Source organism: Pseudomonas sp. PSE1(2024) (assembly GCF_050990555.1).
GTDB classification, from domain to species: Bacteria; Pseudomonadota; Gammaproteobacteria; order Pseudomonadales; family Pseudomonadaceae; genus Aquipseudomonas; species Aquipseudomonas aphyarum.
This window is the reverse complement of the sequence record NZ_CP158967.1, coordinates 5836650-5951992: the sequence shown is the minus strand read 5'-3', so window position 1 is coordinate 5951992 and position 115343 is coordinate 5836650. Positions and strand designations below refer to the sequence as shown.

92 protein-coding genes, 1 tRNA gene and 1 pseudogene (2 of these 94 cut by a window edge) are annotated in these 115343 nt (G+C 61.7%); 43 read left to right on the top strand and 51 right to left on the bottom strand.

Translation table 11 applies throughout. The features are described from left to right. The 6 genes from mdtD to betI form a co-directional block, all read right to left on the bottom strand. Positions 1-797, bottom strand: partial view of a multidrug transporter subunit MdtD gene (gene mdtD, locus ABTV87_RS27100; RefSeq protein WP_236188362.1) — the 5' portion only. The gene continues 631 nt to the left of window position 1, outside the view; only the first 797 of its 1428 coding nucleotides appear in the window; it begins with the start codon at positions 795-797; its stop codon lies beyond the left edge, outside the window. 146 nt (positions 798-943) lie between these two features. Then, positions 944-2281: a TldD/PmbA family protein gene (locus ABTV87_RS27095; RefSeq protein ID WP_433898630.1), complete on the bottom strand. Its 1338-nt coding sequence runs from the start codon at positions 2279-2281 to the stop codon at positions 944-946. Next, the gene (locus ABTV87_RS27090; RefSeq protein ID WP_258712480.1) at positions 2281-3723 is read right to left on the bottom strand and encodes a TldD/PmbA family protein; all 1443 of its coding nucleotides are present in this window, start codon (positions 3721-3723) and stop codon (positions 2281-2283) included. The genes ABTV87_RS27095 and ABTV87_RS27090 overlap by 1 nt, the downstream gene beginning before the upstream one ends. A 263-nt stretch (positions 3724-3986) precedes the next feature. Then, positions 3987-5690: a choline dehydrogenase gene (betA, locus tag ABTV87_RS27085; protein ID WP_258712479.1), complete on the bottom strand. Its 1704-nt coding sequence runs from the start codon at positions 5688-5690 to the stop codon at positions 3987-3989. A gap of 178 nt (positions 5691-5868) precedes the next feature. After that, entirely contained in the window at positions 5869-7341 is a 1473-nt protein-coding gene (betB, locus tag ABTV87_RS27080; protein WP_258712478.1) for a betaine-aldehyde dehydrogenase, read from the bottom strand. A gap of 108 nt (positions 7342-7449) precedes the next feature. After that, on the bottom strand, positions 7450-8043 hold the full coding sequence (gene betI / locus ABTV87_RS27075) for a transcriptional regulator BetI (protein WP_007959743.1): 594 nt from the start codon (positions 8041-8043) through the stop codon (positions 7450-7452). A gap of 482 nt (positions 8044-8525) precedes the next feature. Between betI and ABTV87_RS27070 the strand changes: the two genes are divergently transcribed. Beyond that, on the top strand, positions 8526-10466 hold the full coding sequence (locus ABTV87_RS27070; protein ID WP_223290698.1) for a BCCT family transporter: 1941 nt from the start codon (positions 8526-8528) through the stop codon (positions 10464-10466). Between the two features lie 226 nt (positions 10467-10692). Here ABTV87_RS27070 and choV read toward each other — a convergent pair whose 3' ends face one another. From choV to ABTV87_RS27055, 3 genes are all read right to left on the bottom strand, one after another. Then, positions 10693-11871, bottom strand: coding sequence for a choline ABC transporter ATP-binding protein (gene choV / locus ABTV87_RS27065; RefSeq protein ID WP_085746648.1), 1179 nt, complete (start codon positions 11869-11871; stop codon positions 10693-10695). Then, positions 11868-12713, bottom strand: a complete 846-nt coding sequence (choW, locus tag ABTV87_RS27060; RefSeq protein WP_007959749.1) for a choline ABC transporter permease subunit — start codon at positions 12711-12713, stop codon at positions 11868-11870. The genes choV and choW overlap by 4 nt, the downstream gene beginning before the upstream one ends. A gap of 76 nt (positions 12714-12789) precedes the next feature. Next, positions 12790-13740: a choline ABC transporter substrate-binding protein gene (locus ABTV87_RS27055; RefSeq protein WP_127800322.1), complete on the bottom strand. Its 951-nt coding sequence runs from the start codon at positions 13738-13740 to the stop codon at positions 12790-12792. 434 nt (positions 13741-14174) lie between these two features. Between ABTV87_RS27055 and ABTV87_RS27050 the strand changes: the two genes are divergently transcribed. Together ABTV87_RS27050 and ABTV87_RS27045 are read left to right on the top strand one after the other, a co-directional pair. Continuing rightward, entirely contained in the window at positions 14175-15551 is a 1377-nt protein-coding gene (locus ABTV87_RS27050) for an L-serine ammonia-lyase (protein WP_433898629.1), read from the top strand. Between the two features lie 524 nt (positions 15552-16075). Further along, complete coding sequence (locus ABTV87_RS27045) at positions 16076-17179, top strand: GlxA family transcriptional regulator (RefSeq protein ID WP_007959756.1); 1104 nt, start codon at positions 16076-16078, stop codon at positions 17177-17179. Positions 17180-17257: 78 nt separating this feature from the next. Here ABTV87_RS27045 and ABTV87_RS27040 read toward each other — a convergent pair whose 3' ends face one another. The 6 genes from ABTV87_RS27040 to choX form a co-directional block, all read right to left on the bottom strand. Then, positions 17258-17518, bottom strand: a complete 261-nt coding sequence (locus ABTV87_RS27040; RefSeq protein ID WP_007959758.1) for a hypothetical protein — start codon at positions 17516-17518, stop codon at positions 17258-17260. Positions 17519-17876: 358 nt separating this feature from the next. Beyond that, entirely contained in the window at positions 17877-19040 is a 1164-nt protein-coding gene (locus tag ABTV87_RS27035; RefSeq protein ID WP_433898628.1) for a gamma-butyrobetaine dioxygenase, read from the bottom strand. A 24-nt stretch (positions 19041-19064) separates the two neighbouring features. Further along, positions 19065-19541: a thioesterase family protein gene (locus ABTV87_RS27030; protein ID WP_221535766.1), complete on the bottom strand. Its 477-nt coding sequence runs from the start codon at positions 19539-19541 to the stop codon at positions 19065-19067. Positions 19542-19666: 125 nt separating this feature from the next. Continuing rightward, a complete protein-coding gene (locus ABTV87_RS27025; RefSeq protein WP_007959763.1) occupies positions 19667-20632 on the bottom strand; it encodes an L-carnitine dehydrogenase in 966 nt (321 codons plus the stop codon). Between the two features lie 70 nt (positions 20633-20702). Continuing rightward, positions 20703-21590: a 3-keto-5-aminohexanoate cleavage protein gene (locus ABTV87_RS27020; RefSeq protein WP_221535768.1), complete on the bottom strand. Its 888-nt coding sequence runs from the start codon at positions 21588-21590 to the stop codon at positions 20703-20705. 75 nt (positions 21591-21665) lie between these two features. Next, positions 21666-22610 (bottom strand): choline ABC transporter substrate-binding protein, encoded by a 945-nt coding sequence (gene choX / locus ABTV87_RS27015; protein WP_007959767.1) that lies wholly within the window; start codon positions 22608-22610, stop codon positions 21666-21668. Between the two features lie 192 nt (positions 22611-22802). Here choX and ABTV87_RS27010 point away from each other — a divergent pair, with 192 nt between their 5' ends. Next, positions 22803-23747, top strand: a complete 945-nt coding sequence (locus ABTV87_RS27010; protein WP_011336294.1) for a GlxA family transcriptional regulator — start codon at positions 22803-22805, stop codon at positions 23745-23747. 68 nt (positions 23748-23815) lie between these two features. Then, on the top strand, positions 23816-24988 hold the full coding sequence (locus tag ABTV87_RS27005) for an ATP-binding protein (protein ID WP_258712476.1): 1173 nt from the start codon (positions 23816-23818) through the stop codon (positions 24986-24988). Here ABTV87_RS27005 and ABTV87_RS27000 read toward each other — a convergent pair whose 3' ends face one another. The 3 genes and pseudogenes from ABTV87_RS27000 to ABTV87_RS26990 form a co-directional block, all read right to left on the bottom strand. After that, positions 24989-25405: a DUF3010 family protein gene (locus ABTV87_RS27000; RefSeq protein ID WP_258712475.1), complete on the bottom strand. Its 417-nt coding sequence runs from the start codon at positions 25403-25405 to the stop codon at positions 24989-24991. It abuts the gene before it with no gap. A gap of 32 nt (positions 25406-25437) precedes the next feature. Further along, positions 25438-25656: pseudogene (locus ABTV87_RS26995) on the bottom strand (helix-turn-helix domain-containing protein); the annotation flags it as partial. 16 nt (positions 25657-25672) lie between these two features. Next, complete coding sequence (locus tag ABTV87_RS26990) at positions 25673-26074, bottom strand: lysozyme inhibitor LprI family protein (RefSeq protein WP_039768003.1); 402 nt, start codon at positions 26072-26074, stop codon at positions 25673-25675. 234 nt (positions 26075-26308) lie between these two features. On the opposite strand from ABTV87_RS26990, the gene ABTV87_RS26985 reads away from it, so the two are divergent. From ABTV87_RS26985 to ABTV87_RS26945, 9 genes are all read left to right on the top strand, one after another. After that, positions 26309-27286 carry a dipeptidase gene (locus ABTV87_RS26985; protein WP_007959776.1) on the top strand — a complete coding sequence of 326 codons (978 nt, stop codon included), beginning with the start codon at positions 26309-26311 and terminating at the stop codon, positions 27284-27286. Positions 27287-27363: 77 nt separating this feature from the next. Further along, positions 27364-27894 carry a DUF5943 domain-containing protein gene (locus ABTV87_RS26980; RefSeq protein WP_007959778.1) on the top strand — a complete coding sequence of 177 codons (531 nt, stop codon included), beginning with the start codon at positions 27364-27366 and terminating at the stop codon, positions 27892-27894. A gap of 15 nt (positions 27895-27909) precedes the next feature. Then, the gene (gene dgcA / locus ABTV87_RS26975) at positions 27910-29970 is read left to right on the top strand and encodes a dimethylglycine demethylation protein DgcA (RefSeq protein WP_433898627.1); all 2061 of its coding nucleotides are present in this window, start codon (positions 27910-27912) and stop codon (positions 29968-29970) included. A 159-nt stretch (positions 29971-30129) separates the two neighbouring features. After that, complete coding sequence (gene dgcB, locus ABTV87_RS26970; RefSeq protein WP_074692124.1) at positions 30130-32079, top strand: dimethylglycine demethylation protein DgcB; 1950 nt, start codon at positions 30130-30132, stop codon at positions 32077-32079. Beyond that, the gene (locus ABTV87_RS26965; protein ID WP_258712474.1) at positions 32079-33299 is read left to right on the top strand and encodes an electron transfer flavoprotein subunit alpha/FixB family protein; all 1221 of its coding nucleotides are present in this window, start codon (positions 32079-32081) and stop codon (positions 33297-33299) included. The genes dgcB and ABTV87_RS26965 overlap by 1 nt, the downstream gene beginning before the upstream one ends. 9 nt (positions 33300-33308) lie before the next feature. Then, complete coding sequence (locus ABTV87_RS26960) at positions 33309-34079, top strand: electron transfer flavoprotein subunit beta (protein WP_085608913.1); 771 nt, start codon at positions 33309-33311, stop codon at positions 34077-34079. 994 nt (positions 34080-35073) lie between these two features. After that, the gene (locus ABTV87_RS26955) at positions 35074-38526 is read left to right on the top strand and encodes a GMC family oxidoreductase N-terminal domain-containing protein (RefSeq protein ID WP_258712473.1); all 3453 of its coding nucleotides are present in this window, start codon (positions 35074-35076) and stop codon (positions 38524-38526) included. A gap of 140 nt (positions 38527-38666) precedes the next feature. After that, complete coding sequence (locus ABTV87_RS26950) at positions 38667-40535, top strand: hypothetical protein (protein WP_221534081.1); 1869 nt, start codon at positions 38667-38669, stop codon at positions 40533-40535. A 25-nt stretch (positions 40536-40560) separates the two neighbouring features. Continuing rightward, positions 40561-41805 carry a metallophosphoesterase family protein gene (locus tag ABTV87_RS26945; RefSeq protein ID WP_207984170.1) on the top strand — a complete coding sequence of 415 codons (1245 nt, stop codon included), beginning with the start codon at positions 40561-40563 and terminating at the stop codon, positions 41803-41805. Between the two features lie 106 nt (positions 41806-41911). Here the strand turns inward: ABTV87_RS26945 and gbcA are convergent, their stop codons facing one another. Further along, positions 41912-43204 (bottom strand): glycine-betaine demethylase subunit GbcA, encoded by a 1293-nt coding sequence (gbcA, locus tag ABTV87_RS26940; RefSeq protein WP_127800304.1) that lies wholly within the window; start codon positions 43202-43204, stop codon positions 41912-41914. Positions 43205-43485: 281 nt separating this feature from the next. Between gbcA and gbcB the strand changes: the two genes are divergently transcribed. After that, positions 43486-44586, top strand: coding sequence for a glycine-betaine demethylase subunit GbcB (gbcB, locus tag ABTV87_RS26935; protein ID WP_011336281.1), 1101 nt, complete (start codon positions 43486-43488; stop codon positions 44584-44586). A 53-nt stretch (positions 44587-44639) separates the two neighbouring features. Here the strand turns inward: gbcB and ABTV87_RS26930 are convergent, their stop codons facing one another. The 3 genes from ABTV87_RS26930 to ABTV87_RS26920 all read right to left on the bottom strand — a co-directional run bounded on the left by ABTV87_RS26930 (position 44640) and on the right by ABTV87_RS26920 (position 47606). Further along, positions 44640-45464 (bottom strand): SDR family oxidoreductase, encoded by an 825-nt coding sequence (locus ABTV87_RS26930; protein ID WP_007959799.1) that lies wholly within the window; start codon positions 45462-45464, stop codon positions 44640-44642. A 237-nt stretch (positions 45465-45701) separates the two neighbouring features. Then, positions 45702-46235 (bottom strand): REP-associated tyrosine transposase, encoded by a 534-nt coding sequence (locus ABTV87_RS26925; protein WP_258712465.1) that lies wholly within the window; start codon positions 46233-46235, stop codon positions 45702-45704. Between the two features lie 330 nt (positions 46236-46565). After that, on the bottom strand, positions 46566-47606 hold the full coding sequence (locus tag ABTV87_RS26920) for a low specificity L-threonine aldolase (protein ID WP_007959802.1): 1041 nt from the start codon (positions 47604-47606) through the stop codon (positions 46566-46568). A gap of 128 nt (positions 47607-47734) precedes the next feature. On the opposite strand from ABTV87_RS26920, the gene ABTV87_RS26915 reads away from it, so the two are divergent. From ABTV87_RS26915 to ABTV87_RS26875, 9 genes are all read left to right on the top strand, one after another. Beyond that, positions 47735-48445: a TraX family protein gene (locus tag ABTV87_RS26915; protein WP_085608920.1), complete on the top strand. Its 711-nt coding sequence runs from the start codon at positions 47735-47737 to the stop codon at positions 48443-48445. 156 nt (positions 48446-48601) lie between these two features. Further along, positions 48602-49855 carry a serine hydroxymethyltransferase gene (gene glyA / locus ABTV87_RS26910; RefSeq protein WP_007959804.1) on the top strand — a complete coding sequence of 418 codons (1254 nt, stop codon included), beginning with the start codon at positions 48602-48604 and terminating at the stop codon, positions 49853-49855. A 20-nt stretch (positions 49856-49875) separates the two neighbouring features. Next, positions 49876-51126 carry a sarcosine oxidase subunit beta gene (locus ABTV87_RS26905; RefSeq protein WP_003206307.1) on the top strand — a complete coding sequence of 417 codons (1251 nt, stop codon included), beginning with the start codon at positions 49876-49878 and terminating at the stop codon, positions 51124-51126. Between the two features lie 13 nt (positions 51127-51139). Beyond that, positions 51140-51469, top strand: coding sequence for a sarcosine oxidase subunit delta (locus ABTV87_RS26900; protein ID WP_007959805.1), 330 nt, complete (start codon positions 51140-51142; stop codon positions 51467-51469). Further along, entirely contained in the window at positions 51466-54483 is a 3018-nt protein-coding gene (locus ABTV87_RS26895) for a sarcosine oxidase subunit alpha (protein WP_433898626.1), read from the top strand. Before ABTV87_RS26900 ends, ABTV87_RS26895 begins: the two co-directional genes overlap by 4 nt. Positions 54484-54615: 132 nt before the next feature. Then, positions 54616-55248, top strand: coding sequence for a sarcosine oxidase subunit gamma (locus ABTV87_RS26890; RefSeq protein ID WP_064599941.1), 633 nt, complete (start codon positions 54616-54618; stop codon positions 55246-55248). A gap of 13 nt (positions 55249-55261) precedes the next feature. Further along, positions 55262-56119 (top strand): formyltetrahydrofolate deformylase, encoded by an 858-nt coding sequence (gene purU, locus ABTV87_RS26885; RefSeq protein WP_007959808.1) that lies wholly within the window; start codon positions 55262-55264, stop codon positions 56117-56119. Between the two features lie 205 nt (positions 56120-56324). After that, positions 56325-57524 carry a formaldehyde dehydrogenase, glutathione-independent gene (fdhA, locus tag ABTV87_RS26880; protein ID WP_007959809.1) on the top strand — a complete coding sequence of 400 codons (1200 nt, stop codon included), beginning with the start codon at positions 56325-56327 and terminating at the stop codon, positions 57522-57524. Between the two features lie 247 nt (positions 57525-57771). After that, positions 57772-58329, top strand: a complete 558-nt coding sequence (locus tag ABTV87_RS26875) for a DUF2780 domain-containing protein (RefSeq protein ID WP_007959813.1) — start codon at positions 57772-57774, stop codon at positions 58327-58329. A gap of 1 nt (position 58330) precedes the next feature. On the opposite strand, the gene ABTV87_RS26870 is transcribed toward ABTV87_RS26875, so the two are convergent. Beyond that, the gene (locus tag ABTV87_RS26870; RefSeq protein WP_433898625.1) at positions 58331-59218 is read right to left on the bottom strand and encodes an acyltransferase; all 888 of its coding nucleotides are present in this window, start codon (positions 59216-59218) and stop codon (positions 58331-58333) included. A gap of 265 nt (positions 59219-59483) precedes the next feature. Between ABTV87_RS26870 and ABTV87_RS26865 the strand changes: the two genes are divergently transcribed. From ABTV87_RS26865 to creD, 4 genes are all read left to right on the top strand, one after another. After that, positions 59484-59987: an ATP-dependent zinc protease family protein gene (locus tag ABTV87_RS26865; RefSeq protein WP_007959815.1), complete on the top strand. Its 504-nt coding sequence runs from the start codon at positions 59484-59486 to the stop codon at positions 59985-59987. 74 nt (positions 59988-60061) lie between these two features. Continuing rightward, a complete protein-coding gene (gene creB, locus ABTV87_RS26860; protein WP_129972195.1) occupies positions 60062-60742 on the top strand; it encodes a two-component system response regulator CreB in 681 nt (226 codons plus the stop codon). Continuing rightward, positions 60742-62157, top strand: a complete 1416-nt coding sequence (creC, locus tag ABTV87_RS26855) for a two-component system sensor histidine kinase CreC (protein ID WP_433898624.1) — start codon at positions 60742-60744, stop codon at positions 62155-62157. Before creB ends, creC begins: the two co-directional genes overlap by 1 nt. Before the next feature lie 82 nt (positions 62158-62239). Beyond that, the gene (gene creD, locus ABTV87_RS26850; protein WP_433898623.1) at positions 62240-63610 is read left to right on the top strand and encodes a cell envelope integrity protein CreD; all 1371 of its coding nucleotides are present in this window, start codon (positions 62240-62242) and stop codon (positions 63608-63610) included. Between the two features lie 87 nt (positions 63611-63697). On the opposite strand, the gene ABTV87_RS26845 is transcribed toward creD, so the two are convergent. The 8 genes from ABTV87_RS26845 to ABTV87_RS26810 form a co-directional block, all read right to left on the bottom strand. Further along, positions 63698-64327 (bottom strand): glutathione S-transferase, encoded by a 630-nt coding sequence (locus ABTV87_RS26845; RefSeq protein WP_085608926.1) that lies wholly within the window; start codon positions 64325-64327, stop codon positions 63698-63700. A 161-nt stretch (positions 64328-64488) separates the two neighbouring features. Then, on the bottom strand, positions 64489-64668 hold the full coding sequence (locus tag ABTV87_RS26840) for a hypothetical protein (protein WP_433898622.1): 180 nt from the start codon (positions 64666-64668) through the stop codon (positions 64489-64491). Next, positions 64665-65795: a PepSY-associated TM helix domain-containing protein gene (locus tag ABTV87_RS26835; protein ID WP_433898621.1), complete on the bottom strand. Its 1131-nt coding sequence runs from the start codon at positions 65793-65795 to the stop codon at positions 64665-64667. Before ABTV87_RS26835 ends, ABTV87_RS26840 begins: the two co-directional genes overlap by 4 nt. A gap of 74 nt (positions 65796-65869) precedes the next feature. After that, on the bottom strand, positions 65870-68296 hold the full coding sequence (locus ABTV87_RS26830) for a TonB-dependent siderophore receptor (RefSeq protein ID WP_433898620.1): 2427 nt from the start codon (positions 68294-68296) through the stop codon (positions 65870-65872). Positions 68297-68493: 197 nt separating this feature from the next. After that, complete coding sequence (locus tag ABTV87_RS26825) at positions 68494-69465, bottom strand: FecR family protein (protein WP_085609064.1); 972 nt, start codon at positions 69463-69465, stop codon at positions 68494-68496. Further along, positions 69462-69980, bottom strand: a complete 519-nt coding sequence (locus ABTV87_RS26820; protein WP_039768032.1) for an RNA polymerase sigma factor — start codon at positions 69978-69980, stop codon at positions 69462-69464. The genes ABTV87_RS26825 and ABTV87_RS26820 overlap by 4 nt, the downstream gene beginning before the upstream one ends. A gap of 110 nt (positions 69981-70090) precedes the next feature. Further along, on the bottom strand, positions 70091-70798 hold the full coding sequence (locus ABTV87_RS26815; protein ID WP_207984153.1) for a 3'-5' exonuclease: 708 nt from the start codon (positions 70796-70798) through the stop codon (positions 70091-70093). Next, positions 70795-72735, bottom strand: coding sequence for a putative nucleotidyltransferase substrate binding domain-containing protein (locus ABTV87_RS26810; protein ID WP_433898619.1), 1941 nt, complete (start codon positions 72733-72735; stop codon positions 70795-70797). Before ABTV87_RS26810 ends, ABTV87_RS26815 begins: the two co-directional genes overlap by 4 nt. Positions 72736-72988: 253 nt before the next feature. Between ABTV87_RS26810 and ABTV87_RS26805 the strand changes: the two genes are divergently transcribed. Next, on the top strand, positions 72989-73435 hold the full coding sequence (locus ABTV87_RS26805) for a response regulator (RefSeq protein WP_064599912.1): 447 nt from the start codon (positions 72989-72991) through the stop codon (positions 73433-73435). A 70-nt stretch (positions 73436-73505) separates the two neighbouring features. Here ABTV87_RS26805 and ABTV87_RS26800 read toward each other — a convergent pair whose 3' ends face one another. Then, a complete protein-coding gene (locus ABTV87_RS26800) occupies positions 73506-75683 on the bottom strand; it encodes a malate synthase G (protein ID WP_433898618.1) in 2178 nt (725 codons plus the stop codon). Positions 75684-76137: 454 nt separating this feature from the next. On the opposite strand from ABTV87_RS26800, the gene ABTV87_RS26795 reads away from it, so the two are divergent. After that, on the top strand, positions 76138-76656 hold the full coding sequence (locus ABTV87_RS26795; RefSeq protein ID WP_007959830.1) for a glycine cleavage system protein R: 519 nt from the start codon (positions 76138-76140) through the stop codon (positions 76654-76656). A gap of 223 nt (positions 76657-76879) precedes the next feature. Here ABTV87_RS26795 and rarD read toward each other — a convergent pair whose 3' ends face one another. The 5 genes from rarD to ABTV87_RS26770 form a co-directional block, all read right to left on the bottom strand. Beyond that, positions 76880-77767: an EamA family transporter RarD gene (gene rarD, locus ABTV87_RS26790; RefSeq protein WP_007959831.1), complete on the bottom strand. Its 888-nt coding sequence runs from the start codon at positions 77765-77767 to the stop codon at positions 76880-76882. Positions 77768-77833: 66 nt separating this feature from the next. After that, on the bottom strand, positions 77834-78808 hold the full coding sequence (locus ABTV87_RS26785; protein ID WP_085609068.1) for a serine/threonine protein kinase: 975 nt from the start codon (positions 78806-78808) through the stop codon (positions 77834-77836). A gap of 116 nt (positions 78809-78924) precedes the next feature. Beyond that, positions 78925-80826 carry a PhoX family protein gene (locus ABTV87_RS26780; RefSeq protein ID WP_085609069.1) on the bottom strand — a complete coding sequence of 634 codons (1902 nt, stop codon included), beginning with the start codon at positions 80824-80826 and terminating at the stop codon, positions 78925-78927. A 69-nt stretch (positions 80827-80895) separates the two neighbouring features. Further along, positions 80896-81660, bottom strand: coding sequence for a TOBE domain-containing protein (locus tag ABTV87_RS26775; protein WP_127800272.1), 765 nt, complete (start codon positions 81658-81660; stop codon positions 80896-80898). Between the two features lie 58 nt (positions 81661-81718). Beyond that, on the bottom strand, positions 81719-82459 hold the full coding sequence (locus ABTV87_RS26770; protein ID WP_433898617.1) for a ComF family protein: 741 nt from the start codon (positions 82457-82459) through the stop codon (positions 81719-81721). 91 nt (positions 82460-82550) lie between these two features. Between ABTV87_RS26770 and bioB the strand changes: the two genes are divergently transcribed. The 11 genes from bioB (at position 82551) to ABTV87_RS26715 (ending at position 97354) form a co-directional block, all read left to right on the top strand. Beyond that, the gene (bioB, locus tag ABTV87_RS26765) at positions 82551-83606 is read left to right on the top strand and encodes a biotin synthase BioB (protein WP_007959840.1); all 1056 of its coding nucleotides are present in this window, start codon (positions 82551-82553) and stop codon (positions 83604-83606) included. A 160-nt stretch (positions 83607-83766) separates the two neighbouring features. Further along, positions 83767-84945, top strand: coding sequence for an 8-amino-7-oxononanoate synthase (gene bioF / locus ABTV87_RS26760; protein ID WP_007959842.1), 1179 nt, complete (start codon positions 83767-83769; stop codon positions 84943-84945). Next, positions 84938-85669 carry an alpha/beta fold hydrolase gene (locus ABTV87_RS26755; RefSeq protein WP_433898616.1) on the top strand — a complete coding sequence of 244 codons (732 nt, stop codon included), beginning with the start codon at positions 84938-84940 and terminating at the stop codon, positions 85667-85669. The genes bioF and ABTV87_RS26755 overlap by 8 nt, the downstream gene beginning before the upstream one ends. After that, the gene (gene bioC, locus ABTV87_RS26750) at positions 85662-86468 is read left to right on the top strand and encodes a malonyl-ACP O-methyltransferase BioC (RefSeq protein WP_433898615.1); all 807 of its coding nucleotides are present in this window, start codon (positions 85662-85664) and stop codon (positions 86466-86468) included. Before ABTV87_RS26755 ends, bioC begins: the two co-directional genes overlap by 8 nt. Further along, positions 86465-87145 carry a dethiobiotin synthase gene (gene bioD, locus ABTV87_RS26745; RefSeq protein ID WP_007959854.1) on the top strand — a complete coding sequence of 227 codons (681 nt, stop codon included), beginning with the start codon at positions 86465-86467 and terminating at the stop codon, positions 87143-87145. Before bioC ends, bioD begins: the two co-directional genes overlap by 4 nt. 106 nt (positions 87146-87251) lie before the next feature. Then, a complete protein-coding gene (locus tag ABTV87_RS26740; protein ID WP_007959856.1) occupies positions 87252-87548 on the top strand; it encodes a hypothetical protein in 297 nt (98 codons plus the stop codon). 275 nt (positions 87549-87823) lie between these two features. Beyond that, positions 87824-89629 (top strand): phenylacyl-CoA dehydrogenase, encoded by a 1806-nt coding sequence (locus ABTV87_RS26735; protein ID WP_433898614.1) that lies wholly within the window; start codon positions 87824-87826, stop codon positions 89627-89629. Between the two features lie 260 nt (positions 89630-89889). Then, positions 89890-92004 carry a cytochrome-c peroxidase gene (locus ABTV87_RS26730; RefSeq protein WP_433898613.1) on the top strand — a complete coding sequence of 705 codons (2115 nt, stop codon included), beginning with the start codon at positions 89890-89892 and terminating at the stop codon, positions 92002-92004. 210 nt (positions 92005-92214) lie between these two features. Further along, the gene (locus ABTV87_RS26725; RefSeq protein WP_007959861.1) at positions 92215-93504 is read left to right on the top strand and encodes a GGDEF domain-containing protein; all 1290 of its coding nucleotides are present in this window, start codon (positions 92215-92217) and stop codon (positions 93502-93504) included. Positions 93505-93594: 90 nt separating this feature from the next. Further along, the gene (locus tag ABTV87_RS26720; protein WP_433898612.1) at positions 93595-95391 is read left to right on the top strand and encodes an acyl-CoA dehydrogenase C-terminal domain-containing protein; all 1797 of its coding nucleotides are present in this window, start codon (positions 93595-93597) and stop codon (positions 95389-95391) included. Positions 95392-95575: 184 nt separating this feature from the next. Continuing rightward, the gene (locus tag ABTV87_RS26715) at positions 95576-97354 is read left to right on the top strand and encodes an acyl-CoA dehydrogenase C-terminal domain-containing protein (protein WP_102685698.1); all 1779 of its coding nucleotides are present in this window, start codon (positions 95576-95578) and stop codon (positions 97352-97354) included. Positions 97355-97581: 227 nt separating this feature from the next. Here ABTV87_RS26715 and ABTV87_RS26710 read toward each other — a convergent pair whose 3' ends face one another. After that, on the bottom strand, positions 97582-98511 hold the full coding sequence (locus tag ABTV87_RS26710; RefSeq protein WP_085609079.1) for a LysR family transcriptional regulator: 930 nt from the start codon (positions 98509-98511) through the stop codon (positions 97582-97584). Positions 98512-98680: 169 nt separating this feature from the next. Between ABTV87_RS26710 and ABTV87_RS26705 the strand changes: the two genes are divergently transcribed. Together ABTV87_RS26705 and ABTV87_RS26700 are read left to right on the top strand one after the other, a co-directional pair. Further along, positions 98681-99964 carry an aspartate aminotransferase family protein gene (locus ABTV87_RS26705; RefSeq protein ID WP_085609080.1) on the top strand — a complete coding sequence of 428 codons (1284 nt, stop codon included), beginning with the start codon at positions 98681-98683 and terminating at the stop codon, positions 99962-99964. A gap of 205 nt (positions 99965-100169) precedes the next feature. Then, a complete protein-coding gene (locus ABTV87_RS26700; protein WP_003228885.1) occupies positions 100170-100328 on the top strand; it encodes a YqaE/Pmp3 family membrane protein in 159 nt (52 codons plus the stop codon). Positions 100329-100331: 3 nt separating this feature from the next. Here the strand turns inward: ABTV87_RS26700 and ABTV87_RS26695 are convergent, their stop codons facing one another. The 13 genes from ABTV87_RS26695 to ABTV87_RS26635 form a co-directional block, all read right to left on the bottom strand. Next, positions 100332-102140 carry a S9 family peptidase gene (locus tag ABTV87_RS26695; RefSeq protein WP_433898611.1) on the bottom strand — a complete coding sequence of 603 codons (1809 nt, stop codon included), beginning with the start codon at positions 102138-102140 and terminating at the stop codon, positions 100332-100334. After that, the gene (gene pqqE, locus ABTV87_RS26690) at positions 102106-103278 is read right to left on the bottom strand and encodes a pyrroloquinoline quinone biosynthesis protein PqqE (RefSeq protein ID WP_192559139.1); all 1173 of its coding nucleotides are present in this window, start codon (positions 103276-103278) and stop codon (positions 102106-102108) included. The genes ABTV87_RS26695 and pqqE overlap by 35 nt, the downstream gene beginning before the upstream one ends. Beyond that, a complete protein-coding gene (gene pqqD / locus ABTV87_RS26685; protein WP_085609083.1) occupies positions 103250-103525 on the bottom strand; it encodes a pyrroloquinoline quinone biosynthesis peptide chaperone PqqD in 276 nt (91 codons plus the stop codon). The genes pqqE and pqqD overlap by 29 nt, the downstream gene beginning before the upstream one ends. Next, complete coding sequence (pqqC, locus tag ABTV87_RS26680; RefSeq protein WP_433898610.1) at positions 103522-104274, bottom strand: pyrroloquinoline-quinone synthase PqqC; 753 nt, start codon at positions 104272-104274, stop codon at positions 103522-103524. Before pqqC ends, pqqD begins: the two co-directional genes overlap by 4 nt. Before the next feature lie 21 nt (positions 104275-104295). Further along, on the bottom strand, positions 104296-105207 hold the full coding sequence (pqqB, locus tag ABTV87_RS26675) for a pyrroloquinoline quinone biosynthesis protein PqqB (RefSeq protein ID WP_085609084.1): 912 nt from the start codon (positions 105205-105207) through the stop codon (positions 104296-104298). A gap of 84 nt (positions 105208-105291) precedes the next feature. Continuing rightward, complete coding sequence (gene pqqA / locus ABTV87_RS26670) at positions 105292-105366, bottom strand: pyrroloquinoline quinone precursor peptide PqqA (protein WP_003444522.1); 75 nt, start codon at positions 105364-105366, stop codon at positions 105292-105294. A gap of 159 nt (positions 105367-105525) precedes the next feature. Continuing rightward, complete coding sequence (pqqF, locus tag ABTV87_RS26665; protein ID WP_433898609.1) at positions 105526-107952, bottom strand: pyrroloquinoline quinone biosynthesis protein PqqF; 2427 nt, start codon at positions 107950-107952, stop codon at positions 105526-105528. A gap of 38 nt (positions 107953-107990) precedes the next feature. Next, positions 107991-108785 carry a carbon-nitrogen hydrolase family protein gene (locus tag ABTV87_RS26660; RefSeq protein WP_262159006.1) on the bottom strand — a complete coding sequence of 265 codons (795 nt, stop codon included), beginning with the start codon at positions 108783-108785 and terminating at the stop codon, positions 107991-107993. Positions 108786-108797: 12 nt separating this feature from the next. Continuing rightward, positions 108798-110480: a flavin monoamine oxidase family protein gene (locus ABTV87_RS26655; protein ID WP_433898608.1), complete on the bottom strand. Its 1683-nt coding sequence runs from the start codon at positions 110478-110480 to the stop codon at positions 108798-108800. 146 nt (positions 110481-110626) lie between these two features. Further along, complete coding sequence (locus tag ABTV87_RS26650; protein ID WP_007959884.1) at positions 110627-111088, bottom strand: Lrp/AsnC family transcriptional regulator; 462 nt, start codon at positions 111086-111088, stop codon at positions 110627-110629. A gap of 309 nt (positions 111089-111397) precedes the next feature. Continuing rightward, positions 111398-111589, bottom strand: a complete 192-nt coding sequence (locus ABTV87_RS26645) for a hypothetical protein (protein WP_433898607.1) — start codon at positions 111587-111589, stop codon at positions 111398-111400. A gap of 556 nt (positions 111590-112145) precedes the next feature. Then, positions 112146-112222: transfer RNA gene (locus ABTV87_RS26640), tRNA-Ile, on the bottom strand. Between the two features lie 15 nt (positions 112223-112237). Further along, a protein-coding gene (locus ABTV87_RS26635; RefSeq protein WP_007959886.1) for a bifunctional diguanylate cyclase/phosphodiesterase crosses the window boundary here: on the bottom strand, positions 112238-115343 show its 3' portion. It continues 641 nt past the right edge of the window; the window shows 3106 of its 3747 coding nt (coding positions 642-3747); the start codon falls outside the window, past its right edge — the gene reads right to left on this strand; its stop codon occupies positions 112238-112240.

The window sequence follows — 115343 nt, the reverse complement described above, 5'->3', positions numbered from 1 at the left end:
CGGGTCTTGAACAGCGACGGCGCGAACAGCGGGTTTTCAATGTGCCCGGCGCGCAGCCAGTACGCCGCCAGACACGCCATGCCGCCGAACAGCAACAGCATCACGCGCAGGTGCGGCAGGTGCAGTTCGCCGAGGCCTTCCATGGCGATAGTGATCAGCACCATCGCCGCGCCGAACAGCAGGAACCCCAGGCTATCGAAGCGCGTGCGCTCGGTACCGCGCAGGTCGGGGATGAATTTCCACACCGCGTAGCAACCGATGACGCCGACCGGCAGGTTGATCAGGAAGATCCAGTGCCACGTCAGGTATTCCACCATCCAGCCGCCCATGGTCGGGCCGATCAGCGGGCCGAGCAGGCCGGGAATGGTGATGAAACCCATGATCCGCACCAGTTCCGAGCGCGGGTAGGCGCGCAGCACCACCAAACGCCCGACCGGCAGCATCAGCGCACCGCCGAGGCCCTGGATCACGCGCGCGCCGATCAGCATGCTCAGGCTGCTCGACAAGGCACAGAGCAGCGAGCCAAGGCTGAACAGCAGGATCGCACCGAAGAAGATTTTCTTGGTGCCGAAGCGGTCGGCGATCCAGCCTGAGGCCGGAATCAGCAGGGCCACGGTGAGCATGTAGGCGATGATCACGCCCTGCATGCGCAGCGGGTCTTCGGCCAGGTCCCTGGCCATGGCCGGCAGGGCGGTGTTGAGGATGGTCCCGTCGAGGGACTGCATGAAGAAAGCGATGGCGACGACCCACGGCAACCAGCGGGCGGTGATGGCGTCGAGAGGCGGGCGGTTGGGCATGGAACCTCTTGTGGTTGGGGTTAATACATATCCATGGTCGAGAACGGTCAATGTGGGAGCGAGCTTGCTCGCGAAAGCGGTAAATCAGTCGACATCAATGTTGAATGAAATGGCCTCTTCGCGAGCAAGCTCGCTCCCACAGGGTTTCACAGCGTCAGGGTCAATCGGCTCACCAGCGCCCCCGGCAGCAGCGCCGAAGAGGTATTGCGCTGGCTGTAAGTGCTCGCCGACAGCAGCAACTCCCGCTCGGCGGTCAACGCTTCCAGCTGCGAACCGAGCAGGCTGTAGGCGCTGTCGTCGAAACGCATGGTGCTGACCGGCGCCTGAATCTCGCCATTCTCGACCCAGAACGTGGCAAACCGGGTCATGCCGGTCAGTCGCGCCGCCGGTTGATCGGAGAAATTCAGGTACCACAGGTTGCTGATGTACAGGCCGGTGCCCAACTGCTTGAGGATCTCGGCCTGCGGCAGATCGCCTGCGCCCATGTTCAGCGCGCTCGGCGATTCGCCACCGCCGGCACCGTTGGCCGTCAGCCCGTATTCGGCAGCACTGCGCGAACCCACCAACTGATCACCCGCTTTGCCTTCGATGATCAACCGCAGATCGCTGCGCGGGTAACCTTCGCCGGAGAACGCCGGGCTCAGCGAGTCGCTGACTTTTTCGTCGAGGGACACCAGCGGACTGAACGCCTGATCGCCGGCATACAGCTTCTGCAGCGGGCTGCTTTTGCTGGCAATCGACTGCGCCGAGAAACCGCCCCAGCACAGCATACCCATGATTTCTTCCAGCGCTGCGGGCGCCAGATAGGCGCGGTATTGGCCGGGCGGCAGGGTGCGCAGCGGGCGACCGAGAAACTCGAGTTGTTCGCGGGCCTGCTGGATGCGTTTGGCGAAGTCTTCGCTGTTCCAGTCATGCCCGGCGTAGCTGGCCTTCACCGCTTCGCCGTTCTCGTGGAACAGGCTGAAGTCGAAGTTGAAACTGTTGGCCTGATGCCAGCCGAATGCGCTGGAAGAACTGGCGAAGCCACGGCTGATCGGGCCGGCAGCGTAGAAGCCGACCAGATCCAGACCTTCGGCCGCCTGGGCGATTTCAGCCACCACTTGTTCGGTGTCCGGGAGCGGATGTTCCTGCACATTCTTGCTCTGCCAGCCGTTGTGGTTGAGCAACAGGTACGGATCCTGTGGCAGCAGCGGCAGGGTTTCGCGCAGTTGCTGCAAACCTTCTGCGAGGCGTTGCAGGTCGGTGGCCTGCTCACCGGACAGGGTGATGTGCAGGTCCGCATGGCGACCGTCGTCGATCAGTTTCAGACCGATACCGGCTTGTTGCACTTGCCCGGCCTGACGCACCTTGGCGTGGTTGAAACGGACAAAGGCCGACGATTCGGCGTCGTAACTCAGGGTGAACTGTTCCGGCTCACGCACGGCATCGCGCAGCCAGTTGACCAGCACCTTGAACGCCTCGGACGGGTTCTTGGAAATACTCATCAGGCGTCTCCCCCAAACACATCAACATTGCTGAACACGCAGGCCGGCGACGCATGGCCGACGCGGATCACCTGGTTCGGTTCGCCCTTGCCGCAGTTCGGCGTGCCCAGCACCTGGGTGGTGCCGGCATTGCCGACGGCGCGCAGGCTTTTCCAGAAGTGCGCGGAAATGCCCCGGTAGTTCGGGTTTTTCACCACGCCCTTGAGTTCGCCGTTTTCAATCAACTGGCCCCATTCGCAACCAAACTGGAATTTGTTGCGGGCATCGTCGATCGACCATGAGCGGTTGGTGCTCATCAGGATGCCGTTTTCGATGCCGCCGATCAGTTGTTCCAGCGGCTGGTCGCCCGGCTCGATGTTGAGGTTGGCCATGCGGTCGATCGGTGGGCGGTTCCAGCCGCAGGCGCGGCTGTTGGCGACGCCGTCCAGGCCCGCGCGGAACTGCGACAGTGCGCCGCCCAACGGACGGACCAGCAGGCCTTCGCGAATCAAAAATTGCTTGCTGGCAGCTGTGCCGTCGTCGTCATGGCCGTAGCTGGCGAGTTCTTCGGGAATGCCCGGATCGAACGTCACGTTGAGCAGTTTCGAGCCGTATTGCAGGCTGCCGAAATCCGAGGCTTTGACGAAACTGGTGCCGGCGTAATTGCGCTCGTCGCCGAGGATCCGGTCGAGCTCCAGCGGGTGGCCGATGGATTCGTGGATCTGCAGCATCATCTGGTCGGGCATCAGCAGCAGGTCGCGCGGGCCTTGCGGGGTGTTCGGCGCGAGCAGCAATTGCAGCGCCTGATCGGCGACTTGCGGGCCGGCGCCGATCAGGCCGCAACGGCTGATCACATCGGCGCCGCCCTGCTGGCCGAAGTTCTCACGGCCGAGGCTGCGGGTCTGGCTGTCGTTGCCGTCGTACGCGGTGACGTCGAGGCCCGGGTAGACGAAGCGCTGGGCCTGTCGCAATTCGGCGCCGGCGCTGCTCAGGTAGATCTGTTCGACGTGGGTGATGCCGATGCTCACTTCCCAATTCACCAGGCGCTCATCCTTTGGCACCGAGGCGGATTCCGCGCCGAGCAGCTCGAAGCATTCGCTCAGGGACGGAAAGGGTTGTTCGAGATTGGGTGAAAAGTAGTCGGCGCGGTCGCTGGACACCGGCTGCTGGCTCAGGTCGAGCAGGGCGTGGGGCTTGATCCGCCGGGCCTGTTGCTCGGCACGCTCAAGGGCGGCTTGCAGGCCTTGTTGCGACAGGTCATTGGTCGCAGCGTAGGCTTCGACGCCGTTGACGCGAACGGTGAGCATCGCGCCTTCGTCGCGGCTCAGGCTCGGCGGTTCGGCGACGTTCTTGCGCACCGACAGGTACTGGCCGGACTCGCGCACATACCGCAAGGAAAAAAACTCGGCGCCCGTGCGCAAGGCAGCGAAGCGCTGCTTGAGCTGGGGGTGGAAATCGAACATCAGGGAAACCTCCTTGTTATGGGAGAAACGGCGAAGCGGATTCGGCGGGGAGGGGGTGAAACGATTGGGCGAGGACTAGAGTAGGCCTGCGAGGGGGTAGGATCAAGTGAAGAGGGGGTGTAGGGGGATTTACTGTAGGAAGCAGGGAGATAGGTGGTGATCGGTAGGGCCTCATCGCGAGCAGGCTCGCTCCCACAGTTGAAATGCATTCCAAATGTGGGAGCGAGCCTGCTCGCGATTAGCCTTGATGCGGTGTAGCTGAATTACTGAGCAACAGCACTCACATCACGCAGCGCCTTGCCTTTCACCGGCGCATCGCCAGCGACATAGTACGGCGCCTTGCTGCGCGGCAGCGGCTGGCGGCCACGGATCTTGTCGGCGATTTTCTCGGCCATCATGATCGTCGGCGCGTTCAGGTTGCCGGTGGTGATGATCGGCATGATCGAGGCATCGACCACACGCAGACCCTGCATGCCATGCACGCGGCCTTCGCCATCCACTACGGCCATGTCGTCGGTGCCCATCTTGCACGAGCAGGACGGGTGGAACGCGGTTTCGGCGTGCTCGCGGATGAACTTGTCCAGCTGCTCATCGGTTTGCACTTCGATGCCCGGGCTGATTTCGCGGCCACGGAAAGCGTCCAGTGCAGGCTGTTGCATGATTTCACGGGTCAGGCGGATGCCGTCGCGGAATTCCTGCCAGTCCTGCTCGGTGGCCATGTAGTTGAACAGGATGCTCGGGTGCTGGCGCGGATCCTTGGATTTGACCTGGATGCGACCGCGGCTCGGCGAACGCATGGAACCCATGTGCGCCTGGAAGCCGTGCTCTTTCACACCGTTGCTGCCGTTGTAGTTAATCGCCACCGGCAGGAAGTGGTACTGGATGTTCGGCCATTCGAACTCTTCGCGAGTACGGATGAAACCGCCGGCTTCGAACTGGTTGCTGGCGCCGATGCCGGTGCCGTTGAACAGCCACTCGGCGCCGATGGCCGGCTGGTTGTACCAGAGCAGCGACGGGTACAGCGAGACCGGTTGGGTGCAAGCATATTGCAAGTACAGCTCGAGGTGATCCTGCAGGTTTTCGCCGACGCCCGGCAGATCGTGAACGACCGGGATGTCGAGGCTTTCCAGCAGTTTTGCCGGGCCGACGCCGGAGCGTTGCAGCAGTTGCGGCGAAGCGATCGCGCCGGAGCAGACGATGACTTCTTTGCGGGCACGGGCTTCGACGCGCTCTTCAGCGGCGCCGACCAGGTAACGCACGCCAACGGCACGCTTGCCTTCGAACAGAACCTTGTCAGTCAAGGCGTGGGTGACGATGGTCAGGGTCGAACGCTTCTTGGCCACGTCCAGGTAACCGCGGGCGGTGGAAGCACGACGGCCGTTCGGCGTCACGGTGCGGTCCATCGGGCCGAAGCCTTCCTGCTGGTAGCCGTTCAAGTCTTCGGTGCGCGGGTAACCAGCCTGCACGCCGGCTTCAACCATGGCGTGGAACAGCGGGTTGTTGCCGGCTTTCGGCGTGGTCACGCTGACCGGGCCGTCGCCACCGTGGTAGTCGTTCGGGCCGATGTCGCGGGTTTCCGCTTTACGGAAGTACGGCAGGCAGTCGAGGTAGGTCCAGTCTTCCAGGCCTGGCAGTTTCGCCCAGCCGTCGTAGTCCATCGCGTTGCCACGGATGTAGCACATGCCGTTGATCAGCGAGGAACCGCCGAGGCCCTTGCCGCGACCGCATTCCATCCGGCGACCGTCCATGTGTGGCTCTGGATCGGTTTCGTACGCCCAGTTGTAGCGACGGCCTTGCAGCGGGAATGCCAGGGCTGCCGGCATTTGCGTGCGGAAGTCGAGACGGTAGTCCGGGCCACCGGCTTCGAGCAGCAGGACGGTGACGCCTTCGTCTTCAGTCAGACGGGTCGCCAGGGTGTTACCGGCAGAGCCGGCACCGACGATGATGTAATCGAATTCTTGGGACATTGAATGCACCCTCTTTGAAGTTGGTCAGGTCAGGCCTGGCGAGTGCTTTGCACTCGATTCGCGGGCAAGCCCGCTCCCACAGGGATCGGGGCTGCCACAGATTGGGTGGACGACATCCAATCTGTGGGAGCTGGCTTGCCAGCGAAGGCGGCCTCGCGAGCAATAAATGACTCGGGTCTTAGAACACCGAGACGTAATCGCCCAGCTCGACCTGTACCGATTTGATGCGAGTGAAGTTGTTCAGCGAGCTGATGCCGTTCTCACGGCCGACGCCCGACTGCTTGTAACCGCCAACCGGCATTTTTGCGTCGGACTCGCCCCAGGCGTTGATCCAGCAGATACCGGCTTCCAGTTGATGAATCACGCGGTGGGCGCGGTTCAGGTCGCAGGTGACGATACCGGCGGCCAGGCCGAAGTCGGTGTCGTTGGCGCGACGGATCACTTCTTCTTCGGTTTCGTAGGTCAGGATCGCCATCACCGGGCCGAAGATTTCTTCACGGACGATGGTCATGTCGTCGGTGCAGTCGGTGAACACGGTCGGAGCCACGAACGCGCCCTTGGCGAATTCGCCGTCGGTCAGACGTTCGCCGCCGCACAGAACGCGGGCGCCTTCTTCTTTACCCTTGGCGATGTAGCCCAGCACGCTTTCCATGTGCGGGAAGCTGACCAGCGGGCCGAAGTTGGTGTTTTCGTCTTCCGGGTTGCCAACGCGGATGCGCGCAACACGCTCGACGATCTTGGCTTCGAAAGCGGCTTTCAGGTGGCTCGGCACGAACACGCGAGTGCCGTTGGTGCAGACCTGACCGGAGCTGTAGAAGTTGGCCATCATGGCGGTGTCGGCGGCGCGATCCAGGTCGGCGTCGTCGCAGATGATCAGCGGGGACTTGCCGCCCAGTTCCATGGTCACGTCTTTGAGCGACGAAGCCGAAGCGCTGGCCATTACTTTTTTGCCGGTGTCGGTGCCGCCGGTGAAGGAGATTTTCTCGATGCGTGGGTGCTCGGTCAGCCAGGTGCCGACTTCACGGCCGCTGCCGGTCAGTACGTTGAACACACCGTTCGGAACGCCGGCTTCGGTGTAGATCTCGGCCAGTTTCAGGGTGGTCAGCGAGGTGACTTCGCTTGGCTTGAAGATCATCGCGTTACCGGCCGCCAGGGCTGGAGCGGACTTCCACAGAGCGATCTGGATCGGGTAGTTCCACGCGCCGATACCGGCGACAACGCCCAGCGGCTCGCGACGGGTGTAGACGAATGCGGTGTCACGCAGCGGGATCTGCTCGCCTTCGATGGCGGGTACCAGGCCTGCGTAGTATTCCAGCACGTCGGCGCCGGTGACGATGTCGACGTACTTGGTTTCGGAGAAGGCTTTACCGGTGTCCAGGGTTTCCAGGGCAGCCAGTTCATCGTTGCGCTCGCGCAGGATGTCGACGGCGCGACGCAGGATGCGCGAACGCTCCATGGCGGTCATCGCGGCCCAGATTTTCTGGCCCTTTTCAGCGCTGACCACAGCACGCTCGACGTCTTCCTTGGTCGCACGTTGCACTTGTGCGAGGACTTCACCGTTAGCCGGGTTGATGGCTTCGAAGGTGGCATCGCTGCCGGCGTCGGAGTACGCGCCATCGATGTAGAGTTTTTGCAGTTCGAAACGGGCCATAGTGTCCTCGCAAGTGCATTAGTGGTTGGCGTTGGTCACCGGGTGAGCCATATAGCTGTGGCATCACTGGTCGGTGACAGTTCAGGGGCCGAGCGTTTTCTCTGTGCTCTAGCTCACCTGCTTGGCCAATTGGAAATCCATGTATTCGTAAGCGATCTGTTGCGCCTGCGCAGTGTCGAAAGCGTCTCCCGACAGCGCGCCGCGCAACCACAAACCGTCGATCAGAGCTGCCAGTCCACGGGCGGCGGTGCGCGCATCTTCGAGCGGCAACACACGGCGGAACTCGCAGCACAGGTTGGAATACAGACGGTGATCGTTGATCCGCTGCAACCTGTGCAAAGACGGCTGGTGCATGCTGGTGGCCCAGAAGGCCAGCCAGGTTTTCATTGCCGGGCCATTGACCTGGCTGGCGTCGAAGTTGCCTTCGATGATCACCTGCAGATGCGCCCGGGGGCTGCTGTCTGCCAGCGCCTGACGGCGCGCGGTGACGCTCTCGCTGAGGGCGGTCATCAGATACCGCATCGTGGCGGCGATCAGGCCATTCTTGTCCTGAAAATAGTGACTGATGATGCCATTCGAGACACCGGCCAAACGGGCGATCAGCGCAATGCTGGCGTCCCCCATTCCGACCTGATCAACCGCCTGCAAAGTGGCTTCGATCAGTTGTTGGCGGCGGATGGGTTGCATACCGACCTTGGGCATCTTGCACATCTCCTTAGGCCTTCCGACGGGCGAATGACGCCTATCGGATTGAGGGCCAGTCTATTTTGTTTTGATTGAACGTTCAATCAACAAAGAATAAGATCTGCGACAAATCGTCGCTGCCTACAGATTTTTCCTACGTGTAAGTGGCGATAAACCGACATCCGAAAATGCTCGAAACCTGCGCGGGGCAAGGCGCGGTTCGACGTTCGATGGACGTGTTGAATGGGCAAGACGCTCAAGGCCAGGTTTCGGATGAACGTCCATGCCTCGGCCACGACGGCGATTCGCGATGCCATCTCTGCAGGTTCGGGCTTTTTTCGGGGTGTCTTTATATCACCCGCCGGTCGGCTGCCAACTAACCGATTGGTCGGGTTCCGTGTTGCCTTGTGTTCTTCTCTCGCACTGCCTGGAGCATTTGTGCCATGAGTTCTGCCTCGCTTATAAAGACCCCGCCCGAGAAGGTGACGGTCAACGGTTGGGTGTTCTACACCTCTACCGCGCTGATTCTGTTGTTGACCGCCATTCTGATCATCGCCCCGCAAGAGGCCGGCAGAATGCTGGGAGTGGCTCAGGCCTGGTTGTCCCGCAGCTTCGGCTGGTACTACATGGTGGTGATCGCCGCTTACCTGGTTTTCGTGGTGGGCCTGGCGTTTTCCTCGTACGGCAAACTCAAACTGGGTAGCAAGGACGACACCCCGGATTTCAGCTACGGCGCCTGGGCGGGGATGCTGTTCTCGTCGGGTATCGGTATTTCGCTGCTGTACTTCGGCGCTTCCGAACCGCTGGATCACTACTTCAATCCGCCGGAAGGCGCGTCCGCTACCAATATGGCGGCACGTCAGGCTGTTCAGCTGACTTTCCTGCACTGGGGCCTGCACGGCTGGGCGATCTACGCACTGGTCGGTCTGGCCGTGGCTTATTTCGCTTACCGTCATAACCAGCCGCTGGCACTGCGTTCGGCGCTGTACCCGCTGGTGGGCGAGCGTTGGGTCAAGGGCGCTGCCGGTCATGCGGTGGACGGCTTCGGCATGTTCGTGACCCTGCTGGGTCTGGTGACCAACCTGGGGATCGGCTCGCTGCAAGTGTCTTCGGGCCTGGAAAACCTGTTCGGCATGGAACACAGCAACACCAACCTGCTGATCGTTATCATCGTGATGAGCACCGTGGCGACCATCGCTGCCGTGTCCGGTGTGGAAAACGGCATCCGTCGTCTGTCCAACCTCAACATCATCCTGTTCAGCGGCCTGCTGATTTTCGTCCTGCTGTTCGGCCCGACCCTGCACCTGCTCAACGGTTTCGTGCAGAACATCGGCGACTACCTCAACGGCGTGGTGCTGAAGACTTTCGACCTGTACGTCTATGAAGGCGACAGCGAGAAGTCCGACCGCTGGCTGGGCCTGTGGACTCTGTTCTACTGGGCATGGTGGATTTCCTGGGCCCCATTTGTCGGCATGTTCATCGCACGTATTTCCCGTGGTCGTACCGTGCGTGAACTGGTGGCTGGCGTGCTGCTGATTCCGCTGGGTTTCACCTTGGCGTGGCTGTCGATCTTCGGTAACTCGGCGCTGGATCTGGTGATGAACCAGGGTGCGGTGGAGCTTGGCAAGACGGCGCTGGAACAGCCGTCGATGGCGATCTATCAGTTGCTTGAACACTACCCGGCGTCGAAAGTCGTGATTGGTGTTTCGATCTTTGTTGGTTTCGTGCTGTTCCTGACCCCGGCCGACTCCGGCGCGGTGATGATGGCGAACCTGTCCTGCAAGGGCGGCAACGTCGACGAAGACGCCCCGCACTGGCTGCGGATCTTCTGGTCGGTCGTGATCACGCTGGTGACCATCGGCCTGCTGTTCGCCGGTAACTTCGAAGCCATGCAGACCATGGTGGTGCTGGCCGGTCTGCCGTTCTCGGTGGTGCTGGTGTGCTTCATGTTCGGCCTGCACAAGGCGATGCGCCAGGACATGCAGATCGAACAGGAGCAGGCGCAACTGGCTGAACGCGGTCGTCGTGGTTTCAGCGAGCGCCTGACCCAGCTGGATCTGCAACCGAGCCAGTCGGTGGTTCAGCGCTTCATGGACAAACACGTCAGCCCGGCGCTGGAAGATGCCGCTGCGCAGATGCGTGCACAGGGTCTGGAAGTGCAGACGCTGCTGGGCAAGTCCAAGCGCTGCATGGGCGTGCGGGTCGAGATGGAAGAGGGCAACCCTTTTGTCTACGAAGTGAGCCTGGACGGCTACCTGGCGACCCCGAGCGAGTCGGTTCAGTCCGATGAAGCGCGCCAGCGTTTCTACCGCGCCGAGGTGTACCTGCACAACGGCAGCCAGGACTACGACCTGATGGGCTTCACACAGGATCAGATCACACGCGATGTGCTCGATCAGTTTGAAAGCCATCGGCAGCTCCTTGGCCGGGTCTATAGCTGAGTTGTGAAGTGATCTTTCCTGCACGTTGTGCGGGAATACAAAGGGGCTCAAGTTGAGCCCCTTTTTTGTGCCTGATCGTTCCCACGCTCTGCGTGGGAATTCCTCAACGGACGCTCCGCGTTCGGCTTTTGATTTGGGACGCGGAGCGTCCCGGGCTGCATTCCCACGCGGAGCGTGGGAACGATCACGCCGCGATCCTCTCGCGGCGTTTTGGTGTCGGCTCTCTTTACCCCAGGTTCTTGCCGAGCAGCGCGTGATACAGCTCGCTGTCCCCAAGAATCCCCACCACATGATTGTTGTCGTGCAGCACGAGTTTGTTGCCGGTCTGGTAACGGATCTGCAACGCGTCGCGCATGCCGATGTTCGAATCCACCAGCGTCGGTTTGCGCTCCAGCCCTTCCACGGCTTGCCCCGGTGCCCAGTTCTGCAGGTTCAGCACCGAACCGTTCTGCCGCGCCCCTTTGATGGTGTTGCCTTCGGCCAGGTCCAGCCACGAGTCGCCGCCCGGATCCAGGCACACCGAACCGTTGATGCGTTTGCAGTTGTCCAGGGTGCGCATCAGGCTGCGACCGCAGAGCACGTTCAGCGGGTTGGTGTGGGCGACGAACGTGCGCACGTAATCGTCCGCCGGGTTGAGCACGATTTCTTCCGGCACGCTGTACTGGATGATCCGGCCGTCCTTCATGATCGCGATGCGGCTGCCGAGTTTCAGCGCCTCGTCGAGGTCGTGGCTCACGAACACGATGGTCTTGCTCAGCTTGCGTTGCAGTTCCAGCAGTTCATCCTGCAGACCCTGACGGATCAGCGGGTCGAGGGCCGAGAACGGTTCGTCCATCAGCAGAATGTCGGCGTCCATCGCCAGTGCGCGGGCCAGACCGACACGCTGCTGCATGCCGCCGGACAGCTCGTCGGGCTTCTTGTTGCGCCATTGGGTCAGGCCCACCAGTTCGAGTTTTTCATCGACCAGCTTGCGCCGTTCCTTCTCCGGACGACCCTGCATTTCCAGACCGAAACTGATGTTCTCGCGCACCGTCAGCCACGGCATCAGAGCGAACTTCTGGAACACCATGGCGATGCGTTTGGTGCGCATCATTTTCAGCTCGGCCGGGGTGCAGGAGGCGATGTCGATCTGCTTGCCTTCGTGTTCGACGAACAGCTTGCCGCGGCTCACGGTGTTGAGGCCGTTGATGCAGCGCAGCAGGCTCGACTTGCCGGAGCCGGACAGGCCCATCAGCACGCAGATCTCGCCTTTGTTGATGTCCAGGCTGGCCTTTTCAACGCCGACGATCTGCCCGGTCTTTTTCAGGATCTCACTGCGGGTCAAGCCTTGATCGAGAAGTTTCAGTGCTTCGCGCGGATCCCTGGTGAAGATCACGTCAACGTTATCGAAGCGAATTATGCTCATGCGTCACCCCCTACTTTGGCGTCGGGTTGTTTGCAGATACGGTCGAGCATGATCGCCAGCAGTACGATCGCCAGGCCCGCTTCGAAGCCCAGGGCGATATCAGCAGTGTTCAGTGCGTTGACCACCGGTTTGCCGAGTCCGTCGGCGCCCACCAGTGCCGCGATCACCACCATCGACAGCGACAGCATGATGCACTGGGTGATGCCGGCCGCGATGCTCGGCATGGCGTGAGGCAGTTCGATCCGTGAAAGCAGTTGGCGACGCGAGCAGCCGAAGGCCTTGCCGGCGTCCATCAGTTCTTGCGGGACATCGCGGATGCCCAGGTAGGTCAGGCGGATCGGCGCGGCGATGGCGAACACCACCGTCGAGATCAGGCCCGGTACCACGCCCAGCCCGAAGAGGGTCAGGGTAGGAATGAGGTAAACGAAGGTCGGTACGGTCTGCATCAGATCGAGTACCGGCCTCATCAAAGTGTAGAACATCGGTTTGTGCGCGGCGACGATGCCCAGCGGCACGCCGATGACCACGCAGACCAGGGTCGCGAACATGACCTGGGCGAGGGTTTCCATGGTTTCCTGCCAGTACCCCAGGTTGAGGATCAGCAGGAAGGAGGCGACCACGAACGCGGTCAGGCCCCATTTGCGTTGAATGAAGTGGGCCAGCAGGGCGATGAGGCCGATCAGCACCAGCGGGTTGAACCAGGTCAGCGCAAACGTCACGCCGTGGATCATCGTTTCCAGGGTCACGGCGATTGCGTCGAAAGTGTTGGCGCCGTGTTGCGTCAACCATTCAACGAAGCCCGCGATGTACTGGCCTAAAGGGATTTTCTGATCAATCAGCATGGTAGTGAACGTCCGCATGCAAGGAATAAACAGCCCGGGCGGTTAGCCCGCCCGGCATAAGCGATGCCTCTTTAATTCAAGGCTGTGCGAGTTTGGCTTTCACGGCCTCCAGGCCTGGTTTACCGTCAATGGTGGTCACGCCAGCGAGCCAGGTATCGAGCACCTGTGGATTCTTTTTGAGCCAGGCCTTGGCGGCCGCGTCAGGCTTCATCTTGTCGTCCAGGATGTTGCCCATCAGTTCGCTTTCCATGTCGACGGTGAACTCCAGGTTTTTCAGCAGTTGGCCAACGTTGCTGCATTCCTCGGCGTAGCCCTTGCGGGTGTTGGTCGCCACGGTGGCGGCGCCGAAATCCGGGCCGAAGAAATCGTCACCACCGGTCAGGTACTGAATCTTGAAGCGCTTGTTCATCGGGTGCGGTGCCCAGCCGAGGAACACCACGGCGGTGTCGCGTTTCTGCGCGCGGTCGACCTGCGACAGCATGCCCGCTTCGCTGGACTCGACGACCTTGAAGCCGGCGGTTTTGAGGCCGAAGGCGTCCTTGTCGATCATGCTCTGGATCAGGCGGTTGCCGTCGTTGCCCGGCTCGATCCCGTAGATCTTGCCGTCGAGTTCTTTCTTGAATTTGGCGATGTCGGCGAAGTCGTGCAGACCCTTGTCATACAAGGCCTGCGGAACGGCGAGGGTGTACTTGGCGCCCTTGAGGTTGGTGCGCACGGTTTCCACGGTGCCGGCGTCGCGGTAGGCCTTGATGTCGTTTTCCATGGTCGGCATCCAGTTGCCGAGGAACACGTCCATGTTCTTGCCGTCGGCCAGCGACTTGTAGGTCACGGGTACGGAGATCATGGTGGTCTTGGTCTTGTAGCCGAGGGCCTGAAGCACGACGGAGGTGGTGGCGGTGGTTGCGGTGATGTCGGTCCAGCCGACATCGGAGAAGTTCACGGTACTGCACTGCGCCGGTTCTGCGGCTTGAGCCAGTAACGGCAGACTCAGCATGGCGGCCAACAACAACGACGGGGAACCTTTCATGAATGGACTCCTTGGTGTTTTTTTTGGCAGTGTTCCGATTGGACCACCGCACTTATGGGTTGCGGTTGGATGGCGTTCTGGAGACAGCTCTACCGCAGCGCCTTGCAATCGAGTCGATACGATCATGTACCAGTGAAAATCTGACGCCTACAGGGTGCGTCGTATCCAGTACAGGGATGGTCGCATCCAGTGTCAGTGACGTCGTTTACAGCTTTTTTCTGCCCTGTCTGGCCATCTGAACCGCATAAAAACGGCGAAAACACGGGCTGAAACCGGCACGGCGTTAGTGGGCATGAGTACGTCGGTGTCAGACGCCGAACGACCCGGGAAAAGCCCGATGATGCGGGCATTCCGGCGGATCGCAGCTTGAGCGTAGCAGCTCCGCCAGCGGGCGCTTCACGCCCCGGACCGGCACTCTCAGGAGCTCTGCAGCAATGGCTATCAGCGTTTTCGACCTGTTCAAAATCGGCATTGGCCCTTCCAGTTCCCACACCGTCGGGCCCATGCGCGCCGCCGCCCTGTTCGTCGAGTCGTTGCGCGACAAACATCTACTGGAGCAGGTGCGCCGCATCGAGGTGCAGCTGTTCGGTTCGCTGTCGGCCACCGGTGTCGGTCACGGCAGCGACAACGCGGTGATCATGGGCCTGATGGGCGAGTGGCCGGACGCGATCGACCCGTCGCAGATCGGCCCGCGGATCCAGGCCTTGCGTGAAACCCACACGCTGTTGCTCGACGGTCGTTTGTCGGTGCCCTTTATATGGGGCCGCGACATGCGCCTGATCGACGAGAATCTGCCGTTCCATCCCAACGCCATGACCCTGGTTGCCGAAGGCGATCACGGCGAGCTGCATCGCGACACCTACTATTCGGTCGGTGGCGGATTTGTGGTGGACGAGGCGCAAGCCTCCAGCGGTGTGGTGGACCTGGACCGCACCGAATTGCCTTACGACTTTTCCAGCGCGGTGGAGCTGCTGGAGCTGTGCAAGACCCACAACCTGCGCGTGGCCGAATTGATGATGGCCAACGAGAAGGTCTGGCGCAGCGAAGAGGAAATCCGCACCGGCCTGATGAAGCTCTGGCGGGCGATGCAGGATTGCGTCGAGCAGGGCCTCAAGCACGAAGGCATCCTGCCCGGCGGCCTCAACGTGCGCCGCCGCGCGGCGAAGTTGCACCGCAGCCTTCAGGAATTGAACAAGCCCAATGTGATCGGCTCGACCCTCAGCGCGATGGAGTGGGTCAACCTGTTCGCCCTCGCGGTGAACGAGGAAAACGCTGCTGGCGGACGCATGGTCACGGCGCCCACCAATGGCGCGGCGGGGATCATTCCGGCGGTGCTGCATTACTTCATGAAATTCAGCGAGGCAGTGACCGACGCCAACGTGGTCGATTACTTCCTCGGGGCGGCGGCGGTGGGGATTCTGTGCAAGAAGAACGCTTCGATTTCCGGCGCTGAAGTCGGCTGTCAGGGTGAAGTCGGTTCGGCTTGTGCGATGGCGGCGGCAGGGCTGGCGGAAATCCTTGGCGCAAGCCCCGAGCAGTTGTGCAACGCGGCGGAAATCGGCCTGGAACATAACCTCGGCCTGACCTGCGATCCGGTGGGTGGCCTGGTGCAAGTGCCGTGCATCGAGCGCAATGCGATTGCGGCGGTGAAGGCGATCAACGCGGCGCAGATGGCCTTGCGCGGGGACGGTCAGCACTTTATTTCGCTGGACCGGGTGATCCGCACCATGCGCGATACCGGCGCCGACATGCATGACAAATATAAAGAGACATCGCGGGGCGGGTTGGCGGTCAGCGCGGTGGAGTGCTGATACCCAGTTGCCTCCTATCGCCAGCAGGCTGGCTCCCACACTGGATTTGCGGCGTTCGCAAAAACTGTGGGAGCCAGCCTGCTGGCGTTGAAGCCGGACCAGTCAAAACTGCGCGTTAAGTGCACACCGGAATCAAAACGCGCCACCTTTTGGCGCGTCGCTATCAGATAAGAGTCTTTCCCACCTCCAGCGCCTGATTCGCAGGCGCTACCGTCCGTCACCCGTGCCTGCGGTGACACTGTAGGACAATCGTGCGCAGGCCAGTTCCCACAAGTGCTACCGATTTGCTCACACGCATCGGAGCAGGGCATTCGCGGCCGCTGATGGCACTTCGAATTACCTTTGGTCGGGGCGCTTGTATAGACGCGTCGCGACGTCGTTTTCAGGAGTTATTGAACAGCCATTCAAATTTAGGCATGGCAATTGCTCTGTCATAACAAAGCCCGTCTCACGCAAGAGAACGATGGCAATAACAAGAGCCTCCGCCTGAGGCCATCACCCGCTTTGTGTGAGGAGATACCGCGATGACGTCGTTCAACTCCGGGGCTCAACCCCAGAACCGTGCGCCTCAATCCATCGGCTTTCTGCTGCTGGACAATTTCACGCTGATTTCCCTGGCTTCCGCAGTCGAACCGCTGCGCATGGCCAACCAGTTGTCCGGTCGCGAGCTGTATCGCTGGACCACCCTCACCGTTGATGGCGGCCAGGTCTGGGCCAGTGACGGTCTGCAGATCACCCCCGACGCCTCCATGCACAAAGCCCCGGCCCTCGACACCATCATCGTGTGCGGCGGGATCGGCATTCAACGCACCGTTACCCGTGAACACGTCTCGTGGCTGCAAAGCCAGGCGCGTCAGTCGCGACGCCTCGGCGCCGTGTGCACCGGCAGCTGGGCCCTGGCCTGCGCCGGCCTGCTCGACGGTTTTGATTGCAGCGTGCACTGGGAATGTCTGGCGGCGATGCAGGAAGCTTTCCCGCGCGTTGCGATGAGCACCCGTCTGTTCACCCTCGACCGCAACCGTTTCACCAGCTCCGGCGGCACCGCGCCGCTGGACATGATGCTGCACCTGATCAGCCGCGATCACGGCCGTGAACTGTCCGCCGCGATCTCGGAAATGTTCGTCTACGAGCGCATCCGCAACGAGCAGGATCACCAGCGTGTGCCGCTCAAGCACATGCTCGGCACCAACCAGCCGAAACTGCAGGAAATCGTCGCGCTGATGGAAGCCAACCTGGAAGAGCCGATCGACCTCGACGAACTGGCGGTGTACGTCGCCGTGTCCCGTCGTCAGCTCGAGCGCCTGTTCCAGAAATACCTGCACTGCTCGCCGTCGCGCTACTACCTCAAGCTGCGTCTGATCCGTGCGCGGCAGCTGCTGAAGCAGACGCCGATGTCGATCATCGAAGTGGCGTCGGTCTGCGGGTTCGTGTCGACACCGCACTTCTCCAAGTGCTACCGCGAATACTTCGGCATTCCGCCGCGTGACGAGCGCGTCGGCTCCAACACCACCCAGCAGGTGGCGATGATGCCGCTGCCGCAAGCCATCGTGATGTCGCCGCTGTCCGGGCCGATGTCGGCGCTGAGCCAGGCACGCAACGAGTCGACCTTCGCCAGCGTGCGCCTCTAAAACGAAAGATCGCAGCCTGCGACAGCGCCTTCAGGAAAGGCACTGTCGCAGGCTGCGATCTTTTTTTTGGGTCAGATGTCAGGCGCGGGTTTGCTGATACTGCGCCAGGGCCGGCAGCAACTGCTTGTCGATGGCTTCGCGCACGGTCGGCTGAATGCTCGCGCTGCTGGTGTACATCTGCTTGACCATGGTGCGCAGCGTGTTGGCCCGCACATCGTCCAGACCCCGCACCGCGCACTCGCAGGCCTGCTGGGCAGTGGAGCCCGACGGTACTTCGAATCCCAACGACTTGAGCTGGCCCAACAGGTCTTCCTGATCGATCAAATCGGCATACATCATGACGCGAATCCTTCTTCGGCAACGGAGGTCGTGGCTCGATTCTGGTAGGCATGCCCAGGCACGGCAAGGGCGATTTGTCGCAGTGTCCACATTGGCTATGAGCATGTCGTTTTCGGCTAACTTGCCGGCAAGGGGAGTGGGCACACTGGACCCAGCTCGCTTCACGAAGGTTTGGTCACCCTCGCCACGGCAGCTCCTCAACAGTACCCTCGCCCCGATCCTGTCACGGCTTGTATCGGGGCTTTTTTTGCCTGTGTGTCAGGTAAATCGAGGTGCATTCATCGCCAGCAGGCTGGCTCCCACATTGAAATGCGCTCTTTGTGGGAGCCAGCCTGCTGGCGATGAACGATGACGCGGTTTAGCGCTGCAACACTAGAATCCGCGACAACAACTCATCCCGGTCGATGTAGCAGCCCTGAAAATGCCGGGCCCCGGTGGCCGGGTCGAAGGCGTTGCGCGCGTGCAGGGTGCGGCGGTTGTCGAAGCACCACAGCTCGCCCGGATTGAGTCGTTGCATGACCCGGAAACGTGGCTCGCGGGTCATGGCGATGAAGCGCCGGTAAGCGCGATACAGCAGGGGCATTTGCTCCACAGACGTGTCGAACGCCCCGCGCAGAAAGTTGGCCATGCGGATTTCCGCGACCCGGCCCAACGCATCCATGGCGATGATCGGCGCCAGGCAGCGGTAGTCGCTGTGGCGGTCCTTGTTGCGAAACTCCACCGGGATCTCGCACAGCGCCTGAAACGACGATGGATCTTCCTGACGCAACGCTTCGGCAATCGCAAAACCGTCGACGAAAATGCTCTCGCCACCCTCGGCGTCGTTCACCAGACAATGCAGAAATTGCAGCCCCGGTTGCAGCTCGCGGGTCGGCAGATCCGTGTGCAACGGCAGGTTGAAAGCGGTGTAGGCATTGCTGTCGGCGTCGGCCTTGGATTGCACGTTGAACAGCACGCCGAAGTTGCTCTCGCGGATGAAGGAAATACGCTGGGCGATCAGCTTCAGCGAACCGGGTTCGGTGGGTACGCCGCGCACCTGGGTCAGGCCGATGTCGCGTACCGCGAGCAACCATTGCAGCAGCGCGGCGTTGTCGTTCATCAGGGCTGCATAGTCGAACACCGGCAACTGCAAATCGCTGCGCCACAGAAAGGGTTTAGGTTTGGCGGCGAGGCGTTCGGCGCGGGATTCGTCGTCATAGGCGTGTGCCCGCAGCCAGCCCGCATCGAAGCGGCTGAGGTGGCCGTCCTGCCAGTCGATGCGCAGGCAGCCATCGGTGTCGATGTGCGCGGCGGAGGGCGACAGATCCTGCGCCGCATCGACGATCTCGAACACCTGCTCGCGGGTGACGCTGTAGACGCAGTGCGGACACGGACAGTTGTCGCGCAGCCACACGTGGTGAAACGGGCTGACACGCCCGTCGGCCCATTCGATCAGGACGCGATCCGCCAGGTTCTGCACGCCGTTCAGCGCGCTGATCAACGGATAAGTACGGAAATCGGCAACTGCAGCGGCGGTGTGCATGGCGGCTCCTTGCGGTGGATGGATTTACCGGGCTGGCGGCAGGGCGATGACCCGGCCGATGTAAGCAGGCGCGGGCAGGTCGGCCTGCTCGGCGACGATGGCTTGCAGACGGCCCAGGGTGTCCGGGGTAAACGGCGCGGAACGCGGCCCGGCGAGGTCGACGTGCAGCAGCATCTGCTCGTTGCCGGCCAGCTCCTTGTCACCGCCGGCAAGGTGCAGGCTGTGATAGAGGTGCAGGCGTTTCTGGTCGAGGCCGATGATCTGCGTGCGCACTTCGACTTCGGCATCGAGCTTCACTTCGTGCAGATAGTTGAGGTGCAGTTCGAGGGTGAACAGCGAGTGACCGCTGGCTTCGCGATTGTTGCTGTCCATGCCGAGACGATCCATCAGGGCGTCGGTGGCATAGCTGAAAATCAGCAGATAGAAGGCGTCGCGCAGGTGGCCGTTGTAGTCGACCCAGTCGGGGATGATGCGGGTTTGGTAGGTGGTGAGTGTGGGCATATTTTCTCCTGATGCGATCGTTCCCACGCTCTGCGTGGGAACGCCTCCTGTGACGCTCTGCGTCACGCTTCTGGGACGCAGAGCGTCCCGGGCTGCATTCCCACGCAAAGCGTGGGAACGATCGATTACTCGCTGAAACTCATCCCGTGCTTTTCTTTCGTGGTCTTCACCGCCTCAAGCACCGCCAGCAAGCAATCATCACGATAGCGCTCCAGCGCCGAAATACTGTGCCGGCCCAACTGATCGCTGGTGCCATCCACCACATCGTCGATCAACTTGTCGGTCAGTTCCGGCGCCGGCAGGTACGTCCACGGCAACTGCAGCGCCGGGCCGAACTGCGACATGAAGTGGCGCATGCCGGCATCGCCACCGGCCAGGGTGTAGGTCAAGAACGTGCCCATGAACGACCAGCGCAGACCGGCGCCAAAGCGGATTGCATCATCGATCTCACCCGTGGTCGCCACGCCGTCGTTGACCAGATGCAGCGCCTCGCGCCACAGCGCTTCGAGCAGGCGGTCGGCGATGAAGCCCGGCACTTCCTTGCGCACATGCAGCGGGCGCATGCCGAGGGATTCGTAGACTTTCATCGCCGCTTGAACCGCTTCCGGCGCGGTGTTCTTGCCACCGACCACTTCCACCAATGGCAGCAGGTAAACCGGGTTGAACGGGTGGCCGACCACGCAGCGTTCCGGGTGGGTCGAGCTCTCGTAGAATTCGCTCGGCAGCAGGCCCGAAGTACTGGAACCGATCAATGCATTCGGCTTGGCCGCCGCGCTGATTTTGCTGTGCAGCTCCAGTTTCAGTTCGAGGCGTTCCGGGGCGCTTTCCTGGATGAAGTCCGCATCGCGCACGCACTCTTCAATGGTCGCGACAAAGCGCAGACGATCCTGCGACGCGCCCGGCGCCAGACCGTTTTTCTCCAGCGCGCCCCACGCGTTTGCCACGCGTTTGCGCAGCGCCGCTTCGGCCCCCGGCGCCGGGTCCCAGGCCACCACGTCAAGGCCGTGGGCGAGGGCGCGGGCGACCCAGCCGCTGCCGATGACGCCGCTGCCCAGTGCTGCGAAGGTTTTGATTTCGGTGATAAAGCTCATGGTCACTTCCTGGAATGAGGCAAAAAAACGGTGGGCGTCAATGGCCCGCCCACCGGGGGAAAGGGTGATTTCAGCCGCGCTGGGTCAGGCCCATCTTCCTGCGACCTTCAGCCGGGGTCAGCACGCGGGCGCCGAGGCGGCTGAGGATCTCAGTGGCGCGCTCGACCAGTTGGCCGTTGGTCGCCAGCACACCTTTGTCCAGCCACAGGTTGTCTTCCAGACCGACCCGCACGTTGCCGCCAAGCAGCACCGCTTGCGCGGCCATCGGCATCTGCATCCGGCCGATGCCGAAGCCGGCCCACACCGCGTCGGCAGGCAGGTTGTCGACCATGGCTTTCATGGTGGTGGTGTCGGCCGGCGCGCCCCACGGGATGCCCAGGCACAGCTGGAACAGCGGATTGTCCAGCAGGCCTTCCTTGATCATCTGTTTGGCGAACCACAGGTGCCCGGTGTCGAAAATCTCCAGCTCCGCCTTCACGCCCAGCTCGGTGATGCGCTTCGCGCCAGCCCGCAGTTGGGCCGGGGTGGAGACGTAAATGGTGTCGCCGTCGCCGAAGTTCAGGGTGCCGCAATCCAGGGTGCAGATTTCCGGCAGCAGTTCTTCGACGTGGGCCAGACGAGTCAGCGGGCCGACCAGATCGGTGTTCGGGCCGAACTCCATCGGGTTCTCGCCCGGGCCGATTTCCAGGTCGCCACCCATGCCGGCGGTGAGGTTGACGATGATGTCGACGTCGGCTTCGCGGATGCGCTCCATGACTTCGCGGTACAGCGCCACGTCACGGCTGAACTTGCCGGTCTGCGGGTCACGAACGTGGCAGTGCACGACCGTGGCACCAGCCTTGGCCGCTTCTACTGCGGCTGCGGCGATCTGTTTCGGGGTGACCGGCACGTGAGGGCTCTTGGCGGTCGTGTCGCCAGCACCGGTGAGTGCGCAGGTGATGATGACGTCGTGGTTCATGGTGCGTTTTCCTTCAGGCGTGATGGGTCTGTTCGCAGCCCGTGGCGGGCTGCGAAGTGGTTCGTTCGTTACGGTTTATTTGCTGGTGAGCTGGAGGTTTTCAGCCGCCGGTTTGCCATCGAAGGTGGTGACGCCTTCGAGCCAGCGCTGTTTGTCCTGCGGGTGATCCTTGAGCCATTGTTTGGCCGATTCGAAAGCGTCCTTGTGATCGAGCAGCGGCTGCATCATCCGGCTCTCGTCTTCGGCGGTGAACGTCAGGTTGCTCAGCAGGCGGCTGACGTTCGGGCATTGTTCGGCGTATTTCGGCGCGGTCACGGTCCATACGGTGGCCATGCCTTCGTTCGGCCCGAGGGCGTCATCGCTGCCGGTCAGATAGGTCATTTGCACATTGACGTTCATCGGGTGCGGCGCCCAGCCGAAGAACACCACGGCTTCCTTGCGGCGCACTGCGCGATCGACGGCGGCGAGCATGCCGGCCTCGCTCGATTCGACGAGCTGGAATTTGCCAAGGCCGAACTGATTCTTGGCGATCATCGCCTTGATCTGGGTGTTGGCGCCCGAGCCTGGCTCGATGCCGTAGATCTTGCCGCCCAACTCTTTTTCAAACTTGGCGATGTCGGCGAAGGTTTTCAGGCCCTTGTCCGCCAGGTAGGTCGGCACGGCGAGGGTGGCGCGGGCGTCCTTGAGGCTTGGCGCTTCAAGCACCTTGACCTGATTGGCGTCGACGAACGGGGTGATGGTCTGGGTCATCAGCGGGTTCCAGTAGCCGAGGAACAGATCCAGGCGCTGGTCGCGGATGCCGGCGAAAACGATTTGCTGAGAGGCGCTGGTCTGTTTGGTGCTGTAGCCGAGCCCGTCGAGCAGAACCTGGGCCATCGCACTGGTGGCGATCACGTCGGTCCAGTTCACCACGCCCATGCGCACGTTCTGACACGATGCGGAATCGGCCGCCATGACGCTGGCGCTTAAAAACGCGGTACCGCTGAGTGCGAGAACACAGCTGCTGATCAGTCGTTTCATGTCGGGTTCCTCGGCAGGTCATTATTGTGGGTTCCGGTGTCTGTGCGCCGGTGATGCTCAAATTACGCAGCTGTACGCCCTTGAAAGCGCACTGCGGCGACCAGCTCTTGCACTGCAGCGACCTGTCCCCTTGAATGCCGCCGACAACTGGCGTATCAACGTTGCACGCTACCCGCTAACCGAGTGCGCGCCATGTCCCAGGATTTCTACTTTCTGTTGATGCCGGGTTTTTCCGCCATCGGCTTCATCTCTGCGATCGAACCGCTGCGGGTGGCCAACCGCTTTCGCGGCGAGTTGTACCGCTGGCACGTCTTGAGCGCCGATGGCGGGGCGGTGCTGGCGAGTAACGGGATGTCGGTCAACGCGGATGCGGCGCTGGAGCCGCTGAAGAAAGGGGCGACGTTGCTGGTGGTCGCCGGTTTCGAACCACTGAAATTCGCCACCCCGGCGCTGGAGCACTGGCTGCGACGGCTGGACAACGAAGGCGTGACCCTCGGCGCCATCGACACCGGTAGCTTCGTCCTCGCCGAGGCCGGCCTGCTCGATGGCCATCGCCTGACGCTGCACTGGGAAGCCATCGACGCCTTCAAGGAATCTTATCCGCAGCTCAGCGTCACCCAGGAGCTGTTCGAGATCGACCGCCGACGCATCACGTCTGCCGGCGGCACCGCATCGATTGACCTGATGCTCGACCTGATCGCCCAGGCCCACGGCCCGCAACTGGCGATCCAGGTCAGCGAGCAGTTTGTATTGGGGCGGATTCGTCCGCGCAAGGACCACCAGCGCATGGAAGTCGCCACGCGTTACGGCATCAGTAACAAGAAGCTGGTGCATGTGATCGGCGAGATGGAGCAGCACAGCGAACCGCCGCTGACCACCCTGGAACTGGCGGAGTCGATCAAGGTGACGCGGCGGCAACTGGAGCGCCTGTTTCGCCTGCACCTGAACGACACGCCGAGCAATTTCTATCTGCGCTTGAGACTGGAAAAGGCCCGGCAGCTGTTGCGCCAGACCGACATGAGCGTGCTCGAAGTCAGCATCGCCTGCGGGTTTGAATCACCGTCGTATTTCACCCGAAGCTACCGGGCGAAGTTTGCCCGGTGTCCGCGAGAGGATCGGCGACGGGAGGCCGTTTGACGGACGATTATAGTTAATTATACTTTGAGGTATAAATTACAGTCGTTTGAATAATTGAGTGTAAAACCATGTCCCGAAACAACGGCTTCGTCTTCCGCCGCCCCGCTCTGGCCCGCAGCGTTGCCGATGGTCTGGTGGGTGCAGGCCTGCAGGATTTCACCTCCGGCCTTTTTCTGGCAGCGCCGCGTCGCACCGGCAAAAGTACCTTTCTGCGCGAGGATCTGATCCCGGAATGCCAGTCCCGAGGCTGGCTGACGGTCTACGTCGACCTGTGGGCCGACAAGGAAAAAGACCCTGCTGACTTGATCGCCAGTGCCATTGCAGGCGCGTTGGTCCCCTTTGAAAAGGGCATCCGCAAACTGGCGAAGAATATCGGCATCGAAAAACTCAGCTTTCTGCGCACCTTGTCCTGGGATTTCACCAAGCCGCAACTGCCGGCGGGCGCGACCCTGACGCAAGCGCTGGAACTGCTCCACAGTGCCGCTGAAAAATCCGTAGTGCTGGTGATCGATGAGGCCCAGCACGCGCTCACCACCGCCGCGGGGATCAACGCGATGTTTGCCCTTAAGGCAGCGCGGGATCAGCTCAACCAGGGGCGTGAAGGCGAGGGCAGCGGTTTGCATCTGGTGTTCACCGGTTCCAATCGCGACAAACTCGCGCACCTGGTGCTGGGCAAGAGCCAACCGTTCTTCGGCTCGAGCATCACGCCCTTTCCGCTGTTGGGAAAAGAGTTCACCCAGGCGTACACCTTGCACCTCAACGCCCATCTGGCGGAGACCAACCAGTTCAGTGCGGCGGATATCGACGACGCCTTTGAGTTGGTGGGGCGGCGCCCGGAAATGTTGCGCACCATCATCGGCGAAGTCGCGCTGGAACTGGGCGAGGCCAGCAATCTGGGGCAGCTGCTGCAAAGCCGTGCCGAATTGTTGCGCGCAGGCGTGTGGACCGAGTTCGAAAGCGCCTGGAACGCGCTGACCATCCCTCAGCGCGCTGTGCTGGAAGTGATGGTGGAGCGCTCACAGAACAACGAGCCTTTTGCACCGTTCACTGACAGCACGCTCACGGCGGTCAGCAAGGCGCTGGAAAACCTGGGCAGCGACGTGGTGCCGGGCACCCAGACCATTCAGGCCTGCATCGATGCCCTGCGTGACAAGGAGCTGGTGTGGAAGTCGAGCCGTGGGGGCTATGCGCTGGAAGACAAGTCCTTCGGCGACTGGCTGAGCGCACGCAAAGCGCGCTAGTTACTTCTTCACCAATGCCGAGCACGCTGCCTTGTAGGCTTCATGCTGATACTTGTTCAGCGTGCCCGGCAGCTCAAAGTTGTGCTTCTTGGCCTGGGCATTGATCGTCTGCGGCGACAGCAGCGTCACCTCGCAACCGTCCAGCAACTGAAACACGCCCTCGATCTTGAACGTGGTCGGCCCACCGGCAAACTCGCCCTTCTTGCTGCGCTTCTTTATCGCGATGCGATCAATCGAGTTTTCCCGTATGAACGACGCCACTTGAGCGGCGAACAGCTTCACGTTGGCCGCCTCGTCGTCATCGTCCAGCGCGATTTTCTTGGTGTTCAGAGCGACATGGCTCAGCACCGAACCGTCGAGGGACGCCACGGCGATGATCGCTTCACTGCCTTTGATTTCGATACCGCAGATGTTCATGTGAATCCCTTGATTGGCTGAAGAGGTGCAGCTTACAGCTCAAGCTGGTTGGCGGTGATACCAAGCGCCGCTGCAATCTTTTCGCGAGTGGCCTTGCGCGGCTTTGCAACGGTTTCCTGCTGGGCGAAGGCTGGCTGCGAAATGCCCATGCGTTTCGCCACTTCTTCCTGAGTCAGGTTGAGATGTTCGCGCCAGGCGCGAACCGGGAGGGCGCCGTCAACGATGCGGCTAACGACTTCGTGCGGAATCATGCTTTCCATCTTCAACTCACTCCTGTCCGATCGACTCCAAAAACTCCGACCGCTCGTCACTCATCCGCGCCACGCAGTCATTCTGCGCAATTTTGAACGCCTTGCTGCCGTCCGTCGCCGGGAAGGCTTCGACGGCGCAGTCGGCGTCGCGGGTTTTCAGCCATTGTTGCTGGGCGGCCTTGAGTTTGGCGGTGATGTCGGCCAGTTGCGCCGGGTTCTTGCCGTAGGCCGTCTGCATGCGCTCGTTCAGGCTGGCGTAGTTGTCCTTGAGCAGGTCCTCGGCGGTGGTGCGGCTGTAGGTCGAGCATTCCAGGGTCTGGATGTCGTTTTCCACCGCGTCGCACGGGTTGTTGTCGGACTCTTCGGCGGCGTGTACGCCGGTCGCAATCAGGGCCAGGGCCAGGAAGATCGATTTCATTGATGTCGCCGCTCTAATCCAGTGGTGTTTCCGGGATGCGGCAGATTCTGGCTCAAGCTCGCGGGCTTGAACAGGTGGCCGGTCGGACCGGTTGGCGATCCTTTGTCGCGGATTGACGCTTTCGGCAATTCCCCTGTCGTTTTTGCACCCGGCTGGTCGCGCACCGAGGCATATGCTGGCCCCAAAGCGCCGGCAGACGATTCGGCGCATGAATCGCCAATAAGGGGACGCCTGATGAGCCCAGCCGAATTACACGCCGACAGCATCGTTATCGACGGTCTGATCATTGCCAAATGGAACCGCGAGCTGTTCGAAGACATGCGCAAGGGCGGTCTGACGGCGGCCAACTGCACCGTGTCGGTGTGGGAAGGCTTTCAGGCCACGGTCAACAACATCGCTGCCAGCCAGAAACTGATTCGCGAAAACAGCGACCTGGTGATCCCCGTCCGCACCACCGCCGATATCCGCAAGGCCAAGGAGCAGGGCAAGACCGGCATCCTCTTCGGCTTCCAGAACGCCCATGCGTTTGAAGACCAGATCGGCTACGTCGAGGTGTTCAAGCAGCTCGGCGTCGGCATCGTGCAGATGTGCTACAACACCCAGAACCTGGTGGGCACCGGTTGCTACGAACGTGACGGCGGCCTGTCGGGCTTCGGTCGCGAAATCGTCGCCGAAATGAACCGTGTCGGCGTCATGTGCGACCTGTCCCACGTCGGCTCCAAGACTTCCGAGGAAGTCATCCTCGAATCGAAAAAACCGGTCTGCTATTCCCACTGCCTGCCGTCGGGGCTGAAAGAGCACCCGCGCAACAAATCCGATGAAGAGCTGAAATTCATCGCCGACCACGGCGGTTTCGTCGGCGTGACCATGTTCGCTCCGTTCCTCGCCAAGGGCATCGATTCGACCATCGACGACTACGCCGAAGCCATCGAATACACCATGAACATCGTCGGCGAAGACGCCATCGGCATCGGCACCGACTTCACCCAGGGTCACGGCCAGGACTTCTTCGAATACCTGACCCACGACAAGGGCTACGCCCGCCGTCTGACCAACTTCGGCAAGATCATCAACCCGCTGGGCATCCGCACCGTCGGCGAGTTCCCGAACCTGACCGAAACCCTGCTCAAGCGCGGCCACTCCGAGCGCGTGGTACGCAAGATCATGGGTGAAAACTGGGTCAACGTCTTGAAAGACGTCTGGGGCGAGTAAGCCGCCGCTTCCCGAATACTTTCCCCCGGCCGTCCGCGCCGGGGGCAACACCAAAATTTTTCTGGAGTTAAGTTTCCATGGCCAAGATCGCCCCGCAATTGCCAATCGAAGTCGACAGCGAGACCGGTGTCTGGACCTCCGACGCCCTGCCGATGCTGTACGTGCCACGGCATTTCTTCGTCAACAACCATATGGGCATCGAGGAAGTACTGGGCGCTGACGCCTATGCCGAGATCCTCTACAAGGCCGGCTACAAATCCGCCTGGCACTGGTGTGAAAAAGAAGCCGAGTGCCACGGTCTGGAAGGCGTCGCGGTGTTCGAGCACTACATGAAGCGCCTGTCGCAGCGCGGCTGGGGCCTGTTCAAGATCCAGGACATCGACCTCGATAAAGGCACCTGCAGCGTCAAGCTCGAACACTCGGCGTTCGTCTACGTCTACGGCAAAGTCGGGCGCAAGGTCGACTACATGTTCACCGGCTGGTTTGCCGGTGCCATGGACCAGATCCTCGCCGCTCGCGGCAGCAAGATCCGCACCGTGGCCGAGCAGGTCTACGGTGGCTCCGAAGAAGGCCACGACGACGGCCTGTTCACCGTCAAGCCGTTGTAAGTCGAGGAACCCGCCATGGCTTTCGAAGCAATGTTCCAGCCGATCCAGATCGGCAAACTGACCATCCGCAACCGCGTGCTCAGCACCGCGCACGCCGAGGTCTACGCGACCGACGGCGGCATGACCACCGAACGGTACGTCAAATATTACGAAGAGAAAGCCAAGGGCGGCATCGGCCTGGCGATCTGTGGCGGTTCGTCCGTGGTGGCGATCGACAGCCCGCAGCAATGGTGGAGTTCGGTGAACCTGTCCACCGACCGGATCATCCCGCACTTCCAGAATCTCGCCGACGCCATGCACAAGCACGGCGCCAAGATCATGATCCAGATTACCCACATGGGCCGTCGCTCCCGTTGGGACGGTTTCCACTGGCCGACCCTGATGTCGCCGTCGGGCATCCGTGAACCGGTGCACCGTGCCACTTGCAAAACGATTGAGCCGGAAGAAATCTGGCGGGTGATCGGCAACTACGCGCAAGCCGCGCGCCGCGCCAAGGCCGGCGGCCTGGACGGCGTCGAACTGTCAGCCGTGCACCAGCACATGATCGACCAGTTCTGGAGCCCGCGCGTCAACAAGCGTACCGACGAATGGGGCGGCACTTTCGAGGGCCGGATGAAGTTCGGTCTGGAAGTCCTGAAAGCCGTGCGTGCCGAGGTCGGTGACGATTTCTGCGTCGGCATGCGTATCTGCGGCGACGAGTTCCACCCGGACGGTCTGTCCCACGAAGACATGAAGCAGATCGCCAAGTATTACGACGACACCGGCATGCTCGATTTCATCGGCGTCGTCGGCTCGGGTTGCGACACCCACAACACCCTGGCCAACGTGATTCCGAACATGAGTTATCCACCGGAGCCGTTCCTGCACCTGGCGGCCGGGATCAAGGAAGTGGTCAAGGTTCCGGTGCTGCACGCGCAGAACATCAAGGACCCGAACCAGGCCACGCGGATTCTGGAGGGTGGTTACGTCGACATGGTCGGCATGACCCGCGCCCACATCGCCGACCCGCACCTGATTGCCAAGATCAAGATGGGCCAGATCGACCAGATCAAGCAGTGCGTCGGCGCCAACTACTGCATCGACCGTCAGTATCAAGGTCTGGACGTGCTGTGTATCCAGAACGCCGCGACCTCCCGTGAATACATGGGCGTGCCGCACATCATCGAGAAATCCACCGGGCCGAAACGCAAGGTGGTGATCGTCGGTGCCGGCCCGGCGGGGATGGAAGCTGCTCGCGTGGCAGCCGAACGTGGCCACGACGTGACCCTGTTCGAGAAGAAAGAATTCATCGGCGGCCAGATCACTACGGCCTCGAAAGCGCCGCAGCGTGACCAGATCGCCGGTATCACCCGCTGGTTCCAGCTGGAACTGGCACGTCTGAAAGTGGACCTGCGTCTGGGCACTGCCGTCGATGCCGACACCATCATGGACCTGCGCCCGGACATCGTGGTGCTGGCCGTCGGCGGTCATCCGTATCTGGAGCAGAACGAACACTGGGGCGCCGCCGAAGGGCTGGTCGTCAGCAGCTGGGACGTGCTCGACGGCAAGGTTGCGCCGGGCAAGAACGTGCTGGTCTACGACACCATCTGCGAGTTCACCGGGATGTCGGTGGCCGACTTCCTCGCCGACAAGGGCAGCCAGGTCGAGATCGTCACCGACGACATCAAACCGGGCGTGGCCATCGGCGGTACGTCGTTCCCGACCTACTACCGCAGCATGTACCCGAAAGAAGTGATCATGACCGGCGACATGATGCTGGAGAAGGTCTACCGCGAAGGCGACAAACTCGTCGCCGTGCTGGAGAACGAATACACCGGCGCCAAAGAGGAGCGGGTGGTGGATCAGGTGGTCGTCGAGAACGGCGTGCGCCCGGATGAAGAAATCTACTACGCCCTCAAGGACGGCTCGCGCAACAAGGGCCAGATCGACGTCGAGGCGCTGTTCGCGATCCAGCCGCAACCTTCGTTGAGCAGCACCGGCGACGGTTACTTGCTGTTCCGCATCGGTGACTGCGTGGCGCAGCGTAATACCCATGCTGCGATCTATGACGCCCTGCGGTTGTGCAAAGACTTCTAAACGCTGATGGACTGATCGTTCCCACGCTCTGCGTGGGAATGCAGCCCGGGACGCTCCGCGTCCCAAAGCGGACGCAGAGCGTCCATTGAGGCATTCCCACGCAGAGCGTGGGAACGATCGTCACGTGTTTCTCCAGGCTGTACTGGTGGGAGCTTCACCATGTTGAACACCCTTCTTCCAATCCTGTTGTTCGCAGCCCTGGCCCTTGCGGTGCTGGGTGCGTTGCGGCGGGTGGCCATGTGGCGTCGGGGCCGGGCCTCGAAGGTCGATCTGATCGGCGGCCTGTTCGCCATGCCCAAGCGTTACATGGTCGATCTGCACCACGTGGTGGCGCGGGACAAATACATCGCCAACACCCACGTCGCCACGGCGGGCGGGGCGGTGGCGTCGATCGTGCTGGCGATTCTGGTGCACGGTTTCGGCCTGCATAACCGGATCCTCGGCTACGCGTTGCTGCTGATGACGGCGGTGATGTTTGTCGGCGCGATCTTCGTTTATCGGCGCCGGCTCAACCCGCCGTCGCGGCTGTCGAAAGGCCCGTGGATGCGCCTGCCGAAAAGCCTGCTGGCGTTCTCGGCCTCGTTCTTCCTGGTGACTTTGCCGGTGGCCGGGATCCTGCCGGAGAACTTCGGCGGCTGGGTGCTGGCAGCGATTCTCGGGATTGGCGTGCTGTGGGGCGTGTCGGAGCTGTTCTTCGGCATGACCTGGGGCGGCCCGATGAAGCACGCCTTCGCCGGTGCCCTGCACCTGGCTTGGCACCGTCGCGCCGAACGTTTTGGTGGCGGCCGTTCCACCGGTTTGAAACCGCTGGACCTGAATGATCCGACCGCGCCACTGGGCGTGGAGAAACCCAAGGATTTCACCTGGAACCAGTTGCTCGGTTTCGACGCCTGCGTGCAGTGCGGCAAGTGCGAAGCCGCGTGCCCGGCGTTCGCCGCCGGCCAGCCGCTGAACCCGAAAAAGCTGATTCAGGACATGGTCGTCGGCCTCGCTGGCGGCACCGACGCCAAGTTCGCCGGCAGCCCGTATCCGGGCAAACCAGTGGGTGAACACAGCGGTAATCCGCATCAACCGATCGTCAACGGTCTGGTCGATGCCGAAACCCTGTGGTCGTGCACCACCTGCCGCGCCTGCGTCGAGGAATGCCCGATGATGATCGAGCACGTTGATGCCATCGTCGACATGCGCCGTCATCTGACCCTGGAAAAAGGCGCGACCCCGAACAAGGGCGCCGAAGTCCTGGAAAACCTGATTGCCACCGACAACCCTGGCGGTTTCGCTCCGGGCGGGCGGATGAACTGGGCGGCGGACCTGAACCTCAATCTGCTCAGCGAGAAGAAGTCCACCGACGTGCTGTTCTGGGTTGGCGACGGTGCCTTCGACATGCGCAACCAGCGCACCTTGCGTGCCTTCGTCAAAGTGCTGAAAGCGGCCAAGGTCGACTTCGCGGTGCTCGGTCTGGAAGAACGCGACAGCGGCGACGTGGCCCGACGTCTGGGTGACGAAGCGACTTTCCAACTGCTCGCCAAACGCAATATCCAGACCCTGGCCAAATACAGCTTCAACCGCATCGTCACCTGCGATCCGCACAGTTTCCACGTGCTGAAAAACGAGTACGGCGCGTTCGACGGCAACTACCTCGTGCAGCACCACAGCACTTACCTGGCGGAAATCATCCAGGCCGGCGCGCTGAACCTCGGTCAGCACAAAGGCAACAGCGTGACTTATCACGATCCGTGCTACCTCGGTCGCTACAACGGCGAGTACGAGGCGCCGCGCGAAGTGCTGCGCGCCCTCGGCATCGAGATCAAGGAAATGCAACGTTCCGGCTTCCGTTCACGCTGCTGCGGCGGCGGTGGCGGGGCGCCGATCACCGACATTCCGGGCAAGCAGCGGATCCCCGACATGCGCATGGAGGACATCCGCGAGACCGGTGCCGAACTGGTGGCCGTCGGTTGTCCACAGTGCACGGCGATGCTCGAAGGCGTGGTCGAACCGCGTCCGCTGATCAAGGACATCGCCGAACTGGTGGCCGACGCGCTGCTCGAAGACGCCGCGCCGAACAAGCCTGCCACCCCGGCCAAACGTGAACCTGCGGAGGCCCACTGATGAGCGACATTATCCGCCGCGACCCCCGCGCCGAATGGATCGCACGCAACCGCCTGCACCCGCTGCACGCGGCCATGCAACCGGCGCAACACAGCTGGATGGGCCCTAACGGGATCATCCGCAAGAACCTGCACGGCATCGGTTTCATCGGGCCGAACGGCCTCAAGCGCATCGACCGTAGCGGCGCCCAGCAGGGCGGGGCGGTCAAGCGCTCGGCTGCGGTCGAAGTGCAATTGCCGCTGCATCAGGTGCCGGCCCCGGCGTTCTATATCAGCGTGGTGCCGGACATGGTCGGCGGCCGCTTGAGCAGCCACGACCGCGATCTGCTTGGCCTTGCTCATCAACTGGCCGGCAGCGACGGCGCGGTATTGGCTGTGGTGTTCGGCGAGCACAAGGAAAACGCTTTCGCCACCGCAGGCGTTGACCGCTTGCTGGTGCTGGAAGGTGAAGAATTCAGTGGTTATGCACCGGAACAACGGATCCAGGGCCTGCGGGCTGTGGATAACCAGTTCAACCCGCGTCACTGGCTGCTGCCGGACAGCCGCAGCGGTGGCGGCGAACTCGGTCGACGCTTTGCTGCTGCACTGGGCGAGCGCCCGGCGACGCGGGTGTGGCAGGTCAAGGATCAGGAGTGCATCGGCCGCGCCGGTGCCGGGTTGCAGGATCTTGCCCGCCCGGTGGCGCGTTTGATTCTGGCGTCCGCCGAATGCGCGGAACCGGTCAGCGAAACCCGTCACGAAGCGCTGCCGGTGGAGTTATCCACACCTGTCGCGCGCAGCCTGTCGCGGATCGAGGATCTGGGCGCCGTGGCGGTGGATCCTGCAGCGATTCCGATGGCCGAAGCCGAGTTCATTTTCTCCGGCGGCAACGGGGTCAAGGACTGGGAGCTTTTCCACAGGACCGCCGGCGCCCTCGGTGCCACCGAAGGCGCTTCGCGGGTGGCGGTGGACGATGGCTTCATGGCCCGCGACCGTCAGGTCGGCGCGTCCGGCACCTGGGTCACCGCGCGGGTTTACGTGGCCGTGGGGATTTCCGGGGCGATCCAGCACCTGCAAGGCATCGGTGCCTGCGACAAGGTGGTGGCGATCAACCTCGATCCGGGTTGCGACATGATCAAGCGTGCCGACCTGTCGGTGATCGGCGAAAGCGCGGAAATTCTTCAGGCCTTGATCGCGGCGGTAGAGGCTTACCGCAACGAAGCCAAGCGCGATGCGGCTTAAGGAACGGTTATGAGCACAAAGATCATCAGTCTGGTTTCAATCGGCGCCCACCCGACCTCCGGCCGCCCGCGCCGCGCCGATCAGGACGCCCGCGCGGTGGAACTCGGCCTGCAACTGGCAGGGGATAACCTGCAAGTGCTGCACGCCGGCGATATCGCGGAACCGGCGCTGCGCGCCTATCTGGGCATGGGGCTTGCGCAGATGCATGTGCTGGAACAACCGGCCGGTGCCGACGCGTTGCCGGCGTTGACCGAGTATCTGCGTGATGCCGGCGCACAGGTCGTGTTGACCGGCAGCCAGGCGGAAACCGGCGAGGGTTCGGGGATGCTGCCGTTCCTGCTGGCCGAAGGGCTGGGTTGGCCGCTGGTGGTGGGTCTGGCGCAGGTCGAGTCGATCAACGACGGTTCTGCGCTGGTGCTGCAAGCGTTGCCTCGTGGGCAGCGCCGCCGGTTGAAAGTGCGCCTGCCGTTTCTGGCGACTGTGGATAACGCTGCGCCCAAGCCTCGGCAAAGTGCTTACGGCCCGGCCCGGCGTGGCGTTCTCCAAGCTGGGGATGTGGAAGTGGTCGACGACGAATTGCTCGCGGTGGCGACCCTGCAACCGGCCAAGCCCCGGCCGAAACGCTTGAAGGTGATCAAGGCCAAGAGCGGGGCTGACCGGATGAAGGCGGCTACGGCCAAGGCCAGTGGGGGCGGGGGGCAAGTGCTCAAGGGCGTGACGGCGCAGGCCGGGGCTGAAGCGATTTTGAAGTTGTTGATCGAAGAAGGTGTTGTCCGCTGAAACCTTTGTTGACCCTCTCCCTTCGGGAGAGGGCGCTTTACCCACAATCCCTGTTGGCGGATCTGTGGATAACGTGTTCGCCCCTCCCTGAATCCCACGCCAATCAAGCCCTCCAGCCCCCAGATCAAAAAACAACCAGCCTAACTCTCGGTTTTTACGAGCTTTTTCCCCAGAACAATTCCCAGACTTGCCCCCAATCTCTGTTGGCGCTTCTGTGGATAAGATGTTCGCTATCCGCTAAGAGCCATATAAACCGTGGCTTACAAAGACCTGATCAAAAAACGCTCAATTCAGCCTTTTAACCCACCAATCCCCACGCAAACCCCGAATTATCAACGCCTCCAGCGCTTTTCCACAGCACCCGACAAGTTACCCCCGAACTCTGTTGGCGCTTCTGTGGATAAGGTGTTCGCCATCCTCTGCAAGCCACGTAATCCGTGCCGTATAGAGTGTTGATCAAAAAACAATCAATCGCTAATGAAAACCCTGCTTCTGGATAAGTCACGGTTTTTCTTCGCAAAATCCCGATTATTTTTCCAGGTCATCCACAGTTGTCCCCATTAGCTGTGGGTGTCTATGTGGATAACTTGTTCGCCAAACTCTGCAGCCCCCGGCGGGCTTAGTCCAAAAGGCAATTGATCAGATTTCATACAGTTCTAAGAGGCTGCCTTGACTTCGATCCGGTGCCTGTCTTCACTGCAATGGCACAAGGACAGCCGTCACTTATCCACATCTGGTTCAGGGAGAACGCGTGATGGATACCCAGCCACACCGCTTACCCCTCAGTCCCTGCACGCTCCGCGCGCTGCCGGCACCTTCGCCGCGAAAGCGCACGTTGCGTCGTGCCGCCAATCAGCACGCCCGCCTGTAGCGCTTGATTCCTGCCTAAACCGTTGTACTGCCGTCGGGATTTCCCGGAGGCCAGGTGCCCGTTCGCCCATCGATTGCAGGCAACCGCAGAGTTGCCCCATCTGCCTGAGAGAGGAACCCCCTCATGACACGGATCGCAACGCCCATCAGCGACATCAAGGAACATTACGACGTGATCGTCATTGGCTCCGGGTACGGCGGCGGCATTGCCGCGTCGCGCCTGTCCCGGGCCGGTAAAAAGGTCTGTCTGCTGGAACGCGGTCGGGAGATCCAGCCCGGCGAATACCCCAACACCATGATCGCCGCGACCGAGGAATTGCAGGTACACGATCCGGACGGCCACATCGGCTCGCGTACCGGGTTGTTCGATCTGCATGTCAACGCGCAGCAGAACGTGGTGGTCGGTTGCGGCCTCGGCGGCACGTCGCTGATCAATGCCAACGTCTCGCTGGAACCGACAGCCGATGTGTTCAAGGATCCACGCTGGCCACTGGCGGTGCGCGAGGATCACGACGGCTTGCTCAAGGCGGGTTACGAAAAAGCCCGGGAGATGCTCAAACCCAATCCCTACCCGAGCACCGCGCCGAACCTGCCGAAGCTTGATGCCAACAAAAAATCCGCAGACTTCCTCAAGCAAGGCGCGCACTTCTACAAGCCGCCGATCAACGTGACCTTCGACAAACTGCCCAACAACCTCAATCACGTCGGCGTCGAGCAACTACCGTGCAACCACTGCGGTGACTGCGTATCGGGCTGTAACAACAAGGCCAAGAACACCACGCTGATGAACTACCTGCCGGACGCCACCAATCACGGCGCGGAGATTTTCTGCCAGGCCCAGGTGCGGCATCTGGAGCGCGACGGCAATGGCTGGATCGTGCACTTCCAGTATCTCGACAGCGGCCGCGAGAAGTTCGACGCGCCGACGCTGTTCGTGAAGGCCGACATCGTCGTGGTTTCTGCGGGCACCCTCGGCTCCACCGAGATTCTGCTGCGCTCGCGGGACAAAGGCCTGGTGATGTCCGGGCAGCTCGGCGAGAACATGAGCGGCAACGGCGACATCCTCGGCTTCGGCCACAACTGCGAGCAGACCATCAACGGCATCGGTTTCGGCGCGCATTCGGCCAAGGAAATGCAACCGGTCGGCCCCTGCATCACTTCGATCATCGACATGCGCACCGAGGGTGACCGCAGCAGTCGCATGGTCATCGAGGAAGGTTCGATCCCCGGCGCGCTCGGCCGGCCGATGGTGCCGGCGATGGCCGGGTTCGCCGAGATGATCGGCAAGCCCACCGACGACAGCTTCAGCGGCAAAGTGAAGTACAAGGAGCGTGAAGCCGAAAGCTTCCTGCGCGGCCCGTATCACGGCGCGCTGCACAACATGCAGACCTACCTGATCATGAGCCACGACAGCGGTCAGGGACGCATGGTCCTCGACAGCAAGGATCAGCTGCGCATCGACTGGCCGGGCGTCGGCGAGCAGGAAAACTTCAAGATCGGCAACGAACGCCTGTACCAGAGCACCAAAGCCCTGGGCGGGATCTGGGTCGAGAATCCGATCTGGACCAAGCTGCTCAAGCACAGCATCGTCTCGGTGCATCCGCTGGGCGGTTGCGTGATGGGCGAAGACGCCGCGCAAGGCGTGGTCAACCACAAGGGCCAGGTGTTCAGCGGTGCCAGTGGCACCGATGTCTACGCCAACCTGTACGTGACCGACGGCGCGGTGATCCCGACGTCACTGGCGGTCAACCCGCTGCTGACCATCTCCGCCGTGAGCGAGCGCAACATGGGCCTGCTGGCCGCCGATCGTGGCTGGACGATCGACTACACGTTGCCGTCGGCCCCGCGTAAACAGACCGCGCCGCCGACCCTCGGCGTGCAGTTCACCGAAACCATGAAGGGCTACTTCTCCCGCGCTTTCACCGCCGCGCAAAGCACCGACCTGAAGGTTTACGAGGCGGCAGCCAAACGTGGCGAGGCGGACAACTCGCCGATCGACTTCACCCTGACCATCACCGCCAACGACCTCAACCGGATGATTAAGGAGCCCGAACACGCCGCGACCATCGTCGGCACGGTGATCGCCCCGGCGCTGTCGCCAGAACCGCTGACCGCCAGCAACGGTGTGTTCAACCTGTTCGAGCAGTTCGAGCAGCAGGTCGATACGCGCCACATGAAATACGACATGAAACTGACCGCCGAGGACGGCCACGACTATTTCTTCAGCGCCTTCAAGACCGTGCCGGAAGACAACGGCGTGCTGAATATCTGGCACGACACCAGCACCCTCTACGTGACGCTGTATCGCGGGCCGGACAAGACCGGCGAGGTGATCGGCTCCGGGGTGATGCACATCAAACCGGCCGATTTCGCCAAGCAGATGACCACCATGAAAGTCCTCAATGCGCGCAACGAGCGTGAGCGCATCGAAGGGCTGGCGCGGTTCGGCAAGTTCTTCGCCGGGATTCTCTGGGAGAGTTATGGCGGGGTGTTTGCCGGTGACAAGTACTTCAACCCCGACGCGCCGCCACGGCTGAAACGGCCATTGGATGCGCCGACGCCGGCCGTGCATTTCTTCTCCACCGAAGACGGCGTCCAGCTGCGCCTGACCCGTTATCAGGCCGGCAGCAAAGGCCCGGTGATGCTGGTGCATGGTCTGGGGGTGGGCTCGAATATCTTTTCCACCGACACCATCCAGACCAACCTGCTCGAATTTCTGTGCAAGCACGACTACGACGTGTGGCTGCTGGATTTCCGGGTGAGCATCCTGTTGCCGGCGAGCAAGAAGGAATGGAACGGCGACCAGATCGCCCAATACGACTTCAAGGCCGCCATCGCACAGATCCAGCAGGAAACCCAAGCCAGGGACGTGCAGTGCGTGGTGCATTGCTACGGCGCCACGACCTTCTTCATGTCGCTGCTCGCCGGTTTGCAGGGCGTGCGTTCGGTGGTCTGCTCGCAGATTGCCGCCGACACGGTGGTCGCGACGGCAACGGGGTTGAAGGCCGGTCTGCACTTGCCGGGAATGCTTGACGCGATCGGCATCAAATCCATGACCGCCTACGCCGACAGCAAGGAGAACTGGTTCAACCGGCTCTACGACAAGGCGCTCAACGGCTACGCGCGGATCGAAGCCCAGGGCTATTGCACCAACCCGGTGTGCCACCGCATCACCTTCATGTACGCCTCGCTGTATCGCCACGACACCCTCAACGAGACCCTGCACGACAACCTGCACGAGCTGTTCGGCGAGTCGAACATCGAGACCTTCGAGCACCTGGCGCTGATCGTGCGCAAAGGGCATCTGGTGGATTTCAAAGGGCACGACGTATACATGCCGCACTTTGATCGGCTGACCATGCCGATCTGTTTTATCAGCGGCGCCGACAACCAGTGTTATCTGCCGGAAAGCACGCTCAAGACTTATCAGCGGGTTTGCGAGAAACACGGGCCGGAACGCTACAGCCGGCATGTGGTGCCGGGTTACGGCCATATCGATTGCATGTTCGGCAAGAACGCGGTGGTCGATGTGTATCCGATCATCCTTGAGCATCTGGAGAAAACAGCCCTCGGATAGCCCCCCGATCGTTCCCACGCTCTGCGTGGGAATGCATACCGGGACGCTCTGCGTCCCAAGAGCGGACGCAGAGCGTCCATGGCGGCATTCCCACGCGGACGGTTCGACGCTTCGACGTGGGTAGGATCTGGGGAACTGATATGGACAGCTACATCCGCTGGTTTCAACGCTTCATCTGGCTCGGCATTGCGATGAACATGGTGTTCGCGATTCCGGCGCTGTTTGCGCCGGGGTTGCTGACATCGGTGGTCGGCCTGCCGCCGCAACTCTCCGACCCGTGGCTGGAAAACGCCGGGATGCTGCTGGTCGGCATCAGCGTGTTCTACATGCCGTCGGGCTTCAACGCGCCGCGCTACGTGGTGCATTCCTGGCTGTGCGTGCTGACGCGGTTGATCGCGGTGGCGTTCTGGATCTACCTGATCAACACCAGCAGCCAGGGCTCGGTGTTCGTGCCGATGCTGATGGGCGACCTGAGCTTTTTCCTGATCCTCGGCATCCTGCTGTACCTCGGCACCACGCCTGAAAACCGACCCTTGGCGCTGCTCTGTGACGGCTGGCGCGAATGGCGCGCAGCGTGGGCGCGGCAGTGGCAGAGTCACGCGTTCAAGGTCGGCACGCTGGTTGTTGTGGCGCTACTGGCGTTCATCGGTTACCAGACCTGGTATCAGATGCTGCGCGTGGTGCCGGAGCAGGATTACGCCTCCGACGAAGATCACTACAAATACGCCGCGATTGGCTTGGGCATCGAAGCGCGGATTCCCTATTACCTGTTCTCGGTATTGCCGCAGATGTGCCCGGAAAAACTGCCGAAACCTGGTGGCTGGGAAGTCTTCGGGTTCCTGTTCGAGAACGGTAAGGACCTGCCGATCGGCATGGCCAAGCGACAGATCGGTTACCCGACCGTCGAGCCGAACTGCGCGCTGTGCCACACCGGTTCCTACCGGGCCAATGCCAGCGACGTCGCGGTGAATGTGCCGAGCGCACCGGCCAATACCCTGCAACTGCAGGCTTTCCAGTGGTTTGCCTACGATTGCGCCAGCGATCCGAAATTCACCACCGACGCGGTGATGGCGGCGATCAACAGCAAGTTCCAGCTCGGCTTCTTCGAGAAGATCTACAACCGTTACCTGATCATCCCGATGGCCAAGACCGCGCTGCTCAAACAGAAGCAGGCCTACGCTTGGCAGAAACTGCGCCCGCAACAGGGGCCGGGGCGCACCGACACCTTCAACCCGACGAAAATGGTGGTGTTCGGCTTCCCGGATGACTCGACCATTGGCACCGTCGACCTGCCGCAAGTGTGGAACCAGAAACCCCGGGAATCGATGTACCTGCACTGGGACGGCAATAACAACAAGATCCACGAGCGCAACTACGCCGCTGCGATGGCCGTGGGCGCGACGCCGGAATCGGTGCTGCCGCCGAGTTTCAACCGGGTGACCAACTGGCTGCTCGGGCACAAGGCGCCGGCGTGGCCGTGGGCACTGGATCAGGCAAAAGTCGCCCAGGGCAAACCGGTGTGGGAGGCTAACTGCGCCGGTTGTCACGATTTCGGTCGCGTCGATACCGGGCAGGTCACCACCAACATCGACCAGCTCGGCACCGATCCGCACCGGCTGAACTCGTTCACCACCGGGCTGGTGGCGGCGTTTCACACCTTCAAGAAACCGCCGTTCGATTTCGGCGCCTATCGCAAGACCCAGAGCTACAGCAACACGCCCACCGACGGCATCTGGCTGCGTGCGCCGTACCTGCACAACGGCTCGGTGCCGACGTTGTGGGACTTGCTGCAACCGCCGGAAAAACGTCCGCAGGTGTTCATCACCGGCTCCGATGTCTACGACCCGGTCAACGTCGGCTTCGTGACCAGTGGCGCCCAGGCCAAAGCTTCGGCGGATTTCACCTACGACACGCGCCTGGAAGGCAACCACAACAGCGGTCACCTGTACGGCACGACGCTGTCGGACGACGACAAGCGTGCGCTGATCGAATTCATGAAAACCCTGTGAACCCTTACGGATAGAGGATTACGTCATGTCAGCGGTCGGACATCTGAAGCACGAATACGACAAGGTCAAGGTGCGCCTGCACGGCTTGTTCACGCGCATCGAAATGGCCTGGATGAAACTCATCAGCGAACTCGAACCCAAGGAGTTCGAGGCCATCATCAAGCTGCTCCAGCGCGGTCACGACCAGGCGCAATACGTGCTCAAGCATGGCGAGCTGCCTGACGACGAGCCGGCGGTGCCGTGGGAGTTGTCCCACGGCTTGTCGATCCTGCGCATCGGCAACGCGACGCCGCTGCCGCAATCGCCCGATCAACTGCAGACCAAGGTGCTCAAGGACGGCACGCTGCTGGGCTGCCGCAAATGGGAGCTGCTGGATCTGCTGTGGAGCGAGGCGCTGCTCAAGTGGATTGAAAACCTGCGCCATCACGCGACCTTCGGCACCGATCCGGCGCTGGTGAAAATGGAGCGTGAAGTGACGCTGGCGATTGCCGGCGACTGGGGCACCGGGCCGTTCAACAGCCATGCGCCGGCGGTGTCGGTGGCGAACCAGATGCAACTGGCCAATGCCGACTTCACCATTCATTTGGGGGATGTTTATTACGCCGGCACCCACTCTCAGGAAGACACCGACATGGCGGGCTGGCCGATGGGCACCCACGGCTCGTTCACCCTCAATTCCAACCACGAGATGTACAGCGGCGCCCACGGTTATTTCAAGGAACTGGCCGCGCGTTTTCCGGGGCAGCAGGGCACCAGCTACTTCGCCCTGATCAACGACGACTGGCTGATAGTCGGGCTGGACACGGCGTACGCCTCGGACGTCATGAACCTGTACATGGACGGAACGCTGAACAAGCCGCAGATCGAGTGGATGAAGGGCCTGCCGAAACGCAAGAAACTCATGGTGCTCAGCCACCATCAGGGCTTCGACATCACCGGGCACAACAAGACCGCGCTGTATCAACCGGTGTGCGATGCGCTGGGGCGTGAGCCGGATTACTGGTATTGGGGGCATCTGCACAACGGCATCGTCTACGCGACCCAGGGCGGGCTGCATGCGCGTTGTGCCGGCCACGGAGCGATTCCCTACGGCACCACCAGCGAGCTGAACGGACATTCGCGGGTGCTGTTTTCGGAGACGAAGGATGCGAACGATCCGGACTATCCGCTGCGGGTGTTGAACGGCTACGCGAAGATCAGGTTGGTGGGGGAGGAGATTTTCGAGGAGTTTATTGGTGAGGATGGCAGTGTGAGGTGGTCATCCAAGTGATGCGATGACAGTGATGACGCCATCGCTAGCAGGCTAGCTCCCACACTGGATCTCCGGTGCACAGAAATCCCCTGTGGGAGCCAGCCTGCTGACGATGCTTTTGCTGTTAGCCTTGGACTGGCACGCCTTTGAGGTATGGCGCCGGCTCGGCCCCCAGGTTGCTCAGCATCCGCTCGCTGTACCAGTCGACGAAGTTGACCACGCCAAATTCATAGGTTTTGGAATACGGGCCCGGCTGGTACGCGGTGGAGTTGATCCCGCGCTGGTTTTCTTCGGCCAGACGACGGTCCTGATCGTTGGTCGCGTCCCACACCTGGCGCATGCGCTCGACGTCGTAGTCCACGCCTTCGACCGCATCCTTGTGCACCAGCCACTTGGTGGTGACCATGGTTTCCTGGGCGCTGATCGGCCACACGGTGAACACGATGATGTGGTCGCCCATGCAGTGGTTCCACGAGTGCGGCAAGTGCAGGATGCGCATCGAGCCCAGGTCCGGGTTCTTGATCCGGCCCATCAGCTTGGCGCAGCCCTGTTTGCCGTCCATGGTCATCGACACGGTGCCCTTGAGCAGCGGCATGCGCACGATGCGGTTACGCAGGCCGAAACTGGCGTGAGCGTAAGGAATCTTCTCGGCTTCCCAGGCAGCGGCGGAGGCGGCGACGTGATCCTTGAACGCCTGATCGGCGCGCGGGTCGGTGACGTCGTCCCATTCCAGCAGGGTTTTCAGCAACTCAGGGTGCGAGCCGCCGCAGTGGTAGCACTCGCGATTGTTTTCCAGCACCAGTTTCCAGTTGGCCTTCTCCATCAAGGTGGTGGTAATCGCCACCTTGGTGTTCTCCATGTCGTACGGTTCCATGTAGTGGTTCAGGGTCGACAGGAAGTCATCGATGGCCGGCGGGTTCTCCGCCAGGCTGATGAAGATGTAGCCGCCGGCGGTCTTCACGTTCACCGGTTTGAGGCCGTACTGCTTCATGTCGAAGTCGGCGCCCATCTCGGTGCCGGCGAACAGCAGGCGCCCGTCCAGCTCATACGTCCACTGGTGGTAGTGGCAGACCAGTTTGGCGACCTTGCCCTTGTCGCTGGTGCACAGGCGCGAGCCACGGTGGCGGCAGACGTTGTGAAACGCGTGCACCACGCCTTCGGCACCGCGAATCACGATGATCGGGTTCTTGCCGATCTGCAGGGTGATGTAGTTGCCCTTGGCCGGGATTTCGCAGGTCATGCCGGCGATCAACCACTCTTTCTGGAAGATCTCCTGCATGTCGATATCGAACAGGCGCTCGTCACTGTAGAACGGCTGCGGCAGGGAGTAGGTGCGCTCGCGCTCCTGCAGCATTTGTGCGGTGGCCTTGCGTGCGGGTTCCAGCGGGTCGCCCAGGCTGATTTTTGCGGTGTCCATCGATGTAATCCTCAAGGCCATCTGCGTGGCCGCGAAAGTGGCTGATCAGGGTTGCAGCGCAAGGTGTAAAGAATCTGTTTGTGTTGGGGGCGAGTGTGGGGCCGCCGCTGCCCGGAACCTTATCCATGGGCGACATGGTGCAATCTGTTCCCGACGCGCAACCCCCGGTGGTTGGGGGCTGGTCGCGATAAGTATGTCAATGTCGCGGATAGGTAAACGGGGCGTCTGCGCTATACGCAGAATCGCCACATGAAGGCCGACAGTCGGCCGTGGAGAACAGCATGTCGAACAGCTTCCTGAATCCGGTCACCACCCAGACCTGGGCCAATGGCCGACACATCGTCCGTTGCGTCAAAGTCATCCAGGAAACCTGGGATGTGCGCACCTTCTGTTTCATGGCCGACCAGCCGATCCTGTTCTTCTTCAAGCCTGGGCAGTTCGTGACCCTGGAGCTGGAAATCGAAGGCCAGCCGATCATGCGCTCGTACACCATCTCCAGTTCGCCGTCGGTGCCGTACAGCTTTTCGGTGACCATCAAGCGGGTGCCGGGGGGCAAGGTGTCCAACTGGCTGCACGACACGTTGCACGAAGGCCAGGAGCTGGCGGTGCACGGGCCGGTCGGGCTGTTCAACGCCATCGACTTCCCGAGCCCGAAAGTGCTGTACCTGAGCGGCGGTGTCGGTATCACCCCAGTGATGTCGATGGCGCGCTGGTTCTACGACACCAACGGCAACGTCGACATGACGTTTATCCACAGCGCCCGCTCGCCGAAAGACATCATTTACCACCGCGAGCTGGAACACATGGCGTCGCGGATCGACAACTTCAGCCTGCACCTGATCTGCGAGAAACACGGGCTGGGCGAGCCGTGGGCCGGCTATCGCGGCTACCTCAACCACAAGATGCTGGAACTGATGGTGCCGGACTTCCTCGAGCGCGAAGTCTTCTGCTGCGGCCCGACGCCGTACATGACGGCGGTCAAGCGCCTGCTGGAAAACGCCGGCTACGACATGAAGCGCTATCACGAGGAATCCTTCGGCGCCACGCCACCGGAAGCCCGCGCCGATGCGGTGGAGCAGGCGGAACAGGCAGCGGAAGCACCGGAAGTGCCGGCGGCGGATCTGCACCTGGTGGAATTCACCTCATCGGACAAGAGCATCCGCGTTGCCCCGGGCGAGACCGTGCATGCGGCGGCCGCGAAGGTCGGCCTGATGATCCCGAAAGCCTGCGGCATGGGGATCTGCGGGACGTGCAAGGTGCTCAAGCTGGGCGGCGAAGTGGAGATGGATCACAACGGCGGGATCACCGAGGACGACGAGGCGGAGGGGTACATCCTTTCTTGCTGCAGCGTGCCGAAGGGGGATGTTCGTATCGAGTACTGATGCCGGCATGAAACCTGTGGGAGCGAACAGGCTCGGTCCCACAGGTTTGTCGTTCAATCGACGAACAAATCCGTCATCAACTTCGCATCACTCCCCGGCTCAAAGCGGTAATGATCAAACTCGGTCACGCCGCTCTCACGCAAAATCTCCTCATCAATCAACAACCGCCCGGTAATCCGCCGCTCGCTGCTACTTAGAATCACATGCGCCGCATCCGCCATGATCGCCGGCGTCCTCGCATGTTTGAACGACTCCCGATTGCCCAGCTGAAACTCAATCGCCGCCGTGGCGATCATGGTCTGCGGCCACAGCGAATTGACGCTGATCCCATAGTTGGCGAACTCCTCGCTCATCCCGACAGTCAGCATGCTCATGCCGTACTTGGTCACGGTGTAGGGGCTGTACTGCGCGAACCATTTACTGGCCAGATTCAGCGGCGGTGACAGGTTGAGAATGTGCCCGGAGGATTTCTTCAGATAGGGCAGCGCCGCCTGGCTGCACAGCAACACCGCGCGGGTGTTGATCTGATGCATCAGGTCGAAACGCTTGAGTTCTATGTGCTGCACACCGGTCAACTTGATCGCCCCGGCGTTGTTCACCAGCGCATCAATCCCACCGAAATGTTCATTGGCCTGAGCCAGCGCCTGACGCACCGCGTCTTCATCACGCACATCCAGTTGCAGCGCCAGGGCCTTGCCGCCGGCCGCTTCGACTTCAGCGGCGACGCTGTGGATGGTGCCGGGCAACTTGGCGTGCGGCTCGGCGCTCTTGGCCGCGATCACGATATTGGCCCCGTCCTGTGCAGCCCGCAGCGCAATCTCGCGCCCGATGCCACGGCTGGCGCCGGTGATGAACAAGGTTTTGCCTTTTAGCGACATGCGCAAGCTCCTGCTTATTGTTATGTGAGCGATGGCTCGACAGACAATGTAGACGATGGAGCTGAAACGGGAGGGAGCCAGATCGTTCCCACGCTCCGCGTGGGAATGCAGCCTGTGACGCTCCGCGTCATGACGATGCCTGGCGTTGCATCGGTGGTGCGGCAGGAACGCGGAGCGTCCCGGTATGCATTCCCACGCAGAGCGTGGGAACGATCTGCGTGTGGGATAGCGGGAGCTTCAGTACCAGCGTTGAACCTCGATCAGCCCGTCCAGCCCTGCATAGTTTCGGGCGCTCGAATACCGCCAGTGCTCCGGCAGCTCCACATAACCACGCTTTACCGGGTTGTTGTGGATGTAATCGAGTTTCTGGCGCATGACTTCTTCGCTGTAGACCATCTCCGCGTGAGCACCTTCCTGCCACATCTGATACACCCGATCTTCCTTGTGTGTCCGTTTGCTGAAGCGAAGGCGCTTCAATGCTCTTTCTGCACCCCTGTTTTGCAGGTCATCAATGATCTGTCGGGCTGTGAAGGATTTGAACTGGCTCAGGCATTTACTCAGGTCAGGCGCCTGGGCGACGAAATGCAGGTGGTTTTCCAGGATCACGTAACCGTAGAGCTTCAGTTGCTGGTGGGTTTGTTGATAGCGCCAACAGTTGAGCAGGTGGTCGACGAGATGAGGGCGGACGAACAGTGGCAGCCACTCCACCAGCGTGCAGGTCAGGAAGTGAGGCTTGTCGGGTTCGGTGATGGTGTAGCGGCTTCGGCCCATGGGATTCATCCTTGAATCTTGCGGTGCTGCTGAGAGGAGCGCGGAGCGTCCCCTGATGCACTCCGACGCAGACGGTTCGACGCCTCGACGTGGGAACGATCAGAGTGAGGTGGCCGGAGTGATCGCGCTAGAGGCGAAGTCTGTAGCGGCGGTGGGAAAAGTCATTTGTAGCTTTTAGTTGAGATCGTTCCCACGCTCTGCGTGGGAATGCGGCCCTTGACGCTCCGCGTCATGACGGTGTTCGGCGTTGCATCGGCGGTGCGGCAGGAACGCGGAGCGTCCCGGGAGGCATTCCCACGCGGAGCGTGGGAACGATCAAGGAGGAGGCGATCAGGCCGACATGACTTCGCGGATGTCGCGTGCCAGTTCGCGGACGCGTTCTTCTTCGGTGTCCCACGAGCACATGAAGCGGGCGCCGCCCTTGCCGATGAAGGTGTAGAAGCGCCAGCCGCGCGCGGTCAGGGCGGCGATGGCCGGTTCCGAGAGTTGCAGGAACACGCCGTTGGCCTGGACCGGGAACATCAGCTCCACGCCCGGGATGTCGCTGACCAGTTCGGCCAGCAGTTGCGCGCAGTGGTTGGCGTGGCGGGCGTATTTGAGCCAGGCGTCGTTTTCCAGGATGCCGACCCACGGGGCCGACAGGAAGCGCATCTTCGAGGCCAGTTGCCCGGCCTGTTTGCAGCGGTAGTCGAAGTCTTCGGCCAGTTTGTGGTTGAAGAACAGGATCGCCTCACCCACCGCCATGCCGTTTTTCGTGCCGCCGAAGCACAGCACGTCGACGCCGGCCTTCCAGGTCAGGTCCGCCGGCGAGCAGCCGAGGAATGCGCAGGCGTTGGAGAAACGCGCGCCGTCCATGTGCAGGTTCAGGCCCAGCTCCTTGCAGGTGTCGCTGATGGCCCGGACTTCTTCCGGGGTGTAGACGCTGCCGACCTCGGTGGCCTGGGTCAGGGTCACGACGCGCGGTTTCGGGTAGTGAATGTCCTGGCGCTTGAGTGCGACTTCGCGGATCGAGGCCGGGGTGATCTTGCCGTTTTCGGTGCCGGCGATCAGCAGTTTCGAACCGTTGGAGAAGAATTCCGGGGCGCCGCATTCGTCGGTTTCGACGTGGGCGGTTTCCGAGCAGATCACGCTGTGGTAACTCTGGCACAGCGACGACAGCGCGAGGGAGTTGGCGGCGGTGCCGTTGAAGGCGAAGAACACTTCGCAGTCGGTCTCGAACAGCTTGCGGAAATAATCGGAGGCGCGTGCTGTCCACTCATCGTCGCCATAGGCGCGCTGGTGGCCGTGGTTGGCCTGTTCCATGGCAGCCCAGGCTTCGGGGCAGATACCGGAGTAGTTGTCGCTGGCGAATTGTTGGCTCTTGTCGGTCATGGCCGGCTTCCGTGATCGAGGCGCTTGTGGCGCTTCGTGGGGTCAATGATGGTGCGCACTGTACCGAAGATCATCCGGGGAGCACACGGGATGTCGCTGTCAGAACTTTACAAGGATGCGAGCCGATTATGCACCTGAGCCAGCGCGACGGCGCACTCGATCTGCTCAAGTGGCTGGCGCTGCTGAGCATGCTGCTCGATCACCTGCGATATGTCGGGATCGGCGCCGATTGGCTGTATGTGCCGGGGCGGCTGGCGTTCCCGTGGTTCTGCCTGGCGATGGCGGCGAATCTGGCACGGGACGGCGCGCGCAAGACCGAATGGCGCTATCTGGGCTGGTTGTTACTGTTCAGCCTGCTCAGCGAGATTCCCTATCGTTTGTACATTCCCGAGCCCGACACCTTGAACGTGATGCCCACGCTGGCGCTGGGCTTGCTGGTGGCGCGGGGCTGGCAGGACCCAACGCTGATTTCGCGACTGCTGGGTGTCAGTGCTTTGCTGGTCGCCGCGCTGTTCCCGGAGCGACTGATGTTCGGTCTGTTCGGCGTCCTGCTGCCGCTGGCGATGTTGCTGGTGTTTCGCAAACCCTGGTTTTTCAGCCTGCTGCCGGGGCTGGTGTGTCTGGCGGCGAATCAGTGGCGGGTGCTCTACGAATCCGCGCAGTTCGGCAACATTGTCGCAATCCTCGGGATTGCGACCTGCCTGATCGCGCCACTGCTCGGAATGTTCCTGTTGCGACACGCCACTTACCTCCACGCGCCACCCATGCGGCGCTGGGCGTATGCGCTCTATCCCGCGCATTTCGTGGTTCTTCTGGCCTTGCGCCAGCTGCTTGTTTGAGTCCGTCGTCCCCGTCATGTCGTAAACGCACCTTTGCGTGGCGTCCGTAGGCATTTGACCTCCCTGCGCCGGCCATACCATCGCATCAAAGGGCATTGGCTGAACGCCGTGCCTTACCGAGACGAATGGCGCACAGATGCCGCTGGGAGAGACGCGATGTTCAGCAAGCAAGACCAGATCCAGGGTTACGACGATGCACTGCTGGCGGCGATGAATGCCGAGGAGCAACGTCAGGAAGATCACATCGAGCTGATCGCGTCGGAGAACTACACCAGCAAACGCGTGATGGAAGCGCAAGGCAGCGGCCTGACCAACAAATACGCCGAAGGCTATCCGGGCAAGCGCTACTACGGTGGCTGCGAGCACGTCGACAAGGTTGAAGCGCTGGCCATCGAACGCGCCAAGCAACTGTTCGGCGCCGATTATGCCAACGTCCAGCCGCACTCCGGTTCTTCGGCCAACAGCGCCGTGTACCTGGCCCTGCTGCAAGCAGGCGACACCATCCTCGGCATGAGCCTGGCCCACGGTGGTCACCTGACCCACGGCGCCAAGGTCTCGTCCTCGGGCAAGCTGTACAACGCCGTGCAGTACGGCATCGACACCAAGACTGGCCTGATCGATTACGACGAAGTCGAGCGTCTGGCTGTCGAGTGCAAGCCGAAGATGATCGTCGCCGGTTTCTCGGCCTACTCGAAAACCCTCGACTTCCCGCGCTTCCGTCAGATCGCCGACAAGGTCGGTGCGCTGCTGTTCGTCGACATGGCCCACGTCGCCGGTCTGGTGGCTGCCGGTCTGTACCCGAACCCGCTGCCGTATGCCGACGTGGTCACCACCACCACCCACAAGACCCTGCGCGGTCCGCGTGGCGGGCTGATCCTGGCCAAGTCCAACGAAGAAATCGAGAAGAAGCTCAACGCCGCAGTATTCCCCGGCGCCCAGGGCGGCCCGCTGATGCACGTCATCGCCGGTAAAGCCGTGTGCTTCAAGGAAGCGCTGGAGCCTGGCTTCAAGGCCTATCAGCAACAAGTGATCGACAACGCCCAGGCGATGGCGAGCGTATTTATCAAACGTGGCTACGATGTAGTGTCCGGCGGCACCGACAACCACCTGTTCCTGGTCAGCCTGATCCGTCAGGGCCTCACCGGTAAGGACGCAGACGCTGCGCTCGGTCGCGCGCACATCACCGTCAACAAGAACGCCGTACCGAACGACCCGCAGTCGCCGTTCGTGACCTCCGGCCTGCGCATCGGCACCCCGGCGGTGACCACTCGCGGCTTCAAGGTGACCCAGTGCGTGACGCTGGCCGGCTGGATCTGCGACATCCTCGACAACCTCGGCGATGCCGATGTCGAGGCCAACGTCGCCCAGCAGGTTTCTGCCCTGTGCGCTGACTTCCCGGTTTATCGCTGAGCGTTCTGGAGTACATGACTATGCAACGCTATTCGGGCTTCGGCCTCTTCAAACACTCCCTCAGCCACCACGAAAACTGGCAGCGCATGTGGCGCACGCCGACCCCGAAAAAGGTCTACGACGTGGTCATCGTCGGCGGCGGCGGGCACGGTCTGGCGACGGCCTACTATCTGGCCAAAGAGCACGGCATCACCAACGTGGCCGTGGTCGAGAAGGGCTGGCTGGGCGGCGGTAACACCGCGCGCAACACCACCATCGTTCGCTCCAACTACCTGTGGGACGAGTCGGCGCACCTGTACGAACACGCGATGAAACTGTGGGAAGGCCTGTCTCAGGACCTGAACTACAACGTGATGTTCTCCCAGCGTGGCGTCTACAACCTGTGCCACACCCTGCAGGACATTCGTGATTCCGAGCGTCGGGTCAGCGCCAACCGCCTCAACGGCGTCGACGGCGAACTGCTCAACGCCAAGCAGGTCGCGGACGAAATTCCGTACCTCGACTGCTCGAAAAACACCCGCTACCCGGTGATGGGCGCAACCGTTCAGCGTCGCGGCGGCGTGGCCCGTCACGATGCCGTGGCGTGGGGCTTTGCCCGTGCCGCCGACGCCCTCGGCGTGGACTTGATCCAGCAGACCGAAGTGATCGGTTTCCGCAAGGAAAACGGCGTGTGCATCGGTGTCGAAACCAACAAGGGCTTTATCGGCGCCAAGCGCGTCGGCGTGGTCACCGCCGGTAACTCCGGGCACATGGCCAAGCTCGCCGGTTTCCGTCTGCCGATCGAATCCCACCCGCTGCAGGCGCTGGTGTCCGAGCCGATCAAGCCGATCATCGACAGCGTGATCATGTCCAACGCCGTGCACGGCTACATCAGCCAGTCCGACAAGGGCGACCTGGTGATCGGCGCCGGTATCGACGGCTACAACGGCTACGGTCAGCGCGGTTCCTACCCGGTGATCGAGCACACCATTCAGGCCATCGTCGAGATGTTCCCGGTGCTGTCTCGGGTGCGCATGAACCGTCAGTGGGGCGGCATCGTCGACACCACGCCGGACGCCTGCCCGATCATTTCGAAAACCCCGGTGCCGAACATGTTCTTCAACTGTGGTTGGGGCACCGGTGGCTTCAAGGCAACACCTGGCTCGGGCAACGTGTTTGCCGCAAGCCTGGCCAAGGGTGAAATGCACCCGCTGGCCGCACCTTTCTCCATCGACCGTTTCCACAACGGTGCGTTGATCGACGAACACGGCGCTGCGGCTGTCGCCCACTAACAGGAGAAATCCCATGTTGCATATCTTCTGTCCTCACTGCGGCGAACTGCGCTCCGAAGAGGAATTCCACGCATCCGGCCAGGCGCACATCCCGCGCCCGCTGGACCCTGCAAGCTGCACCGACGAGGAGTGGGGCGACTACATGTTCTTCCGCGACAACCCGCGCGGTCTGCACCACGAGTTGTGGGATCACGTCGCCGGTTGCCGCCAGTACTTCAACGTCACCCGCGACACCGTGACCTACGAGATTCTCGAAACCTACAAGATCGGCACCAAGCCGCAATTCACCGACAAGGCTGACACTGCGAAAACAGCCACGACGGCGCTGGGAGAGAAGGTATGAGCCAGACCAATCGCCTGTCCAACGGTGGACGGATCGACCGCAACAAAGTGCTGAGCTTCACCTTCAACGGTCAGACCTACAAAGGGTTTGAAGGCGACTCGCTGGCCGCAGCCCTGCTGGCCAACGGTGTCGAGATCATTGGCCGCAGCTTCAAGTATTCGCGTCCGCGCGGCATCTTCGCCGCCGGTGCCGAGGAGCCGAACGCGGTGTTGCAGATCGGTGCGACCGAAGCCACTCAGATCCCTAACGTGCGCGCCACGCAACAGGCGTTGTACCAGGGCCTGGTCGCCACCAGCACCAACGGCTGGCCGAGCGTCAACAACGACATGATGGGGATTCTCGGCAAGGTCGGCGGCAAGCTGATGCCGCCGGGCTTCTACTACAAAACCTTCATGTATCCGCAATCGTTCTGGATGACTTACGAGAAGTACATTCGTAAGGCCGCAGGTTTAGGTCGTTCGCCGACCGAGAACGATCCGGACACCTACGACTACATGAACCAGCACTGCGACGTGCTGATCGTCGGCGCCGGCCCGGCCGGTCTGGCCGCTGCACTGGCCGCTGCGCGCAGCGGTGCCCGGGTGATCATCGTCGATGAACAGGAAGAGTTCGGCGGCAGCCTGCTCGACTCCCGCGAAAGCCTCGACGGCAAGCCAGCCGTGGAGTGGGTTGCCAGTGTCGTTGCCGAATTGAAGAACACTCCGGACGTGCTGCTGTTGCCGCGCGCCACGGTCAACGGTTACCACGACCACAACTTCCTGACCATTCACGAACGCCTCACCGATCACCTCGGCGACCGCGCTCCGATCGGTCAGGTGCGTCAGCGCATCCACCGCGTCCGCGCCAAGCGTGTGGTGCTGGCCACCGGTGCTCACGAGCGTCCGCTGGTCTACGGCAACAACGACGTGCCGGGCAACATGCTCGCCGGCGCGGTATCGACTTACGTGCGCCGTTATGGTGTGGCACCGGGCAAAAAACTGGTGCTGTCGACCAACAACGATCACGCCTATCGCGTGGCGCTGGACTGGCTCGACGCAAGTCTGCAAGTCGTCGCCATCGCCGACGCCCGCAGCAACCCGCGTGGTGCGCTGGTGGAAGAAGCGCGCGCCAAAGGCATTCGCATCCTCACCGGCAGCGCCGTGATCGAGGCCCGTGGCAGCAAGCACGTCACCGCTGCCCGCGTGGCGGCGATCGATGTCAAAGGCCACAAGGTCACCAGCCCGGGCGAATGGCTCGACTGCGACCTGATCGCCAGCTCCGGCGGTTACAGCCCGGTGGTTCACCTGGCGTCGCACCTCGGCGGCAAGCCGATCTGGCGCGAAGACATCCTCGGTTTCGTACCGGGCGAAGCACCGCAGAAACGCGTGTGCGTCGGTGGCATCAATGGTGTCTACGGCCTCGGCGATTCTCTGGCTGACGGTTTTGAAGGCGGCGTGCGCGCGGCGTCCGAAGCCGGTTTCCAGGCCGTTGAAGCCGTGTTGCCGAAAGCCCTGAGCCGTCTCGAAGAACCAACCCTGGCGCTGTTCCAGGTGCCGCACGAGAAGGGCACTTCCCGGGCACCGAAGCAATTCGTCGACCTGCAGAACGACGTGACCGCCGCCGCCATCGAACTGGCGACCCGCGAAGGTTTCGAGTCGGTCGAACACGTCAAACGCTACACCGCGCTGGGCTTCGGCACCGATCAGGGCAAGCTCGGCAACGTCAACGGCCTGGCGATTGCCGCCCGTTCGCTGAACGTGACCATCCCGCAGATGGGCACCACGATGTTCCGTCCGAACTACACGCCGGTGACTTTCGGCGCGGTAGCCGGCCGTCACTGCGGGCACATCTTTGAACCGGTGCGTTACACCGCACTGCATCAATGGCACCTGAAAAACGGCGCCGAGTTCGAAGACGTCGGTCAGTGGAAACGTCCGTGGTACTTCCCGAAAAACGGCGAAGACATGCATGCCGCCGTCAAACGCGAATGCAAGGCCGTGCGTGACAGCGTCGGTCTGCTGGACGCTTCGACCCTGGGCAAGATTGATATCCAGGGCCCGGACGCCCGCGAGTTCCTCAACCGCGTGTACACCAACGCCTGGACCAAGCTCGACGTGGGCAAGGCCCGTTACGGCCTGATGTGCAAGGAAGACGGCATGGTCTTCGACGACGGTGTGACGGCGTGTCTGGCCGACAACCATTTCGTCATGACCACCACCACCGGCGGCGCGGCTCGCGTCCTGCAGTGGCTGGAGCTGTACCACCAGACCGAATGGCCGGACCTGAAGGTGTACTTCACCTCCGTCACCGACCACTGGGCGACCATGACCCTGTCCGGCCCGAACAGCCGCAAGCTGCTCAGCGCCGTGACCGACATCGACCTGGCCAATGAAGCGTTCCCGTTCATGACCTGGAAAGAAGGTCTGGTCGGCGGTGTGCCGGCGCGGGTGTTCCGCATCTCGTTCACCGGTGAGCTGTCGTACGAAGTCAACGTACAGGCCGACTACGCGATGGGCGTGCTGGAAAAAATCGTCGAGGCGGGCAAGCAGTACAACCTGACGCCGTACGGCACTGAAACCATGCACGTTCTGCGGGCCGAGAAGGGCTTCATCATCGTCGGCCAGGACACCGACGGCTCGATGACCCCGGACGACCTGAACATGGGCTGGTGCGTCGGTCGCACCAAACCGTTCTCGTGGATCGGCCAGCGCGGCATGAACCGTGAAGACTGCGTGCGTGACCAGCGTAAGCAACTGGTGGGCCTGAAGCCGATCGATCCGAACGTCTGGCTGCCGGAAGGTGCACAGCTGGTGTTCAACACCAAGCAGTCGATCCCGATGACCATGGTCGGCCACGTGACCTCCAGCTACGCGCACAACTCTCTCGGCTATTCGTTTGCCATGGGCGTGGTGAAGGGCGGTCTGAAGCGTCTGGGCGAGCGGGTGTTCGCACCGCTGGCGGATGGCAGCGTGATCGAGGCGGAAATCGTTTCTTCGGTGTTCTTCGATCCGAAAGGCGATCGCCAGAACATTTGACACTGATCGTTCCCACGCTCTACGTGGGAATGCATCCCGGGACGCTCCGCGTCCCAAGAGCGGACGCAGAGCGTCCATGGCGGCATTCCCACGCAGAGCGTGGGAACGATCAAACAAAAGAATAGGTGCTTTATGACCGCAGCCAACGTTTACCAACAACGCCCGACCACCGGGGCCAAGGCCGAGTCGTCGCTGCATCACGCCGACCTCGCCAGCCTGGTCGGTAAGGGCCGCAAGACCGCCGGCGTGACCGTGCGCGAGAAGAAACTCCTCGGCCATCTGACCATCCGTGGCGACGGCCACGATGCCGCGTTTGCGGCCGGTGTGCACAAGGCGCTGGGCATCGAGTTGCCAGGCGCCCTGAGCGTGATCGTCAAAGGTGAAACCAGCCTGCAATGGATGGGCCCTGACGAGTGGCTGCTGATCGTGCCGAGCGGTGAAGAGTTCGCTGCCGAACAGAAACTGCGCGAAGCGCTGGGCGATCTGCACATCGCAATCGTCAACGTCAGCGGCGGCCAGCAGGTGCTGGAATTGAGCGGCCCGAACGTGCGTCAGGTGCTGATGAAATCCACCAGCTACGACGTGCACCCGAACAACTTCCCGGTCGGCAAGGCTGTGGGCACGGTGTTCGCCAAGTCGCAGCTGATGATCCGCCACACCGCCGAAGACACCTGGGAACTGCTGATCCGTCGCAGCTTCTCGGACTACTGGTGGTTGTGGTTGCAGGATGCGTCCGCCGAATACGGCCTTAGCGTTCAGGCCTGATCAGGAGAAAACGATGAGCCGCGCCCCGGATACATGGATTCTGACCGCCGACTGCCCCAGCGTTCTCGGCACCGTGGACGCGGTGACGCGTTTTCTGTTCGAGCAGGGTTGCTACGTGACCGAGCACCACTCGTTCGATGACCGGCTCTCGGGCCGGTTCTTCATTCGTGTGGAATTCCGCCAGCCCGACGGTTTCGACGAGCAATCCTTCCGCGCCGGCCTCGCTGAACGCGGTCAGGCGTTCGGCATGATCTTCGAGCTGACCGCGCCGAATTACCGGCCAAAAGTGGTGATCATGGTCTCCAAGGCCGATCACTGCCTCAACGACTTGCTCTACCGCCAGCGCATCGGCCAGTTGTCGATGGACGTGGCGGCGGTGGTGTCGAACCACCCGGACCTCAAGCCGCTGGCCGACTGGCACCAGATTCCCTACTACCATTTCCCCCTCGACCCCAACGACAAACCGGCCCAGGAGCGGCAGGTGTGGCAGGTGATCGAGGAGGCCGGCGCCGAACTGGTGATCCTCGCCCGCTACATGCAGGTGCTGTCGCCGGAGCTGTGCCGCAAGCTCGATGGCAAGGCGATCAACATTCATCACTCGCTGCTGCCGGGCTTCAAGGGCGCCAAGCCGTATCACCAGGCCTACAACAAGGGCGTGAAACTGGTGGGCGCCACCGCGCACTACATCAACAACGACCTCGACGAGGGGCCGATCATCGCCCAGGGCGTCGAGGCGGTGGATCACAGTCATTATCCAGAAGACCTGATCGCCAAGGGCCGCGACATCGAAGGCCTGACTCTGGCCCGGGCCGTGGGATATCACATCGAAAGAAGGGTTTTTTTGAACGCCAACAGAACCGTCGTTCTTTAGATCGCTATCGCGAGCAAGCTCGCTCCCACAGGGGATTTGTGGTGTGAGCAAGATGGCATGCACCCAAGAGAGCCAATGTGGGAGCGGGCTTGCTCGCGAAAGGGCCATAACTGACAACGCAAAACCAACAAGCAATAACCCGAGCACTTAACGCGCTGCCTGCCTGGGCGGCGCGGTTCCATAAAAACAACAGCGAGGTGAAAGCATGTCTGGCAATCGTGGTGTGGTGTATCTCGGCGCTGGCAAGGTCGAAGTACAGAAAATCGACTATCCGAAAATGCAGGATCCGCGCGGCAGGAAGATCGAGCACGGTGTCATCCTGCGTGTGGTTTCAACCAACATTTGCGGCTCCGACCAGCACATGGTGCGCGGCCGGACCACGGCGCAAACCGGTCTGGTTCTGGGCCACGAGATCACTGGTGAAGTGATCGAAAAAGGCTCCGACGTCGAGAACCTGAAAATCGGCGACCTGGTCTCCGTTCCGTTCAACGTGGCTTGCGGGCGCTGCCGTTCCTGCAAGGAGCAACACACCGGCGTCTGCCTGACCGTCAACCCGGCCCGTGCCGGTGGCGCTTACGGTTATGTCGACATGGGCGACTGGACCGGCGGCCAGGCTGAATACGTGCTGGTGCCGTATGCCGACTTCAACCTGCTGAAACTGCCGGATCGCGACAAGGCCATGGAGAAAATCCGTGACCTGACCTGTCTCTCCGACATTCTGCCGACCGGTTACCACGGCGCCGTTACCGCTGGCGTTGGCCCGGGCAGCACCGTTTACATTGCCGGCGCGGGCCCGGTCGGTCTGGCCGCTGCTGCTTCGGCCCGTCTGCTGGGCGCGGCGGTGGTGATCATCGGCGACGTCAACACCATCCGCCTGGCCCACGCCAAGGCTCAGGGTTTTGAAGTGGTCGACCTGTCGAAAGACACCCCGCTGCACGAACAGATCGCCGCGCTGCTGGGCGAGCCTGAAGTGGATTGCGCGGTGGACTGCGTGGGCTTCGAAGCCCGTGGTCATGGCCACGACGGCGTCAAATCCGAAGCCCCGGCCACCGTGCTCAACTCGCTGATGGGCGTGGTGCGCGTCGCCGGCAAGATCGGTATTCCAGGCCTGTACGTGACTGAAGATCCGGGTGCTGTGGATGCCGCTGCGAAAATGGGCAGCCTGAGCATCCGCTTCGGTCTGGGCTGGGCCAAATCCCACAGCTTCCACACCGGTCAGACTCCAGTGATGAAGTACAACCGCCAGCTGATGCAGGCGATCATGTGGGACCGCATCAACATCGCCGAAGTGGTGGGCGTGCAGGTCATCAGCCTCGACCAGGCGCCGGAAGGCTACGGCGAGTTCGATGCAGGCGTGCCGAAGAAGTTTGTGATTGATCCGCACAAGTTGTTCAGTGCGGCGTAAGCGAAGAGGCAATAAAAAAACGGCGACCCTGGGTCGCCGTTTTTTTATGAGGGGTACATCACTGTTATCGCGTTTCACGACGCGCCTGTGCCATTCATCGCCCGGCGTTCGGGCTTTCACGTTTCATGCACGCCTCCGGTATGAAAATGGCTGGCCCGCGCCGGAACATGCCGGCGGATGCCCGGTCAAACCGGGCAGTTTGACCCTCCCTTGACGGAAGGTCTTCACGCCACAAGAGGATGTCTGAATGAAGATTTCACGCGGTTTTGCCCTGGCATCGCTCCTGACCCTGGCGGCAGGGCCGGTGTTTGCCGGTTTCAGTTTGAATGACGTGGCCGGTGCGGTATCGGGCATGCAGGGCGGGGACAAGGCTGCCGCTGCGGCGCCGACGTCGGAAACCGCTGGTCTGTTGAGTGCCTTGAGCGCTCTGAACGTCACGCCGCAGCAAGCGGTCGGCGGCACCAGTGCCATGTTGGGCCTGGCGAAAAACCAGCTCAGCAACACGGACTATTCCGAGCTGGCCAAGGAAGTGCCGGGCATCGACAAACTGTCGGGCGGCAGCGGTAATCTGGCGGCGTTGAGCGGTTTGCTCGGATCGTCGGGCAAGTCCGCCGGGCTGGAGAATGCGCTGGGCAACGTCAAGGACACCAATGACCTGAACAACGCCTTCGGTGCGCTGGGCATGGACAGCGGGATGGTCGGCCAGTTTGCCCCGATCCTCCTGCAATACCTCGGTCAGCAGGGTGTCGGCGGCTCGTTGCTGCAAAGCCTGGGCAGCATCTGGGGCACCGGCACCAACGGTTGACTCAGCGGCGCTCGCCCTTGAGTTCGGCGATGCGCTGATCCTTGAGAGTCCAGAGCTGGTTGACCCAGTTCTGGACCTTCTCGCGAAACACCGGATCGTTTTCGTAATCACCCTGCCACAGGGCCGGATCCAGCTCGCGGGTCTGGATATCGATGATCACGCGCGGCACGTTGCCGCTGATCAGGTCCCAGAACCCCGGAATCTTCTGCTGTGGATAAACCACGGTCACATCGAGAATCGCGTCCAGCTGTTCGCCCATCGCCGCCAGTACGAACGCCACGCCGCCGGCCTTGGGCTTGAGCAGGTGGCTGAACGGTGACTGCTGCTGAGTGCTTTTGGCCGCGGTGTAACGCGTGCCTTCCAGATAATTCACCACTGTCACCGGCTGACGCTTGAACAGCTCGCATGCGGCTTTGGTGATTTCCAGATCCTTGCCGGCCAATTCCGGGTTTTTCGCCAGGAACGCTTTGGTGTAGCGCTTCATGAACGGGTAATCCAGCGCCCACCAGGCCAGGCCCAGGAACGGCACCCAGATCAGCTCTTTCTTGAGGAAGAACTTGAAGAACGGCGTGCGTCGGTTGAGGGTCTGGATCAGCGCCGGGATATCGACCCAGGACTGATGGTTGCTGATTACCAGGTAAGACGTGTCGCTGCGCAGGTCTTCGCCGCCGCGAATGTCCCATCGGGTGGGGATGCACAGGCGAAAGATCAGCTTGTCGATTTCCGCCCAGGTTTCGGCGATCCACATCACCGCCCACGAGGCGTAGTCGCGAAAGCGCCCCGGCAGGATCAGCTTGAGCAGGGCGAACACCATCAGCGGGCCGAACAGCACGAGGGTGTTGGACAATAGCAGCAGGGTGACGAAACAGCCGGTGAGCAGGCGGCGCATAAGCAACTCTTGGAAAACGGATGGGCGCGCCATGATAAGTGGCTTCGGCCGGCAGGCCAAATCCGCCGATGACGAATGTTTCACCTGTGGCGCGTTAGTCTGATCGTTCCCACGCTCTGCGTGGGAACGCCGCCGGGGACGCTCTACGTCCCTGTGACGCGGAGCGTCACCTGATGCATTCCCACGCGGAGCGTGGGAACGATCAAGTAAACAACGGTCTAAAATCTCGCGTCTGACGCCCCCATTTCCCAAGGAAGCCCCTTACGTGAAATCCCTCCTTGCACTGCTTTCCCTCGTCGCACTGCCGGTGCTTGCCGCCGAACCGACGCTGTACGGTCGTTACGAATACATCGCGCTGCCGGAAATCGGCGGCGAAGTGCTCAAGGCCAAGATGGACACCGGCGCACTGACCGCCTCGCTGTCGGCCAAGGACATCGAGACGTTCAAGCGCGACGGTGAAGACTGGGTGCGTTTCCGCCTGGCTACCAAAGACGCCAGCAACAAGGTGTACGAGCACAAGGTCGCGCGGATCAGCAAGATCAAGAGTCGCTCGGATGAAGAAGACGAGGGCGAAAGCACCGAAGTGGCCAAGCGCCCGGTGGTCGATCTGGAGCTGTGCCTGGGCGACGTCAAGCGTACCGTGGAGGTCAACCTGACCGACCGCAGCAACTTCAACTACCCGTTGCTGATCGGTGCCAAGGCCCTGCGCGAGTTCGGCGCGGCCGTGAACCCGGCTCGGCGCTTCACAGCGGATAAGCCGGACTGCTGAAACCAAGTGGTCTCATTGACGTAACGCCGGGCTTGGGGCACCGTTCGCGCACTTAACCCACAGGCTCGGACGCCATGCCTCATATCCTGATTGTCGAAGACGAAGCGGCGATTGCCGACACGCTGATTTTTGCCTTGCAGGGCGAGGGCTTCACCACGACCTGGCTGAGCCTGGGCGCGGCGGCGCTGGAGCATCAGCGCCAGACCCCGGCGGATCTGATCATCCTCGACATCGGCTTGCCGGACATCAGCGGCTTCGAGACCTGCAAGCAGCTGCGTCGGTTCAGTGAAGTGCCGGTGCTGTTCCTCAGCGCGCGCAATGCAGAGATCGATCGCGTGGTGGGCCTGGAAATCGGCGCCGATGATTATGTAGTCAAGCCGTTCAGCCCACGGGAAGTGGCAGCCCGGGTCCGGGCGATTCTCAAGCGCATGGCGCCACGTCCCGTCATCGAAGCCTCCTCGGCGCTGTTTCGCGTCGATCCCGAACGCGTACAGATCAGCTATCGCGGCCAACCCCTGAGCCTCACCCGCCACGAATTCCGTCTGCTGCAATGCCTGCTCGAACAACCCGAGCGGGTGTTCAGCCGCGAGCAACTGCTCGATGCGCTGGGCGTGGCGGCGGATGCCGGTTACGAACGCAGCATCGACAGCCACATCAAAAGCGTGCGCGCCAAATTGCGTCTGGTGCGCGCCGAGGCCGAGCCGATCCAGACCCATCGCGGCCTCGGCTACAGCTACAGCCCGGGGCACAGCTGATGTCGCTGGGGCTGCGGATTTTCCTGGTGTACGTGCTGTTCATCGGCCTGACCGGGTATTTCGTGCTCAACACCGTGATGGAAGAAATCCGCCCCGGCGTGCGCCAGTCCACCGAAGAAACCCTGGTCGACACCGCCAACCTGATGGCGGAAATCCTGCGGGACGATTTCAAGGCCGGCACCCTCAACCAGAATCGCTGGCCGCAGCTGCTCCGCGCCTATGGCGAACGCCAGCCGAAGGCGACGATCTGGGGCCTGGCAAAAAACCAGGTCAACCACCGCATCTACGTCACCGACGCCAAGGGCATCGTGGTGCTGGACTCCAGTGGTCTGGCCGTCGGTCAGGACTACTCGCGCTGGAACGACGTCTACCTGACCCTGCGCGGCGAATACGGCGCACGCTCCAGCCGCAGTGACCCGAATGACCCGAACTCTTCGGTGATGCACGTCGGCGCACCGATCCGCGACAACGGCGCGATCATCGGTGTGGTCACCGTGGCCAAACCCAACAGTTCACTGCAACCCTATGTCGATCGCACCGAACGCCGTTTGCTCGGGTACGGCGCCGGATTGATCGGCCTCGGCCTGCTGCTAGGCGCCGTGCTGTCGTGGTGGCTGAGCCGCGCGTTGCACCGCTTGACCGTGTACGCCCAGGCCGTGAGCGAGGGCCGTCGGGTGGCGGTGCCGCATTATCGCGGCGGCGAGCTGGAGCAGTTGGCGACCGCCGTGGAACAGATGCGCACCCAGCTCGAAGGCAAAGCCTACGTCGAGCGCTATGTACACACGCTGACCCATGAATTGAAGAGTCCGCTGGCGGCGATTCGCGGTGCCGCCGAGTTGTTGCAGGGCGAGATGCCGGCGGATCAGCGATTGCGCTTTGTCGGCAACATCGACAGTGAAAGTGCACGCATGCAGCAGTTGATCGAGCGCCTGCTGAACCTTGCACAAGTTGAACAGCGGCAGGGCCTTGAGGAGCGTGTCGCCGTGCCGTTGGCGGCGCTGCTGAGTGAGCTGCTACAGGCTCAGATGTCACGCATCGAAGGCCGGCAACTGCGGATCGAACAAACCATCGCGCCGGATCTGGCGTTGATAGGCGAGCCGTTTCTGCTGCGTCAGGCATTGGGCAATCTGCTGGAAAATGCGCTGGATTTCACGCCGCAAAACGGTTTGCTGCGCTTCAGTGCCGAGCGGATCGACGAGAAGGTCGAGCTTCGTCTGTTCAACGAAACCACGCCGATTCCCGACTATGCCTTGCCCCGTTTGAGCGAGCGTTTCTACTCTTTGCCACGCCCGGACAGCGGGCGTAAAAGCACCGGTCTCGGGCTCAATTTCGTCGAAGAGGTGGTCAAGTTGCACGGTGGATCAATGCGCATCGGCAACGTTGAAGGTGGGGTGGAAGTCTTTCTGCAGTTGTAGTCTCCACACAAACTCCACATTCCTCCCACAAAACCCCCACATCCCCTTTGCAGACTCTGCCCATCGAAACAGGGAGAGTCCCATGAACAAAAGTCTGACGATAAAACTCGGGGCCATTGCCCTGCTGATCCTGGTATTGCTGGTGCCGCTGCTGATGATCGACGGCATCATCGACGATCGCCAGCAACTGCGTGACGGTGTGCTGGAAGACATTGCCAGAAGCTCAAGCTACAGCCAGCAACTCAGCGGGCCGGTGATGGTTGTGCCGTATCGCAAAGTGGTGCGTACCTGGAAAACCAAAGAGAAGAGCGACGAGCGCTATCAGGAAATCGGCGAAGAACGCGGGCGCCTGTATTTCCTGCCGGAGCGCTTTGAACTCGACGGCCAGGTGCAAACCGAGCTGCGCGCCCGGGGCATTTACGAGGCGCGGCTGTTCCATGCCGACAACCGTATCAGCGGGCATTTCTCGCTGCCGGCGCAGTTGGGGATCAAGGAAGACTTCGTCGATTACACCTTCGATGCGCCGTTCCTGGCTGTCGGCATCAGTGACATTCGCGGGATCGAAAACGCGCTGAAGCTGGAACTGGGCGCGCAACGCCTGGACTTCGTACCCGGTACTCAGGTCGGCTGGCTAGGCGAAGGTGTGCGAGTGACGCTGCCGGCGCTGGACACCAGCAAGACCACGGAACTGGCCTTCGGCTTCGACCTGCGCCTGCAAGGCACCGGCTCGTTGCAAGTGCTGCCGGTGGGCAAGACCAGCCGCGTGAACCTCGCTGCCAACTGGCCGCACCCAAGCTTCATCGGTAACTTCCTGCCGGCCAAACGCGAGATCAACGATCAGGGTTTCACCGCCGACTGGCAGACCTCGTTTTTCTCCACCAATTTGCAAGAAGCGATGAGCCGTTGCGTGTCGGGCAATGATTGCGAGGCGTTCAACGGGCGCAGTTTCGGTGTGAGTTTCATCGATCCGGTGGATCAGTATCTGAAGAGCGACCGGGCGATCAAATATGCGCTGCTGTTCATCGTCCTGACGTTCGCCGGTTTCTTCCTGTTCGAAGTGCTGAAAAGCCTGGCGGTGCACCCGGTGCAATATGCGCTGGTGGGTGTGGCGCTGGCGTTCTTTTATCTGTTGCTGCTGTCGTTGTCGGAGCACATCGGGTTTGCTTTGGCGTATCTGTTGTCCGCCAGTGGTTGTGTGCTGTTGATCGGGTTCTACGTCTGCCACGTGCTGCGCAGTGTGCGGCATGGCTTGAGTTTTTCGGCGGGGCTGGCGGCGTTGTACGGCTTGCTCTATGGCTTGCTGAGTGCCGAGGATTACGCGCTGCTGATGGGCTCGCTGCTGCTGTTCGGTCTGCTGGGTGTGTTCATGGTGCTGACCCGCAATCTGGACTGGTACGGGATCGGGCAGAAACCGGGCAAACCGCTGGAGTTCGATATCGGAGCGGTGCAATGAGCCGGTTCGTGGGATTGCGTGAGGAGCAGCGGGAGGCCGAGGTGTTGATGACGCTGATCTTTGCCTCGTTGCCTCCCGCCCGGTGCGTCAAACCTTCGGCATCGTCGCAATCATCGACGGCCGCTGGCTCACTTCAAAGAACCAGTTGGCCAGTTGCGGGTTGGCGTCACGCCAGCCCAGATCCGGGAAGCGCAGATCCAGATAACCCAGGGCACAGGCCACGCTGATCGAAGCGACGTCGAAGTGGCAGGTCAGTTCGGCAATCGCGTCGCGCTCCAGCAGGGCGAGGGCGCGGCGGATCTTCTCGCGCTGGGCCTCGAGCCATTCGTCCCAGTGCTTTTCCGGGGCGCGCAGCACTTGCTCGTAACGCACCATGACCGAGGCGTCCATGATCCCGTCGGCCATCGAGGCCAGGGTCAGGCGCCGCCAGCGGGCCGAGCCGTCGCGGGGGATCAGCGGGTTGCCGACGTGCTGGTGGTCGAGGTAGTCGAGGATCACCCGGCTGTCATGGATGACATTGCCGTCGGCCAGGCGCAGGGCCGGGATCTTGCCCAGCGGGTTGTCTGCGTTGAGGGCGGCGTCCGGGCTGACAGGGCTGAGTACGCAGTCCTGCAGCGCGACGCGATCCTGTTGGCCGGTCTCGTGCAGCAGCACCATGACTTTGCGCACGAACGGGGACAGGGTGTTGTGAAACAGGGTCATGCTGGGAGCGGACATCGGCAGGGTCTCGGTCAGGGGCAGTGACGGGCAGCATAGCCTGTCAGCGCCTTGGCTCAAGCCTTTTGTGGGAGCGAGCTTGCTCGCGATAGCGTCTGCTCATTCACAATCCAAGTGACTGACATTCCGCTATCGCGAGCAAGCTCGCTCCCACAGGTTTTTCAGCTTCGCTGCAGCAGGCCGCGCAAGGCGAGTGCGGCCGGAATGCCCAGACCAATCCAGCTCAAACCATCCCAGATCCCGTCGCCCAGCAGCGCGGCGAACAGGCCCGCCGCACTCAGCAGCGCGATCACCAGCGGCGTACTGAAGACCTTCCAGAAATTCGACTGACGCGGTTTCATGCAGAGGCCTCCGCCGGTTCCAGTACCGGTTTCGCGGCCTTGCGCCGCACCACCCACAGATACACGCCGCTGGCGAGGACGATGATGGTCAGCACGTCCAGCGTGGCCCAGAGGATTTTCATCGGCATGCCGCCGTAGTCACCGAAGTGAAGTGGCTGCGACATGCCCATGGCGTCCATGTACCACGGTCGTTCTGCCACCGCCGTGACTTGCAGGGTGCTGGCGTCGATCAGCACCGGAGTCAGCAGGTGCGAAGTCAGGTGAGTGCCGCCCTTCATGAACACCGAGTAATGATGTTCGCTGGAGAAACGGGTGCCGGGGAAGGCGATGAAGTCCGGTTTCATCCCCGGTGTGACGCTGCCAGCGATGTCCAGTACCCGGGTGGCCGGGGCCAGTTGCGTCAGCGGCGGGACATCGCGGTAGGGCGCGATCAGGGTCGTCAGGGCTTCGGCCCGCCACGCGGCGATCAGCAAATCGGCGCATGCACTGATGACGCCGGTCACACCAACCACCAGCGCCCAGGTCAGGGTGACCACGCCGATCAGATTGTGCAGGTCGAGCCAGCGCAGGCGGGTGGATTTGTCCTGGCGCACGGTGCCGAACTTCAAGCGGCGCATGAACGGCAGGTACAACACCGTGCCGGACACGATCGCGACCACGAACAGCAAGCCCATGAACGCCAGCAGCAATTTGCCTGGCAGGTCGGCGAACATGTCGACGTGCAGGCGCAGGATGAACAGCATCAGGCCACCGTTGGCCGAAGGCATTTCCAGGGCTTCGCCAGTGCGCGCATCGAGCATGAAGGTGTGCGAGGAATTGGGCTCGGTGCCGGCAGTCTTGGCCATGATCGTCAGCACGGCATTCGGCTCGTCGTCTTCGAAACCGAAGTACTGCACGACTTCACCGGGCCGATGCTTTTCCGCCGCTTCGACCAGTTGCGCCAGGTTCAGATGCGGCGTGTCCGCCGGCATCACCCGCAACTCGGGCGCATCGCCCAGCAGGTGGTCGATTTCGTGATGGAAAATCAGCGGCAGGCCGGTCAGGGCCAGCAGCAGCAAAAACACGGTGCAGATCAGGCTGGTCCAGGTGTGGACGAAGGACCAGCGACGAATTGTTTTACTTTTCATTTCATGACCTTCAAAAACACCAAAGCCGTCCACGAGGGACGGCCTGGTTGCAGGGCCTGTTTCAGCTCAGGCGCTTACCACTTGTAGGTGGCGCTGGCGACGACACTGCGCTGGTCGCCGTAGTAGCAGTAGAAGCTGTCGCAGGTGGAAATGTAGTCCTTGTCCAGCAGGTTGGTGGCGTTGAGTGCCAGCGACGCGCCTTTGAGACTGTTGTCCAGACGGCCGAGGTCGTAATGCACGGCGGCGTCGAACACGGTGTAGGCGTCCGCCTTGCCCAGCCAGGTGTTGGCTTTGTCGCCGTAAGTGTTGCCGGTGTAGCGCGCGCCGGCACCGATGCCGAAGCCGTCGAGCACGCCGCTGTGCCAGGTGTAATCGGCCCACAGCGAGGCTTGCTGGTTCGGCATCAGTTGCAGGCGGTTGCCCTTGTCGGCGCCGTTCTGCACTTCGGACTTGGCCAGGGTGTACGCGGCGATGACCTTCAGGTTGTCGGTGACGTCGGAGACGGCTTCCAGCTCCAGGCCTTTGACCTTCACTTCGCCGGTCTGGCTGGTGATCGATACGCCGTTGACGAACGAGCTGACCGAAACGTTTTTCTGGGTCAGGTCATACACGGCCGCAGTCAGCAAAGTCTTGCTGCCTGGTGGCTGGTACTTGATGCCCAGTTCCCACTGCTTGCCTTCGGTCGGTTTGAGCGATTCGGTCGAAGAGGCGTCGGCGCCGCTGGTCGGCTGGAAGGATTCGGCGTACGACAGGTACGGTACGAAACCGGAGTCGAACACGTAGCTGATCGCTGCGTTGCCGCTGAAGGCCTTGTCGCGGTCGGTGTTGGTCGCATCGGCCTTGTTGATGAACTTCGTGCCGGTGTGCACCCAGTCTTCACGACCGCCGAGGGTCAGGCGCCATTGATCCAGGGCCATTTGGTCCTGGACGTAGAGGCCGGTCTGGTAGGTCTTCTGGTTGTAGTCATAGAACGCGGTGGAGCGCGCCGGACGCACGATCGGCTGACCATGGATCGGGTTGTTCACGTTGATGTCCGGCGCACTGCCGAAGATCGAGGTGTAGTTGGTGTTGCTGCGCTGGTGATCCAGACCCAGCAGCAGGGTATGGCGGATGTCGCCGGTGGCGAAGTCGGCCTGGAAGTTGTTGTCCACGGCGAACTGGCTGATGTCTTCGTCGACGATGGTGGTCGAGCGGCCGACGTTGCCATCATTGTCCACTTGAGTGAACGGGTAGGAGCCGACGGTGATGCCCTGGAACGACAGATCCGACTTGGTGTAGCGCAGGTTCTGTTTGAACTGCCACACATCGTTCAGGCGATGTTCGAAGGCATAGCCCAGCGCGTAGTAGGTGCGGTCGTAGTATTCCCAGTCCGGATCGCCCAGATTCTTGTGGTGGGAAACCTTGCCGAACGGCATGTCGATTTTGGTGCCCTGCACCGGCAGGAACTGGCTGGTGATGCCGGTATCGTCGCGGGTGAACTGGGTCAGCAGGGTGAACTTGGTGTCGTCGTCGATGTTCCAGGTCAGGCTTGGCGCGATGTTGTAGCGCTTGTTGTCGACGTGGTCGACCTGAGTGCCGCTGTCACGCACCACGCCGCTGAGGCCATAGAGAAACTGGCCGGCGTCGTCGATCTTGCCGGTGCTGGCGAAGTTGATCTGACGGTGGTTGTCGCTGCCGTATTGCAGCTGGATTTCGCTGCTCTGCACATCGCTCGGGCGACGGCTGACCATGTCCAGCAGGCCGCCCGGCGGGGTCTGGCCGTAAACCGACGAGGCCGGGCCGCGCAGCAGGGCGAGGCGGTCGAGGTTCCAGGTTTCCTGTTTCGGGTTGGCGTACACGCCTTTTGGCAGCGGCAGGCCGTCGAGGAACTGGGTCGGTTCGAAACCGCGCACACGCAGCCAGTCGGCGCGGGTGTCGCTGCCGTAGCTGCTGGCAGTGATGCCGGGCATGTAGCGCACGGCGTCATCGAGGCTGTGCACGCCACGATCTTCCATTTGCTGGCGAGTGGCGACCGAAATCGAACGCGGTGCTTCGACCAGTGCAGTGTCGGTCTTGGTGCCGGCGGCGGTACGGGTGGCGGTGTAGCCTTCGACCGGGCCCCAGGCGCTTTCATAGTTTTCCACGCCGATCACCGAAGTTTCCGGCAGGGCCATCACGCCTTCCGGCAAGGCGACCAGGGTGTAGGTGCCGGCGCTGCTCTGTTCCAGTTGCAGACCGGTGCCACGCAGGGCCGCGCGCAGGGCGCCGGCCGCGTCATATTGGCCGTTGACCGGCGCCGAGGTCTTGCCCGCCGCCAGCGACGGGTTCAGCGACAGCGTGAGGCCGCCCTGGCTGGCGATCTGGTTCAGGGTGGTCGACAACGGAGCCGCCGGCAGGTTGTAGGCGCGTACGCTCGACGCCTGTTCAGCGGCGATCAGTTGGCTGCTGGCCAGCGGGGTGCAGAGGGCAATGGCGACCGCCAGCAAACTGGGGCGCAACAAGGTGTCTAGCGAACGGGACATACGGCGGCTCCTGAATGGAAATATTTCTCAATTGCCTGTGTGCCGGACGAGATTCGAAAAGTGATAGGGCTGGATGAAAATAATTTCGATTAACGAACGACATCGCTGCGCAAGTCAGCAGAAAGTCCGTTTTCATGGGGTGTGAAGGTTCTGTCGCGACCTGTTCGCGACAGCGATTGCTCAGGCAACGCAAGTTGTCAGGGCTTCGGATCAGCCTTGGCCACGGTCACCCACCATGGCGTGTGCTGCTCGATCTGCACCGGCAGGGTCGGCAGCAGGGCGTTCAGCGCCTTGTCGGTGTCGTGCAGCGGGAAGCTGCCGGTGATGCGCAGGTCGGCGACTTCCGGCGCAATGCCCAGATGGCCGCGACGATAGCGACCGAGTTCATGCACCAGGTCTTCCAGGCGCGCGTTGTCCACCACCAGCATGCCGCGGGTCCAGGCATCGGCGCCGGGGTTGAGCGCCACCACCGAATCCAGACCGTTATTGCGGATCAGCACTTGCTGGCCTTCGCGCAGGATCTGTTCCTTGGGATCGGATTGTGGATGCGCCGCGACCGCCGACTGCAACACGCTCAGGCGCGTGCCGGCGTCTTCGCGCTTGACCAGGAACCGCGTGCCCAGGGCGCGCATGCTGCCCTCGGCGGTTTCGACGATGAACGGCCGCGCATCGCCGTGACCGGTTTCGACGAGGATTTCGCCTTCCTGCAACACGATCAGCCGCCGCTTCTCATCAAAGCGGACATCCACCGCGCTGTGGGTATTGAGGTTGAGCACGGTGCCATCGGCCAGGCGCACGGTGCGCTGTTCGCCGGTGGCGGTGCGTTGATCGGCGAGCCAGTAATCCAGCGGTAGATAACGTTCGCCGGCAAACAACGCCAGACCGACCACCGCCACGACACTGGCCAGCCCGCTGCCGAGCTTGCGCACGCGGCGGCGGATGCCTTCGCGCGATTGCAGCAACGCGCTGCGTGCCGGGCCGTTGGCCACGCTGAAACGCTGGTCGAGCATGCCCAACTGACGCCAGGCGCGAGCGTGTTCTTCATTGGCCGCGTGCCATTTGGCGAACTCTTCGCGCTCCAGCGGCGTGCTGGAATCGAGGGTCAATTGCCAGGCAATCGCCGCATCCAGCACATGGGCCGGGACCGGTCGGGAACTGGCCGGGCTCATGTCGGCTCACCGTACAACGCGATGTAGCACTGGCGGATGCCCTGGGCCAGGTACTGACGCACGCGCGGGACCGACACGCCGAGTTTGTCGGCGATCTCGGCGTGGGTCAGACCGTCGAGGCGGTTATAGAGGAAAGCGGCGCGAGCCTTGGTCGACAGCTTGCCGAGCATGCGGTCGATGGCCTTGAGATCTTCGAGGATCAGTTGCTGCTCTTCGACCGAGGGCTGTTCGCCCTCGGGGATCAGCATCAGTTCGGTCAGATACGCCTGTTCAAGCGCCGCCCGGCGGAAGTAGTCGAACAACAAGCCTTTGGCGATCGCCACCAGAAACGCCCGGGGTTCGCGAGGCGTCAGCAGTTCATCGCGGCCGAGCAGGCGGACGAAGGTGTCCTGGCTCAGGTCTTCGGCCCGTTGCGGGCAGGCGACGTTGCGGCGCAGCCAGGCCAGCAGCCAGCCGCGGTGGTCGCGATACAACGCACCGACGAGCTCACTGTGAGGGCTTTGGGCTGAAGACACGACGACACCGACTGGGAAGTGTTAACTAACGAGAATTGTTCGCGATTGTGGCAGAGGTGGGAATGGTTAGCAATTGGCCACCGGTCGGGTTGTCGGGCGACAACCCGGATTCAGAACGAATGCGTCTGCTGGCGGCGTTTCCACTGACTCAGGCGTTGCTGCAGATTCAGCGGGCTGTGGATCTGCTGCTGGCGTGCCCGGCTGAACAGGATCAGCGCCAGTTCCGCCGTGGCCAGAGCGTCGGCGCTCGCATGGTGGCGCTCGAAGACTTCGAGCTTGAACCAGTCGATCCACTCGTCCAGCCCCGCCTCGCGAATCTGCGCCTGCGGGCAAACCAGCGGGGCGATCTGCGCCACATCGAGGAACACCGTCTGCAACTTGTGCCCCAGATGTTCCTTCAATGCGCGGCCGAGCATGTGCTGGTCGAACGAGGCGTGAAACGCCAGCACCGGACTGTCGCCGATAAACTCCAGCAGTTCGACCAAGGCTTCGGTGGGTTCGCTGCCGGCAGCAATCGCGCTCGGTGCCAGACCGTGAATCAACACACTCGGGCCGAGTTTCAGCTCGCGGCATTGCAGGGTGCGTTCGAACTGCTGACTGAAGTCGATCGCACCGTCCTCGATCACCACCGCGCCAATCGACAGCACCCGATCCTTGTTCAGGTTCAGCCCGGTGGTTTCCAGATCCAGCACTACCCAGCGCTGTTCGCGCAGGCTGCACTCGCGCAGCTCACCGATGGCCGGGAGTTTCGTCAGGCGCTGTTGCAGGTCGTCCGGCACAACGGGACTGGCCGGACGCAGCCACGAAAACAGGCTCATAGCTGATACCGCAGGGTCAGGCTGCTTTGCAGGCGCTGGGCCTGGCGCAGGGATTCACGCAGGATTCGCCGGTCCAGATGATTGAGGCTGTCGGGATCGACCCGGTTCGAGTACGGCAGGTTTTCCCGGGTCTGCAGTTGATGCTGTTGCATGCGCGTCTGCTGGATGAAGTGATAGGCCTCTTCGTACGCGGCACCATCCAGTCGGTCGATGATTTCTTTATCCACAAGCTGGCGGAAGCGTTCGAGGGTGTTGTTGGCATCGATGCCATGGGCCAGCGCCAGCAGGCGGGCACCGTCGACAAACGGGGTCAGGCCCTGAATTTTCAGGTCCAGCGTGGCTTTCTCGCCGTTCTTTTTCGTCAGCACGAACTCGCGGAAACGTCCTACTGGTGGACGGTTGCGCAAGGCGTTATCGGCCATCATCCGTTGGAACAGTCGGTTATCAGCGACCTGATCGAGAATCCCCCGGCGCAATTGCTCGCAGCCCTGTTCATCGCCCCAGACCACGCGCAGGTCGAAATAGATGCTTGATCCCAACAGGTTCTCCGGCGTTGCCTCGCGAATGAACGCGGCAAAACGTCGGGCCCATTCGGCGCGGGACAGGCACAGCTGCGGATTGCCGGCCATGACGTTGCCCTTGCACAGGGTGAAGCCGCATTGCGCCAGACTGTTATTGATCTGCTGGGCGATGGGCAGCAGCTTGCCGCGAATCTCCGCCGCATGGGCCGCATCCCGCGCGTCGAACAGAATGCCGTTGTCCTGATCGGTGTGCAGGGTCTGCTCGCGCCGGCCTTCGCTGCCGAAGCACAGCCAGCTGAACGGCACGCCGGGGTCGCCTTTTTCGGCGAGGGTCAGTTCGATCACCCGGCACACGGTGTGATCGTTGAGCAGGGTAATGATGTGGGTGATCTGGGTCGACGAGGCGCCGTGAGCGAGCATGCGCTCCACCAGTTGGCCGATCTCGCCGCGCAGGGTCACCAGTTGTTCGACCCGCTGGGCGCTGCGAATAGTCCGCGCCAGGTGCACCAGATCGACCCGCTGCAGCGAGAACAGATCCCGCTCGGAAACCACACCGCACAGGCGTCGATCCTTGACCAGACACACATGGGCGATGTGCCGTTCGGTCATGGCAATCGCCGCGTCGAAGGCGCTGTGATCCGGCGACAGATAGAACGGCGAGCGGGTCATATGGCGTTCGATCGGCTCGCTGAAATCGCCAACCCCTTCAGCCACTACATGGCGCAGGTCGCGCAGGGTAAAAATCCCTAGCGGCGCCTTTTGCTCGTCCACCGCGACGATGCTGCCGACCTGTTGTTCGTGCATCAATTTCACCGCTTCACGCAGAGGCGTAGACGGGCTGCAGGTCACCGGATGGCGCATGGCCAATTCGCCGAGGCGAGTGTTCAGCGAGTATTGAGTGCCGAGGGTTTCCACTGCTTTTTGCTGGACCTGCTGATTGACCTGATCGAGCAGGCTGCTGACCCCGCGCAGGGCGAAATCGCGGAAGGTGCTGGAGAGGGCGAACAGCTTGATGAACGCCAGTTTGTTCAGTTGCAGGCAGAAGGTGTCTTCGCCGGCCAGGTGTTCGGTGCGAGTCGCCCGTTCGCCGAGCAGCGCGGCGAGGGGAAAACACTCGCCGGTGGTGATTTCAAACGTGGTTTCGGTGCCGCCCTTGGCCGTGTGCGGACGTTCGCCGACCACCCGGCCCTGCTTGACGATGTAGAAGTGTTCGACCGGCCCGTCGGCGGGTTTGATGATGCTTTCGCCCTGACCGTAGAAGCGCAGCTGGCATTGCTCCACCAGATAGGCCAGGTGGGCGTGTTCCATTTGATTGAAAGGGGGGAAGCGCTGGAGGAATTGCAAAGTGCCCTGAATGTTCTGCAACACCGCGGTTTTCCCTGCCTGGGTGAAGGCGTCCGCTTTACTCATAACCATTACCGCAGTCTTTTTCGAATTGTTGTTGTCGGATCGTTGCAGCCATGGTCGACCCCATCGCGCGGGGTGCCCATTGGACGTAAGTCTAGGTTGGGCATGCCGTTGGGGAGTTTTCGGATATGCCCTACAAAATCAGTCGGAAATTCTTCGGTTCGCCCCTTGGAAAAAAATCCGACGAAGTGCACATTGAAGCTCTGCCCAGCGATGTCTGACCACTATGCCAGGGGATCGAATTGAAAACGTAGAGAACGCCATGTCCGACCACGATATTTTGAGCGACGCCGAGCGCGAAGCGCTCAGCGCTGTAATGCTCGAACCCGATCTGCCACCGCAGCGCGTATTGATCGTCGATGACGACAAGGACGCCCGGGAACTGTTGTCGGAGATTCTCGGGTTGGACGGTATTCGTTGCATGACCGCGGCCAGCGGTGAGTCTGCGCTGAAGATGCTCGAGGAAAGGCCCTCCATCGGCTTGGTGATCACCGATCTGCGGATGGGCAATGTTGACGGCCTGGACCTGATTCGTCAGGTGCGTGAATCGGTGCGGGCGGCGATGCCGATCATCATTGTTTCGGGCGATGCCGACGTGAAGGACGCGATTGCGGCGATGCATCTGAGCGTGGTGGATTTCCTGCTCAAACCGATCGATACCGCCAAGTTGCTCGGTCTCGTCAGACATGAGCTGGGCATCGAGCCCTAGCCAATCCGGCGCAAACAAAAAAGCCCTGATCCAAAGATCAGGGCTTTTTCATGTCCGGCATCAGCGCAGGTTACAGGCCGTTGGCAGCCTTGAACTCGCGACGACGACGGTGCAGGACCGGCTCGGTGTAGCCGTTCGGCTGTTTGGTGCCCTCGATCACCAGTTCGACCGCCGCCTGGAAGGCGATGTTGCTGTCGAAGTTCGGGGCCAGCGGACGGTACAGCGGGTCGTTCGCGTTTTGACGGTCAACCACCGGCGCCATGCGCTTGAGGCTTTCCATCACTTGCGCTTCGGTCACCACGCCGTGGCGCAGCCAGTTGGCGATGTGCTGGCTGGAGATACGCAGCGTCGCACGGTCTTCCATCAGGCCGACGTCGTTGATGTCCGGCACTTTCGAGCAACCCACGCCCTGGTCGATCCAGCGCACCACGTAACCGAGAATGCCCTGGGCGTTGTTGTCCAGTTCGTTCTTGATCTGCTCCGGGGTCCAGTTCGGGTTGACCGCCAGCGGGATGGTGAGGATGTCATCGACCGAAGCGCGGGCACGTTTGGCCAGCTCGGCCTGACGGGCGAACACGTCGACCTTGTGGTAGTGCAGCGCGTGCAGCGCAGCGGCGGTCGGCGACGGAACCCAGGCAGTGTTGGCGCCGGCCAGCGGGTGAGCGATTTTCTGTTCGAGCATCGCTGCCATCAGGTCGGGCATCGCCCACATGCCTTTACCGATTTGCGCACGACCTTGCAGGCCGGTGCTCAGACCGATATCGACGTTCCAGTTCTCGTAGGCGCCGATCCATTTCTCGGCCTTCATGTCAGCCTTGCGCACCATCGGGCCGGCTTCCATGGAGGTGTGGATTTCGTCGCCGGTGCGGTCGAGGAAACCGGTGTTGATGAACACCACGCGCTCGCTGGCGGCCTGGATGCAGGCCTTGAGGTTGACCGTGGTACGGCGCTCCTCGTCCATGATCCCGACTTTCAGGGTGTTGCGCTTGAGGCCCAGCACGTCTTCGATGCGACCGAACAGCTCGTTGGTGAACGCCGCCTCTTCTGGGCCGTGCATCTTCGGTTTAACGATGTATACCGAACCGGTGCGGGTGTTCTTGCGCGAAGTGTTGCCGCTCAGGTTGTGCATCGCCGCCAGGCAAGTCACCAGGCCGTCGAGGATGCCTTCCGGCACTTCGTTGCCGTGCTTGTCGAGGATCGCGTCGATGGTCATCAGGTGACCGACGTTACGCACGAACAACAGCGAACGGCCGTGCAGGGTCAGTTCGCTGCCGTCGACCTTGGTGTAGGTGCGATCCGGGTTCATGGTACGGGTGAAGGTCTGGCCGCCCTTGGACACGGATTCCGCCAGATCGCCCTTCATCAGGCCGAGCCAGTTGCGGTAGATCACAACCTTGTCGTCGGCATCGACGGCAGCGACGGAGTCTTCGCAGTCCATGATGGTGGTCAGCGCCGCTTCCATCAGGATGTCTTTGACGCCGGCGGCATCGGTCTGGCCGACCGGGGTGCTGGCATCGATCTGGATTTCGAAATGCAGGCCGTTGTTTTTCAGCAGGATCGCAATCGGCGCATTGGTGTCGCCCTGGAAGCCGATCAACTGAGCTTCGTTGCGCAGGCCGCTGGTGCTGCCGCCCTTGAGGGTGACGACCAGTTTGCCGTCAGCAATCTTGTAGCCGGTGGAGTCGACGTGGGAGCCGGTTGCCAGTGGCGCGGCTTCATCGAGGAACGCACGGGCGAAGGCGATGACTTTGTCGCCACGCACCTTGTTGTAGCCTTTGCCTTTTTCCGCGCCGCCGGCTTCGCTGATAGCGTCGGTGCCATACAGGGCGTCGTACAGCGAACCCCAGCGGGCGTTCGAGGCGTTGAGGGCGAAGCGGGCGTTCATCACCGGAACCACGAGTTGCGGGCCGGCGGTACGGGCGATTTCGTCATCGACGTTTTGCGTCGTTGCCTGGAAATCAGCCGCTTCTGGCAGCAGATAACCGATCTCTTGCAGGAAGGCTTTATAGGCCACGGCGTCGTGCGGCTGACCGGCACGGCTCTGGTGCCAGCCATCGATACGAGCCTGGAAGTCATCGCGTTTGGCGAGTAGGGCTTTGTTCTTCGGCGCCAGGTCGTGAATGACCTTGTCGGCACCTTCCCAGAATTTGTCGGCGGTGAGGCCGGTACCGGGAATGGCTTCGTTGTTCACGAAGTCGAACAGGACTTTGGCGACCTGCAGGCCACCGACTTGAACGTGTTCAGTCATTGCTTGCCTCACTCTGCTCAGCTATTTCGCTTTTCAGCTCTTCAATTTAACAATGAAGCCTCTGGCCATTTAAACCACAAACCCCTCGACCAGTACATGCCATCGCTGGCGGCTGGGCTGGAACCAATCAACGGCTTGGGGGCCTTGCTGACGGGGCTTTCAGGGTTGCGAACGTGCCTTGGGCAGACATCGATCCAGCGTTATGTAGTGCGCGCTGCGGCATACTACATGATGAGTTGCGGTTGTGAAAATCAGACTAATTACGTCGTTCTGCGACCCCATGACGCATTGCGGTCACGGCGCGGAACGGGATGTTCTCAAAAAACCAATGGATTGTTCCAGTTAAATATAAAAAGTTGTACACGATTTGTGATTTCGAGCGTCTGAGGCGTCTGTCGAACGCTTGCCTATACTTGCTTTTCTATAACAAAAGTCATGACAAGAGGGCTGCGCCATGGATCACCTCGTACTCACCGTCTTCGCACCGGACAAGCCCGGGCAGGTCGAGCGCATCGCCCAATGCATCGCCGAACATGGCGGTAACTGGCTGGAAAGCCGCATGTCACGCATGGCCGGGCAGTTCGCCGGGATCCTGCGGGTGGGCGTGCCGGCGGAGGCTTACGACGAATTAGTCGATGCCCTACAAGCTTTGTCGGCTCAGGGGATTCGCGTGCTGGTGGCCGAAAGCGGCATCGAGCAGGCCTGCACCTGGAAACCGATCGCCATGGAACTGGTGGGCAATGACCGACCGGGAATTGTGCGTGACATTACGCGGCTGCTGAGCGAGCAGGGCGTTAACCTCGAACGGCTGGTGACTGAAGTGCGCCCGGCACCGATGAGCAGTGAACCGCTGTTCCACGCCGAGGCGATTCTGGCGGTGCCACTGACCTTGTCGCTGGACGTGCTGCAATCGCGCCTGGAAACCCTTGCCGATGACTTGATGGTGGAACTGGTGCTGCGCACCGATCCCTGAGAACGGATCGGGTTATCCAGTTTAAACGTGCACCTGCCTGTGGATAACCTGTAGAGACTGAGCGCCAGACCACGTCCGCCGTGGCTTGGCGAAGATTGATCAAAAAACCGCCAGCATTCAGTGACTTGCGCACAAACGGCGGGGATCACGCTGTGGATAACCTTGGGAAGGAACGATACAGGCCACGAGAACCGTGGCCTGTGGAGGTTTGTGCGTTTTTTGATCAGCTGCGCCGGCGCAGACTCAGCCACGCATCGACGCTGTACACCGCCAGACCGGCCCAGATAAACATGAAGGCGATCAGCGTGCTGGACGATAAGTGCTCGCCGAACAGCAGCACGGCTTGCAGCAGCACCAGCGTCGGCGCCAGGTATTGCAGGAAACCGAGGGTGGTGTAGGGCAGATGCCGCGCCGCCGCGTTGAAGCACACCAGCGGCACCAGCGTCACCGGACCGGCTGCCACCAGCCACCAGGCTTCGGAGGTGGTCCAGAACTCGGCCTGAGCACTGGTTGCGGTCGGATTGAACAGCAGCCACGCAAGCGCGATCGGCACCAGCATCCAGGTTTCCACCACCAGCCCCGGCAGCGCCTTGACCGGCGCCTGCTTGCGGATCAGCCCGTAGAAACCGAAGGTCAGCGCCAGCACCAGCGAAACCCACGGCAGACTACCCACCTGCCACACCTGCTGCGCCACGCCGACCGCCGCCAGACCGACCGCCAGCCACTGCATGCGCCGCAGGCGTTCGCCGAGGATCAGCATGCCCAGCAGCACGTTCACCAGCGGGTTGATGTAGTAACCGAGGCTCGCTTCCAGCATCCGGCCGTTATTCACCGACCAGACGTAGGTCAGCCAGTTGGCCGCGATCAAGGTGCCGCTGAGCGCAAGAATCGCCAAGCGTTTCGGGTTGTCGCGCAGTTCCTGCCACCAGCCGGGATGCTTCCACACCATCAACAGCAGCGCGCCGAACAGCGCCGACCACAGCACCCGGTGGATGATGATTTCCACCGCCGGCACTTCGGCGATGGCTTTGAAGTAGAGCGGGAACAGTCCCCAGATGATGTAGGCGCTAAGGCCCAGAATGTACCCGCGACGCGGGTTGGCGGCTTGCATGCAGAATCCTTGCTTAGGCAGCTAACAAAGCAGCGATTGTACGGGCAGTTGTATAGACGTGTCGTGTCAGAAAAGCTTCAACGGCTCTTCGTTCAGCGCCGACAGTTGCTCGCGCAACGCCAGCACCTGATCGCCCCAATACCGCTCGCTGCCGAACCAAGGAAAGCTGCGGGGGAACGCCGGATCGTCCCAGCGTCGGGCCAGCCACGCGCTGTAATGCATCAGGCGCAAGGCGCGTAACGGTTCGATCAGCGCCAGTTCGCGCGGGTCGAAGTCGTGGAATTCGTTGTAGCCGTCCATCAATTCCGACAACTGCCCCAGACAATCCTGACGATCGCCGGCGAGCATCATCCAGATGTCCTGCACCGCCGGGCCCATGCGGCAGTCGTCGAGGTCGACGATGTGGAACATTTCGTCGCGGCACATCATGTTGCCGGGGTGGCAGTCGCCATGCATGCGGATGTTCTGGTGCGGCGTGTTGGCGTAGACGTCTTCCACACGCTTGAGCAGGTCGCGGGCGACCGATTCGTAGGCCGGCAGCAGGCTTTTCGGTATGAAGTTGCCTTCCAGCAAAGTGGTCAGCGAGTCATGGCCGAAGTTCTTCACGGCCAACGCTTCGCGGTGCTCGAACGGTTTGGTGCCGCCGACCGCGTGCATGCGCCCGAGCAACTGGCCCAGGCGATACAGCTGATCGAGATTGCCCGGCTCCGGCGCCCGGCCACCGCGACGGGGAAACAGGGTGAAACGAAAACCGGCGTGTTCGTGCAGGGTTTCGCCGTTGTGGATCAGCGGCGCCACCACCGGGATTTCGACGTCGGCCAGTTCGAAGGTGAACTGGTGCTCCTCCAGGATCGCTTCGTTGGTCCAGCGCTGCGGGCGATAGAACTTGGCGATCAGCGGTTCCGAGTCTTCGATGCCGACCTGATAGACGCGGTTTTCATAACTGTTGAGCGCCAGAATGCGCGCGTCGCTCAGGAAGCCGATGCTTTCGACGGCATCGAGCACGAGGTCTGGGGTGAGGGTTTCAAACGGGTGGGCCATGCTGACTCCTGCGCGCAGCAGGCTGCCGCGTCCGGCTCAGCATGGTAGCGCAGACGGGCTGTCTTGAGTGGGATCGTTCCCGTGCAGCGCACGGGAACGATCAGAGCGTCGTCAAATCAGGCGCCGACGATCCCGCCATCCTCACGGGTAATCGCCATCACCGATGAGCGTGGCTTGCCGTTCGGCAGGTGCTCGGGGAAGGTCGAACCGCCGTTCTCGCCCGGGTGCTGAATCCCGACGAACAGGGTTTTCTGATCCGGCGAGAAACTGATCCCGGTGACTTCACAGCCGATCGGCCCGACCATGAACCGGCGAATCTCACCGGTCGCAGGATCGGCGCAGAGCATCTGGTTGTTGCCCATCCCGGCGAAATCACCAGCGTTGCTCGAATCACCGTCGGTGAGAATCCACAGTCGGCCAGCCTTGTCGAAACCGAGGCCGTCCGGGCTGTTGAACATGTTCTGCGGGGTGATATTCGACGAACCGCCCTTCGGCGTACCGGCATGGACGCCCGGGTTGCCGGCCACCACGAACAGATCCCAGGCGAAAGTCTTCGACGCGTGATCGTCGCGGTCGGTGCGCCAGCGCAGGATCTGGCCGTAGACGTTTTTCTCCCGAGGATTCGGCCCGCCCACCGGTTGGCCGTCTTCGCCGCGCTTGGCGTTGTTGGTCAGGGTGCAATAAACCTGGCCGTCTTTCGGGCTGACCACGATCCATTCCGGACGGTCCATGCGCGTGGCGCCGACCACACTCGCCGCCAGACGCGCGTGAATCAGCACTTCAGCCTGATCAGCGAAACCGCTGCTGGCGTCGATGCCGTTTTTGCCGTGGGTCAGTTCGATCCACTGGCCCTGGCCTTTCGGATGGTCCGGGTTGCCGTCGCCGGCATCGAACTTGGCCACGTACAGCGTGCCGTGATCGAGGATGTCGCGGTTGGCCTTGGCGTTGCGGTGGTTGATCTTGTCGCGGCTGACGAATTTGTAGATGAACTCGCCGCGTTCGTCGTCGCCCATGTACACCACGGCGCGACCGTCGTCGGTCTCGGCCAGTGCGGCGTTTTCATGTTTGAAGCGGCCCAGCGCGGTGCGTTTGACCGGGGTCGATTGCGGGTCGAACGGATCGATCTCCACGACCCATCCGTGGCGGTTGAGTTCGTTGGGGTTCTTCGCCATGTCGAAGCGCGGATCGAACGGGTGCCAGTTGATCTCGCGGCTGGCGGCCGACACGCCGTAGCGTTTCTGCGCCGGGTCGAACTGTTGCTGGGCGTTGCTGCTGCCGAAACAGTCGGTGAAGTTCTCTTCGCAGGTCAGATAAGTGCCCCACGGCGTCTTGCCGTTGGCGCAGTTCTGGAAGGTGCCGAGAACTTTCTTGCCGTGCTTGTCGGCGCTGGTTTTCATCAGCTCGTGACCGGCTGCCGGGCCGCTGATACGCAGCGGCGAGTTGCCGTGAATGCGCCGGTTGTAGCGCGAGCCCTGGACGAACTGCCACTGGCCGTTCTTGCGCTGGACTTCGATCACCGACACGCCTTCGCAGGCCAGGGCCTTGCGCACGTCCTCGGCCGACTGCGGCATGCCGCCGTGCGGATAGAGGTAGCGATAGTTGGTGTATTCGTTGTTGATCGCCATCAACGCACGGTTTTTCTCGCCCGGGAATTCGAACAGGCTCATGCCGTCGTTGTTGTCGCCGAACTGCACTTCCTGCGCAGCCGCTGTGCCGTTGCCGCTCGGGTCGAAGGCCGGGCCGTTCTTTTGCAACGGCTGGCCCCAGCTGATCAGCACCGACGACTTGTAGCCTTTGGGCAGGCTGATGGTGTCGGTGGTGGCAGCCGGAATGCTGTCGAAGCCGAGCAGACGGCTGTTGCCGGCGCTGACACTGGCGGCCAGCACGCTGCGGCTCAGCAGGTTGCCGCCGAGGAACATCGCCGCGCCGCACAGCGCGCCGGCGCTGATGAAACCGCGACGGCTCAGGCCGACCATTTTTTCCAAGTCTGTGGATTGGTTTTCTTCTAATAGGCTCACATCAGGCTCCCTGCATGGTTTTGGCAGCCACCTTAATGCGGGTCGATGACGCTTTCGTTGCAGCGCCGGTTAGAGCGGTGTTCCGAGCAGCACATTGGACGGGGAAAACTGCACCTGTACTGGTTGTTCGACCGTCAGGCCACGAGTGCGCAAGTCCAGCGGTTCGGCCAGCGCGCACAGGGTCTGGCCATTGGGCAGGGCGATGCGCACTTCGCTCGGGCCGTCTTCGGCGTCGAGAATCGCCTCGATCCGACCGCTCAGAAGGTTGTGGCCGACGGCGGGCGTGGCCTCTGGCGCGAGCAGTTCGAGCCAGCCGGCCTTGATCAGCGCCACCACTTCGGTGCCCGGTTGCAGCTCCAGGTGCAAGGTGCTGTCGTGGGTGATCTGTGCGTCGATCGACAGGCCTTCGGCCAGTTCGAGGCGGATCAGATCGTTGCGGCCCTGACCTTCGATCAGCACGACTTTGCCGTGCAGCTGATTTCGCGCGCTGGTCCTGAGCATCAGCCGACCGAGCAGGTCCAGATCGCTGGCGTCCTCGGCCGCTTCCAGCACCTGGGCCTGCAAGGCTTGCAGCTTTTGATAAAGGCGCAGCACCCGCTCGCCTTCGCTCGACAACTTGGCGCCACCGCCGCCCTTGCCGCCGACCGCGCGCTCGACCAGAGGCTTTTGCGCGAGATTGTTCAGCTCATCGATGGCATCCCACGCCGCCTTGTAACTCAGGCCGGCGCTTTTCGCAGCGCGGGTGATCGAACCCTGTTCGGCGATGTGTTGCAGCAAGGCGATGCGCTGCGGACGGCGGACGATGTGCTGGGACAACAGAGAGGGCAGGGACATGGCGGACGCTTTGTGCTGAAAGGTTGAGGGAGGACGTTGGCGGCTCGAGGCGTATCCGTCAAGCCGCGTCGCCGGGTTTTGGCGTGCGGGCCAGGCAGTACACATCCACCCGCGCGGCGCCGGCGTCCATCAGCAACCGGGCCAGCGCCTGGGCGGTGGCGCCGGTGGTCAGCACGTCGTCGACCAGGGCCAGGTGCCGGCCTTTCACCTGGGCATCGGGGCTCAAGGCGAAGGCGTGTCGCAGATTGCGTTTACGCGCTTTGGCGTTGAGGGCCTGCTGGGCGTCGGTATCCTGCACGCGCAACAGGCTGTGTTCCTCGCAAGGCAGGTCGAGTGACTTGCCCAGCCACTGCGCCAGCATCGCTGCTTGGTTGAAGCCGCGCTGGCGCAGGCGTTTCGGTGCAAGCGGTACCGGCAGCAGGGCGTCCGGGCGAGGCAGGTCTTCTTCGAAGCGATGTTGCAGGAACTCGCTGAGAACGTCGGCGAGCAAGTGGCCAAGCGGCCATTTGCCGTTGTGCTTGAAACGGGTGATCAGCGTGTCCACCGGAAAGCCATAAACCCATGGCACGGCCACTTGCTCAAAGGCTGGCGGATCCTGCAGGCAGCCACCACAGGTAAGCCCGGCAGCGGGCAAGGGCAGGGCGCACGTCAGGCATTGATCGCCCAGCCACGGCAGATCGGTTTCACAGGCGGTGCAGATCGGGATTTGCGCGTCTGCCGGCTCATCGCACAATAAACAGAGTTGTTTGTTTTTTAACCAGATGTAAACCGGCCGTTCGTAGTGTGGTTGACAGCGCATGACTCTTCCTTAAATATGCCGAACATCCGTGTCGTGCCTGTGGGTATTCCGTTTCCCCAGGCGCCAGCCAAGCATAACCAAGGAACCGCCCATGAGCGCCAGCACCACTGCCACCCTGCGTCACGACTGGACTTTGGCCGAAGTCAAAGCACTCTTCGTTCAGCCATTCAACGACTTGCTGTTCCAGGCGCAGACGGTGCACCGCGCGCATTTCGACGCCAACCGCGTCCAGGTTTCCACCCTGCTGTCGATCAAGACCGGCGCCTGCCCGGAAGATTGCAAATATTGTCCGCAGTCCGGTCACTACAACACCGGGCTGGAAAAAGAAAAGCTGATGGAAGTGCAGAAAGTCCTCGAAGAGGCTGCCCGCGCCAAGGCCATCGGCTCGACCCGTTTCTGCATGGGTGCGGCGTGGAAACACCCGTCGGCCAAGGACATGCCTTACGTGCTGAAGATGGTCGAAGGCGTGAAGGCCATGGGCCTGGAAACCTGCATGACCCTCGGTCGTCTCGATCAGGATCAGACCGAAGCGCTGGCCAAGGCCGGGCTCGATTACTACAACCACAACCTCGACACCTCGCCCGAGTTCTACGGCAGCATCATCACTACCCGCACCTACAGCGAGCGCCTGCAGACGCTGGCCTACGTGCGCGACGCGGGGATGAAGATTTGCTCCGGCGGCATTCTCGGCATGGGCGAGTCCCTCGATGACCGCGCGAACCTGCTGATCCAGCTGGCCAACCTGCCGGAGCATCCGGAATCGGTGCCGATCAACATGCTGGTGAAAGTCGCCGGCACGCCACTGGAAAACGCCGACGATGTCGATCCATTCGACTTCATCCGCATGCTCGCCGTGGCGCGCATCCTCATGCCGCAATCCCACGTGCGCCTGTCCGCCGGCCGCGAAGCGATGAACGAGCAGATGCAGGCCCTGGCGTTCTTCGCCGGCGCCAACTCGATCTTCTACGGCGACAAACTGCTGACCACCGCCAACCCGCAGGCCGACAAGGACATGCAGCTGTTCGCACGTCTGGGCATTCAGCCGGAAGCCCGTGAAGAGCATGCCGACGAAGTGCATCAGGCGGCCATCGAACAGGCGCTGGTGGAGCAGAAGAGCAGCGAGCAGTTCTACAACGCGGCGGTGTAAAAAACTGCGCGGATTCCTCTGAAGGAATGCAAACTCCTGTGGGAGCGAGCTTGCTCGCGAAAGCGGTGCTTCAGTCGACATTGATGTCGGATGTGAAGGCCTCTTCGCGAGCAGGCTCGCTCCCACAAGGGATCTGTGTCACTTGAATGTCGAGGCTTGCATGTCTTTCGATCTCGCCGCACGCCTTGCTGCCCGTCGTGCCGAAAATCTCTATCGCCAGCGCCCGCTGCTTGAAAGCCCGCAAGGGCCGGAAGTGGTGGTCGACGGTCAGCCGTTGCTGGCGTTCTGCAACAACGATTACCTGGGCCTGGCCAATCATCCGCAAGTGATCGAAGCCTGGCGCGCCGGCGCTTCGAAATGGGGCGTCGGCGGCGGTGCTTCGCATCTGGTGATCGGTCACAGCGGTCCGCATCACGCGCTTGAGGAGGCTTTGGCGGATCTCACCGGACGGCCGCGTGCGCTGTTGTTCACCACCGGTTACATGGCCAACCTCGGCGCGGTCACCGCATTGGTCGGGCAGGGCGATACGGTGCTGGAAGACCGGCTCAATCATGCGTCGTTGCTGGATGCCGGATTACTGTCCGGCGCGCGCTTCAATCGTTATCTGCACAACGACGCCGACAGCCTCGCCAAGCGTCTGGAGAAAGCCACCGGCAATACGCTGGTGGTCACTGACGGCGTGTTCAGCATGGACGGCGACCTCGCCGATCTGCCGGCGCTGGCCCGGGAAACCAAGGCCAAAGGCGCCTGGCTGATGGTCGATGACGCCCACGGATTCGGCCCGCTGGGGGCGAACGGTGGCGGGATCGTCGAGCATTTCGGTTTGAGCCAGGAAGACGTGCCGGTGCTGGTCGGCACCCTCGGCAAAGCGTTCGGTACGGCTGGCGCGTTTGTGGCCGGCAGTGAAGAGCTGATCGAAAGTCTGATCCAGTTCGCCCGCCCGTACATCTACACCACCAGCCAACCGCCGGCGCTGGCCTGCGCAACGTTGAAAAGTCTGGAACTGCTGCGCAGCGAGCACTGGCGTCGCGAGCATTTGCAGACGCTGATCCGTCAGTTCCGCCACGGTGCCGAACAGATTGGTCTGGAACTGATGGACAGCTTCACGCCGATCCAGCCGATCCTGATCGGCGATGCCGGTCGCGCGGTGCGTCTGTCGCAGATGCTGCGCGAGCGTGGGCTGATGGTTACCGCGATCCGCCCGCCGACCGTGCCTGCCGGCAGCGCGCGGTTGCGGGTGACGCTGACCGCTGCCCACAGCGAGGCGCAGGTGCAGCTATTGTTAGAAGGACTGGCCGATTGCTTTGCGCAACTCAAGTCGGAGCCAAGCCATGCGTGATCGCCTGATTCTGCTACCGGGTTGGGGGCTCGGCGTTTCGCCGCTGGAGCCGCTGGCCGCCGCGTTGCGCGGACTCGACGAGCACCTGCAGGTCGACATCGAGCCGCTGCCGGAACTGGACTCCAGCGATCTGCAAGACTGGCTCGACGAGCTCGATGAGCTCATCCCCGAAGATGCCTGGCTCGGCGGCTGGTCACTGGGCGGCATGCTCGCTTCAGAGTTGGCGGCACGGCGTGGCGAACATTGCTGCGGCTTGTTGACCCTGGCGAGCAATCCTTCGTTTGTCGCCCATGAACAGTGGCCGAGCGCGATGCCCGGCGAGACCTTCGATGCGTTTCTGGCCGGCTGCGGCGCCGACCCGCGCACGACTCTCAAACGATTCTCTCTGCTGTGCGCCCAGGGCGCGCAAGACGCGCGTGGCTTGTCGCGGCTGTTGCTCGGCGGCGCGCCGAATACCTCGCCGGCCGCGTTGATGGCCGGTCTGGAATTGTTGGCGCAGATCGATACGCGCGATGCCTTGCAGGCGTTTCGTGGCCCGCAATTGCATCTGTTCGGAGGGCTGGACGGGTTGGTGCCGGCGGAGGCCGCGGGCGAGTTGTTCGCGTTGCTGGCAGATGTCGAGGTCGGTCTGATCGAGCAGGCCAGCCATGCGTTTCTTCTGGAAGACCCCCACGGTGTAGCGGGTGCGATCCAGGCGTTTTTAAGTGAGTGCGGTGATGACTGATTTGTCTGTTGCGGCGTTGCCCGGCGGCTTGCCTGACAAGCGCCAGGTCGCGGCTTCTTTTTCTCGTGCAGCGGCCAGCTATGACAGCGTCGCGGAGTTGCAGCGCGATGTCGGTACGCAGTTGATGAATCGCTTGCCGGTGGATTTTCGGCCGGCACGCTGGCTGGATCTGGGCTGCGGCACCGGGTATTTCACTCGGGCGCTGGCCGAGCGATTTGGTGAGGGGCTGGCGCTCGATATCGCTGAAGGCATGCTCAATCACGCGCGGCCGTTGGGCGGGGCCACACACTTCATTGCTGGCGATGCCGAACGTTTGCCGTTGCAGGATTCGACCTGCGATCTGATCTTCTCCAGCCTCGCCGTGCAGTGGTGCGCGGACTTCGAAGCGGTGCTCGCCGAAGCGTTTCGGGTGCTGAAACCGGGTGGGATTTTCGCGTTTGCTAGTCTTTGTGTAGGGACGCTGTACGAATTGCGCGACAGTTGGCGTCAGGTCGATGGCCTGGTGCACGTCAACCGCTTCCGCGAATTCGCCCGCTATGAGCAATTGTGCGCGGCCAGTGGTTTGCGCAGTGTCTGTCTGGAGAACCGGCCGCATGTGCTGCATTACCCGGATGTGCGCAGCCTGACCCATGAACTCAAGGCCTTGGGCGCGCATAACCTGAACCCTGGCCGGCCGGGTGGATTGACCGGGCGGGCGCGGATTCTGGGGCTGGTCGAAGCCTACGAGCAGTTCCGTCAGCCGCAGGGCTTGCCGGCGACTTATCAGGTGGTCTACGCCGTGTTGGAGAAACCCTTATGAGCGCAGCCTATTTCATCACCGGAACCGACACTGACGTTGGCAAGACCACTGTCGCCGCCGGATTGCTGCACGCTGCGCGGTCGGCGGGGCTGAGTACGGCGGCGGGCAAACCGGTGGCGTCCGGTTGTGTGGTGACGCCCAGAGGCCTGCGCAATTCCGATGCGCTGGCGTTGCAGGCCGAATGCTCGTTGCCGCTGACGTATCAACAGGTCAATCCGGTGGCGTTCGAGCCAGCGATCGCGCCGCATCTGGCAGCGCGTGAGGCGGGTGTGGCGTTGACCGTGCAATCGTTGCTGGCGCCGATGCGCGAGATTCTGGCCATGAACGCCGACTTCACGCTGATCGAAGGCGCGGGCGGCTGGCGGGTGCCGTTGGCGGATCAGGACAATTTGTCGGATCTGGCGATTGCGTTGAAGTTGCCGGTGATTCTGGTGGTCGGCGTGCGTCTGGGATGCATCAGTCATGCGTTGTTGACTGCCGAGGCGATTGCCCGGGACGGGCTGCAACTGGCGGGGTGGGTGGCGAACATCATTGATCCGAAGACGTCGCGGCTGGAGGAAAACCTGGCGACACTGGCCGAGCGGATTCCGGCACCGTGCCTGGGGCGGGTGCCGAAACTCAAAGCCGTCAGCGCTGAAGCGGTCGCCGATCACTTGCAACTGGATCTGCTCGACTGATTTTGGCTATGACAAGGCACTGTGCCATTAGTGTTTTTGACGGGTGTTTTTCTGACGCCTCTGGTTCAATGGCACCCATTGATCCTTCCCAAGGATGAGAGCTCCCATGGAAATCTCCGGAAACACAGCTTTTTATGCAGGTCTGAGTACCATTCAGACCGGGCAGAACCGCGTCGATCAGGCCGCCAGCCAGATCGCCAGCAGCACCATCGAGCGTTCGGTCACCAGCCAGTCTTCGGAAGTGCAGGTCGATCGTCTGCGTTCCGTGGATCGCGCCCAGCAATCGGACCTTGCCAGCAACATGGTCGAGATGGCCCAAGGCAAGTTTCAGGCGGAACTGGGCGTGAAAGTCGCCAAGGCTTCCGATGAAATGCTCGGTACGATCATCGATACCTTCGCCTGATTTTTTGATCTGCGCTTTGCCAGACGCCGCGACTGTTCGCGGCGTTTTTCGTTGTAAGTCCTTCTCCCTCAACTAATCTTTTTTCAGTGCACATGGCTCGGTCGGGCGCATGTCGCGCTGCTGTGTCCGGCGTTCGGAAAATGTGATGACGAATGGCAAAAGAACGACGCTTGACAAGATTTCGGCGTAAACGTATGTTTCAAACAACTGTTTGACCGTCACAACAAATCAACGCGGTCGTTCATTCCCGGTTACATCAGCAGAGGTTTATCGCTATGCCTGACTACAAGGCCCCCTTGCGTGATATTCGCTTCGTTCGTGACGAACTGCTCGGCTACGAAGCGCACTATCAGAGCCTTCCAGCGTGCGCAGACGCAACGCCGGACATGGTTGACGCCATTCTCGAAGAGGGCGCCAAGTTTTGTGAGCAGGTGCTGGCACCGCTGAACCGCGTGGGTGACACCGAAGGCTGCACCTGGAGCGAGTCCGGCGTGAAAACCCCGGCCGGCTTCAAAGAGGCCTACAAGCAATTCGTGGAAGGCGGCTGGCCAAGCCTGGCCCATGACGTCGAGCACGGCGGTCAGGGTCTGCCTGAGTCGCTGGGTCTGGCAGTCAGCGAGATGGTTGGCGAAGCCAACTGGTCGTGGGGCATGTACCCGGGCCTGTCGCACGGCGCGATGAATACCATCTCCGAGCACGGCACCCCAGAGCAGCAAGAAGCCTATCTGACCAAACTGGTCTCCGGCGAATGGACCGGCACCATGTGCCTGACCGAGCCGCACTGCGGCACCGACCTGGGCATGCTGCGCACCAAGGCCGAACCTCAGGCCGACGGTTCCTACAAAGTCTCCGGCACCAAGATCTTCATCTCGGCCGGTGAACACGACATGGCCGACAACATCGTCCACATCGTGCTGGCCCGCCTGCCGGACGCACCGGCCGGCACCAAAGGCATCTCGCTGTTCATCGTGCCGAAGTTCATGCCGAATGCTGATGGCACCGTCGGAGCACGCAACGCCGTGACCTGCGGTTCGATCGAACACAAGATGGGCATCCACGGCAACGCGACCTGCGTGATGAACTTCGACGGCGCGACCGGTTTCCTGATCGGCCCGGCGAACAAAGGCCTGAACTGCATGTTCACCTTCATGAACACCGCACGTCTGGGTACCGCGCTGCAAGGTCTGGCCCACGCCGAAATCGGCTTCCAGGGCGGCCTGAAATACGCTCGCGATCGTCTGCAAATGCGCTCCCTGACTGGCCCGAAAACGCCGGACAAGGCTGCTGACCCGATCATCGTTCACCCAGACGTACGCCGCATGCTGTTGACCATGAAGGCATTCGCCGAAGGCAACCGTGCGATGGTGTACTTCACCGCCAAACAGGTCGACATCGTCAAATACGGCGTGGACGAAGAAGAGAAGAAGAAAGCCGACGCACTGCTGGCCTTCATGACTCCGATCGCCAAAGCGTTTATGACCGAAGTCGGTTTCGAATCCGCCAACCACGGCGTGCAGATCTACGGCGGCCACGGCTTCATCGCCGAGTGGGGCATGGAGCAGAACGTTCGCGACAGCCGCATCTCGATGCTGTACGAAGGCACCACCGGCATCCAGGCACTCGACCTGCTGGGCCGTAAAGTGCTGATGACTCAAGGCGAGGCTCTCAAAGGCTTCACCAAGATCGTCCACAAGTTCTGCCAGAACAACGAAGGCAACGAAGCCGTCAAAGAGTTCGTCGCACCGTTGGCTGCACTGAACAAAGAGTGGGGCGAGCTGACCATGAAGGTCGGTATGGCCGCCATGAAAGATCGCGAAGAAGTCGGCGCGGCCTCCGTGGACTACCTGATGTACTCCGGTTATGCCTGCCTGGCTTACTTCTGGGCCGACATGGCGCGTCTGGCTGCTGAAAAACTGGCTGCCGGCACCACCGACGAGGCGTTCTACACCGCCAAGCTGCAAACCGCGCGCTTCTACTTCCAGCGCATCCTGCCGCGTACCCGTACGCACGTGGCCACCATGCTGTCGGGCGCCAACAACCTGATGGACATGAAAGAAGAAGACTTCGCACTGGGCTACTAAGCCTTAACGCAGTCTTTCAAAAAACCGCTGCTCCCTCGGGGGCAGCGGTTTTTTTGTGCCCGGATTTCCCCAATCCCGGGGCTGATTCCCCAGCATTGATGAAGCCACTGTTCAGCCGAACCCCTGCGCTTATTGATTCAAAATATTTCCAGAAGAGTGGCCAATTAATTGCACTGCCCGATTTACCGGTGCTAACCAGAACTGCCTGCTCAAAGAAGCAAGACGCCCGGCACTTAACAACAACAGTCAGGGTGAAGCCTATGAACATCAGTCGACTCGCTCGTTTGACCTTCTGGTTGCCCGTTGCGCTATCAGTCCACAGCGCATGGGCCGCCGACCCCGCCGAAGTCGATCCCCCGGTGCCGGAAGTCCCTTCGCTGCAATCGTTGCGCGGGATGGTGCCTCCCGATCCGTCCGGTACCGAAGGCGGACGCAAGGTCGACCTGATGACCGACTACGTGCTCAATCGTCAGGCTGCGATCCTGCTGGGCAAAGCGTTGTTCTGGGACATGGAGATCGGCAGCGACGGCTCCACGGCCTGCGCGTCCTGCCACTACCACGCCGGCGTCGACCACCGCATCACCAACCAGCTCAACCCCGGCCAGGCGCACACCAACGCCAACGTCGCGTCGATCTTCAACAAGCCGTTTGTGGCGTCGGACATTCCCGGTGATGTGGCGTCCTACGCGACGTTGTCCGGCGGCAAGGGCGGCCCGAACTACACGCTGAAGAAAACCGACTTCCCGACCCATGTGCTGAGCAATCCTCTGGAGCGAAACTCGCCCATCGTGTACTCGACGGACGACGTGGTCGGCTCGCAAGGCGTGTTCGACGCAAACTTCGTCAAACCCAACCAGCCGCGTTTCGACAAATGCACCCAGCAGCCGGACGGCCTGTTTCAGGTCGGCGGCATCAACGTTCGCCGCAGCACCGGGCGCAATGCGCCGTCGGTGATCAACGCCGCGTTCAACGTGCGCAACTTCTGGGACGGTCGGGCCAACAACGTGTTCAACGGCTTCTCGCCGTTCGGCAATCGCGACCCGGATGCCGGGATCTACGTGACCAGCGAACGCAGCACGGTCGCCACCAAAGTCCGGCTGGCGCTCAATGATGCGTCTGCCGCCTCGCAAGCCGTCGGCCCGCCCGGCAGTCCGGTGGAAATGTCTTGCGGTGGCCGCACCTTTGCCGACATCGGCCGCAGGATGCTCGACACGTTGATGCTCAAGCAGCAGCGGATTTCGTCCACCGACTCGGTACTGGCTCCGGTGTCCGGCGCACGGCGGCCGACCTATCGCGAGCTGATCAAGAACGCCTTCCAGCCCCGGCTGTGGAACGCCACGCAAAACGTTCTGGTGGGCGGTGCGCCGTACACCCAGATGGAGGCCAATTTCCCGCTGTTCTTCGGCCTGGCGATCCAGATGTATGAGGCGACGCTGGTGTCCGATCAGGCGCCGATCGATGCCTACCTGCAAGGCGACCATATGGCAATGAACGCGCAAGAGGTCGAGGGCATGAACCTGTTTCTCGGCAAGGGCAAATGCGTCAATTGCCACGGCGGTCCGGAGCTGACCAACGCCGCCAGCCGTCTGCTGATGCATCCGCGCGAACGCATCGAGCGGATGGTGATGGCCGACAACCTGACCACTCTTTACGACAACGGCTTCTACAACACCGGTGTGCGCCCGACCTCGGAAGACCTGGCCCTCGGCGGCGTGGACGCGTGGGGCAATCCATGGTCGTTCACCCGGCAGTACAACAGCGTGTTGCAGGGCGGTCGGTCGGTGGATCCGCTGGACGTCGATGTCTGCACGTTCGAGGCACCGTTGAGTGCCGCGATTCCGTGCGATGCCACGCTCAAGCCGAATGTCGGTTTCCGCGATTCGGTCGACGGCGCGTTCAAGACCCCGACCCTGCGCAACATTGCCCTGACCGGGCCGTACTTCCACAACGGCAGCCGCTCGACGCTCAAGCAGGTGATGGAGTTCTACAACCGTGGCGGTGACCGGCGCGGCGAGGATGCCAACAACACCAGCGGCTTCGAGCACCCGGCGGTGAACCAGCACAACACGTCCAACCTCGATCCGGACATGACGGCGCTGAACCTGACGCCTGCCGAAATCGATGCCGTGGTGAAGTTCATGGAAGTCGGCCTGACCGATCCGCGCGTGGCCTGGGAACGGGCACCGTTTGATCATCCATCGCTGGTGATCCCGCAGGGTCATATCGGCGACGAGAATGCCGTGACCCAACGCCCGGCCAGTCCGAAAGTCACGACCCGTCAGGCGATGGACGCATCGCTCAATCTCAAGCCGTACGGTGCTGAAGGCCGGCCGGCGGCCGAGGGGCCATTGCAGCCGTTTTACAACGATCTCTGAACAGAAAAACACACCATGGCCATCAAGAATGATGGCCATGGTGGCCGTCTAGCGGCCATTGCGCAAAAAACCTGACTAAATCCCTCAGCAACCGCCGATTTCGGCCGTTAAAGAGACAGCCTGTGATCTGGATCACATTGTGTGTGCTTAACTGGCCACATTGCAGGCACAATGCCATCTCTTTGCCATGACGGGTCGGAGCTTTTACCCTTGCCGCGTTCTTCCGCTGTACGTTTCAGTCATTTCCTACCTTCACTGCTGTTGTTGCTCGCGGGGTTGGCGGCTGCGTACGTCAAAGACCTCAACGTGTTCTTCACCTCGCTGTTTAACGTGTTGCCGACCTTGGTGCTGCTGTTGGGCGGTTCGTACTGTGCGGTTTACCGACGCCAGCGCGAGCTGTTTCTGATGGTCACGGTGTACATCGCCTACTTCCTGCTCGACACTCAGACCGACTATTACCGCGACAACGGCAAGGTGCGCGAAGACGCGGCCGTGGTGTTCCACCTGGTCTGTCTGCTGTTGCCGCTGTTGTTCGGACTATTCGCCGCGTGGCAGGAGCGCACGCATCTGTTTCAAGATATGGTCGCGCGCTTCGCCGTGTTGCTGGCCTTTGGCAGCGTGGCGCTGGGGCTTGAGCAAAGTTACCCGCAGGCGTTGCTGATGTGGCTTTCCGAGATCCGCTGGCCGGCGCTGCACGGCGCGTGGATGAGTCTGATCCAGTTGTCGTATCCGGTGTTCATCTCGGCGTTCCTGCTGCTGGCCTGGCAATACTGGCGCAACCCGCGTCCGCTGCACGCGGCGCAACTGGTGGGGTTGCTCGGGGTGTTCTGGATGCTGCCGAAAACCTTCATCCTGCCGTTCACCCTGAACATCATGTGCAGCCAGGTCATGCTGATGATTGCTGCAGCGGTAGCGCATGAGGCTTATCAAATGGCCTTCCGCGACGAACTCACCGGTCTGCCGGGCCGCCGCGCACTTAACGAGCGTATGCAGCGTCTGGGTCGCAACTATGTGCTGGCAATGAGCGACGTCGATCACTTCAAGAAATTCAACGACACCCACGGCCACGACGTGGGTGACCAGGTCTTGCGTCTGGTCGCCAGCAAGCTGTCCAAAATCAGCGGCGGTGGTAGGGCTTATCGCTATGGCGGTGAGGAATTCGCACTGGTGTTTGCGGGCAAGACTCTTGAAGAGTGCATGCCGCACCTGGAAGTCATCCGTGAGTCGATTGCGTCCTACAACATCCAGCTGCGAAATCAGGAAAGCCGCCCGCAGGATGATCAGCAGGGCCGTCAGCGTCGCTCGGGTTCGGGCGCATCCAGCGTGTCGGTCACGGTCAGCATCGGCGTGGCCGAACGTCTGGAACAGCGCACCCCGGAAGAGGTGCTGAAATCCGCCGACCAGGCGCTCTACAGCGCCAAGGGCGCAGGCCGAAACTGCGTGATGGCGTTCGGGCAGAATCGCCGTGGCGCGGTGCGCATGGACAACGCCGCAGGTTGAGTGATGACGGCGCATTCAGCGTCTGGACAGTGATTGTGAGGCAGGGTGGCCGGCAGTAGGTTGAAGCAATCTGCTGAAGGAGAAGCCACCATGCCCGAGTACAAAGCTCCCCTGCGCGACATGCGCTTTCTGATCGACCACGTCTTTGACTTCCACACTCAGTACGCGGCCCTCGGCGCCCACGACGCCAGCCCGGACATGATCAACGCGATCCTCGACGAGGGCGCGAAGTTCTGTGAGAACGTTCTGGCCCCGCTCAATCGCAGCGGTGACGAAGAGGGCTGCCATTTCGACAACGGCGTGGTGACAACGCCTACAGGCTTCAAGCAAGCCTTCGCACAATACGTGGAAGGTGGCTGGCACGGTCTGGCGGCGGATCCGGCCTACGGCGGTCAGGGCTTGCCGAGTTCGCTGGGACTGGTGATCAGCGAAATGGTTGCTTCCAGCAACACCTCGTGGGGCATGTACCCGGGCCTGACCCACGGCGCCATGTCGGCGATCCACGCCCACGGCACCGAAGAACAGAAAAACACCTATCTGCGCAAACTCACCGCCGGCCAGTGGACCGGCACCATGTGCCTGACCGAAGCCCACTGCGGTACCGACCTGGGCATCATCAAGACCCGCGCCGTGCCTCAGGCAGACGGCAGTTATGCAGTGACCGGCAGCAAGATTTTCATCTCCGCCGGCGAGCACGACATGAGTGACAACATCATTCATCTGGTGTTGGCCAAACTGCCGGACGCACCGGCGGGCACCAAAGGCATTTCGCTGTTTATCGTGCCGAAATTCCTCCCGAACGCATCCGGTGAGGCGGGCGAGCGCAACGGCGTTTCCTGCGGTTCGATCGAGCACAAGATGGGCATCAAGGCCTCGGCCACCTGCGTGCTGAACTTCGACGACGCCAAAGGCTTCCTGATCGGCGAGCCGAACAAGGGCCTGAACTGCATGTTCACCATGATGAACCACGCACGCCTCGGCACCGGGATGCAGGGCCTGTGTCTGGGCGAGGCGAGTTTCCAGGGCGCAATCAAATACGCCAACGACCGCTTGCAGATGCGCGCCCTGACCGGCGCCAAAGCTCCGGACAAACCGGCCGACCCGATCATCGTCCACCCGGACGTGCGGCGCATGCTGCTGACCATGAAAGCTTTCAACGAAGGCAACCGCGCGCTGACCTATTTCACCGCGCAGATGCTTGATGTCGCACACCTGAGCCCGGACGCCGAGGCGCGTCAGGAAGCCGAGGATCTGTTGGCGTTCCTGACGCCGATCTGCAAGGCGTTCATGACCGACACCGGGCTGGAAGTGACCAACCACGGCATGCAGGTGTTCGGTGGCCACGGATTTATCCGCGAGTGGGGCATGGAGCAACTGGTTCGCGACTGCCGGATCGCGCCGATCTACGAGGGCACCAACGGTATCCAGGCGTTGGATCTACTCGGGCGCAAAGTGCTGGGCAGTCAGGGCAAGCTGCTGCGCAACTTCACCAAAATCGTCCACAAGTTCTGCGCGGCCAACGCCGGGCATCCGCAACTTGGCGAGTTTGTCGCGCAGCTCGATGGCCTCAATCAGCAGTGGGGCGAGCTGACCATGAAGGTCGGCATGGCCGCGATGAAGAACCCGGATGAAGTTGGCGCCGCGTCGGTGGATTACCTGATGTACAGCGGTTACATCGTTCTGGGCTACCTGTGGCTGCGCATGGCGCTGGTTGCCCAGGCGCAGCTGGAGTCGGGCGAGGGTGATGGCGATTTCTGCCAGGGCAAACTGGCGACGTGCGAGTTTTACTTCAAGCGCCTGTTGCCGCGCACCGCGGCGCATCGTTCGGCGATCGAGGCGGGCAGCGATTGCCTGATGAAACTGCCGGCCCAGTTGTTCTCCCTGTAACACGCCACTGTTAAACAAAAGAGCCCGCAGATTGCGGGCTTCTTTATGGTTGATTGCTGGTGACTAAAAATAACAAAACAGTCACCGCCTGACCCTATGTGTCGCAAAAGTTGTTGGGTTACACTCCAGCTCAACGAAAACACCCTTCCACGAATCACCTGTTTAGATCTTTGCGAGGTTTGCCATGGCTGACTACAAAGCGCCGCTGCGCGATATGCGCTTCGTCCTCAATGAAGTGTTCGAAGTCGCCAAACTCTGGGCCGAACTGCCGGCCCTGGCCGAGACCGTGGACGCGGAAACCGTTGAAGCCATTCTCGAAGAGGCCGGCAAGGTCACCAGCAAAAGCATCGCGCCCCTGAGCCGTGCCGCCGACGAAGAAGGCTGCCACTGGGCCGACGGTGCCGTCACCACGCCGGCCGGTTTCCCACAGGCCTATCAGACTTATGCCGAAGGCGGCTGGGTCGGTGTAGGCGGTGATCCGGCCTACGGCGGCATGGGCATGCCCAAAGCCGTTTCGGCCCAGGTCGAAGAGATGGTCAACTCCGCCAGCCTGTCCTTCGGTCTGTACCCGATGCTGACCGCCGGTGCCTGCCTGTCGATCAACGCCCACGCCAGCGAAGAACTGAAAGCCGCTTACCTGCCGAACATGTACGCCGGTGTCTGGGCCGGCTCCATGTGCCTGACCGAGCCGCATGCCGGCACCGACCTGGGCATCATCCGCACCAAAGCCGAACCTCAGGCCGACGGCTCCTACAAGGTCAGCGGCACCAAGATCTTCATCACCGGTGGTGAGCACGACCTGACCGAAAACATCATCCACCTGGTGCTGGCCAAACTGCCGGACGCACCGGCTGGGCCGAAGGGCATTTCGCTGTTCCTGGTGCCGAAGTTCATGGTCAATGCCGATGGCAGCCTGGGCGCGCGCAACCCGGCGAACTGTGGTTCTATCGAACACAAGATGGGCATCCAGGCGTCCGCCACTTGCGTGATGAACTTCGACGAAGCCGTGGGTTACCTGGTCGGCGAGCCGAACAAGGGCCTGGCCGCGATGTTCACCATGATGAACTACGAGCGTCTGGGCGTTGGCATTCAGGGCCTGGCCACCGGCGAGCGCTCGTACCAGAACGCCATCGAATACGCCCGCGACCGCCTGCAGAGCCGTTCGCCGACCGGCGCGCAGAACAAGGACAAGGTGGCCGACCCGATCATCGTCCACCCGGACGTGCGTCGCATGTTGCTGACCATGAAAGCCTCGAACGAAGGCGGCCGTGCGTTCTCCACCTACGTGGCGATGCAACTCGATACCGCCAAGTTCAGCGAAGACGCCGCCACCCGCAAACGCGCGGAAGATCTGGTTGCGTTGCTGACGCCAGTGGCCAAGGCCTTCCTGACCGATCTGGGTCTGGAAACCACTGTCCATGGCCAGCAGATCTTCGGCGGCCACGGTTACATCCGCGAGTGGGGCCAGGAGCAACTGGTGCGTGACGTGCGCATCACCCAGATCTACGAAGGCACCAACGGCATTCAGGCACTGGACCTGGTGGGTCGCAAGATCGTCGGCAGCGGCGGCGCGTTCTACAAGCTGTTCGCCGACGAGATCCGCCATTTCACTGCAACCGCCAGTGCCGATCTGGGCGAGTTCACCAAGCCGCTGAATGACGCTGTCGACACCCTCGACGAGCTGACCTCGTGGCTGCTGGACCGGGCGAAAACCAACCCGAACGAAATCGGCGCGGCATCGGTCGAGTACCTGCAAGCGTTTGGCTACACCGCTTACGCCTACATGTGGGCACTGATGGCCAAGGCATCGCTGGGCAAAGAAGCGCAGGACGATTTCTACGCGAGCAAACTCGGCACGGCGCGGTTCTATTTCGCCCGTCTGCTGCCGCGGATTCACTCGTTGAGCGCGTCGGTCAAGGCCGGCAGCGAGTCGCTGTTCCTGCTGGACGCTGCGCAGTTCTGATGATGTAACGTCATGTAAGCGATCTCTTACATGACGTGCTGCTGTTCTCCCATAGGCGTAGATTGGATCCAGAGCTAATCTACTTTCCATGGACGTCGCGCAGGAAGCGCAAAGCAACAACACGGACACGTAGGATTCTGCCAGGGTGGCGGAGTGAAATGGATGTCAGGGAAACAGTCTGCAAAGCCCCGCTTCGGCGGGGTTTTCTTATGCCCGCAGAAAAGTTTTCAGCTCAACGCGTCCAGCGGCGGCGCACCTTTCAGCGGTTTTTCCTCACGCTGCATCACTTCTTCCAGCAACGTTCGCAGCAAGGCCAATGGCGCCTGCTGGCGTTGCACATCGCGACACACCAGCCCGACTTTCAACGGCACGCGCGGCTCACTCAACGGTTTCCACAAAAGATCCTGATCGTCGTACTCTTTTTGCGAACGCCCAGGCAGCACCGTCGCCAGACGGGTATGCGGCAGGCTGTCGAGAATCCCCACCATATTGTTCAGTTCGGCCTGCACTTGCGGGCGTCGCCCGAGGCTGGCCAGTTGGGCCTGCCAGATCTGGCGGATCTGAAATTCTTCGCCCAGTAGCAGCATCGGCAATTCGGCCGCCTGACTCATCGAGACTTTCTTGAATTCCCGTAGCGGATGATCCGCCGGGATGACCAGTGTCAGTTCATCTTCGTACAGCATCACGCCGTGCAGGCCCGGCTGGCGTGGCGGCAGATAGCTGATGCCGATATCCAAAGAGCCGTTGAGCAGCCGCCGCTCGATCTCAAGCCCCGTCAGTTCATAAATCTGTACCACCAGATGCGGCTGGGCCTTGCGCACTCTCTCCAGCATTTGCGGCACCAGGCTGGTGTGCACGGTTTGCAACACACCAATCGCCAATGTTCGCAGTGCCTGACCCTTGAAGTTGCCCAGCGCCTCACGCGCCCGCTGCATGCCGTCGAGCAGTGGCAAGGCGTGGTTGTACAAGGTGTGGGCGGCGAGGGTCGGCAGCAGGCGTTTGCTGCTGCGCTCGAACAGCGTGACGTCGAGGTTCTGTTCCAGATGGCGGATCTGCTGGGACAGCGCGGGCTGAGAGATCGACAGGCGCTCGGCGGCGCGTCCGACATGACCTTCTTCGTAGACCGCGACGAAATAACGCAGTTGTTTGAAATCCATAAGTAACACTTATCGAAAATGCTGGGAAATCGAAATGGCTCGACGCCGTGAACAGGCCTAGTCTAACCGCATTCACAAGGCTTACAGGGCCGGAAAGCGCAATGACCAGCGTTTGTTTTGAAAGTGTTTGCATAGGCAGTTCAAAAAACCTCGATCGAGGTTTTTTTCAATGAATCTGTTCAGTTTGCGGCGCCAGACGCCGAGCCTCGATGACCTGGCTTTTGAAACCCAGGAATCGGATGCCGCTGACGGCCTGAATGCCGAGCGTCTGATGCCCAGCGTCGAACGCCCGCAGCAGGTATTCGTTCGCGGCCAGGGTTCCTGGCTATGGGACAGCAATGACCGCGCCTACCTGGATTTTTCCCAGGCCGGAGGCGCCAATAGCCTCGGCCACAGCCCTTCGGCGCTGGTCAAAGCCATTGCCAACCAGGCTCAAGCGTTAATCAATCCCGGCTTCAATCTGCACAACCGCGGCATGCTCAGCCTAGCTGAGCGCCTGTGCGCCAGTACTTCCAGCGATCAGGCGTATCTGCTCAACAGCGGCAGTGAAGCCTGTGAGGCGGCGATCAAACTGGCGCGTAAATGGGGCCAGCTGCATCGCGGCGGCGCCTCGCGGATCATTGTCGCCAGACAAGGGTGTCACGGACGTAGTCTGGCGACGATTTCGGCGTCGGACAGTTGCAATTTGCACAACCGTTTTGCGCCGCTGCTGCCGGGTTTCGACCTAGTGCCGTTCAATGATCTGCCGGCGCTGCATGCGGCGGTTGATGCGCAGACCGTGGCGATCATGCTCGAACCGATCCAGAGCGATGCCGGGGTGATCCCGGCGACCGAGCATTACCTCAAGGGTGTCGAACGCTTGTGCCGTGAGTTGGGGATTCTGCTGATTCTCGACGAGGTTCAGACCGGCATTGGCCGCTGTGGCACCATGCTCGCCGAACAATCCTACGGCGTGCGCGCCGATATCGTCGTGCTCGGCAAAGGCCTCGGCGGTGGCGTGCCACTGGCGGCGTTGCTGGCGCGAGGCAAGGCCTGCTGTTTCGACCCCGGCGAGTTGGGTGGCACTCATCACGGCAACGCGTTGATGACCGCCGCAGGGCTGGTCGTGCTCGACAGCGTGCAAGACCGCGCATTCCTCGAACAAATCCGGGACAACGGCCAGCATCTGCGCGAAGGGCTCGCTCGTCTGGCCCATCGTTATGAACATGGCGAGTTGCGCGGGCAGGGGCTGTTCTGGGGACTGACCCTGTCGGAAGACTCCGCCGAGGCCGTCGTCAAAGCCGCGCTGCATGAAGGCTTGCTGCTCAACGCCCCTCAAGCCAACTGCCTGCGCTTCACCCCGGCGCTCAACGTCAGCAAGGCCAACATCGACGAAATGCTCCTGCGCCTGGCCCGCGCCTTCTCCCGGGTACGCACCGCGCAGCTGCAATGCCGCAAAGGGATTGCCGTCTGAGCTGAAATTTCCCACCCGAATTCAAGAACCGTCTCGCGGTATAACGCACGCCCCACGCCTGATTCTTTTGGCGTGGGGCGTTTTTTTGTGGCCGGGTAATGGCGATCAGATGGCGAGATTGTGGTTTGCACTGAACCCTGACAAACGGCACAGGTCGATTAGCTTGTATGGCTCAGGTGAGCCAACCCCAATCAGGAGCTGCCCCATGGACTTTATCCGCATCATCATCGCCATTCTGTTGCCGCCACTGGGTGTGTTTCTGCAGGTCGGGTTCGGCGGCGCGTTCTGGCTGAACATTCTGCTGACGTTGTGCGGTTACATCCCGGGGATCGTGCACGCGGTGTACATCATCGCCAAGCGCTGAGTCTCAGTCCGTCAAACCCATCACTCGCCGGTAGAACCGCCATTCCTGCTCCAGCGCATGGGCCTGGTTGGCGGCCCGGCGGAAGCCGTGGCGTTCGTCGGCGTAGTAATGCGCTTCGACTTCAATGCCGTTTTGCTCCAGGGCCGCGACCATGTCGCGGGTCTGTTGCGGCACGACCACGGCGTCCAGTTCGCCCTGAAAGAAAATCACCGGTACGCGAATGTTGCCTGCGTGCAGCAACGGCGTGCGGGCGGCGTAGCGTTCGGCATCTTGCTCGGGATCGCCGATCAGCCAGTCCAGGTAGTCGCCTTCGAACTTGTGTGTCGCGCGGGCCAGGGCCACCGGGTCACTGACGCCGTACAGACTGGCGCCGGCGCGGAACACTTGATGGAATGCCAGTGCGCACAGTGTGGTGTAGCCACCGGCGCTGCCGCCACGGATGAATGCACGTTCGCCGTCGATCATGCCGCGTTCGGCCAGATAGGCCACCACTGCGCAGGCATCCTCGACATCCACTGCGCCCCAGCTAAGATGCAGGGCCTGTCGATACTCCCGGCCATAGCCGCTGCTGCCTCGGTAGTTGAGGTCGGCGACGGCGAAGCCGCGTTGCGTCCAGTACTGAATACGCGGGTCGAGCATCGGGTAGCAGGCCGACGTCGGGCCGCCGTGGATGAACACCACCAGCGGCGGCTTCACATCGCCATTTGTGGCCGGGTAAAAGAAGCCGTGCGCTTCACCCGAACCGCTGGGATAGCGCAGGGTTTGCGGGCGGCTGATGCGCTCGGCTGGCAGCGGTGCGATACCGCCGGCCAGGACATTCACTTCACGCGATTTGCGATCGATGGCGATCACTGCAGAAGGGCTGATCGGTGAGGCGGCAATGCAGTAAATGAACTGATCGTCGACAGCCAGATGACGGAAGCGGCTGTAGTCGCCAGTGAAGTCTTCATCGTTGAGCGCCAGGCGACCGAAACCGCCTTCGCTCCAGCTCGCCAAAAATGCTTCGTCGGTGGGTAGCCAGGTGCAGCCGCCGAGTTGCCATGGGGCTGGCGCGTGATCGGCTTCGGCGCTAGCTAACGGTTGTAAGCCGTTTGCCGACTCGACCCACGGTTGCCAATAACCTCCACGATCGGTCAGACAGCCAAGTCGTCCGCTGGCATCGAAGCGCGGTTGCTGGATCGACTCTTCAAACGCTTCACCCGCCACACAACGCGGGGCGGAAAATCCATTGGACGAGAGCTCGGCGATCATCAGTCGAGTGGATGTCCACGGCTGATGCGGACGGCTCCACTCGATCCACGCCAGGTGCTGGCCATCCGGGCTGATGATCGGCGAGGCGTAAAAATCCGCACCTTCAACCAGCATTTGACGGGCGCCATTCGCCAGATCGATAGCCACCAACCGATGCCGATCACCGTTCTCTTCAACAGCCAGCACCTGCCCATCGGCAAAGTGCAGATCACCATATCGGCATTCCCCGGACGTCAATGCCACGGGCTCGCCGTCCAGCGTCTGGCGGTACAGCTGCTGGTCCGCCTCGTTGACGAAAACCACCCCGTAGGGCGTCAGACAAAACGCCCCACCGCCATATTCGTACACCCGACTGCGCACGCTGAGACCCGCAGGCGTCAGACATTTCGCCGCGCCATCACGCCAGTGCCAGATCCGGCAGGCGGCGTCTGTCGGGCGATATTCATTCCAGAACAAACCATGGGTGCCAAGTTGCAGCTCGGCGAAATCCACGCCGGCAGCAACCGCAGCGGTGGCGCTGAAAGGCTCAGCCTTTGGCGATGAGGCGCGAGTTTCGTTCATTGCGAAAGGCCAGTTGTTCGATGGTCTGGGTGGCGTGCTCGGCTTCTTCGCGGGCCTTGAGGATCACGCCGTGATGTTCGGACTTGCTGCACACCGGATCTGCATTGCTGGCATCGCCGGTGAGCATGAAGGCCTGGCAGCGGCAACCGCCGAAGTCCTGTTCTTTTTCGTCGCAGGAGCGGCACGGCTCGGGCATCCAGTCGTAGCCGCGAAAGCGGTTGAAGCCGAACGAGTCGTACCAGATGTGCTGCATGCTGTGGTCGCGCACATTGGGAAATTGTACCGGCAGCTGTCGGGCGCCATGACAGGGCAGGGCGGTGCCGTCCGGTGTGACCGTCAGAAACAGACTGCCCCAGCCATTCATGCAGGCTTTCGGGCGTTCTTCGTAATAGTCCGGGGTGACGAAAATCAGCTTGCACGGATGCCCTTCGGCTTCCAGTTTGGCGCGGTATTCGTTGGTGATGCGTTCGGCGCGAACCAGTTGCTCTTTGGTCGGCAACAGGCCGACACGATTGAGCTGCGCCCAGCCGTAGAACTGGCAGGTGGCGAGTTCGACGAAGTCCGCTTCGAGCGCGATGCACAGCTCGATGATGCGGTCGATCTTGTCGATGTTGTGCCGATGGGTAACGAAGTTCAGCACCATCGGATAGCCGTGGGCCTTCACGGCGCGGGCCATTTCCAGTTTCTGCGCGAAGGCTTTTTTCGAGCCGGCGAGCAGGTTGTTCACTTGCTCGTCGCTGGCCTGGAAACTGATCTGGATGTGATCGAGCCCGGCCTTCTTGAAGTCGCTGATCTTCTGTTCGGTCAGGCCGATGCCGGAGGTGATCAGGTTGGTGTAGAAACCCAACTGGCGCGCTTCACGGATCAGCTCGGCGAGGTCCTGACGCACCAGCGGTTCGCCCCCGGAAAAACCCAGTTGCGCCGCGCCCATCTCCCGCGCCTCGCGAAATACCTTGATCCACTGCTCGGTGCTCAGCTCTTTGCCCTGCTCGGCGAAATCCAGCGGATTGGAGCAGTACGGGCATTGCAGCGGGCAGCGGTAAGTCAGTTCGGCGAGCAGCCACAGCGGCAGGCCGACTTCCGGTTTGGCCGGGACTTGCACCGATGACTCAGGCAAGTTCGATCCAGTGCTGCGCACGGGCAACCTCCATGAATTGCTCGATGTCGTCACCGAGCTCGGGCACGCCGGGGAACTGTCTGTCGAGTTCGGCAATGATTGTCGCGACGTCCCGCTCACCGTCGATCAGGCCGCCGATCAGCGCGGCACTTTCATTGAGCTTGATCATGCCTTCCGGATATAGCAGCACGTGGCCTTTCTGGGCCGGTTCGTACTGGAAACGGTAGCCGGGACGCCAGGTCGGGGTCTTGCTGCGGTCGAAACTCATAAGGCGATTCCTTTATGCCAGACCCGTTGATCGGTGACGCTGTGATACGGCGGGCGGTTCAGTTCGTAGGCCATGCTCATGGCATCGAGCATGCTCCAAAGAATGTCCAGTTTGAACTGGAGAATTTCCAGCATGCGCTCCTGGCCTTCGCGGGTCTTGTAGTGCTCCAGCGTAATCGCCAGGCCATGCTCGACATCGCGTCTGGCCTGGCCGAGACGAGTGCGGAAATATTCGTAGCCGGCCGGATCGATCCACGGGTAATGCTGCGGCCAGCTGTCGAGGCGCGACTGGTGGATCTGCGGCGCGAACAGCTCGGTCAGCGAGCTGCTGGCGGCTTCCTGCCAACTGGCGCGGCGGGCGAAGTTGACGTAGGCATCGACGGCGAAACGTACGCCGGGCAGCACCAGCTCCTGGGAACGCAATTGATCCGGATCGAGACCGACGGCCTGGCCCAGACGCAGCCAGGCTTCGATGCCGCCGTCTTCACCGGGAGCGCCGTCGTGGTCGAGCAAGCGCTGGATCCACTCGCGGCGGATCTCGCGATCCGGGCAGTTGGCGAGGATCGCCGCGTCTTTCAGGGGGATGTTCACCTGATAGTAGAAGCGATTGGCGACCCAGCCCTGGATCTGCTCGCGGGTGGCCCGGCCTTCATACATCGCGACGTGATACGGGTGATGAATGTGGTAATAGGCGCCCTTGACGCGCAGGGCCGCTTCGAATTCGGCGGTGGACAGCGGGGTGTCGGTCATTGCGGTTCTCCGGGCCATTCGTTACAGGACGATGCTCATGCCGTCATACGCCACTTCAACACTGCGCCGCACCAGTTCCGCGCGCTCCGGGGAGTCTTCGTCGAGAATCGGGTTGGTGTTGTTGATGTGGATAAGCACCTTGCGCTGCTCGGGAAGCTGCTCCAGCACTTCGAGCATGCCGCCGGGGCCGTTCTGGGCCAGGTGGCCCATTTCGCGGCCGGTGCGGGTGCCGACGCCACGGCGCTGCATTTCATCGTCGTCCCACATTGTCCCGTCCACCAGCACGCAGTCGCTGCCGGCCATGATTTCCAGCAGCGGCGCGTCGACCTTGCCCAGGCCTGGGGCATAGAACAGTTTGCCGCCGGTGCTGAGGTCTTCGACGATCAGGCCGATGTTGTCGCCCGGGTGCGGGTCGAAGCGGTGCGGCGAGTAGGGCGGTGCTGCGCTGCGCAACGGCAGCGGGGTGAAGCGCAGGTTCGGGCACGCAGCGACGGTGAAACTCTGGTCGAGTTCGATGCGGTTCCAGTCCAGCCCGCCGTTCCAGTGCTTGAGCATGGTGAACAGCGGGAAACCGGTGCTCAGGTCTTCGTGGACCATGTCCGTGCACCAGACTTGATGCGGGCAACCTTCGCGCAGGCTGAGCAGGCCGGTGGTGTGGTCGATCTGGCTGTCCATCAGGATGATCGCGCTAATGCCGGTATCACGCAGGGCGCGGCCCGGCTGCATCGGGGCGAAGCTCTGAAGCTGCGCGCGGATGTCCGGGGAGGCGTTGCACAGCACCCAGTTCACGCCGTCATCGGAAATCGCGATGGACGATTGGGTACGGGCCTGGGCATTCAGGCTGCCGTCGCGAAAACCGGCGCAATTGACGCAGTTGCAGTTCCACTGCGGAAAACCGCCACCGGCGGCCGAACCCAGAATCTGGACGAACATGAACACTCCATCATTTCAACGCTGAAAATAAAACGCCCCGGCGAGCCGAGGCGTTGCACTGCAGTGTTCTGCTTGAGGCAGGACTCAGCGGCTGGCGAAGTACATGGTGACTTCGAAGCCGATGCGCAGGTCGGTGTAAGCAGGTTTGGTCCAAGCCATCGGGTGACTCCTTTTTCAGGTGGGTGAGATAGCGCTATCCATAGGTATAGTCCACGGCAGCACAGGGATGTTCCAAATAGTTAGGTGGCTATGTTACTCAAAATTTCGGTGGCTTTGCCCGTGAATCTTTGAGAAAGCTCCTTGCAGCCCCGGTAATGATCATTTTGCCGCTTGCCAGGGCGCGCCCGGCGAAGGGCTGTTGGCCAAGCCGTGCCAGCCGCCTTCGGCGCGGATCAGACGTTGTGCGGCGGCCAGCAATGTCAGGCGATCCAGTTGGGCGATGGCGCTGCGCAGCTGGGCCAGATAATCCGACGAGTGGCCGGCGAGGCGGGCCTGCCACAGGAGTTCAGCCGCATCTTTGCCGGACAGGACGTTGTCATCGAACTGATCGGCAAGCGTCTGGCGTTGCTGAGTGAGGCTGGCGGCATCCAGCTGTTCGACAAGGGCTGGCAGGTCATCGAGAAACTGCTGAATGTGGTCGAGCAATTGCGCGGCGGTGGCCGTGGGCGATTGCACACCGAACAGCAATCCGGTCTGGCCGTGGAACTGGCGCAACCCGCTGAACACGGCATAGCCGAGTTGCAGTTCGACGCGCAGGCGTTGGTAGAACGGTGTCTGGCACAGGTGCGCGAGCAGGCGCCACGCGGCTTCGTCGTCGATTTCACGGCTGGCGGTCGGGCAGAGCAGCAGCAAGGCATGTTCGCTGGACGCGCTGTCGATCTGACTCCACCGGTATCCGGCGTTGATTGCCGACGGTGCGGGAATTTGATTGTCCGGGATGCCGGGGATGCGACTCAGGGCCAGACCCATGGCTGACTGGGTTTGCGGGCTTAACCCCAAAGCCAGACCGTCCCAGCGGGAAGTTGTCCACAGGTGGGCGGCGTCATCGGATTCGCCGATGGCTGGCAGGCACTGTTCGGGCAGTATTTTGAGCAGTTGGCGGATCGGTATCAGCGACGGTTGTGGCTCGCCTTTTGCGGAATCGGCGCCTACTTGTGTCAGAGATTTCAGCGCGTGTTCCAGGACAACGGGCAGCGTGTCCTGCAGGCCAGTGAGTTTCAGCAGCCACTGATCAGCTGAGGCGCTGAAAGACAACTCGACCCCAGCCTGACGCGCGTCGTCGGAAACCTCCCGCAGACTGCGTTGCAGTTTCGCTTGCAGCTCGGTCGTGGCCGCCGCTTCCGTCTGCCAGCGCACATACACCGCACCTTCGTCACCGTTATCCGGCAGCGCCTGGCTGAATTGCATCGGCGAGCGTTCGCGGCGGCTGCGCGAGCGATCCTGAGCAAACGTGCGCAGGCCCCGGTGGGCGCTGGTCTGGCCGCGGATCAGGCCGGCGTTGGCCAGTGGCTCGGCTGCGCGCAGGAACGGATTGGCAGCGGGCAGATGCCAGTGACTGCTGAAGTTATCCACAGTGCCGATTTTGCCGAGAATCACTTTGAGCGCCGCAACGGCCGTTTCGGAGATTTCATTCTCGAGTTGTTCGCTGTCGAGTCGGGCCAACTGCAATGCACCGCTGACCTGCTGCTGCCGTTCAAGCAGCGTTGCATACTCCTGACGCAACGCCGGCCAGTCCTGCTGCGCTGCGAAGAAACTCAGCCAATCCAGACAATGCTCGCGAATGAGGTCGAGCGAACCGGAAGCTGAAGTGAACTGAAGATGCAGCAAGGCTTGCCCGCCGAACTGGTACTGCACGCTAGCTTGCAAGCCGTCAGCGAGCCCCTGCTGCCGCAAATGCGCGAGCAATCCACCGGGTTTGGCGCTGTTCAGCCAGTGACAGAGAAACGCCAGCGCCTCGGCCGACGACTCCGGCAAATCCTCCAACGCAAACAGCAGATTGCCGTGCCGCTCGCCGACCTGTTGATAACTTTCTTGTGCGTTGTCCATCAAGCGAACGGGGGCAGCCTGTGCAGTTTTATCCCCAGGCGTCAGCGTGGCGGCAAACTGTTCGGCCTGCGTGCGCAGTTCTTCAACACTCTGCGGCCCGAGCAGGCTCAAAGTCATCTGCCCGGTGCGGTAAAACTGCTGATGAAAGTCTTTCAACGCCTGCTGAAAATCCGCTTGCTCTAACGGCAGGCTGTCGCGGTTCCCGGCATGAAAGCCGCGCAACGGATGCGCTGCCGACAATCCCTCAAACAGCGCCTCTTTCTGCTGAGCCGCCGCATCCTGCGACCACGCGACAAACTCCGCCTGCAACACTTCCCGTTCCCGCAACTGATCGTCCGGATTCATACGCGGTCGGGCGAGCATGTCTGACAGACGCTCCAGCCCACCGCTGAAGGACGCTGGCGGCAACTCAAAGAAGAAATCGGTGGTGCGCTCACGGGTGCTGGCATTCACCTGACCGCCGTGACCTTGCACGTAGGCCATCAGCCCTTGCTGTGCAGGAAAACGCTCGGTGCCTAGGAACAGCAAATGCTCAAGGAAATGCGCCAACCCCGGCCACGCCAACGATACGTCATGACTGCCGGCAGCCACCCGCAACGCGGCGGCGCTGCGCTTCAGGCCGGGCACGTGACGCAGGGTCACGCGCAAGCCGTTGGCCAGGGTTTCTGTGTGGGGGCGGGGGTGAGTCGGCGCAGGCATGGGCACTTCCAGAACAGTGAAGTGCCAATGCTAGCGGATTAGCGCTTGTTGAGCGCGTCGTAAAGTTCGGGGCGGCGGTCGTTGAAGTAGCGGTTGGCGCTGCGCGAGTCGACCATCAACTGGCGATCCAGCTCACCGACGATCAGGGCTTCGTCCAGTCCGGCCTGGGCGATGCGGCTGCCATCCGGTGCGGCAATGCTGCTTTGCCCGCAGTAATGGATGTCGCCTTCGTGGCCACAATAGTTGGCGTACGCCACGTAGCACTGGTTTTCGAAGGCGCGGGAGCGCACGGAAACATCGGCAATGAAATCGAAGGGAATCATGTTCGCCGTCGGCACCAGAATCAGCTCGGCGCCTTCTAGGGCCAGGCGCCGGGCGTTTTCCGGGAACTCCAGGTCGTAGCAGATCAGGAAACCCAGCTTCCAGCCGTTGAGCTCGACGATGGGAAACTCGCCATCACCGGGGCTGAACATCGAACGGTCCAGATCGCCGAACAGATGCGTCTTGCGGTAATTGCACAGGCGCTCGCCGTTCGAGTCGATCAACTGCACGGCGTTGTAGATCTGTCCTTCGGCGGTGCGCTCAGGGTAACCGTAGAGTATCGCCAGACCGGCAGCCTTGGCGATCCGTCCGACTTGCTGAGCCCACTCACCGTTGTAGACCTCGGCCAATGTCGCGACCGCCTCCTTGCCGATGTTGTAGCCGGTCAGGAACATCTCCGGCACCACCAGCAGGTCGGCGCCTTTGGCCTCCATCGCCAGTTGTTGCAGGCGCTGAAGGTTGGCAGCAGGTTCCAGTGGCAGCGGTGGACATTGGTAAAGGGCTACACGCATCAGGGATTCCTCTTACTCGGGCAGGGCGATCGGGCCGATGTCGTTGAACACATCACCCGGGCCGGGGTTCTCTGTATGAGTGGACCCGCCGAAGTGCTTCATGATTCCCCACACTGCGTTGAGCGAGGTCTGCACCGCGCCTTCAACCCACGCTGGCGTCCACGAAACGTCGTCGCCGGCGATGAAAATCCCGCGCTGCTCCGGCGGCATGTCGTCCTGCATGAAGTGCGCGTACATGCGCTGGTTGTAGCGATAGTGGCCGGGCAGAGCGCCCTTGAACGCGCCGAGGAAGTGCGGGTCGGCTTCCCACGACACGGTGATCGGATCGCCGATGATCCGCGCGGCGATATCGACCTTCGGGTAGATCTTCTTTAAGGCGTCCAGCGCGAGTTTCACGCGTTTTTCCACCGGGTGCGGGAGCATCTTCAGCGCATCGCTCATCCACGAGTACGACAGGCAGATCACGCCCGGCTTGTCGTCGCCGTTGTCGAACAGATAGGTGCCACGGGTCAGTCGATCGGTGAGGGTCATGCTCATCAGGTCGCGGCCGGTTTCCGGGTCCTTGTCCTTCCAGAACGGGCGGTCGACCATCACGAAGGTTTTCGACGATTGCATGTAGCGAGTGCGGTCCAGCGCCATCCACATCTTCTGCGAGAACAGGCTTTCGTCGCATTCGATCTGCGTGGTCAGCAGCCAGCTCTGGCAGGTGGTGAGCACGGCGGCATATTCGCGGGTGTCGCCGTTGTTGTCGGTGACTGCGAAACGTCCGTCAGGCGCGTGGGCGATTTTCTTTACCCCGGAGCGCGGGGCGCCGTGGTGCAGCGATTTCAGGCTGGTGCCTTGCGGCCAGTGTACGCAACGTTCCGGCGCATGGCGCCAGATGCCTTGTGGCACTTGTTCCACACCGCCGACCACCAGATGCTGGTGATCGTCGCAGTTGGTCATCACCACACGGAAGATTTCCAGCATCGAGTTGGGGAAATCCGAGTCCCAGCCGCCGGTGCCGAAACCGACCTGACCGAACACTTCGCGGTGATGGAACGACAGTTTGGCGAAGGCTTTCGAGGTGGCGACGAAGTCGTAGAAGGTGCGGTCGTCCCACAGCGGTACGAGGGTGTTCCACAGCTCTTTGAGGCGTGGCACGTCACGGTCGCGAATCGCTTGCTGGATATCGGAGAACTGCGAACCGGCCTCCAGAGCGTCGGCCCAAGCGTCCGCCACTTCCTGGAACAGTGCAGGAAGATCCTTCAGGCTCTGTGCGTAATGGGTTTTGCCTTCCAGGTCGATCACTGTGCTGCCGGAGGCCGGCGTCAGCGGGTTGGGGAAGGACTTGGTCTCGAGGCCGAGTTTGTCGACGTAGTGATAGAACGCGGTGGAAGACACCGGGAAGCGCATGCCGCCTAGCTCGGCGACGATGCCGTCAGTGCCGTTGAACGCCTGGGAACGCAAACGGCCGCCAAGCTTCGAGGCCTCATACACGACGGGTTTCAAGCCGAGTTTCATCAGCTCATAAGCCGCCACCAGACCGGCGATACCGGCCCCGACAATCGCCACCTCTGCACCGTGGTTGTGCTCGGGAATACTGCCGAGACCGGCCGGGTGTTCGATCCAGTCGTCGAAGGCGAAAGGAAAGTCCGGGCCGAAAATGGTGATCGGTTTCTTACCGTCTGCAGGATGGCGATTGTTCTTGTTCATGGCTGACCTTGCTGGCGACCCGACGCTGGATGCGCGTCTGAGTATAGGAAAAGATGCCAGCCATTCTAGGGAGCGTAGAACACGTTAATAAGACGCAATGTGTCGTCGTTTTGAGCGTTAGTACTGCTATATGACGATGGTGATGATCAAACTGGATGCCCGCGATCGATCTTGCTGCTGAGAATGATCGAGGTCGTGGTCTTCTCCACGCCGTCTACGCTGCCGATCTGATCGAGAAGCTGATCCAGCTGCTCCGGTGAATCGGTCCGCAGCCACGCCACATAATCAAACTCGCCACTCACCGCACACAATTGCTGCACCTGAGCCATCGCGCTCAACCGTCGCAACACTTCTTTGCCGGAGCGTGGCTGCACCTTGATCCCGACGTAAGCCTGCAATCCGCCATCCACCACACGCTGGCCCAGACGCACGCCATAGCCGGTGATGACCTTGGCCTTTTCCAGCCGCGCCAGTCGCGAAGTCACGGTCGTGCGGGCGATCCCCAATTGCCGGGCCAGCATCGCCACGCTCTCGCGGGCGTTGATTTGCAGGGCAGCGATCAGCTGACGGTCGATTTCATCGAGCACGGGTGGGCGGATGTCGGGCAAGGGCAGGCTCCAGCGGTACGGATCAATGGGGTCGCATGTTACAGGCTCGCCACGCGAGGCGCTTGTGAGCGCTGATTGAGCGGCGGGGGATCAGGCAGCCGCCGGATCGGGGGATTTTACTGAAACAAAAGAACAGACAAATGATTTGACTTGCCTGCTGCCTTTATCAAAAATGGCCTCAAGAGCGCGAAATCTGCTGCCTTGCAGGGCTTCAGCAGACGTAGGTACCTCAGCGATGCTGCAACATCGGTGTAAGGTGAGACCTCTTCATCCCATTTCCTGAGGATGCCAATATCAGGATTCAAATATTCAGGGGGAGCCAGCAGGCTCCCCTTTTTGTTTGTCCTGAAGAACGTATCTCTTGTAGAGAAGTTCGCCCTGGCGGTGCTTGTTCATCGCTCTTGCCGGGGCATGCATGAAGTTCCACAGGACGTGTCCGTGCCTGACATCTACCACGACGAGCATGTCATTTTTTGCCTCGTAGGCGTTGATGAAGGCCATGCGGTATCCGCCGTCCATATTTCAAACGGTCCCGTCAGCGTATCAATCGCATGCCGAACGTAGCGCTCTCGTGAGTCAGCGCGTTTTTCGACGATGTGGGCAAGTTTGTCCCTCATGACCGCAACGTTTCCGATCGGGGTGAGGATGGTGACTGCGAGCAACGCCTCATCGATGAATCCGAAGTGAGCCAGGAGAATTCTGAGGGCTCCTTGCGCATCGTCTGCCCTTTTCACTTCATCAATTGCGGCTGAGCGAAGCTCCCTGGCCAGCGTACGCAGGTCGGGCAAAGCTAAGTCGATCCATGTTTGTTGGCCACTGGATTCTTTTATCAGTGGCGCAGCATTCACGAGCATGAAAGTAATCCCTGGCGAACAGCGGCGCCCGGAGATTACTCGTTCGAAGAAAAGGCCAACAAGGCCGAAAACGGAGTGAAAACACAGCTTGGGAAATAACCTACAGACCTTGCGGTAGTCTTCCGAACATTGCGCTTGTGAAGAACGTAAACGCCAAACGACAGGCGAAAAAAAGCCGCGCGAGTGCGCGGCTTTTTCATGTTTGGTGGGCCCACACGGACTTGAACCGTGGACCAAAGGATTATGAGTCCTCTGCTCTAACCAACTGAGCTATAGGCCCTCAGTAGGCCGCGGATTATAGCGACGGTTTCTCGGCTGTGCTATCCGAAAAATCTGATACGGCTATGCGAAGAAACGTCGCGGCGAATTCCTCGGGTGGCAGCGGCAGGCTGACGATGTAGCCCTGGATCTGTTCACAGCCTTCGGCGGCGAGAAATTGTTGCTGGGCCTGGGTTTCCACGCCTTCGGCGATCACGGTGAATTGCATGCTGCGACCCAGTGCAATGATGGCTCGGACAATCGCCGCGTCGTGCGGGTCGTCGGGCAGTCCGCGGACGAAAGACTGGTCGATCTTGAGGATGTCCAGTGGCAGGCGTTTGAGGTAACTCAGCGAGGAATAGCCGGTACCGAAGTCGTCGATGGCCAGTTGCACGCCCAGGTGTTTGAGCTGGTGCAGCACCGCCAGTGCTTCTTCAGCCTGGCTCATGATGAAGTTTTCGGTAATTTCCAGTTGCAGTAATTCCGGCCGCAGGCGGTTGTCCTTGAGCAGTTGCTCGATGCGTCCCAGCAGGTTCGGTTGGCGCAGCTGCGCGCCGGCGAGGTTCACCGAGAGAGGGCCGAGGGATTCGTAGATCTGGCCCCACTCGAACATCTGCCGGCAGGCGGTTTCCAGCACCCAGTCGCCGATTTGCAGAATCATCCCGTTCTCTTCCGCCAGCGGGATGAAGTGCTCCGGCGGCACATCGCCGAAGTTCGGGTGGCGCCAGCGGATTAGGGCTTCGGCACCGACCAGGCTGTGATCGTCGAGGCTGATTTTCGGTTGGTAATAGAGGTACAGCTCCTCACGCTCGATGGCCCGGCGAAGTTCGTGTTCCAGCGCCACACGCTCACTGGCCTGGGCGGTGAGATCGCGGGTGTAGCTTTCGACCCGGTTGCGCCCCTTGGCCTTGGAGCGGTACATCGCCGCGTCTGCGTTCTTGATCAGGGTCGCGACATCGCAGCCGTCGCGCGGGTAAAGGCTGGTGCCGATGCTGGCACTGATGAAGAACTCATGCTCGCCAGCCTGGAATGGCGCGCCAAAGCAGTTCAGCAGTTTGGTGGCGATGTTGTCGGCATCGCCGGGTTGCTGCAGGCCGGGCAGCAGAATGATGAATTCGTCGCCACCCAGGCGCGCCACGGTGTCGATATCGCGCAGTTGCTCCTTGAGGCGCACGGCGATGCCCTTGAGCAGCAAATCGCCAACCGGGTGACCGAGGCTGTCATTGATGTGCTTGAAACGGTCGAGGTCGAGGAACAGCACCGCGCCCTGGCCGCCGTTTTCCTGCTGACTGTTGAGTGCCATCAACAGGCGGCTTTCGAACAGCGTGCGGTTCGGCAGGCCGGTGAGCGGGTCGTGATGCGCCTGGTAGTCGAGTTTGGCCTGGGCGTGCTTGAGGCTGGAGATATCGGCGAACACCGCAACGAAGTGGGTGATGAACTTGTCGCGGTTGCGCACGGCGCTGATGGTCAGCCAGCTCGGGTACAGCTCGCCATTTTTGCGCCGGTTGGAGATTTCGCCCTGCCAGTGACCTTCGTCGGTCAATTGATGCCACATCGCCGCGTAAAACGCGCTGTCGTGCAGCCCGGAGGCCAGCAGGCGAGGGGTGTGACCCAGCGCTTCGCTTTCGCTGTAACCGGTGATTTCGGTGAAAGCCCGGTTCACGGCGCTGATGTGTTGCTGGGTGTCGGTGATCAGCACACCTTCGGCAGTGCTCTCGAACACGGTTGCAGCCTGTTGCAGCTTTTCCTGCATCAGGTGGCGTTCGGTGATGTCCCGGGCGATGGTCAGCATGCAGTCTTCGTCGCCGATCGGCAGTGGACGGCTGGACACCTCGCAGAGCCGGATCTGCCCGTCGCTGCGACGGATGTGGCAGCTGAAGTCGCGAACGAACCCGTCGCGGTGCAGCAGGTCGAGCATTTGCTTGCGTTCGTTGAGGTTGACCCAGATGCCCAGGTCCAGCGCCGAGCGATCCACCGACATGGCGCTGTTGAAACCGGTGATGCGACTGAAACCTTCGTTGACCTCCAGCAGCAAGCCATCGCTCTGGCGCGACAGCAGCAGACCGTCCGGCGAGGCGTGGAAGGCCTTGGCGAACTTCTCTTCGGAGGTTTGCAGTTGCTGTTGGGTTTCCTTGAGCTGGGTAATGTCGCGCACCACCACGACCAGTGCGGGCGTGGTGTCGAGCTCGAAGGGTTCGGCGGATATCAGCCCGGTAAACACCTGGCCATTGTTGCGGCGAAAGGGCATCTCCAGGTTGCGAATGCTGCCGGCCTGTAGCCGCTGAAGCAGGCCCGGGCCAACCCCGGGAATGCCCCAGATGTTGAGTTCGGTGGCAGTCTGGCCGATAACTTCTTCGGCTTTGAGCCCGATCTGCTCCTCAAAGGCTTCGTTCACCTCCAGCAGGCAGCCGTCGGAGAGCCGGGCGATGACCAGGATGTCCGGGCATTGCTGGAATACCGAAGCGAATTTCTGTTCCGACAGGCGCAATGCCTCTTCGGTGCGCTTGGTTTCGCTGATGTCGATCATCAGGCCGCGCATCACCGGTTCGTGGCCATGTTCGATCAGGCTGACGATGTCACGCACCCACAAGCAACGGCCGTCAGCGGTGATTACGCGGTAATCGAGGCTGTGATCGCGCCCGGCCAGCACCTCGTGATCGCAAAAACTCTGGGCACGGGTCAGATCTGCCGGGTGAATGATGTTGCGCCAGAAGCCCGGAATCAGCCAATGGGACAGGGGATAACCGAGCAGATCTTCGGCGTGGGGCGACACATAGCTGTAGGTGAAATCGCTGATCCGCGCTTCCCAGGCGATGGCCGAAAGACTCTCCACCAGTCCGCGATAATGGTATTCGCTGCTGCGCAGCTCCTGTTCGAGGTCGATGCGCCGGGCGATTTCCGAACTCAGGCGCCGGTTGATGCGGATCACCACTGCCAGGACGATAACCAGGAGCGAGAGGCCCGGTAAACCGTAAATCAGCAGATCCGACCAGAATGTCCGGTGATCGAGGACGTTGCCTACCCAATGTTCCTGAATGCTGCTGATTTCCTCCGGGGACATGTCAGCCAACACCTTGTCCAGAATCCCCACCAGCATTTTGTTGTCCCGGGGGACGCCCATCGCCAGTTGGTAGCGGTAAGGG

What these genes read in the sequence shown, in the direction of transcription:
- ABTV87_RS26695 (WP_433898611.1), bottom strand. Translation starts at nt 102,140, where the DNA reads ATGAACGAAACTCGCGCCTCATCGCCAAAGGCTGAGCCTTTCAGCGCC.
- ABTV87_RS26705 (WP_085609080.1), top strand. Translation starts at nt 98,681, where the DNA reads ATGAATCTGTTCAGTTTGCGGCGCCAGACGCCGAGCCTCGATGACCTG.
- ABTV87_RS26950 (WP_221534081.1), top strand. Translation starts at nt 38,667, where the DNA reads ATGGACAGCTACATCCGCTGGTTTCAACGCTTCATCTGGCTCGGCATT.
- ABTV87_RS26720 (WP_433898612.1), top strand. Translation starts at nt 93,595, where the DNA reads ATGCCCGAGTACAAAGCTCCCCTGCGCGACATGCGCTTTCTGATCGAC.
- ABTV87_RS27010 (WP_011336294.1), top strand. Translation starts at nt 22,803, where the DNA reads ATGTCCCAGGATTTCTACTTTCTGTTGATGCCGGGTTTTTCCGCCATC.
- purU (WP_007959808.1), top strand. Translation starts at nt 55,262, where the DNA reads ATGAGCCGCGCCCCGGATACATGGATTCTGACCGCCGACTGCCCCAGC.
- ABTV87_RS26755 (WP_433898616.1), top strand. Translation starts at nt 84,938, where the DNA reads ATGCGTGATCGCCTGATTCTGCTACCGGGTTGGGGGCTCGGCGTTTCG.
- ABTV87_RS27095 (WP_433898630.1), bottom strand. Translation starts at nt 2,281, where the DNA reads ATGAGTATTTCCAAGAACCCGTCCGAGGCGTTCAAGGTGCTGGTCAAC.
- bioC (WP_433898615.1), top strand. Translation starts at nt 85,662, where the DNA reads ATGACTGATTTGTCTGTTGCGGCGTTGCCCGGCGGCTTGCCTGACAAG.
- ABTV87_RS26985 (WP_007959776.1), top strand. Translation starts at nt 26,309, where the DNA reads ATGAGCCCAGCCGAATTACACGCCGACAGCATCGTTATCGACGGTCTG.
- ABTV87_RS26740 (WP_007959856.1), top strand. Translation starts at nt 87,252, where the DNA reads ATGGAAATCTCCGGAAACACAGCTTTTTATGCAGGTCTGAGTACCATT.
- ABTV87_RS26960 (WP_085608913.1), top strand. Translation starts at nt 33,309, where the DNA reads ATGAGCACAAAGATCATCAGTCTGGTTTCAATCGGCGCCCACCCGACC.
- ABTV87_RS26945 (WP_207984170.1), top strand. Translation starts at nt 40,561, where the DNA reads ATGTCAGCGGTCGGACATCTGAAGCACGAATACGACAAGGTCAAGGTG.
- ABTV87_RS27055 (WP_127800322.1), bottom strand. Translation starts at nt 13,740, where the DNA reads ATGAAAGGTTCCCCGTCGTTGTTGTTGGCCGCCATGCTGAGTCTGCCG.
- betB (WP_258712478.1), bottom strand. Translation starts at nt 7,341, where the DNA reads ATGGCCCGTTTCGAACTGCAAAAACTCTACATCGATGGCGCGTACTCC.
- ABTV87_RS26895 (WP_433898626.1), top strand. Translation starts at nt 51,466, where the DNA reads ATGAGCCAGACCAATCGCCTGTCCAACGGTGGACGGATCGACCGCAAC.
- ABTV87_RS26815 (WP_207984153.1), bottom strand. Translation starts at nt 70,798, where the DNA reads ATGAGCCTGTTTTCGTGGCTGCGTCCGGCCAGTCCCGTTGTGCCGGAC.
- gbcB (WP_011336281.1), top strand. Translation starts at nt 43,486, where the DNA reads ATGTCGAACAGCTTCCTGAATCCGGTCACCACCCAGACCTGGGCCAAT.
- ABTV87_RS26905 (WP_003206307.1), top strand. Translation starts at nt 49,876, where the DNA reads ATGCAACGCTATTCGGGCTTCGGCCTCTTCAAACACTCCCTCAGCCAC.
- ABTV87_RS26835 (WP_433898621.1), bottom strand. Translation starts at nt 65,795, where the DNA reads ATGAAAAGTAAAACAATTCGTCGCTGGTCCTTCGTCCACACCTGGACC.
- bioD (WP_007959854.1), top strand. Translation starts at nt 86,465, where the DNA reads ATGAGCGCAGCCTATTTCATCACCGGAACCGACACTGACGTTGGCAAG.
- ABTV87_RS27025 (WP_007959763.1), bottom strand. Translation starts at nt 20,632, where the DNA reads ATGAGCTTTATCACCGAAATCAAAACCTTCGCAGCACTGGGCAGCGGC.
- ABTV87_RS26925 (WP_258712465.1), bottom strand. Translation starts at nt 46,235, where the DNA reads ATGGGCCGAAGCCGCTACACCATCACCGAACCCGACAAGCCTCACTTC.
- choW (WP_007959749.1), bottom strand. Translation starts at nt 12,713, where the DNA reads ATGCTGATTGATCAGAAAATCCCTTTAGGCCAGTACATCGCGGGCTTC.
- ABTV87_RS27005 (WP_258712476.1), top strand. Translation starts at nt 23,816, where the DNA reads ATGTCCCGAAACAACGGCTTCGTCTTCCGCCGCCCCGCTCTGGCCCGC.
- ABTV87_RS26660 (WP_262159006.1), bottom strand. Translation starts at nt 108,785, where the DNA reads ATGCGTGTAGCCCTTTACCAATGTCCACCGCTGCCACTGGAACCTGCT.
- bioB (WP_007959840.1), top strand. Translation starts at nt 82,551, where the DNA reads ATGAGCGCCAGCACCACTGCCACCCTGCGTCACGACTGGACTTTGGCC.
- ABTV87_RS26870 (WP_433898625.1), bottom strand. Translation starts at nt 59,218, where the DNA reads ATGCGCCGCCTGCTCACCGGCTGTTTCGTCACCCTGCTGCTATTGTCC.
- ABTV87_RS26920 (WP_007959802.1), bottom strand. Translation starts at nt 47,606, where the DNA reads ATGACCGACAAGAGCCAACAATTCGCCAGCGACAACTACTCCGGTATC.
- creD (WP_433898623.1), top strand. Translation starts at nt 62,240, where the DNA reads ATGAACAAAAGTCTGACGATAAAACTCGGGGCCATTGCCCTGCTGATC.
- ABTV87_RS27030 (WP_221535766.1), bottom strand. Translation starts at nt 19,541, where the DNA reads ATGCCCACACTCACCACCTACCAAACCCGCATCATCCCCGACTGGGTC.
- pqqC (WP_433898610.1), bottom strand. Translation starts at nt 104,274, where the DNA reads ATGACCGACACCCCGCTGTCCACCGCCGAATTCGAAGCGGCCCTGCGC.
- gbcA (WP_127800304.1), bottom strand. Translation starts at nt 43,204, where the DNA reads ATGGACACCGCAAAAATCAGCCTGGGCGACCCGCTGGAACCCGCACGC.
- ABTV87_RS26955 (WP_258712473.1), top strand. Translation starts at nt 35,074, where the DNA reads ATGACACGGATCGCAACGCCCATCAGCGACATCAAGGAACATTACGAC.
- ABTV87_RS27050 (WP_433898629.1), top strand. Translation starts at nt 14,175, where the DNA reads ATGGCTATCAGCGTTTTCGACCTGTTCAAAATCGGCATTGGCCCTTCC.
- ABTV87_RS26965 (WP_258712474.1), top strand. Translation starts at nt 32,079, where the DNA reads ATGAGCGACATTATCCGCCGCGACCCCCGCGCCGAATGGATCGCACGC.
- ABTV87_RS27090 (WP_258712480.1), bottom strand. Translation starts at nt 3,723, where the DNA reads ATGTTCGATTTCCACCCCCAGCTCAAGCAGCGCTTCGCTGCCTTGCGC.
- ABTV87_RS26930 (WP_007959799.1), bottom strand. Translation starts at nt 45,464, where the DNA reads ATGTCGCTAAAAGGCAAAACCTTGTTCATCACCGGCGCCAGCCGTGGC.
- ABTV87_RS26730 (WP_433898613.1), top strand. Translation starts at nt 89,890, where the DNA reads ATGAACATCAGTCGACTCGCTCGTTTGACCTTCTGGTTGCCCGTTGCG.
- creB (WP_129972195.1), top strand. Translation starts at nt 60,062, where the DNA reads ATGCCTCATATCCTGATTGTCGAAGACGAAGCGGCGATTGCCGACACG.
- fdhA (WP_007959809.1), top strand. Translation starts at nt 56,325, where the DNA reads ATGTCTGGCAATCGTGGTGTGGTGTATCTCGGCGCTGGCAAGGTCGAA.
- ABTV87_RS26805 (WP_064599912.1), top strand. Translation starts at nt 72,989, where the DNA reads ATGTCCGACCACGATATTTTGAGCGACGCCGAGCGCGAAGCGCTCAGC.
- ABTV87_RS26735 (WP_433898614.1), top strand. Translation starts at nt 87,824, where the DNA reads ATGCCTGACTACAAGGCCCCCTTGCGTGATATTCGCTTCGTTCGTGAC.
- rarD (WP_007959831.1), bottom strand. Translation starts at nt 77,767, where the DNA reads ATGCAAGCCGCCAACCCGCGTCGCGGGTACATTCTGGGCCTTAGCGCC.
- ABTV87_RS26980 (WP_007959778.1), top strand. Translation starts at nt 27,364, where the DNA reads ATGGCCAAGATCGCCCCGCAATTGCCAATCGAAGTCGACAGCGAGACC.
- ABTV87_RS26890 (WP_064599941.1), top strand. Translation starts at nt 54,616, where the DNA reads ATGACCGCAGCCAACGTTTACCAACAACGCCCGACCACCGGGGCCAAG.
- pqqB (WP_085609084.1), bottom strand. Translation starts at nt 105,207, where the DNA reads ATGTTCGTCCAGATTCTGGGTTCGGCCGCCGGTGGCGGTTTTCCGCAG.
- ABTV87_RS26840 (WP_433898622.1), bottom strand. Translation starts at nt 64,668, where the DNA reads ATGAAACCGCGTCAGTCGAATTTCTGGAAGGTCTTCAGTACGCCGCTG.
- ABTV87_RS26825 (WP_085609064.1), bottom strand. Translation starts at nt 69,465, where the DNA reads ATGAGCCCGGCCAGTTCCCGACCGGTCCCGGCCCATGTGCTGGATGCG.
- ABTV87_RS26700 (WP_003228885.1), top strand. Translation starts at nt 100,170, where the DNA reads ATGGACTTTATCCGCATCATCATCGCCATTCTGTTGCCGCCACTGGGT.
- betI (WP_007959743.1), bottom strand. Translation starts at nt 8,043, where the DNA reads ATGCCCAAGGTCGGTATGCAACCCATCCGCCGCCAACAACTGATCGAA.
- ABTV87_RS26915 (WP_085608920.1), top strand. Translation starts at nt 47,735, where the DNA reads ATGCACCTGAGCCAGCGCGACGGCGCACTCGATCTGCTCAAGTGGCTG.
- ABTV87_RS27020 (WP_221535768.1), bottom strand. Translation starts at nt 21,590, where the DNA reads ATGAACCACGACGTCATCATCACCTGCGCACTCACCGGTGCTGGCGAC.
- ABTV87_RS27045 (WP_007959756.1), top strand. Translation starts at nt 16,076, where the DNA reads ATGACGTCGTTCAACTCCGGGGCTCAACCCCAGAACCGTGCGCCTCAA.
- ABTV87_RS26830 (WP_433898620.1), bottom strand. Translation starts at nt 68,296, where the DNA reads ATGTCCCGTTCGCTAGACACCTTGTTGCGCCCCAGTTTGCTGGCGGTC.
- ABTV87_RS26845 (WP_085608926.1), bottom strand. Translation starts at nt 64,327, where the DNA reads ATGTCCGCTCCCAGCATGACCCTGTTTCACAACACCCTGTCCCCGTTC.
- ABTV87_RS26645 (WP_433898607.1), bottom strand. Translation starts at nt 111,589, where the DNA reads ATGGCCTTCATCAACGCCTACGAGGCAAAAAATGACATGCTCGTCGTG.
- ABTV87_RS26655 (WP_433898608.1), bottom strand. Translation starts at nt 110,480, where the DNA reads ATGAACAAGAACAATCGCCATCCTGCAGACGGTAAGAAACCGATCACC.
- choX (WP_007959767.1), bottom strand. Translation starts at nt 22,610, where the DNA reads ATGAAACGACTGATCAGCAGCTGTGTTCTCGCACTCAGCGGTACCGCG.
- ABTV87_RS26770 (WP_433898617.1), bottom strand. Translation starts at nt 82,459, where the DNA reads ATGCGCTGTCAACCACACTACGAACGGCCGGTTTACATCTGGTTAAAA.
- ABTV87_RS26800 (WP_433898618.1), bottom strand. Translation starts at nt 75,683, where the DNA reads ATGACTGAACACGTTCAAGTCGGTGGCCTGCAGGTCGCCAAAGTCCTG.
- ABTV87_RS26775 (WP_127800272.1), bottom strand. Translation starts at nt 81,660, where the DNA reads ATGTCCCTGCCCTCTCTGTTGTCCCAGCACATCGTCCGCCGTCCGCAG.
- ABTV87_RS26710 (WP_085609079.1), bottom strand. Translation starts at nt 98,511, where the DNA reads ATGGATTTCAAACAACTGCGTTATTTCGTCGCGGTCTACGAAGAAGGT.
- pqqF (WP_433898609.1), bottom strand. Translation starts at nt 107,952, where the DNA reads ATGCCTGCGCCGACTCACCCCCGCCCCCACACAGAAACCCTGGCCAAC.
- bioF (WP_007959842.1), top strand. Translation starts at nt 83,767, where the DNA reads ATGTCTTTCGATCTCGCCGCACGCCTTGCTGCCCGTCGTGCCGAAAAT.
- pqqD (WP_085609083.1), bottom strand. Translation starts at nt 103,525, where the DNA reads ATGAGTTTCGACCGCAGCAAGACCCCGACCTGGCGTCCCGGCTACCGT.
- ABTV87_RS27040 (WP_007959758.1), bottom strand. Translation starts at nt 17,518, where the DNA reads ATGATGTATGCCGATTTGATCGATCAGGAAGACCTGTTGGGCCAGCTC.
- choV (WP_085746648.1), bottom strand. Translation starts at nt 11,871, where the DNA reads ATGAGCATAATTCGCTTCGATAACGTTGACGTGATCTTCACCAGGGAT.
- glyA (WP_007959804.1), top strand. Translation starts at nt 48,602, where the DNA reads ATGTTCAGCAAGCAAGACCAGATCCAGGGTTACGACGATGCACTGCTG.
- dgcA (WP_433898627.1), top strand. Translation starts at nt 27,910, where the DNA reads ATGGCTTTCGAAGCAATGTTCCAGCCGATCCAGATCGGCAAACTGACC.
- ABTV87_RS26785 (WP_085609068.1), bottom strand. Translation starts at nt 78,808, where the DNA reads ATGGCCCACCCGTTTGAAACCCTCACCCCAGACCTCGTGCTCGATGCC.
- ABTV87_RS26715 (WP_102685698.1), top strand. Translation starts at nt 95,576, where the DNA reads ATGGCTGACTACAAAGCGCCGCTGCGCGATATGCGCTTCGTCCTCAAT.
- ABTV87_RS26795 (WP_007959830.1), top strand. Translation starts at nt 76,138, where the DNA reads ATGGATCACCTCGTACTCACCGTCTTCGCACCGGACAAGCCCGGGCAG.
- ABTV87_RS26990 (WP_039768003.1), bottom strand. Translation starts at nt 26,074, where the DNA reads ATGAAATCGATCTTCCTGGCCCTGGCCCTGATTGCGACCGGCGTACAC.
- ABTV87_RS27000 (WP_258712475.1), bottom strand. Translation starts at nt 25,405, where the DNA reads ATGAACATCTGCGGTATCGAAATCAAAGGCAGTGAAGCGATCATCGCC.
- creC (WP_433898624.1), top strand. Translation starts at nt 60,742, where the DNA reads ATGTCGCTGGGGCTGCGGATTTTCCTGGTGTACGTGCTGTTCATCGGC.
- dgcB (WP_074692124.1), top strand. Translation starts at nt 30,130, where the DNA reads ATGTTGAACACCCTTCTTCCAATCCTGTTGTTCGCAGCCCTGGCCCTT.
- betA (WP_258712479.1), bottom strand. Translation starts at nt 5,690, where the DNA reads ATGTCCCAAGAATTCGATTACATCATCGTCGGTGCCGGCTCTGCCGGT.
- ABTV87_RS26900 (WP_007959805.1), top strand. Translation starts at nt 51,140, where the DNA reads ATGTTGCATATCTTCTGTCCTCACTGCGGCGAACTGCGCTCCGAAGAG.
- ABTV87_RS27035 (WP_433898628.1), bottom strand. Translation starts at nt 19,040, where the DNA reads ATGCACACCGCCGCTGCAGTTGCCGATTTCCGTACTTATCCGTTGATC.
- ABTV87_RS26810 (WP_433898619.1), bottom strand. Translation starts at nt 72,735, where the DNA reads ATGGTTATGAGTAAAGCGGACGCCTTCACCCAGGCAGGGAAAACCGCG.
- ABTV87_RS26875 (WP_007959813.1), top strand. Translation starts at nt 57,772, where the DNA reads ATGAAGATTTCACGCGGTTTTGCCCTGGCATCGCTCCTGACCCTGGCG.